The organism is Nocardia camponoti (assembly GCF_014646135.1).
GTDB classification, from domain to species: Bacteria; Actinomycetota; Actinomycetes; order Mycobacteriales; family Mycobacteriaceae; genus Nocardia; species Nocardia camponoti.
Map to the genome: position 1 here is coordinate 112,411 of NZ_BMMW01000005.1, position 99,300 is coordinate 211,710.

Here is a 99,300-nt window from a genome sequence, read left to right on the forward strand (position 1 = left end):
CCGCCGACGAATTGGCCGCGTTCGGGGTCGACGAAGCGCGCCTGTTTGCATGCCGCGAGCAGGGCAAAGTCGACGGACCGCTACGGCGCGCGCTGGCGCACCTGATCGCCGTCAACCGCGACTTCTACCGCCGCGCGGCCCCTGGCGTCGATGCCCTCGACCCGCGCGTGCGCCCCGCGATCCGCACCGCGTCAGTCCTGTATGCCGAGATCCTCGACCAGATCGAGTCAGCCGACTACGAGGTTTTCGCGCGCCGGGCCGTCGTCGGGACCCGGCGTCGCGTGCTCGTGGCGAGCGCGGCACTAGTTCGCTCGCGCTCGCCCCGACGAACCTAGCCACTGCCTCGCCCCACGGCAGCCAGCGCGCACTGGCACGCGTCCCGACGAATGTGCGCACCGCCCGTCTCGCGGCAGCCAACGCGCACGGTCTCGCGGCCCCGACGAACGCGATCACCAGCTCGCCTCGTAGCAGCGAACGCGCAAGGTCTCGCGAGCCCGCGAACGTCATCATCCGCGCGGCAGTACAACGCATGCTCGTGCGCTAGCGGTACCAGCGTCGGACACGCACCAAACTCAGAAGGGCTCAGCAGCCGCCCTGCGCACAACCTCGCGCGCCAAATCGCCGTGCAGCGCGTCTACCGGGCGGCCCGGGAGCGAATCGTCCTCGGTGAAGATCCAGCGCAGGATTTCTTCCTCGCTGTATTTACCGTCGCGCATCACCGTGATCAGGCCCGGGAGGAAGCGCACTACCTGGCCGTCGGCGTCGAAGAAACGCTCCGGGATGCCCATCACGCCGTCGCGGCGCACGGCGATGAGCTCGTGGTCGCGCAGCATTTGGTGCACGCGCGTGACGGGAACGCCGAGGTTTTCGGCGACGTCAGGCAGTGCGAGCAGGGTCTCGGTGTCGGGCAGCACGTCTTTGCTGCAAGGAATGGCACTCACTCACGCAACGGTAGTCGCTGTTGGGTCGCCTACATCCGCAGGCCTGGCCGCGTCGCCCAGTTACCATCGTGGGGCCACCATCACCGGAGTGGCACCTACGCTGTCGGAGGACCTGCATTGATCGGCCAGATGCTGGAAGGGCGCTATCGCATCGACGCGCCGATCGCGCGCGGCGGAATGTCGATGGTGTTCCGAGGCACCGACACGCGCCTTGACCGGCCAGTCGCCATCAAGGTGATGGACCCCAAGTTCGCGAGCGACCCCCAGTTCTTGAGCCGTTTCGAATTCGAAGCGCGGGCGGTGGCGAAGCTGAAGCATCCGTCGCTTGTCGCGGTGTATGACCAGGGCGTTGATCGCGAATACCCGTTCCTCATCATGGAATTGGTGGAAGGCGGCACGTTGCGTGAGCTGCTGCGCGAACGTGGTCCAATGCCACCGCATGCCGTGCGCGCTGTCGCTGAGCCGGTGTTGCGCGCGATCGGCACCGCCCACGACGCTGGGCTCGTCCACCGCGATATCAAGCCCGAGAACGTGCTCATCTCCGACGCGGGCGAGGTGAAAATCGCCGATTTCGGGCTCGTTCGCGCGGTCGCGGCGGCCAACACCACGTCGGCGAGTGTGATCCTCGGCACGGCCGCGTACCTGTCGCCGGAGCAGGTCACCACCGGCACCGCCGACGCCCGCAGCGACGTGTACTCGTTCGGCTTGCTGATCTTCGAACTGCTCACCGGGCAGGTCCCCTTCACCGGCGACAACTCGCTTTCGGTCGCGTACCAGCGCGTCGAGAACGACGTTCCGCCGCCCAGCCGCTTCATCGAAGGGGTGCCGCCGGAATTCGACGCGCTCGTCGCCAAGGCAACCGCCCGCGATCCGCAGGCGCGCTTCGCCGACGCCAACGAGATGGCCGCCGAACTGCAGTCGATCGCGATGCGGTTGAACCTGCCGCCGTATCGCGTTCCCGCACCGCAGGATTCGGCCGAGCACCAGTCGATGCGGTTTCCGGTCGCTGAACCGGTCGCGGCTGGCTCGGCGCATCTCGCAACCACACACCTGCCCGTCGCGCGACCGGCCGCGCCACACCCGCCGCAGCACACACGCGTGGTCACCGCGCAGCGTCCACGGCCCGAGGAATACCACCATCCGACCCCCGAAACCGCTTCGCGTAGAACAGGTTTGATGTGGGTCGGCATCGTTACCGCGCTCACGTTGCTCGTCGGCATTGGCGGGTGGTGGCTTGGCGTTGGGCGTTACACGGCGGTCCCGGCGATCGCGGGCGTTGACAGCCAGGTCGCCGTTACGCGACTGCAAGAGGCTGGCTTCGAAACCGCCCTACGCCAGAAGGCGTCCGACACCGTCCCGATGGGCGGCGTTGTCGGCACCGACCCGTCGGCAGGCGCGCGCGTGACCAAGGGTTCCACGGTCGCCGTGCTCATCTCAAGCGGCAAACCCCGTGTGCCAGAAGTGAAACCGGGCGACACCCTCGCGTCGGTGAACCAGGCCATCCGCGACATGGGCCTGCAACCCATCGACGCGGGCGAAGCCGCGAGCACGGCCCCGAAGGGCAGCCTGGCGAAGGTCGACCCAGCTCCGGGCACCGTCCTCCCCGGCGGCGCGCAGGTGAAGGTGTACCGCAGCAAGGGCTCGCAACCGGTGAATGTGCCTGACGTGAAAGGAAAGTCGGCCGAAGACGCCGCGAAGGCCCTGACCGCGGCTGGCCTGACCGTCCGCGAAACCCGCGTGCAATTCGACAAGGATGTCGAGCACGACCGCGCCATCGCAACCGACCCGCCCGTCGGCACCACCCTGCAATCGGGCGACAGCGTGGCCTTGCTTGTCTCCAACGCGGTCAAGGTGCCGAACGTGATGGGCAGCAGCGTAGGAAACGCCCGCGCGAAACTTCAACAGTTGGGGTTGCGCGTCGAAGTGAAGTCGCTGACCGACTCCGACAGTTCCATCGTGATCGGTCAGCTGCCCGGCTTCGGAACGAATGTGGAGGCGGGAAGCGTCGTTTCGCTGACCGCCTTGCCTTGAAGAGCAGGCGCCCCCGACAAGCCGGAGAAACCGGCTAAGCCCGAGAAGCCTGCTCGCTAGGACTCAGCGCAGCATCTCCGCGACGAGGAACGACAGTTCCAGCGACTGCTGGGTGTTGAGTCGCGGGTCGCACGCTGTCTCGTAGCGGTCCTCAAGGTCCAGGTCTGAGATGTCCTGCGCGCCGCCAAGGCACTCGGTGACGTTCTCGCCGGTGAGTTCGATGTGCAGGCCGCCCGGGTGCGTGCCCAGCGCGTGATGCACCTCGAAGAAGCCTTGGACCTCGTCGACGATGCGGTCGAAGTGGCGGGTCTTGAAGCCCGTCGACGACTCGTGGGTGTTGCCGTGCATCGGGTCGCACTGCCAGATCACCTGGTGACCGGTGGCTTGGACCTTCTCGATGATCCCAGGCAGCACGTCGCGGACCTTGCCGTTGCCCATGCGCGCGACCAGCGTCAACCGGCCAGGCTCGTTGTTCGGATCAAGCCGCTCAACGTACTCAACCGCCTGCTCAGGCGTGGTCGTCGGGCCGATCTTGAGCCCGATCGGGTTCGCGAGCAGTTCGGCGAACGCGATGTGAGCGCCGTCCAACTGCCGCGTACGTTCCCCGATCCACAGGAAGTGCGCCGACAGGTCATAGAGCAGCGGCTCGCCACTGTCGGACTCCGACAGCCGCAGCATCGCCCGCTCGTAGTCCAGCACAAGCGCCTCGTGCGAAGCGTAAATCCGCGCGGTCTTGAGGCTGGGGTCGTTGACCTGACAGGCGGCCATGAACCGCAGCCCCTTGTCGATTTCCTCAGCGAGGGTTTCGTAGCGCGCGCCAGCGGGCGACTGCGCGACGAAGTCGCGGTTCCAATCGTGGAGACGATGCAAATCCGCGGTGCCCGCGCTGGTGAGCGCGCGCACCAGGTTCATCGCCGCCGACGCGTTGGCGTAAGCCCGAACCAGGCGCGACGGATCATGCTGCCGCAACGCCTCATCAGCGACGATCGAGTTCACCATGTCACCGCGGTAGGACTTGAGCCCGAGCGCGTCGGTGTCGGCCGAACGCGGCTTCGCGTACTGACCGGCGATGCGCGCGACCTTCACCACCGGCATCGACGCACCGTAGGTGAGCACGACGGCCATCTGCAGCAACGTGCGGATGTTGCCGCGAATGTGCGGCTCGGTGTTGTCGGCGAACGTTTCGGCGCAGTCGCCGCCCTGCATCAGGAACGCCTCACCCCGCGCGACGGCGGCGAGCTGCGTCTTGAGGTCTTCCACCTCGGCGGGCAGGCAGATGGGCGGCACACTTTCGAGCACGGTGCGCATGCTCGCGGCCTGGTCGGCGTCCCACGACGGCTGCTGCAATGCCTCACGGGCAAGCGCGGCGTCGAGACGGGCACGCAGCTCGGCAGGCAGCGGCGGCAGTTCCGGCAGGCGGTCAATGGGTACGTCGACGGTCCAGGTCACCCATCAAGAATACGGACCCCCGCCGAGCAGGGCGCACTCGCGGTGAGGCTGACCCCGACCTGCCAACCACCCACCCCTGCGCGCGGATCGCCCGCGGGCGGAATAAGGTCGAAGTCCATCCGTGAGCTAGGGCTCACCCGCACGAAGAGGCGATCTCCCTGCGATATTTTTACGACACCGAATTCGTTGAGGACGGGAAGACGATCGATCTGATCTCGATCGGCGTCGCGTGTGAGGACGGCCGCGAATATTACGCGGTGTCAACCGAATTCGACGCGAGCAAAGCCGGTCCGTGGGTGCGCAAGAACGTGCTGCCGAAGCTGCCGCCGCCGAGTTCGCCGCTGTATCGCAGTCGCGCGCAAATCCGCGATGACCTGCTGAAGTTCTTCCTCCCGCGTCCTGGCGTCGAACCGGAGCTGTGGGCGTGGGTCGCCGCGTACGACCACGTCGCGCTGTGCCAGTTGTGGGGTTCGATGACCGCCCTCCCCCGCGACCTGCCCCGCTACACCAACGAGCTACGCCAACACTGGGCAGCGCACGGCAACCCACCGCTGCCCCCGGCCCCGGAAGACGCGCACGACGCGTTAGCCGACGCCCGCCACAACTTGGCGAAGTTCGAGGCAATAGAAACCCACCGCCGCACCCCCCGCCTTTAACCCGCGAGAACACCAAAAGCGAAGGCCCCGAATCGAATTCGATTCGGGGCCTTCGCCTTACTTACTCAACAGCTCAGTGGCCGAACGGCTCACTGCTGTTCGCGATCGCCTGCTGCTCGGCGAGCACGGTGAGCATCTTGTGCTCCTCGTCCTCCTCGATCTCAGCCCAGGTGTCGCCCTCAGCCTTCGGGTCGGCCCGCAAGAAGCTGCCGGTGCCCGGCGAGCCCGCCGAACCCAGCTTGTTCATCTTCTTCGGCACGTGCGCGCCCTGGTACTCGAGCGGCACCGCGTGGCCGTGCGAGTCGACGCCACCAAGCGGCTGGTGGACCTCGATGTACTCGCCGTGCGGGAGACGCTTGATGACACCGGTTTCGATGCCGTGCTCAAGCACAGCGCGGTCGCTGCGCTGCAGACCAATGCAGAAGCGGTAGGTCACGAAGTACGCGATCGGCGGCAGCAGCAGCACACCGATACGACCGAACCAGGTGGTCGCGTTCAGCGAAATGTCGAACTTCAACGAGATGATGTCGTTGACACACGACAGCGTGAGCACCACGTAGAACGCGATGGCCATCGCGCCGATGGCGGTACGCACTGGCACGTCGCGCGGACGCTGCAGCAGGTTGTGGTGCGCCGATGTGTCGCCGGTGAGGCGCTTCTCGATCCACGGGTAGGCGATCAGCAGCGTGAAGACCAGGCCCATCACGAGCGCGACCCAGAACACGGCGGGAACCGTGTAATTGCCCAGGTAGAGCTCCCACGGCGGCATCAAACGCGCCATGCCGTCGGTCCACATCATGTAGAAGTCAGGCTGCGAACCGGCCGAAACCTGCGACGGGTTGTACGGGCCAAGGTTCCAGATCGGGTTGATCTGGAGCACGCCACCCATGATGCCGACGATGCCGAGGGTGAACGCGAAGAACGCGCCCTGGTCAGCGGCGAACACCGGGATGATGCGCGCGCCGACAACGTTGTTCTCGGTGCGGGCCGGGCCGGGGAACTGTGTGTGCTTCTGGTACCAGACCAGCGCGACGTGCGCGCCGATCAGCGCCAGGATGATGCCCGGCATCAACAGCACGTGCGCGACGTAGAGACGCGGGATGATGATGTCGCCGGGGAAGTCGCCAGCGAACATCAGCCAGTGAATCCAGGTACCGACGACCGGAACACCGATCACGATGCCCGAGAACGCGGCGCGCAGACCCGTACCCGACAGGAGGTCGTCGGGAAGCGAGTAACCGAAGAAGCCTTCGAACATCGCCAGAATCAGCAGCAGCGAGCCGATCACCCAGTTCGCTTCACGCGGCTTGCGGAACGCGCCGGTGAAGAAGATGCGGAACAGGTGGATGATGATCGACGCCGCGAACAGCAGCGCTGCCCAGTGGTGAATCTGTCGGACGAACAGACCGCCACGCACCTCGAAGGAGATGTTGAGCGCGGTCTCGTACGCACGCGACATGGTGACACCACGCAGCGGCTGGTACGCGCCGTCGTACACGACGTGTGCCATCGACGGATCGAAGAACAGCGTCAGGTACACACCCGACAGCAGCAGGATGATGAACGCGTACAGCGCGATCTCACCAAGCAGGAACGACCAGTGGGTCGGGAAGACCTTGTTGATCGACCGCTTCACGAACGCGGCGGCGCGGTACCGCTCGTCCATCTCGTTTGCCTGGTTGCCCAGGACGTTTGCCACGCTCATGAACGACGCTCCCAGAAGGCCGGGCCGAGCGGCTCGATGAAGTCGCCGTTAGCGACCAGGAAGCCCTCGGAGTTGACGGTGATCGGCAGCTGAGGCAGTGCGCGGGCGGCCGGACCGAAGACCGGCTTGCCCCACTCGGTCGCCGAGAACTGCGACTGGTGGCACGGGCACAGGATTCGGTTGGTCTGCTGCTCGAAAAGCGAAGTGGGGCAACCGAGGTGGGTGCAGATCTTCGAGTAGGCGAAGTAGTCGCCGAAGTTGAAGCTCTCCTGGCCCTTACGCTTGATGGCTTTTTCCGCATCGGCGGTGCGCAGACGAATCAGCATGACCGCGTTGCGGATACCGCGCAGCGACTGGAGGGTGGCGTGGGAGTCGCCGCGCCACTTTTCCTTCCACGGGAACACGGTTTCCATGCCACCGGCATCGAGATCCTCGGGCCGCACGAGGACGACGTCCTCGGGGCGACCGGTGTCGCGACGGATGTAGATGGTCTCGCCGGGGTAGTCCGGGGTCCAGCCCGAAACCCACAGGTCCGACTTATCGCCCTTGGCCCACGGGTTCTTGACCATGCCACCGATGAAGACCAGCGCCGAACCGATGCCGAGCACACCAACGCCAGCGCCGGCGGTGCCGAGGATCATCTTGCGACGACCCAGGGTCGACTCGTCGAGCGCCTCGGTGAGTTCGGCGACAAGCGTCTTGCGGGCGACCTCGTCGGACGGGCCGTCGTGACGCTGCTGGATCGAGATCTCAGCGGGGATGAACTTCTTACGGATCAGCACGACCGCGATACCGATGACGAGCACCGCGATACCGAAGGTGACACCGATCAGCGGGGTGAACAGCGCGTAGCGGGTCTGGCCCGAGTCGCCGACACCCTTCCACTCCCACGGCCAAAACAGGAACACGCCGATCAGCGCGGCACCGAAGATGCCGGAGAGGGCGAACCAGAACGCGACAGCGCGCTCAGCACGCTTCTCCGCGCGGGTGCCCGGCACCGGCCAGCGCTGCTGGCGGTAGACGACGTCGACGTCGTCGAGCTTCACGCCGAGCGCGGCGAGCTGCTCAGTGCTCATCGAGTCCAGTTCGGCCTCGGTGGGTTCGCGACCCATGTCGCTGTGCTCCTGTCCACTCATGAGCGGGATCCGATCCAGATAGCGGCACCCACAACAGCGGTGATGCCGATGACCCAGATCGCGAGTCCTTCGGTCGCCGGACCGAATCCGCCCAGATCCCAACCGCCGGGAGACTTCTCCTCGGCGGAGTTCTTGACGTAGGCGACGATGTCGCGCTTCTCTTCGGGCGAAAGCTGCCGGTCGGAGAACTTAGGCATGTTCTGCGGGCCGGTGAGCATCGCGTCGTAAATCTGCTGCTCGCTGGCGGGCTCAAGCGGCGGGGCGAACTTGCCGCCCGACAGCGCGCCACCGCGACCGGTGAAGTTGTGGCACGACGCGCAGTTCATGCGGAACAGTTCCGAACCGCGCGCGACGTCGTCGCCACGCAGCGAGCCCTGGGCGATTTCGCCGTTGGCGTCACGCACGACCGACGGGCCACCGCCGTTAGCGGCGACGTACGCGCCGAGTGCGTCGGTCTGGTGCTCGTCGAACTTGGCGGGCTTGCGGACGGCCTGAGCGCCGTTGGCGGCCATGGGCATACGACCCGACGACACCTGGAAGTACACGGCCGCCTCGCCGACGCCGATCAGCGTCGGGCCACGGTCGGGCACACCCTGGAGGTTCGCACCGTGGCAGGTGATGCAGGAGGTGTCGTAAAGCTGCTTGCCTTCGCGAATCAGCGCCGCTTGGTCCTCATGCGCTGTCGCGACCTGAGCCTGGGGGGTGAGTGCGGTGGCCAAGAAGCCGGCTCCGACCAGACCGATCAGCAACGCGAGACCACTGGCGACACGACGACGAACGCGGCGCTGCTTACGCATCTTGGCAGCCTGGCCATTGCCGAGACCTGCTGGCTCGGGGGCCGACGGGGGAGATGAACTCATCTGTGTCCCTTTGGAGTAGACGGAACCGACTTGTACGAATGCTGTGCGCGGGCCCAGCGACCTAGCGGATGAAGTAGATCGTCGCGAACAGCGCGATCCAGACGATGTCAACGAAGTGCCAGTAGTACGACACCACGATCGCCGCGGTGGCCTGGGCCGGGGTGAACTTGCTGAGCTTGGTGCGAACGAGCAAGAACACGAACGCGATCAGACCGCCGATCACGTGCAGGCCGTGGAAGCCGGTGGTGATGTAGAAGACCGAGCCGTAGGCGCTGGAAGAGATCGACGTGCCCTCGTGGACCAGGTGGTAGTACTCGTAGCCCTGGCCAGCGACGAAGAACGCGCCCATGAACAGGGTGATCGTGTACCAGCGACGCAGGCCGAACACGTCGCCACGCTCAGCGGCGAACACACCCATCTGGCAAGTGAACGAGGAGGCGACAAGCACGGCCGTCACCGGAACTGCCAGACCGAGATTGAGCTCGGTCGGCTCCGGGGGCCAGTGCCCATGCGCCTGCGCACGAGCAACGAAGTACATGGCGAACAGGCCGGCGAAGAACATCAGCTCGCTCGACAGCCAGATGATGGTTCCGACGCTGACCATGTTGGGCCGGTTCAGCGAATGCACACGCTGAGTAATGGCCGATCCTGGGGTGCCTACTGCGGTCGTCACGGGGTAAGTATGACTCTTCGTAGTACGACAGCTGTACCCGGGTACGAAAGTTTGTGCCGCGAATCGGAAATGCCAGGTACAGAGGGGGTCTGCCTGCCGGTGTCGGCGTGTTGGCACCGATTTGGGAGGACCCGATGATCTTGGCTGGTCAGCTCAAGCGCGACGCTCGCTGCTCGATTGTGACAGCGTTGGATGTGGAAAAGCTGAGGACAGGAGAGCGGACATGGTCGTTTCGCGAATGTGGCGGCGATTTTTCGGCGAGCGCACCGAGGCGCTTGACCCGGATCGCACTGATTTGGTGATCGTTGTTTCGAGTTTCGACGATGTTGAGTCGTGTTCGAGCGTGCTTGACCGGTCCGACGAACTCGACCGCGACGCGCCCGCGCTGCTGCGGCATCATCTGCGCCTGCCCGCGGCACAGACCGACGCGGCGGTCGAGATTGCCGGCTACGACGGATACACGCGCGGCGCGTCGACCGACGACGGGCTGATCTTGCAGCGCGTACAGGTGCTCGATCCGCTTTCCTGTTCGCAGGAACGGTCGCGCATGGCCGGGCTGGCCGCGCGGCACGACGGCACCGCGCTCGGTTGGGATGCGATGCAACCGCCGCGCGGCGCCCATTAAGCTGCTTTATCGAGCGAAACCGGTCGCGTCCGCGACGGCGTGTCGAAGGAAAGAAGCTAAGCGAATGAGCGTGCGCAGCTGGCCCCAAGTGTTGGGAACCCTCGCCGATGGTGGCGACTTGGCCGCGGACGACACCACCTGGGTGATCGAGGAAATCTTCAGCGACAACGCGACGCCCGCCCAGATCGCGGCATTCGGGGTCGCGATGAAGATCAAGGGCCCGACGCCAACCGAACTCGCCGGGCTTGTCGCTGGCATGTTGGCGCGCGCGCCGAAGGTCACCATCGACGGCGATGCTGTCGACATCGTCGGCACCGGCGGTGACCGGTCGGGGTCGGTGAACATCTCGACGATGTCGTCGGTTGTCGTCGCGGCCGCGGGCGCGCCCGTGGTCAAGCATGGCAACCGCGCCGCCTCGTCAAAGGCCGGTGGCGCGGACGTGCTTGAGGCGCTTGGCGTGAAGTTGGCGCTGGGGCCAGATTCGGTCGCGCGGTCGGTCGCGGAGGCGGGCATCGGGTTCTGTTTCGCGCCGATGTTCCATTCGGGGTTGCGCTTCGCCGGACCGGCACGCAAGGAGATCGGCATTCCGACGGTCTTCAATGTGCTTGGGCCGCTTACTAATCCGGCCCAGCCGCGCGCCGCGCTCGTCGGGTGCGCGTTCACCGACCTCGTGCCCGCGCTCGCTGGCGTGTTCGCCGAACGCGGTGCTGGCGCGCTTGTGGTTCGTGGGCGCGACGGGCTAGACGAAATCACGACCTCGGACGTGACCGATGTGTGGGTTGTCGCTGGTGGGAAGGTGCGCCAGACCGTCATCGACCCGACCGCCCTCGGCATCGCGCGCGTGTCACTTGACGAACTGCGCGGTGGCGACGCGGCCGAGAACGCGCGCGTCGCGAACGCGGTGTTCGCGGGCGACGCCGGTGCGGTGCGCGACGCGGTCGTGCTGAACTCGGCGGCAGCCTTGGTTGCCTACGACCTTTCGCGCGGCATTGGCGACGTCGACGCCGACCTCGACGCCGCACTGCTGGCCGCGATCGACCGCGCCGCCGCCGCGATCGACAGCGGCGCGGCAGCGAAACTGCTGGCCAACTGGGCGGAACTGACCCAGACGTTGGGCGAGAAGTAGAGGAGGGTCGCGCTAACGTTCGGTCGCGGCCTTGAAGCGTTCCATCGCATCGCGGCTCTTCACGCCCGGCGCGATTTCCACCGAGCTTGAGACGTCGACACCGTAGGGCGCGTATTCGGTAATCAACGCGCCCACGTTGTCGGCCGACAGCCCGCCAGCAAGCACAAGGCGACCAGGCACCGTTCGCACCCATTCCGGGAATTCCTCGAACACCCCCGACCCGGCGCTGGCGTCGTAAAAGAAGTAGGACGACTCTTGGCCGGGTTCGGGCGGGGTCGATGACGCGTACGCCAGGTTGGCCCGTGGCGACCACTGATATAGCTGCGCGACGTCGAACGCGTCGACCGCGTCGGCGACCTCATCCTCGGTAAAGGCGACGAGGAAGCTCGTAATCCCTTGCGCGCGAGCGTAATTCGCGAGTTCACGCGCGCGAGCGGGTTCGCGGTACCGCTTGCTCTTGGCGGTGCCAACCACCCCGATCGCGTCGTAGCCAAGCTCGACGGCCCAGTCGATCTGTTCCTCGGTCGTGAGCCCGCAGACTTTCGTGAAGGTCATCTACTCCCCCAGCGAGAAGCCGGCTTCGACGTCCGAGCTGGAGTAGGACCGGAACGCGATGTGGGTGGTAGTCCGCAGGACGCCTTCAACCTTGTCGATTCCGCTCGTGACCACTTCGGCGATCTGTTCGTGGTCGCGCACCCGGACGATGGCGATGAGGTCGACATCGCCAGCGCAGGAGTACACCTCAGCGACGCCGGGGGTGTCGGCAAGGGCCTTCGCGGTTTCGGGGATGCGACTGTTGTCGGCGGAGATCAGCACGATCGCGGTAATCATGGGGCAATTATGGTCGCTTAATCGTGCGCGAGGTAGCGGCGCGGGGCGGTGTGCGCGGCGATGGCGGCTTCGACCAGGTCAACCCACGCGCGACGACGGCCAGCGCCGAGGCGCGGTTCGGCGTAGCCGTGCGTTGTCTTGACGATGCGCGTACCGGGTTTGCGCAGCCAGCGCGTGATCACCGCGACCTCGTCGATCGACGCGCCAAGCAGCGGCGGAACGCGCGCGAGGTCGTCGGTGTCGGTGCCGTCGCCGAGGTCGGGAATCACCGTTTCGGCGGCCGCGATCAGCTGGTCGACGATCGGCATCGGCGCGACGCCTTTCTTCGCGACCCCGGCGGCGGCGAGTCGCCCGTAGCGGATCACGGCGAGTTCCCAGCCGCCAGCGCCGTCCGGTTGGGCGGCGATGAGTTCTTCGATGCGCGCGAGCGACGACCACCGCTGCCCGCGTTCGAGCACGCGCAACAGTCCGGCGATGCGGTCGCGCATGCGTGATGCCGATTCGAAGAATTCGGCGGCGACGTAGTCGTCGATGCGGGCGAGCATTTTCTCGATCAGTTCGTCGGAGTGGCCGAGGAACAGGTCGCGCACGGTCGCGACAGCGGGCGCGTAACCGGCAGCGTCGACGCCTTCGCCGAGGTTGGCCGCGTAGCAACCGCCGACCGCCGACGGCGAGCAGGTGTGTTTGCCGTCAGCGGCGATGCGCGGTTTGCAGGTGCGGATGGCCGCGATCTCGGCGATCACCTCGCCCATTTCCATTGCCGCGCCCTTGTGTTGGAACGGGCCCATCGAAACGCGACGGGGTTTGCGCGTCACGATCAGCCGGGGAAACGCCTCGTCGGTGATGGTGAGCCACCACTGTTTTTCCGGGAATTTCGAGCGACGGTTGAAGCGCGGGGTGTGGGCGGCGATGAGCCTGAGTTCGCGCACGCCCGCTTCGAGTCCGTGCGCGCATTCCACGTGGTCGACGCGTTCGGCGAGCGCGACCATGTGCTTCATCCGACCGCGCGTTTCCGAGCCGGTGAAGTAGGTGCGAACGCGTCGCCGGAGGTTCACTGCCGTGCCTATATATAGGGCCTCGTCGGCGGGCCCACGGAAGAGGTAAACGCCGGGGGTGGTCGGGAGGTCCGACGCGAGGGTGCGTTTCGCGCGTTGAGTCGACGTGACGGCGGGCAGATAGTCGAGTAACTCGGTGAGGCTGTGCACGCCTTGGTTGCCGACGCGGGCGATGAGCGCGTGCAGCACGTCGACGGTGGCGCGGGCGTCGTCGAGTGCGCGGTGGTTGGGCGTGACGGTCGCGCCAAGCACCCGCGCGAGCACGCCGAGTTTGGCCGACGGCGCTTCGTCGCGGGTCAGTACGCGTCGCGCCAGTTTCACCGTGCACAGCACGCGCGGATTCGGCCACGCGTAATCCTGTTGTGCCGCAGCAGCTTTCAAGAACGCGGTGTCGAACCGCGCGTTATGCGCGACAAGCACGGCCCCTTCAGCGAACTCGAGAAACGCGGGCAACACCTCATCAATGCGCGGTGCCTCGTAGACCATCAACTCGGTGATCCCGGTGATCCGCACGATGTAAGGCGGAATCGCACGCCCGGGATTCACGAGCGTCGCAAACTCCCCAAGCACTTCCCCACCCCGAACTTTGACGGCCCCGATCTCGGTAATGGCGTCCTTGTCGGGACTCGTGCCCGTGGTCTCGAGGTCGACGACGACAAAGGTGGTGTCGTATAGCGGGGTATCGAGTTCGTCGAAGGCCAACTGTCGTGAGACAACGGCGGCGGGGTCGAGATCGGGCACGGTCGGGCAGCGTAGAGAAGGGGTACGACAAGCTTCGACAAACTACGACAAACTCCGCCAGCTTCGCCAGCCTCCGGCTAGCGCACGGCTAATTGCCGACGAGCCAGTCGATGACGACATCACCGACGAAGACAACCACGAGGATCGAAAGCACCAAGGTGCCGAGCGGACGCCAGAACGGTTTGCGTACCGGTGGCGCGCCAAGCGCGCGCGATAGGTGGTTCCCGGTTGCTCGCGTGGGCGTGCCGGACTTGGGCACCTGCGCGAGCAGTTCATCGACGCCAGCCGAGTAGCTCGGATCGTGTTCAGCGGCCATTGTCAGGTGGCGTCGCGCCGCACCCCACTCGCGGCCTTGCACCGCGGCCCAGCCAAGCAAGAAGTGCGCTTGCGGGTGGTTCGGGTCGAGCGCGAGCGCGGTTTCGAGAGCGCGTCGGCCCTCGTAACCACGCCCCGACGTGGCATACGGCGTGAACTCACCAGCCCCGTCCCAGAGTGCGCGCGCATGCGCGACGTGCAGGTCAGGGCGGTCAGGTGCGAGGTCGAGCGCGGCATTGATCGCGGCGATGGCTTGACGCCTCGTTCCGGTTTCGTGCGCCCGCAATGCGTTCGCTACCACCACCTCGACAGATGATTCGTCGTGAGCAACCACCGTGTTTCCCCTCGTTTAGCGCAACGTTCGACCGTACCCTAAACGGGCACAACGGTTTCCGCCGTCGGAATGATCTTGTAGGCAACCTGCGGGTAAACAGCGGGCGTCGGGTTCGGTGCACAGCGTTCGGGGTGAGTGTTTCGTTCTGGGGCGAACAAATTGGTCAAGATCATTATCAATTGAGACCGGTGTCACAGTTTATTTCTCCGCGCATATCTTCGCGTGAATTCGTCAACCTCGGTTTGACGCTGTAAAGCCGTCGCATGATCGCGACGCGCCGGACACGCCGACCGAAATGACTCGCGCGCCCCGCGAAAACCAACAACCCGCCAGACCAGGCACTTCACCCAAAACGCCCAGGAGAAAAGTGATCGCGAACGCACGCTGACCGGGATCGGAAAATCGTCCTGATCACCGTCGCTCGTTATCGTTTCGTAATTGGTGTGACGCAGCTCGCACCCAATTCCCACCCGAATGGTCGATGACCCGTCACGGACGCTTGTCCGACTTTACAAACCACCGTGACGTCTTCGTAACCTTTTCGAGACCTCACGGAGTTCGCCGGTCCAGCCTCATCGGATCGGCGCGATCAGTCCGCCCCATCATTCGGATGGAGCGTCGTGAGGCAGATTGGAAGTACGCACATCATGGCGACCAACAACCTCAAGCGTCAGGCGCAGCGCGCAGTTGCCGCCGGAGCTGTCGGAGCTGCCACCGTCGGCGCGTTCCTTCTCCCCGCCGCCCCCGCGTCGGCAACGCCCGTCACCATCCCCGGCGTTGGCTCCTTCGAGGTGCCCAACGAGATCCCGCTGCCGCAGAACGTGCCTGGCGTCGAGATCGGCGGCGCGGCAAGCGCCCCCGCGCCGTGGGAGCCCCAAGCGTTCACCGCGCCGCGCGCCAGCCTCGCCGACGTCGCGCTCAACGCCGCGCTCAGCAAGATCGGTGCCCCCTACGTCTACGGTGCCGCTGGCCCGGACGCTTTCGACTGCTCGGGTCTCGTGCAGTGGGCATACGCCCAGGCCGGTGTCGACGTGCCGCGCACCAGCGGCGCTCAGCTCAGCGCTGGCACCCCGGTCTCGCTCGACAACCTCCAGCCCGGCGACATGGTGTCGTTCTACGGCGGCGGCCACTCGGGCCTCTACGCCGGTGACGGCAACGTCGTCCACGCGTCGACCGCCGGTTCGCCCGTCCAGCTCGCACCGATCTCGTCGATGCCGTTCGCGGGCGCGCGTCGCTACTAAGCACGCCCAGGGTCCACGATGCGTCACTCATTCGGGGAAGGGCGCATCGTGACTGGATCGAGCCCTACTGGACACCTTCCACGTGGGACCGTAACCTGATCGAGACCTTCTAGAGAACGGGGCACGGCCACTGTGATCGCACACCACCGCAAGCGCGGAATAGCCGCGAGTCTTTCCGCTGCGGTCATCGTGTGTGTTGCGTGTGTGGCTGGCCCGTCCGCCGCCGATCCGGTCGCGTTGCCGACAACGGCGAGCGACGCGATTTCGCGGATGGTCGAGATGTCACGCGAATCCGAGCAGCTCAATCAGCAGGCGCTCACCGCCCAAGCTGATCTTGATGCCAAGCTCACCGCCCAGCATGTCGCCGACGACGCGCTCGCCGCAGCGAGCGCGACTGTCGCGGCGGCGCAAGCTGAGGTGCGGCGCTACCAGCCGATGATCGATCGCACGGTCATCGCCCAATACACCGGCGCGCGAACCAATTCCATGTTCGCCGTGCTGTCGAGTCATTCTCCGCAGCAGTTGGTCGACAAGATGTCGACCCTCGACGTGCTGTCGCAGCAAACCGCCGACACCGTCCGCGCATTCAAAAAAGCGGCCGATGCGGCAAGTGCCGCCGAGGCGTCAGCGAAGGCCGCAGACGACAAGGCGAAGGCCGCGACGGCGGCGGCCGAAACCGTCCGCGCCGACGTGAGTCGCAAACAAACGGTTCTCAGCGGTTCGATTACGCAGGTGGTCGAAGCATGGGGCGCGCTGTCGGCGCACGACAAGGCCACTCTCGCAGGTTCACCGTTCCCGCCCGGCTTCGACCGCGACAGTCTGCTCAAAGATCTCCTGCCCGGCAGCGGAACAAGCGCGCTCGCCGCCGCGCTCACCCGCATCGGCGATCCGTATGTGTGGGGCGCGACAGGTCCCGACAAGTTCGACTGCTCCGGCCTTGTCCAATGGGCCTTCAAACAGGTCGGCAAGGACGTCCCTCGCACCAGCTCGCAGCAGGCGACATATGGTACGCCCGTGTCAAAAGATGATCTGCAACCCGGCGACGTCGTCCTTTTCTATTCCGATATCTCCCACGTTGGTATTTACGCGGGCAACGGAATGATGGTGCACGCCAGCACTTTTGGTGTCCCGGTCGCGGTCGCTCCGATTAGCACCACCCCGTACCACTCCGCGCGGCGATACTGAGTACGTGCGGTGCGTTCCTGGTTCTCGGCGAACGGTCGCCTCGAATTCTTCCTCGTCTTCTGCTCGGTCGCGCTGCTCTCTAGTGCGTGCGTCGCGCTGGTGCTCGTCCCTCGGCTCACCTCACCGCCGCAGTTAACCGCCGACCAGGCCGACGTACTCGACGCGACAACCGAATTGGCGAATCCCAACCTCGCCGCGGTGCGTCGTGATGTGCAGCCCTACGGGCCGATTCTCGTGCGCGAAGCTGGCGCGACCGGCCGCGCGCTCGTCGTCGCCCACCCCGGACAGCGCGCCGACCTCGACTCGCTCGCTCAGGCGTTAGCGCCCGCGACGGCCGCCGTCGACGCGGTGTGGGGCGTCGAATGGAACCGCGCGCCAACGATCATCGTGGCCGGCGACGTCACCGAGTTCACCGCGCTCACCCGTGCCGCAGGCGCGGACGTGACCCCCGACGTGGCTGCGGTTTCGCTCACCGGTTCCTACGTCCCGGGCAGCAAACCCACTGATCAGCGCATTATTTTCAACCCCGAAGCCCGTCGCCGCGTCGGCGATGACGGCCTCGCGACGCTGCTGCGCCACGAACTCACCCACGTCGCGACCCGCGAACGCACGCTCGACGGCGCACCGCTGTGGCTGGTCGAGGGCTACGCCGACTACGTCGCCCAGCACGGCCAGTCGGCCACGTTCTCCCAGGTCGCCCCTTCGCTCACCACACGCCTGCGCGCGGGCCAAACCCCCGCCGACCTCGCGACCGACGCCGAATTCACCGGCCCCGAAGCCGCGTACGCGTATGAGGCCGCGTGGAGTTTCTGCGCGTTTGTTGGCGAGCGATACGGCCAGGCGAGCCTCACCGCGCTGTATCGCGACCTCGCTGGCGGACCGCAGTCAGCGGCGACAACCGACCGCGCCTTTGACGCGGTCCTGAAAGCCACTCGCCCCGAGCTTCTCGATGGTTGGCGCGCGTGGCTTCGCGGTCGCGCGACCAGTTAGGTTGTACTTATGGCCCGAACTCTGCTTGTCACCAACGATTTTCCACCTCGGCCCGGTGGCATCCAGTCTTACCTGCACGCGCTCGCTGGCCAGCTGCCCCCCGACGACCTGGTCGTTTACGCCCCGAAGTGGCGTGGCGACAGTCATGAGAAGTTCGATGCGGCGCAGAAGTTCGAAGTGGTTCGCCATTCGACAACGCTGATGTTGCCGTCACCAGCGGTGATCAAGCAGGCGACCGCGTTGCTGCGCGACCGCGACCTCGACACCGTCTGGTTTGGTGCTGCCGCACCGCTCGCGGCGATGTCGCCGGTGCTGCGGCGCGCGGGCGCTGAGCGCATTCTCGCGAGCACACACGGTCACGAGGTCGGGTGGTCGATGCTGCCCGGTTCGCGTCAGGTGTTGCGGCAGATCGGCGAGCACACCGACGTTGTCACCTACGTCAGCAAGTACACGCGCGGTCGTTTCGCCGCCGCGTTCGGCCCCGATGCCGCCCTCGAACATCTCCCGCCGGGCGTGAACCCCGACGAGTTCCGTCCCGACCCGGCCGCCCGCGCCGAACTGCGCGCCCGCTACCACCTTGGCGACCGCCCAACCGTGCTGTGCCTGTCGCGACTCGTGCCGCGCAAGGGCCAGGACATGCTCATCGTCGCGATGGCCGAGGTGGCCAAGCGCGTCGACGACGCGGTGCTGGTCATCGCTGGCGGCGGCCCGTATGAAAACCGCCTGCGCGCGCTCGCTGAGTCGATTGGCGTGAACCGGTACGTGCGATTTATCGGCCGCGTCCCGTCGGGCGAATTGGCCGCCCACCACACCATCGCCGACGTGTTCGCGATGCCATGCCGCACGCGCGGCGCTGGTCTCGACGTCGAAGGGCTCGGCATCGTCTACCTCGAAGCGTCCGCGACGGGCGTTCCGGTGGTCGCTGGCAGTTCCGGCGGTGCGCCCGAAACGGTCCGCGAAGGCGAGACGGGCCTGGTCGTGCATGGTCGTTCGGTCTCCCAGATCGCCGACGCGCTCGTCGAGTTGCTCACCGATCGCGAGCTTGCCGCGCAGATGGGTGCGGCCGGGCGCGAGTGGGTCGAGCGCGAGTGGCATTGGGATCGCCAGGGTGCTCGGCTGCGCGAACTACTGCGATGACACCTCGTCAGTGGTGTCGGATACGCTCAGCCAGGTGAGCAGTATCCAGGTCGCCGACCAGACTTTCCTCGCCGTGCCTCCCGCCGCGATCGCCGACGCGCTCAATTCGCCCAATCGGTGGCGGCACTGGTGGCCCGATTTGCGGCTTACCGTGCGAGAAGACCGGGGCGACAAAGGCATTCGCTGGACGGTCGCGGGCGGGCTGACCGGCACGATGGAAGTGTGGCTCGAACCCGCGCTCGACGGCGCGATCATGCACTACTTCATCCACGCCGAACCGCGCGCAGCACTTGAGCAACGGCCGCTGCTCGCGGCGAACCGTGCTCGTCGCGTCGCGGGGAAAAAGATGGCCTTCGAACTCAAAGCGCAGCTTGAGGCCGGTCGTCCTGCGGGCGTAGCCCCCTAACTGAGAGGCTTTCTCGTCATGGCCGACCGGACTAAGCGCTCGATCGTCATCGCCGCACGCCCTGAGCAGGTGATGGCGGTCATCGCCGACTTGTCGACCTACCCGGAGTGGGTCGCGGCGGCGAAGTCGGTTGAGGTGCTCGATGCCGATGCTGCGGGCCGCGCGACCAAAGCCCGGTTCGTGCTCGACGCGGGCGTTGTCAAAGACACCTACGTGTTGGAGTACTCGTGGCGGCCCGACGGGCGCGCGGTCAGTTGGCAACTCTCTTCGGGCGATTTGCAGAAGGCGCAGGACGGCAGTTACGAACTGGTCGAACAGCCCGACGGCGGCACCGAGGTGATTTATGAACTCACCGTCGACCTGAATATCCCGATGATCGGCATGTTCAAACGCAAAGCCGAGAAGGTCATCACCGATACGGCATTGACCGAACTCAAGAAGCGAGTCGAGGGCTGAACGCCGCGCGCGCGACCACCCTTGAGCTGTTCGTCGGCAAAGGCGGAGTCGGGAAAACCACCCTCGCGTGCGCGACCGCGCTCGGATACGCGCGCGCGGGTCGTCGGGTGCTCATCGCTTCGCTCGATCAGGCCCATTCCCTCGGTGACGCACTGGGTTTCGTTTTCCCACACGACCCGGGCACTGTCGCTGGCATCGCGCGCGTCGCGCCTGGGGTCGATGTGATTGAGATCGATTCCCTTGCGCTGCTTGAAGATCGGTTCGCCGACGTGCGGTCGCTGCTCGCCAAAGGCGGCAATCACAACCACGGCATCGACCTCGCTTCGCTCGATCCCGCCGAGCTCACCGGTCTGCCTGGCGTGCAGGAACTGTTGATGCTCATCGAAATCGCCGCCTACGTTGACGAGGCCGAATGGGATGTCGTGATCGTCGACTGTCCACCGTCGGCCGACATGGTTCGCCTCATCACCGCGCCGGAAACCCTGCTCAATTACCTTGAGCGCCTGTGGCCGCGACACGCCCGGGCGATGAGCGCCGTCGGCACGGATCTGCGAAAAGCTGTGCTAGCGGCCTCGGTTGAGCGAATTGTGTCGTCGGTCACGCGGGTGCGCGACCTCCTCGCCGACCGAGCACGCACCAGCGCGCGCCTGGTCACCGGACCCGAGCAGGTTGCCGTCACCGAAGCGCGCAGGGTGCGTTCGGCGGCCGCGCTGCTTGGCCTACGACTGGCTGCCGTCGTGGTCAACAAGGTCCTTCCCGCGGTGCCGCCACCTGGCGATTCGGCCCATCCCGCCGTGCACTGGTACTTGAATCGGCGAGCCGAACAGCTCGAAGTTGTTGCCCGACTGCATGAGCAACTCGACGATGTGCCAATCATCGTCGCCGCCCACGCGGGCGCGGAACCGGTGGGCGTTGGGTCGCTTACCGCGTTCTCTTACGCCGTCGACACGCCGATGCCGCCGAATACTCAGGCAGCGGACTCGGGGGTCGCGATGGTTCGATGGGAGTCCGGGTCGGGGGTTGACTCCGTGTACGCGATGCGTATGCGGATGCCCGCTGTCGATCCGGGTACGTTGCGGCTGGGCCGAGTGGAGGACGATCTGATCGTGGGCGTCGACGGGGTGCGTAGACGAGTCGCGCTCGCACCAGTGTTGCGTCGCTGCACGGTTTCCGGCGCGGAACTCGACGACGGCCATCTCGTCGTCCGCTTCCGGCCCGATCCGCACGTATGGCCAGCTGATCCGAACTACCCGAAGGCCAGCGCACATGAGCAGTGATCACCGCAGTGACCAAAACCGGGGCCACCACGACGGTTTCGCCGAGTTCACCGACGAATTGAAGCTCCTTGCCGAGGTGCTGTTGGCCCGCGTTGAACCGGTGCTGCGCCGCACGGCCGCCGACGGCGACGCCGAATTGGGCGGCTGCGCATGGTGCCCGGTGTGCGCGGCGGCGGCGTTGGTACGCGGGGAACACCACGACGTTGTCGCGGCATTGGCCGACCACGGCACCGCGGTAGTCACGATCTTGCGCGAGGCCCTGGCTGGCGTGCCGGTAGAACCGCTGCTGCCCCCGGAATGGGATGGGCCGCAACAGGATTCGGAGTTTGGCCCCATGCCCGATGCCGCAAGCGCGGCCAACCCGAATCGGCCAACGTTCCGCGATTCGGTCCACGCGGGAGCAACCCGCGCGGCTCGCGCACGCGACGCCCAGCCCTCCGCCGCGAACGGCTCAGCCCGCACGCACGACCCGCAGCCCTACGCCGCAAACAGCTCAGCCCGCACGCACGACCCGCAGCCGCCAAACCCCAACGGCGCAGCTGCCAACACTTCGTCCGCCCGAGAAAACTCCCGCGGCCAGCGCGCAACCGACAGCTCGCGCAAGTCGTCGGGCCGCACCGCGCGAGGTACTGAGCGAGCTGGCCGTCCGCCCGCCGACCAGCCAAGGTCGCGCGAAGCCGACCAGCGAAGCCCCCGCGATGCGCAGCCAACCGGCCCGGCCGCGAGCGCTCCCAGCTCCGACCATCGCCCATCGGCTGACCAGCGCGAACCCAACGGCCCCATCCGCGCGACGCCGATCCGGCCGCCCAATGTCGCCTACGACAAGCATTCCGCCGACGCCAACGGGCAGCACCCGCACCCCCCGCGCGTGCACCCCGAAGACCCAGCGACCTTCACGCCGTCGCGCGGGCGCTACGTCGACATTCCGGTGACGATTCGCGGATGACTCGTCGGCTCGCGCCGCTGACCGTCGGAATTGACGTGGGCGGCACCAACATTCGCGCTTCGGTCGTTGATGCCGAAGGCGACGTCCTCGACAGCGTGCAAGCGCCAACCCCGCATTCGGCGCGCGCCTTGGAAGACGCTCTCGCCCGTTCAGTACGCGAGCTCAGCACGCGTCACCACATCGCTGCCGTCGGTCTCGCGGTCGCGGGGCTCATCTCGGCTGACCAGTCGACGGTCCGGTTCTCCCCGCACCTGCCCTGGCAGGACACCCCGGTCGCCGCACGTCTGTCATCGCGACTCGCCCTTCCAGTCATCCTCGAACACGACGCGAACGCCGCAGCGTGGGCCGAGTACCGCTTCGGTGCGGCGAGCGGTGCACGCAACGCGGTCCTCGTCGCGATCGGTACCGGCATCGGCGGCGCGCTGTTGATCGACGGCAAGCTCTACCGAGGAAGCAACGGCGTCGCGCCCGAACTCGGTCACCTGCAAGTCGTCCCCGACGGGCGCGCGTGCGCGTGCGGCAAACGTGGCTGCTGGGAGCGCTATTGCAGCGGTACCGCCCTCGCCGACACCGCGATCGAAATGCTCGCGACCGACCCCGTTCGCTCGGTACTCGCGCGCGACGTGATCCGAGATCCCGGCTCGCTCACCGGTCGCCGCGTCGCGGGCGCTGCCCAGGACGGCGACCCGCTCGCTACCCGCGTGATCGCCGACTTCGCTCGCTGGCTCGGCCTTGGCCTCGGTTTCGTGAGCGACCTGTTCGACCCCGACCTCATCGTCATCGCGGGCGGCGTAAGTTCCTCGGCCCCACTGTTTCTCGACGAGGCGCGCGAGCACTACGCCGCTTCGGTCACCGGCGCTGGTCACCGCCCACTCGCCCGACTGCGCACCACCCAGTTGGGCGAGGCCGCTGGCATGATCGGCGCTGCCGAATTGGCACGCTCGGTCGCGGTGACACACGTGGCGACCGGCAACGGGAGATGAGCGTCACCTCAAGCTGCCACTGCTATCGACTCAGCTTGGTTGTGACCTGCGACCAGCGGTAAAGTCGATTTCCGACGACCCACTGAAAGGACGCCATGTTCTACTGGCTGCTCAAGTTCGTGCTCATCGGACCGTTGATGCACCTCTACAACCGCCCGGTCGTCGAAGGCGTCGAGAACATTCCCACCGATGGCCCCGCCATCATGGCTGGCAACCACCTTTCGTTTTCCGATTGGCTGTTCGCGCCGCTGCTGAGCCCGCGTCGCATCAACTACCTCGCCAAGGCCGAGTACTTCAACACCCCTGGTATCAAGGGGCGTTTCCAGAAATTTTTCTTCTCCGGCACCGGCCAGTACCCCATCGACCGCAGCGGTGCGTCCGCCGCTGAGGACGCGCTCAACGCCGCACGCAAGCTGCTCGACGAGGGTCGTCTCGTCGGCCTTTACCCCGAGGGCACCCGCTCCCCCGACGGTCGCCTTTACAAGGGCAAGACCGGAATGGCGCGCCTCGCACTCGAAACCGGCGTCCCGGTGATCCCGGTTGCCGTCATCGGCACCAACCTCGTTTCCCCGCCCGGACCGTTCAAGTGGCGTCGCGAGCGTGTCACGATCAAATTCGGTGCGCCCCTTGACTTCTCGCGGTACGAAGGCATGAGCGGCAACCGGTTTGTCGAGCGCGCCGTCACCGACGAGGTGATGTACGAACTGATGCGCCTCACCGGCCAGGAGTACGTCGACGTGTACGCCCACAGCTTGAAGAAGGGCGTCACGCCAACCGACAGCCAGCTCGACGCGACCCGCATTCCCGACAGCGCGGCAAGCTAGCCGCGCTAATCCAATGGGTGGGGATAAGGGCCGCGTACTGCCCTTCGTACGTCGAGAGCACAAGCGTCGAGAACCCAAGCGCGACTTGCCAACTGGCACGTTCGCGCGTGGTTCCCGCCTTGCCGCCGTGCCCGTCATGTACGCGGGCAGGCGCGTCGCCGGTTTCGGTAAACGCGCCGCGGGCGGCGACGCCGACGACATCACCCGCCAGATCCGATTACGCACTGCCCAGCACCTTTTCGATGTGATGGGCGAACTCAAAGGCTGCGTCGCCAAGCTCGGCCAACTGCTCGGCCTCCTCGAATGGGGCCTGCCACGCGACCTCGCCGAGCCCTACCGCGCCGCACTCGCTCGCCTGCACGATTCCGCACCACCGATGCTGCCCGGTGCTGTCCACGCTGAGCTCACCAAACACCTTGGCCCACACTGGCGTTCGCTGCTCCCCCAGTTCGACGACCGCGCCGCAGCGGCCGCCTCGGTCGGCCAGGTGCATCGTGGCTGCTGGCACGACGGCACCCCGGTCGCGGTGAAGATCATGTACCCGGGTGCCCGCGCCGCCGTCAGCGCCGACCTCGCCGTATTGCGAAGGATCGCACCACTTTTCGGCGTGCTACTCCCTGCCGCCGACACCGCGTCCGTCGTCAACGCGCTCTGCGCCGAGATCGGCGCTGAACTCGACTACGCACGCGAAGCGGCCAACCAGCGCGCCTTCACCGCGGCCTTCGCCGACGATCCCGATGTGGTCGTCAGCCGCGTTGTCGCCCAGTACGGCGACGTGCTCGTCACCGAGTGGCTTGATGGAATCCCGTTGTCGCACTTGGTCAACCAGTCCAAACCGGCCGCACGCGACCGCGTCGGCGTACTCGTCCTGCGTTTCCTGCTTTCCGCACCAGCCCGCGTCGGCCTCGTCTACGGCGACGCCCACCCCGGCAACTTCCTGCTGATGCCAGACGGCCGCCTCGGCATCGTCGACTTCGGCGCGTGTACCTCGTGGCCACGCGAATTCCTCGACGTCGCAAGCGAAGTGGGCGCTGCGCTGCTCACCCAGTCACCCCACGACCTCGAATCCGCCATGCGCAGACACGGTTTCGTCGCGCCCGGCCGCGCTCTCGACATCGCGAGCGTGCTCGCCCGCCTCCAACCCGTGCGCGACGCACTCCTGGCAACCACCTACCCGCTCACCGAAAAGTGGCTGCGCGAACAGGTCCGCCTTGTCACCGACCTGCGCCTCACCAACGTGTTGCGCCAACTCACCATGCCCGCCGAGCACACCGCGATGCTGCGGTCCTTTCTCGGTGGTGTCGCGGTGTTATGTCAGCTGCACACCGACGTTCCGCTGCGCGCCGAATGCACCCGCTGGTACCCCGAAACGGTGGCGGCGGCGGGGCTGTGAAGTAGCTGCCAGGTACCGTGCGCGCGTCCGCGCCACCTGTGGTTAGCTATGCCCTCATGGGCACGCCGCACGTAATCACTTCTGCCGAATACCTCCCCGCCGATACGGCGGATGTCGTTCGTACTGTTCGGGATTCGCGCGACCGATCCGCGCCGTTCACCGTCTGTGGTGGCGAGCAGACCGAAGAGTACGGTCTCGCCGATCAGCGCGCGGTCCTTTCGCTGCGCAAGATGAACTCGGTGCTCGACATCAACCTCGGTCGCCGCACGGTTCGCGTGCAGGCGGGCGCGAAACTGTCCGAAATCGACCGTCGCCTCGGCGCGCACGGCCTTGGCCTGCCGGTTGTCGGCGACCACCGCGACATCACCGCGGGCGGCTTCGCGTCAGTCGGCGGCGTCAGCACCGCGTCGCACCGATACGGCATGTTCATCGACCAGATCGTCGACCTCGAATACGTCGACCCCGACGGCCGCATCGGCACCTGCGGGCGCGGTCATCACGTCGAGCGGTTCCATCGCATTCTCGGCGCGGGCGGTCGCGCTGGCATCATCACCGCGCTCACCCTCGACGTCGTCGATGTCGACAAGGACCGCACCTGGCTCACCACCGACGCCGACCGTTTCCTCGACTTCGATTCGTTCGTCGAACACGCGACAACCGAGATCAACCACCCGGGCAGCGCGGCGATGCAGGTTGGTCGCTGGATCGACACGGCGGCGATCAAGGTTGCCCGACCGGTCGGTACGGGTCAGGTGAGCCTGGGCGCGGTCCGCTTCGGTCAGTGGTCGAGTTTGTACCCGGCGACGCCGACGCGCGGTCTGCGTGCCCGTCGTGAGGTCGGAACGCGCACGCGCAAGTCATTGGGCGCGATCGCGTCGGCGGCGGGCGGTCGCGCTGGCATGCCGGTCCGCAACGCGGCCGCTGGCGCGCTGATGTTCGCGCCGAAGGTGCTCACGATGCGCGACGCCGAATACCTCGCCGACACCGTCATCAGCAGCTCCGAGCGTGGCCCTGCTTACCGCGTTGGCGTGTTCGCCCCGCTGGCCAACTACGGCGCGGTGTTCTACGGCCTGCACGACCTGTTCAACCGTCATCGCGAACGCACCGGCTGCTTCACGGTGATCTCGGCGATGACCTACGGCGTCCGGTCGCCGTACCTGCGCGCCGAAGCCGCAGCGCGCGGCCTGTCGGCCACCGACTACGGCCTGATCACCTTCACCTGCCGCCTTCGCCCGTCGGCGCTCCCGTCGGACCAGCTGCGTGAGATCGTCTCGGGCATCGACGAGATCTGCCGTTCCGAGCAGGCACTGCGCTACAGCGTCTAATACGTCAAACGCGAAGGGCCCCTACCGAATTCGGTAGGGGCCCTTCGCGTTAGGTCCTAGTGCTTCTCAGCACCCAGGTAGTACTCGAAAACCAGACCGGCGGCGGCACCGATGACCAGCACAACGCCGAGGGCGATCAGCCACAGTTCGAAGAAGGCGAGACCAATCGCGGTGACCGAACCAGCGGCCGCCAGGGTGATGGGCCAGAAGCTACCCGGCGAGAAGAAGCCGAGGTCGCCAGCGCCGTCCACAATCTCGGCCTCTTCGTAGTCCTCGGGACGCAGGTCGATACGACGAGCGACGAACCGGAAGTAGGTGCCGATGATCATCGAAAGACCAGCGGTCATCACGATGCCGGTGAGACCAGCCCACTCGATGCCAGTGCGCGACTGGGCGGTGAAGAAACCGTAGATCAGGGCGACCAGGATGAAGAACGCCGTGAGCAGTTCGAAGATTCGCGCTTCGAGCCTCATATCAGAATCCTCACTTGCTTTCGTTCACCGAAGCGCTCTTGAGATCACGCTTGGTGTTGAAGGGGTGGGTAGAGGTAGCGACGGGCGACTCGCCGATCGACTTCAGCGCCTCGGCGTTGTCCTTGCCAGCCTTGCGAGCCTCAAGGTACTTGGCGAAGTTCTCCGGCGAAACCGCGCGGACCTCGAAGTTCATCATCGAGTGGTAGGTGCCGCACATCTCGGCGCAACGGCCGACGAACGCGCCTTCCTTCTCGATCTTTTCGATCTGGAAGATGTTGTCCGAGTGGTTTTCCTTCGGGTTCGGCATCACGTCGCGCTTGAACAGGAATTCGGGCACCCAGAAGGCGTGCACGACGTCAGCGGAGGCGAGCTGGAACTCGATGCGCTTGCCGGTGGGCAGCACAAGCACCGGGATCTCGGTGGAGGAACCGTAGGTCTCGATCTTGTCGTAGTGCAGGTACGAGAGGATGTCGTTGGCAGGCTTGCCGTGGACGGGACCCGGCTGCGGGTGACCCTCTTCGTTCTTGCGCTCCTTGTACTCCTCGAGCTGCTGCTCGTTGACCGCCTCGCGGACGGTGTCGACACCGTCGTAGGTGAGTCCGCCGACGTTGTCGACCTGGCGGTAACCGAACTTCCAGTTCCACTGGAACGCCGTCACGTCGATGGTGACCGCGGGATCATCGGTCTTCTCGTGCACGTAGTTCTGCACGACAACGGTGAAGTAGAACAGCACCGCGATGATCACGAACGGAATCGCCGTGTAGGTGAGTTCCATCGACACGTTGTAACCGGTCTGGCGCGGGAACTCCGGGGAGTTGTTGCGCTTGCGGTGGAAGATGACCGTCCAGAAGGTCAAGCCCCAGACCAACACGCCGACAACGAGCGCGGCAAGGACCGACCAGGTCCACAGCTCCCGCATCTTGGTGGCTTCCGGCGTGATGCCCGAAGGCCAGCCGAATCGAAGCCAAACATTGTCGATCGAGCAGCCCGAGACGAGCATCGCGGTGGTCAACAACGACACCGCCAGCCCGGCCCGCCGAAGGATTCGGCCCTGCCGACCCCGAACGGGTCGAGCCCCGATCTCTTCGCTCGCCTTGTGCGCCACGCTCACGCCTTCCTGGTCGCCACACATTCCGACACATTGCGTCTTCCCAGGCCGCGATTCGCCTGTTCCGACACCTCTTCAAAGCAGTTCAAGTTTCAGGCACACCTGAGAGGGACCTGAGTACTACGCAGCGTAGACCAAAGCGGGCACTGCCTTGTGGCGGGGTCGGTTTCGACACTCCGCACTAAGGTTTCGGCTTGTCGCGACCTGCGGTTTGACCTGTCAGGGTTGCATTATCGCCGTTGTGGCGTGGGCGAGCGCGGCGTGTCGGCGCGGGGTGCGGCATACTCGGACACAGCGTTTCGGCCACTGCCGACGCGGCGAAATCATCGAACGAGAGAAGGTTGCCGACACCGTGTGCGGACTGCTCGGATTCCTGACAGCTGAGACGGCGACGACCGAGGTGGTCGATCAGGTGTACGACGCGCTGCACTGCCAGCGGCATCGCGGCCCTGATGAGAAGGGCACCTGGCACGACTCGCACATGATCTTCGGCTTCAACCGCCTGTCGATCATTGATATTGAGCATTCGCATCAGCCGTTGCGGTGGGGTCCAGCCGACAACCCGCAGCGCTACGCCATGACCTTCAATGGCGAGATTTACAACTACCTTGAGCTGCGCGAGCAGTTGGCCGCCCAGTTCGGTAGTGAGTTCCCCGACGGCAAGATCTTCAATACCGGTGGCGACGGCGAGGCGATTGTCGCGGCGTTCCACTTCTGGGGTCCGGAATCGGTGCGCAAGCTGCGCGGCATGTTCGCCTTCGCGATTTGGGATACCGAGACCGAGTCACTGTTCCTCGCGCGCGACCCGTTCGGCATCAAGCCGCTGTTCATCGCGACGGGCCCCGGCGGCACCGCGTTCGCGAGTGAGAAGAAGAGCCTCCTTGAGCTGCTGTCGCCGCTTGGGCTTTCCGACGAGCTCGACCCGCGCGCGCTTGAGCACTACACGGTGTTGCAGTACGTGCCCGAGCCCGAGTCGCTGCACCGCAACATTCGTCGCCTGGAATCGGGCACCTACGCCACCGTTCAGGTTGGCCAGGAACCGGTAACCACCCGCTACTTCCGCCCCGATTTCCGGGTGCGACCCTTCGCCGAAGGTGCCGAGCAGGAGCGCTACGCCGAAATCGCTGCCGCGCTTGAGGATTCGGTCGCTAAGCACATGCGCGCCGACGTGACCGTTGGTTCGTTCCTGTCGGGCGGCATCGACTCCACCGCCATCGCCGCGCTCGCCATGCGCCACAACCCGAACCTCATCACCTTCACCACCGGGTTCGAGCGTGAGGGGTACTCGGAGGTCGATGTCGCCGCCGAGAGCGCCGAACTCATTGGCGCGCGCCACATCGTGAAGGTCGTCTCGCCCGCTGAGTTCGCCGCCGCGATCCCCGAAATCGTGTGGTACCTCGACGATCCGGTCGCCGACCCGGCGCTTGTTCCGCTGTACTTCGTCGCGAAGGAAGCGCGTAAGCACGTCAAGGTCGTGCTGTCGGGCGAAGGTGCCGACGAACTGTTCGGCGGGTACACGATTTACCGAGAGCCGTTGTCGCTCAAGCCTTTTGAGTACCTGCCCGCCGGGCTGCGCAAGCTCGTCGGCAAGCTCGGCGACCGTATCCCCGACGGCAAGCGTGGCAAGTCGTTGTTGCAGCGTGGGTCGCTCACCCTGGAAGACCGCTACTACGGCAACGCGCGCAGCTTCAACGACGCTCAGCTGCGTTCGGTGTTGCGCGATTTCCGCCCCGAGTGGACCCATCAGGACGTCACCGCGCCGATCTACGCGGAGTCCAAGGGCTGGGACCCGGTCGCGCGGATGCAGCATCTTGACCTGTTCACCTGGTTGCGTGGCGACATCTTGGTCAAGGCCGACAAGATGACGATGGCGAACTCCCTTGAGCTGCGCGTGCCGTTCCTCGACAACGAGGTCATGCGGGTCGCCCAGGGCATCCCGTTCGATCAGAAGATCACCAACGAAACGTCGAAGTACGCGCTGCGTAAGGCACTCGACGGCATCGTCCCCGACCACGTCCTCAACCGCGCGAAGCTGGGTTTCCCTGTGCCGCTTCGGCATTGGTTGCGCGGCACGGAGCTTTACGAGTGGGCCGAGACGCAGATCGCCGAGTCTCAGACCGACCACTTGATCAACAAGGCGGCGGTGCTCACCATGCTGCGCGAGCACAAGGCAGGCATCTCCGACCACAGCCGCCGCTTGTGGACGGTTCTGGTGTTCATGGTGTGGCACGGCATCTTCGTAGAAGACCGCATCAAGCCCGAAATCCAGGAACCGACGTACCCGGTTTCGCTGTAATTCAAGATCAGCAGGCTCTCAGGGATTTTCCCTCTCGGGCGATGTTTACCTGAGAGCCTGGTGATCTTGGTCGTGCTAGAGGATCGTCGCGATTTCGTCGGCCGCGTCGGCGCCATACGCCTTCGTGAGGCGCTCAATCGCCTCGTCGCGGTTCAACGTCCACTCCTGAGTGCCCGTTGTCTCCAAAACCAGGACGGCGACAAGCGAGCCAAGCTGCGCCGCGCGCTCCAAGCTCAGCCCCGCGCGGTGCGCGGTGAGGAAGCCAGCGCGGAAACCGTCGCCGACGCCGGTCGGGTCGACTTTGGCCGTCTCGGGGACAACGGCAACGCGAACCTCGGTGCCGTCGGTGTCGACGACGAGCACACCTTCGCCGCCGAGCGTCGTGACGCGGATGCCAACCTTGCTCGCGACCTCTTCTTCCGACAGGCCCGTCTTCTGCAACAGCAACGCCCACTCGTACTTGTTCGTGAACAGGTAGGTGGCACCGTCGATGAGTTCGGCGGCCTGGTCGCCGTCAAGGCGGGCTAGCTGCTGCGACGGGTCGGCGGCGAACGCGAGACCCTGCTCGCGCGCCTGCCGAGTGTGGGCGACCATCGCGTCCGGGTCGTTGGCACCAACAAGCACCAGGTCGACGTCATGTTCGGCGGCGACAGCGGCGATGTCGATATCGCGAGCTTCGCTCATCGCACCCGGGTAGAACGACGCGATCTGCGCCATCGCCTCATCGGTCGTGCACACGAATCGCGCGGTGTGGGCCTTCTCGGAGGTGAGCACGCCGGCGCAATTGACGCCGTTGCCTTCCAACCACGCACGGTATTCAGCGAAGTCGGCACCGACCGCGCCAACAAGCACCGGCTGCTGCCCAAGCAACCCCATCGCGTAGGCGATATTGCCCGCGACGCCACCCCGGCGCACCTGCAGGTCGTCAACAAGGAAGCTCAGGGACACGTTCGCGAGCTGATCGGCAATCAACAGATCGGAAAACCGACCGGGAAACCGCATGAGATGGTCGGTGGCAATGGATGCGGACACAGCAACAGACACGAGGCGAGGCCCCTTCGACGATAGGCGGAAAACACGTAAGGCTGAGACAAAAAGTCTCAGCCTTACGGTAGCAAGGGGTCGTGGTGCGACTCGCCCGAAATCTTTAGTTGAAGCTGTCGCCGCAGGCGCAGGAGCCGGTGGCGTTCGGGTTGTCGATCGTGAAGCCCTGCTTCTCGATGGTGTCGACGAAGTCGATCGACGCGCCCTGGATGTACGGCGCGCTCATCCGGTCTACGGCCAGCTTCACGCCCGAGAACTCAACAACGATGTCGCCGTCGAGGACACGGTCGTCGAAGAACAGCTGGTAGCGCAGGCCAGCGCAACCGCCGGGCTGCACCGCGATGCGCAGGGCAAGGTCGTCGCGACCCTCCTGCTCAAGCAGCGCCTTCGCCTTGCTAGCTGCGGCGTCGGTCAGGGTCGCACCGTGGGTTTCGGTTGCGGTCTCGTTCTGCGAAGTCGTCATGAACACTCCTTGTTCGGTCAGCCCGTCAACGGGCAACGCCGTCGATACAGCTGCTATTCCCTATTTTGCCACCCCAGTAGCAACGCGAATACAGCGCCCAGGTGCGTTACCCCACCCTACTCGCGATTGTCGTCAGAGAGTGAGACGCGGGACACGGCAAAACAGACCACGTTTCCCGGTTGTCGGACCGATCGAATAGCCTGGTCGACGTGAAATTGTTCCGTCGCGGCGAGTCCAGCACCACCGACGAGTCCGTCGACTCCACGGTGACGGTGGTCGAAGAGCCCGTTACCTCCTCCCCCACGCCCGGCAAGGGCCGTCCCACCCCCAAGCGGCGCGATGCTGAGGCCCGGCGTCGCGGCCCGGTCGCGCCCGCGCCGATGACGGCGAAGGAAGCCCGCGCGCGTCGCAAGGCGTCGAAGGGCACCAAGGCCGACCGCAAGATCGCCGCCGCCGAGCGTCGTGCCGCGGTGAACGACCGTCGCGCGCGCATGCTCGCTGGCGAAGACAAGTACCTGCTGCCGCGCGATCAGGGCCCGGTGCGCGCGTACGTGCGCGACCTCGTCGATGCCCGTCGCAACCTCGTCGGCCTGTTCATGCCGATGGCGCTGGTGCTGATCATGTCGATGTTCGCCGTGCCGCAGCTGCAAAGCCTCGTCACGTTGGCGATGCTGGTGATGATGTTCTTCATGATCATCGAGGGCTTCATCCTTGGTCGCATCATCAACAACCGCGTCATCGCGCGTTTCCCCGACACTTCCGACACCGGCTTCAAGCTCGGCTGGTACGCGTTCGTTCGCGCGTCACAGATCCGCAAGATGCGTGCGCCGAAGCCGCGTGTGAAGCCCGGCGACGCGGTGTAGATCCTCGTTTCGTTGACCCCCGGTTGAGTGCGTCAACCGGGGGTTTTCTGTTTTCACCGGGCATAGAACATGCGGTCGCCGATGGCCTGCAAGTCCTGCCGCTGCCGCTGGGCGTCGCGGTCGAGCTCGCTTGGGCGCGAGTCCTTGGTGAACGCCATTCCGGCGATGATCAGTGCGCTGAGTGCAACGATGGAAATTACCATGGCTGAAAGTCTGCGCTCGTCTTGATCCTGCCAACAGTGGCAGTTCTGCCGTTGTACGCAAAGATTCAGCCAGCTACCGTAAGACGATGCTGAGTCGCGTCGCCGTCGTTCTCAATGGCCCTATGGCCATGTTCGAATTCGGCGTTATCTGTGAGGTTTTCGGCCTCGACCGCACCGCTGATGGGCTGCCCGGCTTCGACTTTCGGGTCTGCGGTGCTGAACCGGGCAAGCCGTTGCCATCAACGACGCCGGGTGTCACGGTCACGCCCGAGTACGGCTTAGACGAGCTGGTCAAGGCCGACCTCGTCGCGATCCCCGCCTTTCCGGCGAATCAGCCGCTGAACCCGGTGGTCGTCGACGCCGTGCGCACGGCGTCGGAAAACGGTGCGATCATCCTGACCGTCTGTTCCGGCGCGTTCCTCGCGGGCGCGGCTGGCCTGCTCGACGGCCGTAAATGCACGACGCACTGGATGCACGCCGACGCACTCGCCGCGAAATATCCCGCCGCGACCATCGACCCCGACGTGCTGTTCGTCGACGAAGGCAATCTCATCACCAGTGCGGGCACCGCCGCGGGCATTGACGCGTGTCTGCATCTCGTGCGTCGCGAGATCGGCACCGCCGCTGCAAACGGCATTGCGCGCCGCATGGTCGTGCCGCCACAACGCGACGGTGGTCAGCGCCAATTCATCGAACGTCCGGTGCCGGAATGTCATTCGCTTGGGTTGTCGGCAACGTTGGCGTGGCTCACCGAGAATCTCGCGCTGCCACACACCATCGACGACCTCGCCGCGCGCTCGCAAATGTCAACGCGCACGTTCGCCCGTCGCTTCGCCGCCGAGACCGGGACAACGCCGGTGAAATGGCTTACGACGCAACGTGTTTTGCTCGCGAAGCAGCTCCTTGAAGAGGGCGACTATGGGCTTGAACGCATCGCGACCGAGACAGGTTTCGGCTCAGGTGCGTTGTTGCGCCATCACTTTCAGCGCGCGGTGGGCATCGCGCCAACGGAGTACCGACGCCGCTTTGGCAAACGCGTAGACGCGTAAAGGCCCCAAAATCATTGCCTTGACAAATAACTCGGGAACCTGATCAGGTGAACGCATGCTTTTTGGGAGGGGCAACCTGCTCATGCGTGCCGTTATCGCGGCCACCGCCGCCGTCTTCGTCACCACCGCTACCGCTGGAAGCACGTCCGCAGCGCCGATCGGAATCGAAAAACACGCTCGCGCGGGCAGTTTCGAGGAACTGTGGGTGCCGTCAAGCATGGGCCCGATCAAGGTGCAGGTGCGATGGGCCGCGCGCGGCGGTTCGTCGGCGCTGTATTTACTCGACGGACTCCGCGCTCCCGCCGACCACAGCCAGTGGACCTCTGACACCGACGCGGTACGCCAATTCGCCAGCGACGACGTGACTTTGGTGTTCCCCGTCGGTGGCCACTCCAGCTTCTACACCGACTGGTACCGCCCGAGCAGCACCAACAACCAGCCCATCACGTACCGCTGGGAAACCTTCCTCACCCAGGAACTGCCGGATTTCCTTGCTGGATACGGGGTTTCGCGCACAAACAACGCTATCGTCGGCGCGTCGATGGGCGGCGGCTCGGCGCTTGTGCTCGCCGCGCACCACCGCGACCAGTTCCGCTTCGCCGGTTCCTTCTCCGGTTTCGTGAACCCGACCTACCCGAACTGGAACCTCGCGATGCGCGCCGCGATGACCGACGAGGGCAACTTCAACGTCGACGACATGTGGGGTCCAACAAGCGATCCCGCGTGGGCGCGTAACGACGCGACCGTGCAGATCGACCGGTTGCGCGGCCTGCCGGTCTACGTCATGACCGGCAACGGGGTGCCCGGCGTCGCCGATCTGTCCAACGGGTTCGGCAACACCGTCAACGCGATGGGGTTGGAGTCGATGTCGGTGATCGCGGCCGACATCTTCCGCGACCGTGCGGCGGCGGCCGGCGTTCCGGCGCGCGTCGACGTCATCAATGGCACCCACACGTGGCCGTACTGGCAGCAGGCACTCGCGACCGCACGCCCGATGATCTTGGCGGCGCTCGGCGTGTAGTTGCTACCGTGCTCGGCATGGCGCAACGCATCCTCGTCCTCGGCGGGGCTCGATCGGGTAAGTCGGCGTTCGCGGAGCGCCTGCTCGCCGACTGCGCGACGGTGCGTTACCTCGCGACGGCTGTGCTCGACCCGACCGACCACGATTTCGCCTCGCGAATCGAGGGCCATCGAGACCGGCGACCGACTACGTGGACGACGGTCGAAAACGCTTCTGCCGCAGACGTTTTGACCACGTCGGCCCCGGCAACGTTGCTAGACGACACCGGCACCTGGCTCACCGCCCGCATCGACGAACGGGACGCATGGGACAGCCCGCGTGGCACGGTAGCCCCGGATTGCGACGCGCTGGTAGCGGCGGTCGCCGCCCACCGCGACCGCTTGGTGATCGTGTCCCCGGAGGTAGGTCAGGGCGTCATCCCGCCCACCCGCAGCGGCCGCCTTTTCCGCGACGAGTTGGGCACCCTGAACCAGCGCTTAGCTGAGGTATGCGACGAGGTCTACTTCGTCATAGCGGGCCTCCCAACCCGCCTCAAATAGCGACCGCGCCGCACCGTGTCTGAGCACTCACTCGACAGTCAAGGTGCGCGCCAACACCGGCGACGAGAAAGCGTTCTCGGGCCCGATGGATTCCGGCGGTTAGTCACAGAACCTCCTCGCACCGACAGTGGTGAAACCGTTGGTCGCATGCAATCCCCCGCCCGGTCAGCGCGACCGCGCTGCATCGGGGCAAGATGTGCGGCGAGGAATTCTCTTCCAGGAAGGCTTGCCAGTGACTCACGGATTCGGCCCGGTCGTACCCCCGAACGCCGAGGTTCGCGCCGCCGCGCGCGAGCGGCAGCGTCAGCTGACGAAACCGGTCGAATCGCTCGGACGCCTTGAGGACCTGGGCAACTGGGTTGCCGCGTGCCAGGGCGTTGCCGTGCCGAAGCAGTTCGAGCGGGCGCGTGTTGTCGTTTTCGCGGGCGACCACGGCGTCGCCAAGCACGGCGTTTCCGCGTACCCGAGCGAGGTCACCGTCCAGATGGTCGGCAACTTCCTCGCGGGCGGGGCCGCCGTGAACGCCCTCGCCGCCGTGGCTGGTGCGACCGTGCGCGTCGTCGACATCGCCGTCGACGGCGAAACCGACCCCTCGGTCTCCGCACATAAAGTCCGACGCGGCAGCGGGTCAATCGACCGCGAAGACGCCCTCACCGAAGCCGAAGTCACCGCCGCACTCGCCGCCGGTGCCGCGATCGCCGACGAGGAAGTCGACGCGGGTGCCGACCTGCTCGTCGTCGGCGACATGGGCATCGGCAACACCACCCCCGCGACCGTCCTAATCGCGACGCTCACCGGCACCGAACCTGTCGCCGCCGTCGGGCGCGGCACCGGCGTTGACGACGCGGGCTGGATCCGCAAAGTCGCCGCGATCCGCGACGGGATGCGTCGCGCACGCCCGATCGCGACCGACCCCGTCGACCTGTTGCGGGTGGCAGGCGGCGCTGACCTCGCCGCGATGACCGGTTTCCTCGCCCAGGCCGCTGCCCGCCGCACCCCGGTGATCCTCGACGGCGTCGTCGTGACGGCCGCCGCGCTGGTCGCCGAAGACCTGTCCGCGTGCGCGAAGGCGTGGTGGGTCGCTGGTCACCGCAGCACGGAACCGGCTCACACGCTCGCATTGCGGCATCTGAGCTTGGAACCACTGCTCGAACTGAACATGCGGTTGGGCGAGGCATCGGGCGCGCTCACCGCGCTCCCGGTCCTGCGCGCGGCGGTGGCGACCCTGGCCGAAATGTCAACCTTCGCCGACGCGGGCGTGAGCACCGCCGACGAGGAACCAGCGTCGCCGAGCCTGACCAAGTAATGACGTGACCGGCATCGCCCTCGCTTTCTCGTGGCTCACCGTGTTCCCGATCAAGGGCCCAAACACCATCGACCGGAACGCGGCAGGTAAAGCGATCGCGGCCGCGCCCGTCGTCGGGCTAGTCCTGGGTGCGGTCGCGGCCGGCGCGCTGTGGCTCACCAGCCACGCGCTCACGCCCCTGCTCGCCGGGCTCATCGCCGTCGGCATCCTTGCCCTCCTCACCCGAGGCATGCACATCGACGGCCTCGCCGACACCATCGACGGCCTCGGTTCCTACGGCTCCCCCGAACGCGCGCGCGAGGTCATGAAGTCCGGCGGCGCTGGCCCGTTCGGCGTCGCCGCGCTCATTTTCGCGATCGGCATCCAGGCTGCCGCCTTCGCCCACCTCGCTGAGCAACACCGGTGGGCGGCCGTTGTCGCCGCCGTCGCGCTGGGTCGCGTCGCGGTGGTGATCGCCTGCCGACAAGGCATTCCCGCCGCCCCCGACGCTGGTTTCGGCGCACTCGTCGCGGGCACTCAGTCCAAGCTCACCGTCGGCGCGTGGACCCTCGTCGCGATCATCGCGTCGGCAGCAGCGACGACCTGGTGGCTCGGCCCGTTAGTCGCAATAGCAGCGTTAGCGATTACCGCATCAATCGTGACCCACTGCCTCAAACGCTTCGGCGGACTCTCCGGCGACGTCCTCGGCGCGACCGTTGAAATAACGACTTGTGTTGCGGCACTTGGCTTTTCGCTCAACTAGCCTAAAAAGCCGAATTGTCACAATTACGCATCGCGTCAACTATGGAATCGCACAGAACAACTCACTGACTGGTACTCGCCGCGACAGCCAGCACACGCGGAGCAATAAGCTAGTGGAATGTCGAATGAGCGCCTGTACTTCCGTCAACTGCTGTCGGGTCGAGACTGGGCCGTCGGCGACCCGATCGCGACGCAGATGCGTAACTTCGCCTATCTCATTGGCGACCGCGAGACCGGCGAGGCCGTTGTTGTCGACCCCGCTTATGCCGCCGCCGACCTGGTGAAAGCGGCCGAACAGGACGGCATGCGCGTCACCGGCGTCCTCGCGACCCACCATCACCCCGACCACGTCGGCGGTTCGATGCTCGGCTTCACCCTCGGCGGCGTGAAAGAACTGTTGGAGACAACGCAGGTCCCGGTCCACGTCAACAACCAGGAACTCGACTGGGTCGCCAACGTCACCGGCATCGCCCCTAGCGAACTGACCGGCCACGAGCACGGCGACAAGCTCAAGGTCGGCGACATCGACATTGAACTCTTGCACACCCCCGGCCACACGCCAGGCAGCCAGTGCTTCCTCGTCGACAACAAGCTCGTTTCCGGCGACACCCTGTTCGTCGACGGGTGCGGTCGCACCGATTTCCCCGGCGGCGATTCCGACGAAATGTTCCGCAGCCTGCGCAATCTCGCTGAGCTCGAAGGCAATCCGATGGTGTACCCCGGCCACTGGTACTCCGACCAGCCCAACGCGCACCTCGCGTCGATCAAGGACAACAACTACGTCCTGCGCCCACAAACGTTGCAGCAGTGGCAAGCGCTGATGCCGGGCTAGAACCAAGAACGGCCCGAGCGCAACCGCGCCCGGGCCGTTGTTCGCAGAGTTTTAGACCTTGCGCATCCAGTCGTGCTTGTCGGCGAAGGTGCCGCGCTGAATGCCGGTGAGCGTGTCGCGCAGCGCCATCGTGACCTCACCCGGCTCGCCGCCGCCAATGCTGAATTCCCCGTCGGGCGACTTCACCCAGCCAACCGGCGTGATCACCGCGGCGGTGCCACACGCGAACACCTCGCTGATCTCGCCCGACTCGGCACCTTCGCGCCATTCGTCGACCGAGATTTTGCGCTGCTCAACCGGGTAACCGGCGTCGGCGGCGAGGGTGAGCAGCGAGTCGCGGGTGATGCCGGGAAGCAGCGAACCCGACAGCTCCGGCGTCACGAGCTTCGCGTCGGCACCCTTGCCGAAAACGAAGAACAGGTTGTTGGTGCCCATTTCCTCGACGTACTTACGCTCGCACGCGTCGAGCCACACCACCTGGTCGCAACCTTCGTCGGTGGCCTGCGCCTGGGCGAGCAGCGACGCGGCGTAGTTGCCAGCGACCTTCGCCTCACCGGTGCCGCCGGGTGCGGCGCGCACGTACTCGGTCGACAACCACACGCGCACCGGCTTCACGCCACGCGGGAAGTACGCGCCCGCGGGCGAGGCGAGCAGCAGGTACTTGTACGCCGACGCGGGCTTCACGCCAAGCCCGGCCTCGGTCGAAAACATGAACGGGCGCAGGTAAAGCGAGTCTTCGCCACCGGCGGCAGGCACCCAGTCGGCGTCGACGTCGAGCAGCTGACGCACCGACTCTTCGAACAGCTCTTCGGGCAGCTCGGCCATCGCCATGCGCGCCGCCGACCGACGGAACCGCGCGGCGTTGGCGTCGAGCCGGAACGTGGCGATCGACCCGTCCGGCTGCCGGTACGCCTTCAACCCTTCGAAGATGGCTTGCCCGTAGTGAAAAACCATCGTCGCGGGGTCCATCTGCAACGGCCCGTACGGCTCGACGCGCGCGTTGCCCCACTGCCCGTCGGCGTAGTCGATCGACACCATGTGATCGGTGAAAAACCGGCCGAAACCGGGTGCCGACAGTACCTGCTCACGCTGCTGCGCCGATGTGGGCGCGGGATGCGGAATACGGGTGAACTGTGCGGCAACTGTCATGGTGCCGATCTTATCCGCTATTTAGTGTTCGTCTCGACGAAGGGCGGGCGAACTACTTCGCAGCGCAGGCGGCGGCCGCGCACGTCGACCTCGACCTCGTCGCCCGGGTTGAGACCCGCGTCGGTGTCGATCAGGGCGAGCGCGATGCCCACCTTCAGCGACGGCGAGAACGTGCCGGACGTGGTCTCGCCGACGGGGACGCCGTCGCGCAACACCGACTGTCCTTGGCGCAGCACACCGCGATCGAGTGCCTTGAGCCCGAGCAACGTGCGACGCGGGCCGTCGGCCTTTTCCTGGACAAGCGCGTCGCGGCCCCAGAACTCCGGCTTCTTCCAGCCGACCGCCCAGCCCGTGCGCGCCTGGTTCGGCGTGATGTCGAGCGACAGTTCGTGCCCGTGCAGCGGGTAGCCCATTTCGGTGCGCAGGGTGTCGCGCGCGCCGAGGCCGGCGGGCAGACCGTCGGCAGCGGTGACCGCGTCGACCAAGGCGCGGAAAACCAACGACGCATCAGCCCAGGTCGGCAGCAGTTCGTACCCGTGTTCGCCGGTGTAGCCGGTGCGGCACACGCGCACTGGGAAGCCCTGCCACTCGGCGTCTTCGTAGGCCATGTATTCCATGTCGGTCGGCAGGTCGAGCGCGGCAAGCACTTCCGCCGAGCGCGGGCCCTGCACCGCGAAAACGGCGTAGTCGCGATGCTCGTCTTCGACCGTGATCCCTTCGGGCGCCTTCTTGGCGAGTTCGGCGACGACGGCGGCGGTGTTGGCCGCGTTCGGTACGAGGAACACCTCGTCGTCGCTCACGAAGTAGGCGATGAGGTCGTCGATCACGCCGCCGTTCTCGTCGCAACACAGCGTGTACTGCGCTTTACCGGGGCGAATTCGCACGAGGTCGTTGGTGAGCGCCGAGTTAACGAACTCCGCAGCCCCCGGCCCCTTCACCGTTGCCTTGCCGAGGTGGCTCACATCGAAAAGCCCGACCGTGGTGCGAACCGCGTTGTGCTCGCCGACCGTGCCGCCGTACTGCACCGGCATCAGCCAGCCGCCGAACGGCGCGAACGTGGCACCCAATTCGACGTGAACAGCGTGGATGGGGCCTTCAAGCAGGGCGCTGGTGTCGGTCATGACGTGAGTTTATCGGCACACCCCGCACCCGACACCGTTGGTGCGCCCGGGAAATTGGGGTCTGTGCTCACCCGCGCGTGCCATCGATGATGAGTGAGAGGTTGCGACGAAACGCGTCGACGTTCGCGTTAGTGGCGGTAGCGCGCATTGAGCCGAACGCTGCGATTCGCACTGACGGTGATCCGCACTGTCGGTCATCCGCGCTGACGGTGGCCCGCACCGACGGTGATGCGGCGGAACGACAACGAGGGGTGTCGTGCCGCCGCTCCGTGACCTCGTCCTTGCGACCGACTTCGGCGGCCGAACGACACCAGGTTGCGCGAGCTGCTCGCGACGAAAGTGCTTGCGCCCCAGCGCCCTTTGTCCCGGTAAGCTCGCGACCGTGAGTGACTGGCCTACGCGACGCTTCGCGCACGTTTCCCGCGTCGATACCGCTAGCAGTTCGGCGGTGGCGCGGTTGCCCGAATCCGGGGTCGATAACGCCATGCTCGCGCTGACCCGGTCGGCCAACGGCGGCAAGCTCTGGCTCGCTGTCGCGGCCGCGCTTTCCCTACGCCCTGGCCCGCCTCGGCGCGCGGCGTTGCGCGGCACGATCGCGCTCGCGGGGTCGAGTTTCGCGGTGAATCTCGTGTTGAAAACGCTGATCCCCCGCCGACGTCCTCCTGCCGAATTGATGCCGCTGCGCCGTCGACTCGTCGAGTACCCGTCGTCCTCTTCGTTCCCGTCCGGCCATGCCGCCAACGCCGCCGCGTTCGCGACCGCTGTCGCACTCGAAAGTCCGCGCACCGCACTGGCAGTCGCGCCGGTCGCGGCCGCTGTCGCCTATTCGCGCATTCACACCGGCGCGCACTGGCCGTCGGATGTGCTCGTCGGCGCTGCGGTCGGCACTGGCATCGCGCTCACCACCCGACGCTGGTGGCCGATCCGCGAATCCGACGAAGCCGACGCGCACCCCGTGCACGACGCCCCGATCCTACGCAACGGGAAAGGTCTTGCGCTGCTTGTGAATCCGCGATCGGGCGACGCCAACTACGACCCCACCCCCGACATCGCCGCCGCGCTCCCGGAAGCCCTGCTCGTCCCCACGCAGCCGGGCCGCGACGCGGGCGAACTCCTGCAAGAGGCGCTCCGCCCCGGCATCGTCGCCGTTGGCGCTGCCGGTGGCGACGGCACCGTCGCCGCAGCGGCCGCCGTAGCGGTGCGCAACAAACTGCCGCTCGTTGTTGTCCCTGCGGGCACGCTCAACCACTTCGCGCGTGACCTCGGCGTCTACGACCTGCGCGAGGTCGCCGACGCGACCGGCGCTGGCGAAGCCGTCCAAATCGACATCGCCGCAGTCGAATTCGAGACTGACGAAGGCACCCGCACCCATCACTTGATCAACACCGCGAGCATCGGCGCCTACCCCGACCTCGTCCGCCTGCGCGAACAGTGGGAGGAACGCTGGGGCAAGTGGCCCGCGTTCGCCGCCGCGCTCATCGTCACGCTGCGCCGCGCCGAACCCATCCGCGCGCGTCTGGACGACCGCTGGCACGACCTGTGGTTCCTGTTCATCGGCAACGGCCCGTACCACCCGCATGGCGCGGTCCCCGCGTTCCGTTCGCGCCTCGACGAGGGCCTGCTCGACGTGCGCTGGTTGCGCGCCGACGTCCGATTCTCGCGCACCCGAGCGGTTTTGGCGCTGTTGCTCGCGGCGATCGGCCACAGCCGCGTCTACGGAGAACGCCAAACCCACGAGCTGACCGTCGAGCTGGATGAACCCGAACAGGTGGCCGCCGACGGCGAAGTACTAGGCGCCGCAACGTCTTTCCGTTTCTTCATCGCGGGCCAAGTCCCAACCTACCGCCGCGACGAAGACAACCCGCGCTGGGCCAACCGCCCCCGCCCGCACCGCCGCCGCCCCCTCGAATGGCTCACCGGAACCCGCAAGGGTACCTAGCTGTAAAAAGGATGGCATCGGCTGCGAATAAGCAACGCCGACAAGCCTTTTCACACGAAAGCGGGACGTGTCCATTCGCACGTCCCGCTTTCGTTAGGTCCGAAACTTACCGCTGGTCGTTCGGGCGACCCGGATCACCCGGCGTGCCCCAACCCTGGTCGGGGTATCCACCGGAACCCGGCTGGCCGTACCCCTGCTGGCCCGGCTGACCCCAACCCTGCTGCTCGGGCGGGTATCCGGGCTGGCCGTAACCCTGCTGACCCGGTTGGCCCGGCTGGCCGTAGCCCGGCTGCCCCGGCTGGATGTAGGGCTGCTGCGGGTAGCCCGGCTCCTGCCCGTACTGCTGCTGCGGGTATCCGGGTTCCTGGCCGTATCCGCCGGGTCCGTAACCCTGGGCCGGATAGCCCTCGCCGGTTGCCGGCGAAACGACCCCGCCGACGGTCACGCGGTAGGCGTAAGTCGACGCGATGATGGTGAGCGGAATGGTAAGCAGCCAGCCGAGGAAGCACGGGATCGCGCCAATGATGTTGATACCAACGAGCGCGAGCGCGAGCAGCAACAGCGGCGTCGCGTTGCCCGCGATAGCCGAGACACTCGACTTAATCGCCGTGATCGCGTCTTGGTCCTTGTCGACGACGAATTCCATCGTCCACCAGGTCAGGAACACAACAATGATGCCGGGAATGATCAGCAGGAAGAAGCCAATCGTGCTCGCGATACCGATGATCAACCCGGCGACGATCACCGCGACCACATTGCTGATCTTGAAGAAGTCGCCAATCGCCGGCTTGTGGCCGTCCAGTTCATGGAGGGCACCTCGAACGAACGCGGCCGAGATCAGATAACCGACGATCGCACTGACGAAGTTGCCGATGATGCCCCAGGCGCTGACATTGAATTCAATACCGTCGGAGGCGTCAAAGGTCGAACCCGCGCTGAAAATGGCACCGATCACGAGCTGAATCAACACGGCGATCACCACCGCGAGAATCCACACCCCCGCATTAGCCTTGTACTTCTCCCACGCATATCCTAGGGCATCCCCAACCCCGATGTGCGGCTTTTGTTGATAAGTCATCCGAACCCCTCATCCTCTGTCGCGGCCTCGGGGGCCGTAGATCATGGATCGTGAGCACTCGTCTGCCAAATCATGGCATAACTCACCTAGTTAGCGGCGGCGTCCCGATGCGGCAATTTCCAGCCTGGCCGGGGGAAGTGGCAGGTGTAGCCGTCGGGGTAGCGCACCAAATAGTCCTGATGTTCCGGCTCGGCATCCCAAAACGTGCCCGCCGGGGTGACCTCGGTGACGACCTTGCCTGGCCACAGCCCCGACGCGTCAACATCAGCGATGGTGTCTTCGGCGATTTTGCGCTGTTCATCGTCGAGGTAGAAGATCGCTGACCGGTAGCTAGAACCGATGTCGTTGCCCTGTCGATCGACCGTTGTCGGGTCATGAATCTGGAACAAGAACTCAAGCAGGTTCCGATAATCGGTCTTGGCGGGGTCGTATTCGATCTCAACCGCCTCAGCATGACCGGGGTGATTGCGGTAGGTCGGACGCTCGTTCTCGCCCCCGGTGTAGCCAACTCGCGTCGACACCACCCCGGGCTGTCGCCGAATCAGATCCTGCATTCCCCAGAAGCATCCACCGGCCAGAATCGCTTTCTTGGTGTCACTCACAGTTCCTCCTCGACAAGACCTGGAAATCTTTGGCAAGACACGCCCAAGCCAGCTTGCCCCAGCGCGTGATTCCACGCTACCGGGTCGCAGTAAGGTTGCCGCGCCAGCGTTATTTCCGCCCAGGTAAAAGGAGAATTCGGCGCGATGCCAAGGTATGTCGTTTCACGGTACTTCGTCATCAGCACAGCCCTTCTCGCCCTGACTTCCGGTGCGATCGGGAGCGCCCAAGCCCGCCCGGTTGGCGATGATTCCGTTGCCCGAATCACGTGCGGCTGGTCGAGTCAACCGCGCCAAGGCGAAGCACAGGTCCGCTACGCGAGTCCCACGGCCGCCGCCCAAATCGACGCGTTCGTTGTCGACGCCGCAACACGCAAACCGGTCGTCGGCAAAAAGGTCACGCTCAGTGGCGTCGACACCTGCGGCGACGTGATCGATCGCCAACTGATCACCGGCCCGGCTGGTCAAGTGAGCTTCCGCGCGCTGCAACCCGGCAGCTACCACGTCAAGACCCCGTCGAGCACCATCGCGCAGGAGGTCGCCGCCGCCGATATCGAACTCACCGAACCGTCGGTCACCACCCTGCGGCTCACCGTCGCGACGTAATCGCCGCAATTGCGCGCGCGGTGCGGCGAATTCGATCACCCAGGCTGGCCCCGGCCCGCGAACCCGGCCGACTCGCGCGACGGGCCGCCTGTAATAACCTGACCCAATGACCGCTGTCGCAGATCGTTCCCTCGGCCCGGAACTGGCTCGTACCGAAACCATCAACCCCGACACCGACGTGCTCGTGATCGGGTTGACCTCTTCGGAAAACGGTCCGGCGATTGTGCCAACCGACCTCTTCGGCGATGTCATCACCGAAGGCGTTCGCGCGCAGTTGCTTGATCAGCTGTCCGCGCTCGGCGCGAAAGGCAAGCCCGAAGAGCTCACCCGCGTCCCCGCGCCGGAAGCCCTCGCTAACGTCACGAGCGTGCTCGCGGTCGGCCTCGGCGCGGCCGACAAGATCGACGCCGAGCAGGTGCGCCGCAGCGCTGGTGTTGCCGCACGCGCGTTGACCGGTACCGAGTTGGTCGCGACCACCCTGTCGGGCATCGACCTCGCCGCCGCCGCCGAAGGCTTCTACCTCGGCGCGTACAGCTTCACCGCGTTCAAGTCGGCCAAGAGCGCGCCGAAGGCCGACGAACAGCCGGTGCTTCGCGTCGAATTCCTTGTTCCTACAGCCGAATTCGGCGTCACCGAACTCCTGCGCGCCCAGCTCACCGCTGAAGCCGTCGCTACCGCACGCGATTTCGTGAACACCCCACCGAGCGCGCTGTACCCGGCCGAGTTCGCCGACCGCGCCCGTCTACTCGCCGAAGCCGCTGGCCTCGAAGTGGAAGTCCTTGACGAAAACGCTTTGGCCGCAGGCGGTTACGGCGGCATCATCGGCGTCGGCCAGGGTTCGTCGCGCCCGCCGCGCCTGGTTCGCATCACCTACTCGGGCGGTCCGAAGAAGGTCGCGCTCGTTGGCAAGGGCATCACCTTCGACACCGGCGGCATCTCGATCAAGCCCGCCGCTGGCATGGAAAACATGACCTCCGACATGGCCGGTGCCGCCGCTGTCATCGCGACCACGCTGCTCGCCGCGCGCCTGGGCCTTCCCGTCACCGTGACGGCAACGGTCCCGATGGCCGAGAACATGCCGTCGGCCACCGCGCAGCGTCCCGGCGACGTCCTCACCCAGTACGGCGGTACCACGGTCGAGGTGCTCAACACCGATGCCGAGGGTCGCCTGATCCTGGCCGACGCCATCGTTCGCGCCGCCGAAGACGACCCCGACTACCTCATCGACGTCGCCACCCTCACCGGCGCGCAGATGGTCGCGCTTGGGACACGCACGCCCGGCGTGATGGGCACCGACGACTTCCGCGACCGCGTCGCCGCGATCTCGCGTCAGGTCGGCGAGAACGGCTGGGCAATGCCGTTGCCGACCGAGTTGCGTGCCGATCTCAACTCGCGCGTCGCCGATTTGGCGAACGTCGCGCAGCACCGCTGGGGCGGCATGCTCTCGGCGGCGCTGTTCTTGAAGGAGTTCGTGCCCGAGGGTGTGCAGTGGGCGCATTTGGATGTGGCGGGTCCGGCGTTTAACACCGGCGGCCCGTTCGGCTACATCGGCAAGGGTGGAACCGGTGTTCCGGTTCGTACGTTGATCAGCGTGATCGAGGAAATCGGCGCGGAATAAGGCCTCACCGCCTTATTTTTCGCATTGTCAGCCTTGTCCCGAATGCCGCCCCGCACTACACGGATCGTGTGCGAGTGCAAGGATGGTCGACGGAACAAGAACCAACAATTCCTGGGTGCCCCGCCGAGGCCGGTGGGGCGGTGCGCGCCGCGACCCGCGACGCGTATCGGCCCGGGAGAACAGTCGAGGAGTCAGAGAACATGGCCTTCTCCGTCCAGATGCCGGCTCTTGGTGAGAGCGTCACTGAGGGCACGGTCACCAGGTGGCTGAAGCAGGAAGGAGACACGGTCGAAATAGACGAACCCCTGCTCGAAGTCTCCACCGATAAGGTCGACACCGAAATCCCGTCGCCGACCGCAGGTGTCCTGTCGAAGATCGTGGCCCAGGAAGACGACACCGTCGAGGTTGGCGGTGAACTTGGCGTCATCAGCGAGCCCGGTGAAGCTGCTTCCACCTCCGCCGCGCCTGCCGCCGCACCCGCACCTGCTCCCGCGCCAGCTCCGGCTCCCGCGCCCGCCGCGCAGGCCCCGGCTCCCGCGCCCGCCGCGCAGGCCCCGGCTCCCGCGCCTGCCGCCCCCGCTGCCCCTGCCGCGTCCGCTGCTTCGGGCACCGCGGTCACGATGCCCGAGCTTGGCGAGTCTGTCACCGAAGGCACGGTCACCCGGTGGCTCAAGAACGTTGGCGATTCGATCGCCGTCGACGAGCCGCTGCTTGAGGTGTCAACCGACAAGGTCGACACCGAGATCCCGTCGCCCGTCGCTGGCACGCTGCTTGAGATTTCGGCGCAGGAGGACGACGTCGTCCCGGTCGGTGGTCAGCTCGGCGTGATCGGTAGCGGTGCCCCCGCCGCCGCGCCCGCCCCGGCACCGGCACCCGCCCCGGCTCCCGCTCCCGCGCCTGCCCCGGCACCCGCGCCTAAGCCCGCAGCCGCCGCGCCCGCCCCGGCACCGGCACCCGCTCCGGCTCCCGCGCCCGCCCCGGCCCCCGCGCCGAAGCCCGCTGCCGCCGCGTCCCCGGCTCCCGCCCCGCGCGCGACCTCGACTAACGGCAGCAGCAGCGGCCCGTACGTCACCCCGCTTGTCCGGAAGTTGGCCGACGAGAACAACGTCGACCTGTCCACCCTCACCGGTTCCGGTGTCGGCGGCCGTATCCGCAAGCAGGACGTGCTCGCCGCCGCTGAGGCGAAGAAGGCCCCGGCCCAGGCACCCGCCGCCGCGCCCGCAGCAGCTCCGGCTGCCAAGGCACCGACCGCTGCCCCGAAGCTGGCCGCCCTCGTCGGGACAACCCAGAAGGCAAGCCGGATCCGTCAGATCACCGCGATCAAGACGCGTGAGTCGCTGCAAACCACCGCGCAGCTCACCCAGGTCCACGAGGCCGACGTCACCAAGATCGCGCACCTGCGTGCCGAGGCTAAGGCGGCGTTCAAGGAGCGTGAGGGCGTCAACCTCACGTACCTGCCGTTCTTCGCGAAGGCGGCGATCGAGGCGCTTGGCGTGCACCCCAACGTCAACGCGACCTACAACGAGGAATCCAAGGAGATCGTCTACCACTCGACGGTCAACCTCGGCATCGCCGTCGACACCGAGCAGGGTCTGCTTTCGCCGGTCATCCACAACGCGAATGACCTGTCGCTCGCTGGTCTTGCCCGCGCGATCGCCGACATCGCCCACCGCGCCCGCACCGGCGGCCTCAAGCCCGACGAGCTGTCGGGTGGCACGTTCACCGTCACCAACATCGGCAGCGAAGGCGGGTTGTTCGACACCCCGATCCTCGTTCCGCCGCAGGCGGCGATGCTGGCTACCGGCGCGATCGTGAAGCGTCCTGTCGTTGTGTACGACGACGTGAGTGGCGAGTCGATCGGCATCCGTTCGATGGTCTACCTCCCGCTCACCTACGATCACCGCCTCATCGACGGTGCCGACGCGGGCCGCTTCCTCACCACGGTGCGTAAGCGTCTCGAAGAGGCGGCGTTCGAGGCTGATCTGGGGCTGTAGCACCAATGTTGGTTGTGGTCGCCGGTTCGTCGGGCCTTATCGGGACAGCGCTCGTCGCGGCTTTGCGCCGTGAAGGGCATCAGGTGTCTCGACTGGTCCGACGCCCGTCGGCCGCCCCCGACGAGTTCACGTGGGATCCCGCGCGCGCCCAGCTCGATCAGCGGGCGTTGCGCGGGGCCGACGCGATCGTCAACCTGTGTGGCGCGGGCATTGGCGCGCGTCGCTGGACCGGCACGTACAAGCAAGAACTGCGCGACAGCCGCATCACCCCAACCGATGTGCTGTCGGCAGCGGCGGCATCAGCCGGGGTCGAAACGCTCGTGAACGCGAGCGGCGCGCACTTCTACGGCGGCGCGACCGGCGACGCCGTCATCGACGAAAGCGCTTCTGGCGGTTCAGGTTTCCTCGCTGAGCTGTGTCGCGATTGGGAAGCGGCAACGACTCCTGCCAGCGCGGCGGGGGTGCGCACGATTCTGCTCCGCAGCGCGGTTGTCCTCGCCCGCAACGGCGGCATGCTCGGCCAACTGCACCCGCTGTTTTGGCTCGGCCTCGGCGGTCGACTAGGTAGCGGTCGCCAGTACATGCCGTGGATTTCCCTCGACGACGCCGTCGCCGCGATCGTCTTCGCCCTCACCACGCCCGACGTGTCGGGCCCGGTCAACGTGGTCGGCCCCGCGCCGGTCACCAACGCCGAATTCACCCGCGCGCTCGGGCACGCCATGCATCGCCCCACCCCGTTCATCGTCCCCGGTTTCGCCTTGCGCGCCCTGGTTGGCGAGTTCGCTGACGAGGCCATTCTCGGTGGTCCGCGCGCTATTCCCGCCGTCTTGGAAGACGCGGGCTTCACCTTCGCTCATCCCACGATCGGTGCCGCGCTCGCGGCGGCGGTCGGCTGATTGGACTTTTAGTGCTCATCCGCGACGCCAACACGGCTGACCTGCCCGCGATCTTGGCGATTCACAACACCAATATCGCGTCATCGACGGCCATTTGGGACACCGAGGAAGTCGACCTCGCCGAACGCGAAGCCTGGTTCGCCAGCCGCACCGCCGACGGTATGCCCGTGCTCGCCGCTGAGATCGACGGCGAGCTGGCCGGGTACGCAAGCTACGGCCAGTGGCGACCGAAATCGGGTTACCGCTACAGCGTGGAAAACTCCGTGTACGTCGACGAACGTTTCCACCGCCGTGGGGTCGCGACCGCGTTGCTGACCGAATTGATCTCGCGCGCAACAACTTCCGGCCGCGTCCACGCGATGATCGCCGCGATCGAAACCGGCAACAGCGCATCGATCGTGCTGCACGAGCGGTTCGGTTTCAAGACCGTTGGGCAGATGCCTGAGGTGGGTCGCAAGTTCGATCGGTGGATGGATTTGACGCTGCTTCAGCTCACCTTCCCGACGCCGAACGCCGGGGCGTAACGTCGAGGCCGTGACCGAGCAACGACCTGCTACCACCTCGGCCCGTTTGGCATCGACCCCGATCGTGGTCGAACATCTCGGGCTCATCGACTACCACGCCGCGTGGGACCGTCAGCGCGCCATCGCCGACGAACGCGCGGCAGGCGAGGGCTTCGACCGCCTGCTGCTGCTTGAACACCCGTCGGTGTACACCGCTGGCCGCCGCACCGAGGCCGCCGACCTGCCCGTCGACGGCAGCCCGGTGATCGAAGTTGATCGCGGCGGCAAGATCACCTGGCACGGCCCCGGCCAGCTGGTTGGCTACCCGATCATTCGCCTCGCCGAGCCCGTCGACGTCGTGAAATACGTTCGCCGCCTTGAAGAAGCGCTCATTCACGTCGTGAGCGGTTTTGGGATCGAATGTGGTCGCGTCGACGGTCGATCGGGCGTCTGGCTGCCCGCGACCGACACCGCACCCGAACGCAAAATCGCCGCCATCGGCGTGCGCGTGCAGCGCGGCGTCGCCCTGCATGGCATCTCGCTGAACTGCAACGCCGACCTCGACGGCTTCGGCGCGATCGTCCCGTGCGGCATCCGCGACGCTGGCGTCACCACGCTCACCCGCGAACTGGGTCGCGAGGTCACCGTCGTCGAGGTCGAGCCGCTTGTTGAAGCCGCGATCGTCGCCGTGTTGGACGGGGAAATTCCCGTTCAGCCGCATGATATTGATCGCACCACCAGCGGTGAACTGGTTGGTGCCCCGAGCGTAAAGTCGGTTCAGTGAGTTCTGTAGACGCCTCCGCCCCATCCGGTCGCAAGCTGTTGCGCATCGAGGCGCGCAACTCCGAGACCCCCATCGAACGCAAGCCCAAATGGATTCGCACCCGCGCGACGATGGGCCCCGAATACACCGAACTCAAGGGTTTGGTGAAGCGCGAGGGCCTGCACACCGTGTGTGAAGAAGCGGGCTGTCCCAACATCTTTGAGTGCTGGGAAGATCGCGAGGCCACGTTCCTCATCGGTGGCGAACAGTGCACGCGCCGTTGCGATTTCTGCCAGATCGACACTGGCAAGCCCGCCGCGCTCGACCGCGACGAACCGCGTCGCGTTGCCGAAAGCGTGCAGGCGATGGGCCTTCGCTACTCGACCATCACCGGCGTCGCCCGCGACGACCTCCCCGACGGTGGCGCGTGGCTGTACGCCGAAACCGTCCGCGAGATCAAGCGCGTGAACCCGAGCACCGGTGTCGAGTTGCTCATCCCCGACTTCAACGCCGACCCCGCGCAGCTCGCCGAGGTGTTTTCGTCGCGTCCCGAGGTGCTCGCGCACAACCTGGAGACCGTGCCGCGCGTGTTCAAGCGCATCCGTCCGGCGTTCCGGTACGAGCGGTCGCTTGCCGTCATCACCGCCGCGCGCGAAGCTGGCTTGGTCACCAAGTCGAACCTGATCTTGGGCATGGGCGAGACCCCAGAAGAGGTCACCGCCGCATTGGCCGACCTGCATGAGGCTGGCTGCGACATCATCACCATCACCCAGTACCTTCGCCCGTCGCCGTTGCACCACCCGGTCGACCGGTGGGTGAAGCCCGAAGAGTTCGTCGAACATTCCCGTGTCGCAACGGAATTGGGCTTCGCTGGCGTCATGGCTGGTCCGCTGGTTCGGTCGTCGTACCGTGCGGGGCGGTTGTATGCCCAAGCGATGGCGCATCACGGTCGCCCGATTTCCGAAGCGATGGCGCATCTCGCCGACGAGGGCACCGCGTCGCAGGAAGCAAGCTCGGTGCTCGCCCGCTACGGGAGCTAACGGGCAGGTCGCTACGATAAGGGTCCCCTAAGGCACCTGGAAGGACCCATGTCGAAGTTCGAGAACGTCTCCGTCGTCAAGAAGGCCAACGTCTATTTCGATGGCAAGTGCGTCAGCCACAACATCGAATTGGCTGATGGCACGTCGAAGTCGGTCGGCGTGATCCTGCCCGCCACCCTCACGTTCAACACGGGTGCGCCCGAGATCATGGAACTCATCGAGGGCGTCGCGAACGTGACCTTGGCGGGCGAGACCGCGCCGACGACTTACCGTGGCGGCGAGTCGTTCAACGTGCCCGGCGACAGCTCGTTCGAGATTGAGGTTGTTGAGCCGGTGCATTACGTGTGCCACTTCGGCTGATCGTTGCCGCGCGGCTGGCGGTGGTTCTGGGGCGCGACCCCGAACCCCGCTGGCCGCGTCCTGCGGGCAGCGTGCGTGAGCCCATGCCGTGGACGTGCCGTGACGAACTCCCCGGCGGCGTGAAGCGGCGCTTACGTCAGAAACTCTTGTGCGGAACGCCAACCGTGAGCCCACCGTCGATCACGAATTCCGCGCCGGTGGAATAGGACGCCTCATCGGAGGCAAGAAACGCGACGAGCGCGGACACCTCATCGGCTTGCGCGGCCCGCTTCATCGGAATTTGCAGGAAGTCAGCCGGAATCCCCGCGGTCATGGGCGTTTCGATGAGCCCCGGATGCACCGAGTTAACCCGAATCCCCTTGGGCGCCAACTCAAGTGCCGCCGACTTCGTGAGCCCCCGCACCGCGAATTTGGTGGCGGTGTACCCGTGCAACCCCGGACTCCCCCTGAGCCCTTCGACGGACGACACGTTAATAATCGACCCGCCGCCGGTCATGGCGGGCACCGCCGCTTGCATCCCAAGAAACGTCCCAGTGAGATTGATGTCGATAATCCGCTGCCATTCGGCAAGCGCGAAGTCGACAAGCAGATTCCCATTAACAATCCCGGCATTATTGACGAGCACATGCACGCCCCCGAATTCGGTTACGGCAGTGTCGATGACGCGCCGCCAATCATCGGGTTCTCTCACATCAAGATGCTGAAACCGAGCAGCGCCCCCCAACTCCGCAGCGAGCACTTCCCCTTCGCCTTCAAGCACGTCCCCAATAACGACAGCCCCGCCTTCAGCGACGACCCTGCGAGCATGCGAGGCCCCCATCCCTCGTGCCCCACCGGAGATAACAACAACTTTCCCAGCTAACCGCAACGTCATGCGGGGAGATTAGGCACTCGGCCACCCACCAACGCCGCCCTTTCCCAGTCAGCGGTTACCGACCCCCATCCGGAAGCACGCGCAACCCAGCACCGCCGACCTATCTCGGTCATCGTGCCCCACCGCGCCCAAACACGCCCCACCTGCCCAGCCCGGGGCGCGACAGCGCTCGCACTAGCGCGCAGCCACGGCCTGCCCAACTCAGTTGGGCGCACGCCATCCCGCTGCCCGGCTACCGACCGGAGTCACCTTGGCAACGAACTCAGCCCCCAGTTCGCCGCTCACGATCCACCAGCGACGCAGATCAACGCCGTTGTCGCCCAACCGATTTCGGCACGGTCGTCGGCCGCTCTGCATATAACGCCGCCCACCACGAGCCAACCTCGACAGCCGCACTCAACTAGCTGGTTGACGGCTCACGATTCGCATCAGCTCACGCAAATTACGTTGTCGCCCAACCTGATACGTCGCAGCGCTCGGCCCATCGGCGCGCACCACCGCGCACCCCCCACGCGAAACCCAACCCCCATCGCGTACCGTCCCAGACAGCGCGCACCCCAGCCGCAAAAGTACCCAGTACCATCGGTATCGTGTACCGTCGCCCACGACGCGGCGCACTCGCGCGATGCGACAACGCAAGGAGCTGTCAATGCCTGACGCGATGGACCACCTCACCGCGACGCTCGGCTCCCCACCGCCGCCCGAATTCGCGACGCTCACCGCCGAAGAGCTCACCCTCCTTGAGTCCTACCTGCGCACCGCACTCGACAGCCGCAAGGAAGCCCTTGCCGGTGCCGTCGACTCCGGCATGCGCATGGTCCCCCGCCTCGCCCGCCCGGCCGTGAAGCGGGTGCTCGGACTGTGACCACTCCGCACCGCAACGCCGCCGAACTCGCGCGACTCGCAAATGTCTTGCAGCGCACCAACTCCAACGACCTAGCCTTCCTCGCCGACCTCCCGCCCGCCGCCTTGCGCGCCTTCCGCGAGCAGATCACCGACCGCATCGCCGCCGCCGACGCCCGCCGCATGCACCGCGTCGCCGCCGCATCGAAGCTGGTCCCGGCCCCGATCGCCGCGAAAATCACCGAGGCGGCATTCGGCCCGGTACTCGCCGCCGCGATCGCGGGCACGGTTGAACCGGCGCGCGCCGTCGCGATTGCCAGCGCTCTTTCGCCGAAGTTCCTCGCCGACGGCACCGTGACCCTCGACCCGCGCCGCGCCGTCGCCCTCATCGCCGAGGTTCCGCTGCCGATGGCGATCGCGGTCGCGCGCGAATTGATCAGTCGCCGTGACTATTTGACGATGGGCCGCCTAGCGGGCGCGCTGCGCGACGAGGTCCTGATCGCGGTGATGCCGCTGGCCGCCGACATCGACCTCCTCCACATCGGCTACTACCTCGAAGACACCGACGCCGCCGACCGTCTCCTGACCGTCGTCGCCTCCCGTATCCCCGGCTTAGTCCGCGCGACGAACGCGGAAAACCAATGGGCAGAAGCGATTTCCCTACTCGACATGCTCGGACCAATCCAACGCTCCCACCTGGCCGACGTCGTCGCCGAACAAGACGGCGACCTCCTAGACGGCCTTCTCGATGCCGTGAACACCCTGGACGCGTGGCCAACCCTGCTCCCGGTTGCGGCGGGCATGCGCACGGAAAGCCTGCGCCGCCTGGCTGAGCGCCCGCTGATGCAAGAGGAACAGGTCCTCACGAAGATCGCCGATCTAGCTCTCACCCAGAACCTGTGGCTAGACCTGCTACCGTTGGCCGAACACCTAACGCCACAACAACTTGCGACGGTTGCGACTCGCATCGCCCAAGAACCGGACGACGTCCTGACCGACCTGGTAGAACAGGCCCACGCCAACAACCATTGGCAGACCCTCCTCCCGGTGGCCTTAGCGTTGACCGACGAACACCGAGCCCGCTTCGCCACCCTCCCGGTGATGCACCGCAAAGACACGCTGACAGCGGCATTACAAAGCTCCGCGACGAATTCCCTTTGGCCCCAAGCACTCCCGCTGGTTACCCTGCTGCCCACTCACACCCACGACACCTTGGCAGCAGGCGTAGCGGCCCTGTCCGACACCGAATTCCGGGAAGCAATCGCCGCGACTCCGAAGGCGAACGCGACAGTGACCTTGGTCCAGGTAGTCCTACGCCAAGACCCGACCGCCCGCACGCGCTCCCTGGCACTCCTAGAAGATGCCCCGGAAGCAGAGGCATTGGTAGCAAGCTTCGCCCCAACCGACCCGAACCTGTGGTCCGAGGTCACCGCCCTCGACCTCCCCCCGCGCCTACGCACCCTGTTGACCGCCCAGGCAGCCCGCTGCGCACCCCCACAGGCCCGCCGGCAGCTAAATCCGCGCCGCCCGGGCGTGTCGCCCCCGCACCCATTGGCATTTTCGTGCACGTTCGCACCGAAACCCCCGAAAACCCGCCTGACCCCCGCGAACCCGCACGAATATGCCACCCAACACGCCCGAATCCCCAGCCCCATTCGACAACCGCCCCCAGGACTAACCCTCACCCCACAGCTTCCGATGCGTCAGCGGGCTAATAGGAGGCCCAATCCCGAATCACCTACTTGGAAGCGTCCGCGGTCGGGCCCGTACGCCGAGGCTGGTACGTCCCAACCGGCGCCCCACCCTCTAAAATTCGCCCGGTTTGTCCCCGGCGGACAACCTACAATGGCGTTCGAGTTCGAGTCACAGTCTTTGTGGCGCAATAGATTCGATGACAAAGGCGGGGAACATGTCAACGGTCGATAGTCGCATCGCGCTCGCAGCGGGTTGGCTCCAAAACAACATGGTTCAGGTCGACGCCGACCATGCAGGCTGGGGTTGGTCGCCGGACGTCGCTCCCAATCCCCAGGACACCGCCGAGGCCGTGTGCGCTCTTGCTGCCGCCCGCTCCTACGCACCCGCTTACACTCCCGTGCCGCTTTCGCCCGACGTGTACAACGTTCCGCAGCCTGACGCGGTGAGCGCTCTGGTTCGCGCCAACTCTGTCGTGCATGCGGCCCAGGGCGAGTGGACGTTCCAATCGCCGGTCGATGCCGCTTGGCGACTACGCGCGTTGATCGCGATGAGCAACACCGGAGTCTTGCCCGACGTGAGTGCCTACCGAAACTCACTGCTGACCAGTCAGGATCAGCATTCCGGCGGTTGGGCGATGTCGGAGGGCTCCGCATGGGTCTCGGTCAGTGCGACAACGGCAGCCATCAGTGCGCTCCTTGAGCTACCGCCGTCGGATGTCCAAGCCGCACTGGCGATTCAGCGCGGATGCGACTTCCTGACCCAGGCGCTGATGGACGATGACCCCCGTGCCACCACGAACGCCGCCAGCGCGAAAATCGCCTGCCTCCTCGGAACCGGGCGCCTCGCCGATAGCGGCAACGCCCATCTCGCGAAAGCGCATGCAAACGCGGTGGACCGAGTTCTGCACTATCTGGAGACCGCGCCAGGCACCCTTGAGGAAGAGCCGATTCGGCGAGGAAACGTCACGCAGACCTGGTACCACGCCACGCTCCCGATATCAATCATGGCGTTGGCTACGTCAAAGAAGCGCTTGACCTTTCATCCCACCTTCCGCCGTGGCTTTACCGAACTTCTTGATTACCAACAAATGTTGCCGTCCCATCGCGACTATGGCGGGTTCAAGACCTCGCGCGGCGGCCTCATCACTTCCTATGCGACGGCGCAATCAATCGAGGCGCTCAGCTGCGTTGCGTCGGATGTGCGTGTTCGCGTCAATCCTGGGCAGGTATTCGACATCCTGTGTGATTCCGAAAGTCGGCATCACACGGATCCGCAGAACATCTCGTTGGGCAACCTGCCCCCGATCCGCATCAACAGCAACGCTGGCGCTGGCTTTTTCGGCCTCGGCCTCGCTGCTGGCGTCACCATCATCACTCTGGCGTTGCTCTTCCGAGAGGACAAAGACAAGCCATCGAGTGCGGACGTCCTCAGCGTGCCGACCAGCGGTGCGCTCATCTACTGGGGAACCGCGCTGATCGCGATAGGCGGCTACTGCTGGGCAGCGGCGCGCTTCCACCAATTCCCTCGCGCCAAGGTGATTTCGCTCGTCGTCGCTTTGCTAACAGCGGGCGTCCTGCCGTTTTTCGCCTTCCTGCTGAATTAACCGGTCAGCAGGAGAAGTTGGCTCGCCCACCAGCTTCAAATGACACATGCACATGGTCGTAATGATTGGCCGTCGGACTCCCCCGGTCCTCCATAAACGACCAGCCAGCACCGTCGTTGTACCGCTGCTTCCAAATCACATAGGTCACGCCGAAGCGTTCCTTGTTGGCGAGGACGAAGTCGGCGACCACGTCGCCCAGTGACGAGTCGGGCATCATGAGGTCGAGCGCGAGCCCGGCCGCGTGGTCGCCGTCCCCGCGACCTTCAGCGGCCCCAATGTCGGCGATCCCGAACGCGTTTTGCAGCAGATGCCCCACCTGGGCAACCCGTGGTTGCGCACCGTGCAGCGTTGTCGAACACAGCGCTTTCGCCTTATTCAGCGACGACGCTTCTTCCGGGTCAATCGGCTGCGAAACGGGCCGCACATAGGCCGCGGGCACTCGGTCTTTGTCGACAACCGCACGCGGCTCAACCGTGTGTTCAACAGCGACGGGCGGCCGCAACGACATCCACAACATCGCGGGCACGGTGGCCGCGACGCTGCACACGGCAAGCGGAGTCCGCGTCCGCCACGAGGCCGACACTTTGCGATGGGCAGGCACTACAGCGATCACCAGCTAGGTCGAGAACAGGTGCTTGGGGATATTACGCGAAGGTGGGGCGTAGGGCTACGACATGTGCGCCAACCCGACGACTCGCTTCAACGCCGTGTCCGCCTTCGCGGTCAAATTGCTTGCGCCGAAAGCGACAAGAACCGCCTTGAACAGGGAATACTCGTCGTCCCAGCCGATTCGGGCTGCCACGCCCACCATTACTTCGGCGAGTTCCCGTGGCGGCACTTGGTCGATCGCGCGCGGTTTGAGTGTCCGCACCCGGGTGACGGGTTGAGCGGACAAGCGGTAGGTGACGGACTCGTCGCCCAACCCGAGCGGGTCGTCGAGCAGGATTCGTCCGCTCCCGACCGCCGCGCGCAACGCTCGGGTGATGGTCCTGCGCACGTTGTCGCGTTCTCGCGAACCCGCCGCGCTCACGTACACAGCGCGCAACCGCGCCTCGCTTACCGGCCCTTCGACCTCGACGATCCGACACAGATCTTCGACGATGGTCGCGTGCGCGGCGGTGGTTGGGCTTTCCAGCGTTTCCGTGAAGGCCACGTAGGCGTCGAGCGCACTGGGCTTAGCGGGCTTCACCCACCGCGCGTCGTCGTCGGCGAGAACGCCTTCATCGGCGACATCACTCTCAGGCTCCGCGGCGACCGGAACCGGATCATCGACCGCCGGGCGCTCCCACTCGAATCCCGCGAGCACCGACAGGTCGACATCGTCGGCCGTAGCCCCATCGAATTCCCCGGGCGCACAATCAGATTCGACCGCGTCCGGCGCGACCGCGTCCAAGGAAACGACGTCCGGCGAGCCCGCGTCCAGGGCGCTCTCCTCAACCGGATCACCCCCGATCGGGTAAATCCCCTGAGCGATTAACGCTTCTTCAAGCGCCCCAAGGCAACCCGCCGGATCGAGGACGAACTCCACTTCGCGCATTCGATGAATGGGCCACTGGCACCGTTCAAGGTCACGCTGAGCATCGAGTTCACGCCGATACGCATCGGCGTCTCGCCACGAGTCGGCATCGCACTGTACGGCAAGCTGACCGCCCCGCCCGGTGACGACAATGTCGAGGTCACACGACGTTTCCGTGTGATGCGCCTGCACGCGATAGCCCCGGTCGACCAGCGCGTTGTACACCCGCTGCTCGAAGAGCGATTCGAACGGTGCGGCGAGCACATCGTCGCTGACCCGCTCGCTCGGTTCGTCGGCGTCGCCGGTGTTGGCTTCAACGGCCGTGAAGTAGTCAAGCAGCTTGAAGCGCAGATCTTCGGAACTGGTGAGGTCAGAGGTGCTGACCGAATGAAACAGCCACACTTGGTCTTTCGCACGCGAAACAGCGACGTTGTAGCGCTGCTCAATCTCGGTCTTGGTCTGAGCTGGGCTGCGCCCGCTGTCGCGGGGCCCAAGCACAAGCGATAGGAAGATCACGTCGCGCTCGGCGCCCTGGAAATCAGCCGCCGACCCGCAGTGCACCTGCCGCGCTTCGAGCTCTTCGGTCGGGATAACCGTGACCAGCTTTTGCCAGATCGCCTTCGCCTGTTCGTCACCGAGCAGCGAGATCACGCCAAATGTTTTGCCGTCATATGCCGGGTCGGCCAGGCATTCGTTGATCTGCGCGACGATGCGATCGGCTTCGATCTCATTGACTTTGGGACGCGATTCGACCCCGTCGGCGACATGCACCGTCCGCACGGGCGGCAGCCGGTCACTGCCGAAGCGACGAACCGGAACAAGCGGAACCCCTTGCGGCTCATAGCAAAGCTTGTTCGAGAACCCAATGATCTCGGGGACGCAGCGTCGGTGTTCGACCAGTGTGATGCGGCTGGGAAACCGCATCGCGGCTTCATCGAACAAGCTGCGCGTGGCAGCCGTCCAGTTCGCGACATACCCGACGCCATCGAGATGTTTGCCCAAGCTGTTGAGGTCGTCCTGTTTCATGCCGACCGCCGACGGCGAAACCTGTTTGTCGTCACCGATCACCACAACGCGCGGCGCGAGGTACTGCAAAAACACCGCGCCAACGCCAGCCTGCGACGCCTCATCCACGACGATCACGTCGAACATCTCGGGCTTGATTTCGAATTGTTCGACAACGCGGTAGATCGGCATGACCCAAACCGGCACGGCGGGTCGACAATCCGCGAGCGTCTTACGCAGGTCGGCCTTCTTGCGTTCAGCGAATTTGCCGGTGCCCTTACCAATATCCTTTGATTGCTGTGAATAGCTCTGCAGATCGGCGCGCGCCTGGCTCGTCAACCGGGCGACCGCCGAATTCCATGCGCGCGTTACCGCGAGAATGCCTGCCTGCTCACGTAATTGACGTTCGATGTGATCAAGTTCGCGACAGATCTCGTTTACTGCCCCCGCGCGTTGATCCGTCAGCCACGTGCCGACCGCCCGCCACTGCCACGCATCGTCGAAGGAGTCGAGTCGCTCAGCCCAGCTAATGTCGTCTGGATTCGCGCGCACCGCGGCCGCGAGTTCGGGAACCGTCGACGCGGTCGCATCGAGGCTGGCCCGCCGCGCATACAACGCACGCAGTCGATGCAACTCGACCAGCCGCTCATACGCCTCGCGGTAGGCAGCGATGTCGCGAGCTGCGGCGGCCTGCGCGAGGTCACGCAGGTTGTGCGTCGCTCGCGTGTCTTGGGTCCAGGTGCGCAATCGATTGGTCAGCGCGACCAGTTCGCGGGTGGCTTCGGTCCACGATTCCTCGGCGGCGACCGCGTCAAACGCGTCGAGGAACGTGCGTACATCGGCGGGATCACTCCACTGCGGCGGCGCGAAGCCGTCAGCCCGCATCCGCGCGCTGACGTCGGCGAGCTGCCTACCGTAATCGAGGACGCGACCGAGCAACTCCCGCGCGGCACGATGTGCGCCCACCCGATCACGCAGTGCCCAATCACCCTGTGCGACAACATGCGTCGGCCAAGCAGCATCGAGTTGCCGTGCGATCCGGTGCCCGTCGGAGTGCGCGAGGAAGATCGTCAGGTGCTCGACCTGCGTAGGCACGCGCCCGTTGACCCGAACCTGTTCGAACAGCGGCTGCGCCTCTTTGACCGCGCGCGGGGTCAGCATTCCGGTCTTGGGCGTGCCGTCGGCTTTGACCTTGAGTGGCCCGTTCGCGGTGATGTGCGCACGCAGGTGCTCAGCCAGTCCCAGCAGCGGTGCGAGATCCGACCCGGTCACCGTCACTTCGGCGGTGCCGACCGTCGTGAGAATGCCGTCGACCTCGGTCAACAGTGCGTCGACCGTTTGCGCCGTCGTCGCCAGGGTGTGAGCTTGTCCGGTGCGAACCGCTTCAGCCGCGTTCCGCGCCCACACCTCATGTCGTCCGGCAAGTTCGCGCGCGGTCGCGTCGAGGGAACGAACGTCGGCGACGACTCGCTGTCGGATCTGCGGCGCGGTCGCACTGATGTGGGCGAATGCCGCGGTGTCGCGAAAGGCTTCGTAACGCCGAAGTTGTTCCGCCGCACGGTGTTCCGCATCGACCCAATGCGCGAACTCGTCTACCAAAGGCAAGTCACCTGAACCAACGAGTTCGGGCGCGGCCGCCTCCGGGTCGGTGAGCGACGAATCTCGAAGCAACTCAAGCCATTCGCGCAGTTGCGCGGAGTTGGTGGGCGCGAGCTGATCGGCGATAGGCGCGAGCAACGCCGTCGCCCAATCGAATTGATCACGCCGCGCGCACCATTGCGTGGCAATCGACGCGAGCGAACCCCGATAGTCGCCGCGTTCGAACACGGTGACATCCCTTTCGCGCAAGCGAAGCAATTCGCTGTAGCGCTCGCGTCGCGCCCTGCGCAGCGCCTCAATACGGGCGTTGGCCGCTTCCTCGGTCGCCCTTGCCCGGTTGGGGTCGTGTTCACCGGCTTCGTGGTTGAGTCGGCGCACCGACAACTGCAGTTGCTCGCGTTCAGCCTGCGAGTCGCCAATGACCGTCACACACAACGGCTTGATTTCCTCGGGCAACCGCTCGCGCACCTCCTGCAGCGCCCGATCGGTATGCGCGGTCACCAGTACCCGCTTGCCTTGGGCGAGCAAATGCGCGATCAGCGCGGCGGCAGTATGCGTTTTGCCCGTTCCAGGTGGGCCTTGAACGAGCGTGTGGGCGTTGTTGTCGACGTGGTCGAGAATTTGCAACTGCCGTGAATTGAGCGGCAGTGGCAGGAATTTGTCGGCCCCGTCGACCACAATCGCGCCGTCGGATTCACGTTCTAACGACGCGGTCTGGTGACTGGTATCGACTAGATTGATCATCCCGTCTGGCATGTCGCCCGCAGCACGCAGATTCGTCGCGACGGTGCGCAGCGCGTTCACCATTCCCCGCTGCGAGCGCTTGCGCAGAATGACCGCGGGCGCGTACCGCGCGAGCGGATGGTCGGCTTTAGTACCGGGCTCAAGTTCGTCGCGGTACTCGGCGTCGGAATTGATGCAGTTAATGAATCCCCGCACCAGATTGGCGACATCTTCGCGTTCGAAGGGGTCGGTACTGTCGGTGCGCGCCTCATTTTCAGCTCGACGAAGATCAGCGGGTGCCGCGATGCGACGTGGCTCGACGAAATCCTCCAATTCGGCGGAGAATCCGGTGAAGTTTTCGTCCAACGCGACCGAAAGCGCACCGAATCCGGTGTCGAATCGCAGTGAAACCGGCACGGTGAGCACGTGCCTGCGGACGCTGCCGCTGTACCGGTCGTGCCAACTGAGCAGCCCGATTCCGAAGACCACCTCGAAGGTTTCGCGTGCTGCTTCGTAGTTGGTGTACACCTCGTAAAGCTGCTGGTAGAGCGCGACCGCGGCAATTTTCGGACGCGCGACCACACCCCACTCCTGCCACCGAGTGAGCCATTCTTTGAACGCGACTTCGATTTCCGGATGGTCGGCAAGCTGCAGCGTCTCGCCGTTGTCACCAATTCGTTCGGCACGCAGTCGCGGCTGCGCGTTGGGGTCAGCGAGGTTGGCGAACTCCAGCCAATCATCAACGTCGCCGGACGGCATTGGCGCACGGGGCACTTGCGTTTTCTGCACAACCAGAAACGGCGTACCCGGTTCGGCCGCCTCATACGCGACTGATGCGTCATCGGGCAGGTTCGCCATCCAGAGCACCGCGCCGTCACGCTCATATTGCGCGAGGTCACTCACCGTCCGTACGCGAAGTTGCTGCGCTTGGGCGAGAAAGTCGAACAGCCGACCACCAAGCTCGGCCAATTCGGGTCCGGTGTGGGTTGTGGTCACCGCGATCCTCCCGTGGAAATGCCATTAATTTGGGTCGCGAGGTCGATGACCCGCTTGTCCTGTGTGCCAAAACGGACCGACATTTGTTGATGTAGGCGCTTGAGGCGATTCAGCGCCGCTTTCGCATTACCAAGGCGCAGTTGGCAAATCGCGAGTCGCTGGTGGCAGTACATCGCTTGTTCGTCATAGGGCCCATTGGCGGCCGACAACTCATCGCCGACCGTTCGATATAAGTCGGCCGCCGATTCGAAATGGCCAGCGTCGAAGTTTCGGTCCGCTAATTGCAGCCGTTCCACAACCGTGTCGCCCACCCCTGACCGCACGACCGGAGCAGCGTAGGCGATGTCTATCGGCGACGCGATCAACGTTGCCGCGCTGCGATATCCCGGCACCGACACCGACGCTTGGGCGTACATCCGTGCTGGACTTTGTGGTTCGCGCACGTCGCGCAGGTCGTCGAGCGCGCTTACGTGCCGCAGCAAGGTGCGATGGACCGTGTCGGCATCGGCGGGCCGACGACGCGCGTCTTTGGCGAGCATGTCCGCGAGCAGCGCGCCAACATCGCGCGGCACGTCGGGCCGAATCGTATTGATCTGTGGGGGAACAACTTCGGTTTGCGCTTTCCACAGCAGGTACGGGGTGCTTCCCGTCATCACCGGCGCGCCACCAAGCAATTCGTAGAGAACGAGGCCGAGCGAGTACAAATCGGTCTGTGCGACAACGGGTTCCGCGTTGACCTGCTCGGGAGCCATGTAGGCGGGAGTGCCGAGCGTTTTGCCCGTCGAGGTAATCCGCGTCGCGTCTTTATCGAGTAAAACGGCAAGGCCGAAGTCGAGCACCTTGACAGTTCCGTCCGGGCACATCATCACGTTCGACGGTTTGAGGTCGCGGTGATAAACCGACTGCCGGTGCGCGGCGGCGAGCACGGCGGCGATCTGCGCGCCAATCGAAGCGACAACGCCGACGGGCAGTTGGCTCGGGTATTCGGCGAGCCGGTCGAGCGTGACGCCCTGAATGAGTTCCATGACGAGGTAGGGCCGTTCTGGCGTCCCCGGCTCAATGCCAGCGTCGTGAATCGTGGGCAGCCCAGGGTGAATCAGTCGCGCCATCAGCCGGGCTTCGCGCAGGAATCGCCGGGTCCACTCCGGGTCGGGATCGAGGTCTGCTCTGGTGAGTTTCACCGCGACTGGCCGGTCGAGATTACGGTCGTAACCAGCGAAGACCTGACCCATTCCGCCTGCGCCGATCTGCTCGGTCAGCTCATACCGACCGCCGACGGTGTGCGGTTGCCGCGCCAAGTTCGCCCCTTCAATCCCGAGTTCGGATCATCAAAATACCGGATGGAATCGACGACGCGCGCGGTCAGTGGGGCGAACGGATTACCCACTCGCTCAAGCGAGTAAACACCCAGCATTTCTAGCGTTTGACGTAGTTTTCACTTGGCTCTACTGTTTTTCGCGGTGCTGGACAGGCCAGTTGCCCGATAACCAACCAGATAGGTGCGAGCCGATGACCAACGGGGGCGTAGACCTGTCCAAGACGGACTCTTTGGCGCTGCGCGAGCGGGCAATTCCGCTCCCTGGTCGCGACCAGGGTTATCGTCGCGTCCTGCTGCTTGGCACGACAGGAGCGGGCAAAACCACCGTCGTCCGCCAGTTGCTCGGCACCAACCCCCGCACCGAGAAATTCCCGTCGACATCAACGGCGAAGACGACCGTCGCCGACATGGAAGTCATCATTAGCGACGGCCCGGAGTTTCAGGCTGTTGTCACCTTCGCCGCCCAAGACGTGATCGAAGGTCACCTGCAGGAGAATGTGGTCGAAGCCGCCCTTGCCGCGTTCGCTGGCAAAGATGACGCGGTTGTTGGCCGCAAACTGCTCGATCACGTGAATCAGCGGTTCCGATTTAGCTACGCGCTCGGTCGAATTCAGGCCGCGTCCGCCGACGACCTTATCGATGACGATGAGGATGACGACGATGACGACGACCTCGATCCCGACGATTTCGGCGATATCGACGAGGCGGAGACGGCCCGCGTCCTCAAATCCGCGATTCAGTCGGTGCGACTGCTCGCTGAGGAGTATGCCATCGAATGTGGTTTAGATCGTCCCGCCGACGAAGTCACGAAATACGTTGAGCGCAACGCTGATAGCGATTTGCCTGGCCGGTCGCGTTTCGTCGACATCGTCGACAAGCTCATGGCCGAACTCATGCACCGGTTCGATGTGCTCGATATCGGTGAGTTGCGCAGTGACGCTGACGGTTGGCCGATCACGTGGACGCTCACCAGCACCGATCGCGCCGAATTCCTCACGACGGTGACCCGATTTACCGGCAACAACGCGAAACTGTTTGGGCGCCTGCTGACTCCGCTGGTAAGCGCGGTTCGGGTGAGCGGACCGTTTGTCGCGAAGTGGGCGGCCACGCAGCCGCGACTGGTCCTTATCGACGGCGAAGGGTTGGGGCACGCGAAGTCGCAGGCGTCGCCGTTGTCGACCCGTATTTCACGGCAGCTTGACGTAGTTGACGCGGTGCTGCTCGTCGACAATGCGCAACAACCAATGCAGGCCGCCGCCGCTGCGGCGCTGAAAAGCGTTGCCATTACCGGGCATTCCGCCAAGTTGCATTTCCTTTTCACGCACTTCGACCAGGTCAAGGGCGATAACCTCGACACTTTCTCGGAGCGCGAAGAGCATGTGCGCCAGTCGCTGCACAACGTCTTGAGTCAGTTGCGCGCCGAGGGTCGTCATCAGAATCCGGCGCTGGAGTCGGCGGAACGGGTGCTACAAAAGCGCCTCGAACACGCGGCGTTCTTTGTTGGCGGCATGCACAAGCAGCTCAAGGCTAACAACGCTGGCAAGCGCACGATTGACGAACTCAACAATCTCCTCGCGCTGATCGCTGATCCTGAGATTGCGGACCGAGCTGGCGAGTCGCGCCCGGTATATCGCAAAGAGGTGCTGTTTCAAGGGATTACCGCGGCGATTAACGAGTTTCGCAATAAGTGGCAGGCGGTGTTGAAACTGCGCACGGACGCGTCGATTCTTCCTGAGCACGGCAGTCGAATTCGCGCACTCACGCGGCGCGTCGCCAACCGCTGGAATGACTACGAATACGACAGCCTCAAGCCAGTCGCCGAACTACGTGAGTCGTTGAATGAGGAGATCTGGAATGTAGTGCAGGAACCCGACCGTTGGCTCGGCCCGCGCCCGTCCGACGAGGAACGTCAGGCGCTGATCGACACCTTCTTGATCCCGGTCACCGCTGGCCTCACCGAATTGGTGAACCAGCGCATCGTCGAGCAGCCGCACGCGGAATGGGTTGAGGCATACGCCCTTTCGGGCAACGGCTCGGTCGCGCGCCGGGCCACCCACCTTGACGCGCGGATACTGGACCGAGGTGCACCGCGCCCGGTCGCCGGACAGTCCATCGCGGGCAACGCGCTACTGGCGGCAGTCGCCGAGATCGTTGAGAAGGCCGCCGCCGAAGCAGGCGTCGTCTTCGAATAAATCCGTCAACTGCCGTTGCATCGTTTGACATTGTTTTCACCGCAACTTCCGCCGCCTCCTCCGGTCAAAAAGCCCACGTCAAAGCCGATTGTTATCGCACTCGCCGCAGTCGGCGGCCTGTGCACACTCGGCATCGTCTTGTCGGTGATCGGCGCGGCGATCGGGTCGAGCGACGGCGCCACTGCCGCGGTGAAACCGCAGACCACCGTCGCCGCCCCCGGAAACACGGTGGCGCGCACCACCACTCAAACTCCGACCTACGACGTTCCCTCGGTGACAAACCTTTCGCCCGAAGTCACCATCACCGAGAAGAAGTGCTACGGCTCGGCTGGCTGCAACTTCGAATACGAATTGCGGTTGACCACAACGGGTTCCCCAACCTTCGCCCCGGGCAAGCGCTACCGCGTGACCGTCGCTCTCGACGAGGGCACCAGTTGGGAACGGATTCACTCGATCACCCTGTCGGGCACCAAGGCCGACGTGATCACGAGCCTGGTCAGCAGCCGCTCAACCTCGGACCCCGTCCCGGTGATCAAGTCGGTCACCCCGCTATAGCGGTCGGCAAGTACCCGCCCGGCAAACTAATAGCGAAGGCGCACAACGTCATTCGCCGAGCGAAATCCTCTGCCGGGTGTCAAGATCAAATTCGGTTTCGTTCCCTCCCGGAGTAGCGCGTGACATCACCGAAGTTCTAGCCGCGCTCGAAAAGCGAGGAATTCGCACCGAACCCAGCACGCTGTATCTCGTGTGCGCGGAGTACTCAACGGCGGTCTTCGACAACAGCTCGCAGACGTGGCGGCTGCCAGGATCGGTGACGCTAGCAAAGGTGCAGCGTCCCGAGCGTCGCGAAGCGGATCGCGTACTAAAAGAGCGAGGCCCGCGCACGAGTGAACCCAATCGGGAGGAATTGCGGCAGCTGCGTGCGTCGATCCTTGATATTGCGCCACTGAGCAATTCGCCGGTGTTCGAGCTGACCGCGCCCAAACTGGGCATCGCCGCTTCCGCGCGAATCGTCGATGGCGAGTTCACCGTGCTCGCGGATTCGAGTGCGCGCCAAAAGTGGGCTGGCGAACCTTTGCACGCGTACTCCAACCTGCGCGCCCAGTTGGAAGAAGACGGCACCATCGTCGCAGGCACGGAAACCGCCCGCTTCACCCGCAACTATGCGTTCAGGGCGCCGAGCGCGGCGGCGGCCGTGGTACTCGGCCGCGCCGCGAACGGCCGAACCGATTGGGTGGTTGAGGGAACATCGACGACGTATGCGCAGTGGGAAAGTGAGTTGGTCCCGTCGGGTGGGAACTCCTAGCCATGATCACCACGCTTCTGTGGCGGCATCGCCCGAGTAGCTTCCGCCACCAGAGCGTTCTCGCCGATGTCGACAGGAGGGTGCGGGTATGAGTCTCGGCAGACGGCACGCAATGTGGCTGGTCGCGCTGCTCGCAACGGCTGCTTGCGCCACCGACCCTGCCGGTTCGCCAGAAGTCCGCCACGACCTCGCCCCTTTGATAAAACGCTATCCCCAACTAGGGACCCCCGATTCGGCGACATGGATGGCGTGGGACAACGGCGACGGCCGCACCGTCGGCCTGACCACCACCTGGATCCAGGCAGTAATAACCCTGCGCGAGGAAACGGCAGCCGCTTTGAGGTCAGCGCACGCATTAGCCCCGACGCAGCCGTACGAAATGAAGCCGGAAATCCGCGAGGCGACCCCGCCAGGAACCTACCTTTCCGCCCCGACCCTCAACGCAGCCTTCAGCACCCTGGGCTGGCCATCAGCAGCATTCTTATCCGCCGACACCCCAGCATTGATAGTCCTGACCGTCTCCAGTTAGCTTCCCCGACCAAGATCACCAGGCTATGAGGTAAACATCGCGCGAGAAGAAAAATCCCTGAGAGCCTGTTGATCTTGGTTCCCCGCACCGCCCCCGCCCTTCAACTGCGACCCAGCGATCTGGGCAGACACCATCCTTGTCGCCTCCAACCGCTGCCTCTACCCCAAGTACGGCTTCTCAGCCCCCTGAACGAACCGCTCAATCCGACGAATCACGCTCGGGTGCACAGGGATTCGCGCAAACTCCGCTATCTCCACGAACCGCACTTCCGTCGACTCATCACTGACCGTAATCTCCCCACCAGTTACCCGCGCCAAGTATGTCACCGCGAACTCCTGCCGCACCTCCCCATCGCTATACGCGATCACATGTCCAGGATCGGTGTAAATACCGAGCAGCCCAGTGATTTCGACGTCCAACCCAGTTTCTTCACGCGTCTCCCGGACCGCGCACTCGGCGAGCGTCTCGCCAATTTCCATCGCTCCCCCCGGCAGCGACCAATTACCCGAATCCCGTCGCCGCTGCATCAAAATCCGGCCCTCCGCGTCAGCCACCAATGCCGATGCTCCCGGAACCAGACTGTTCGCCTTCGGCGCCGCTGGGTCGTTGTAGTGGTCACGCCTGGTCGACATCAGCTTCCTTTCGATACACGCTGGTAGAACCCCAAATCTGCTCGAATTGCTCGGCGAATGACGAGAACATTCTGTACGGCGAAAGCTTCCGCAAATGCACATCTCACAGGCCACCCAGCTCTCCTACGGCCGGGTTCAGCACGCTCTACGCGAGCTTCAGCACCACGGGCTGGTCCTCGAAGCGTCGGCACGCTGGCATCTTTCCCCACGCGGTCGTGCATCCCTCAACACCCCAAGCGGCCGAGCAATGCTCGACGTCCCCCGCTCCGCCCTCGCCGCATAACCCAACGAAATCCCAACCTGCGCCTGCATTACTCCCTACGACCCATCAGCGCCCCGGCGCGTTATCGAAGGAATGCTCTAGATGCGTTTGGTAATCATCGCCGCAACCACGCTCGCCCTGCTTCTTCTCGGTTTAGGTCGCGCGGAAGCGGTAACTACCGGATTCTGTGAACAGCACGGCGGCCTTTCGCTGGGCATGCAGGACGGCTCGTGGTGGTGCGTTGGCGGACTCGGCGACGGACAACAAATCCTCTTCCACGCTTGAAAAGGAGAATGGCATTGGAACACAACGAAACTCGCGTTGAAGCGACCGGCTTCGCCCCATCGGTCGCATCAGCCCTCACCCGCGCCACCCGAATCGCCGCCGAAAACGGCAGGACGTGGGCGGGCGTCGAGGACTTACTCGTCGCGTTGCTGACGGCTCAGCCGGTGACGCCCCTCGAAATGCATTGGGAGAAGGAAGAACTCGGCGCTCTGACGTTCGCGGAGTTGGTCGCCCTTGCGAAGTCGATCGTGCCGGGCACGACGGCAGCCGATGGCGCCCCCGCAGCGTCGGCCACCGTGGCTTTCAGCGCGACCGGCCCGGAATCGGACGCGTTCACCGAGCAGGTGGCGCGGGCCTAAAGCACGTAGGACTTCCGGACGAACGGTTCCCGCAACCACTCAGTGCGCTCGGGAGTCCACCGATAACCCGCGTCGTCAATCTCAAGGCGACCGTTGCGCCGAAGGGCCCAAACGGTGCCTGATTCCGGGAAGTACAGGATCGCGTCGCCTGGGACGGCTGCGAGCACACCTGCGGCGATGAACACGATGTCACACGTCGTGCCTGGCCGGAATGCGCTTAGGAGTCCCACTCATATATCCCGTCCCCCAAACGCCTCTTCAATCAATTCATTCACTTCAACCTCAAAATCCTCAATCGCCGACTGCAATAAGCACTCGACTTCCAGCACATTCACCCGCGCATACACCTGCTCCGGACTGCATCCAGCGTCAAACATATCGGCGATTTCAAACAAGTCGTGGACGAAGATTTCGTAGCCGTGCTGCCGCGCCCATTCAAGGGCGTCCTCGATTCGCGCCATGATCGTCCTCCTGCGAGGGCCGTACTGAGCTTCGCGATGCTCACGTCATCAGGCATTCCACTGGCTCCGCGCACGCAGCAGGTGCGGGCGGCAGCCACGCGAGGTCGGCACACGAGCTGTGCCGACCACCTCCGCACGCACTTAGGCCGACGGCGGCAGCTGCTTAGATCGCGACTCAACCACCGACAGCAGCACAACCGCCGCGATCACCGCCAGCACGAATCCCCAGAAGTTCAGTTCGGTGATCGAACCAACGCCGATGAGGCTCGCGATCACGCCAGCGATCAGCGCCGCCGCCATGCCGAGCACGACGGTCATGCCCATGCTGATGTTCTGCTTGCCCGGTTTGAGTAATCGCGCGAGCACCCCGATCACCGCGCCGATAATCAAGAACCCACAGATCTGCACAATCGCGTTCCACATGGCTCGAACCTCCGCGTCGTCGGGAATGCCGGATATGCCTGATCATGACGCGCATTTACGGTGAGAAACAGGGTCGTGACGCCCATGCGGCCGAAGCGTGTCCGTGTCGAAGCCGGCGTAAACCCGAACCCACGACTCCCGTCGGTTCCGGTAGCGTCCCGAACGTCCGCATCACCCGACCGAAAGAGACCTGGTGATACTCCGCCGACCTTGGGTTCTCCTGCTCGCGATAGTGACGTGCGCGGTACTCGCGGTATGCCTATTAGTAATCGCGGACAGCCGATTAGACGAGCGGACGAATGGCCTGAAGGCTGTCAGTTGCGCGAGGCAGATTCCCGTTCCGACAGATGCATTCGTTTATAGCTGGGCCTCCGCAGCATTGCTCGTAGTGGCGTCCGCGCTAGCAGTCGTTTTTGTCGTCGCGTGTTGCACCGCACGCTCGATCGCGGTCAAGCTAATCGGCGCTGCCGTCGGAACTGTTTTTGCCTTCGTCTTCCTTGGATACGCCGTGTTAGTTGGGTTCGCGCTAGTAAGTCCTAGCTCGAACGAGCCCATCTCCCCTCGTTACCATCCCTGCGCCCAATAGCGGCAGCCCTACCGCATCCCCCGAATCTGGGATGCCAGTTCGATCACCCGACGGTCCTGTTCCCCAAAGCGCACCGCCATCTGTCGGTACAGTTTCCGCAATCGGTCTCGGGCGCCAACCACGTCGCCGGTTTCCGCGTCGCACGTCGCCAGCTGACGCTGGTAGCTCATCACCTGGTCGTCGTACGGGCCGCGTTCGGGGGTTACGTCCGCGATCAGTGTGCGGAGTAGTGGGGCCGCGGACGCGTATTCGCCGCCGTCGAAACGCAACGTCGCCAATGCCGTGCGCGCCTCAACCGTGTCGGCGTCGCGGGAGCCGAGGCTCGAAATCGCTTCGTCCACAAGGGTTTCCAATGCGGCACCATTGGGGTTAACCAGCGTCTCGGCGATGCGCGCGCGTAGGTCGCCCGCAGTGTCGCCCCACTCGTCAGACCCGGCGCCGCTCGCCCGCTCCGCGGCGCCATCCGCACCCACACCGGTCGCCCCACAACCCACAACGTCCAAGTCAGCCCCAGCGCCCACACCACTATCCCCCGCACCAAACCCACCCCCAACAGCCCGCGCATACATCCCCACCGGCCCGTCCCCATCATCAACCAATGCCCCCACCCCACCCGCGAACGGCAGCAACCCCGCGAAAACCACCGACGCATCCGCGGGCCGCCGCCCAACCGCCTTCTCCACCATCCGCATAATCAACGCCGACATCGCGGCGGGCACCCCCGCGCACACCTCCCCAATGTCGGGCACCGGCTGGTGCAGCTGGTTTTGCCACACCACATACGAAGTGGCCCCGGTCATCACCTGCTTCCCCGTGAGCAGCTCATGCAAAACCAACCCAAGCGCGTACAAATCCGTTTGTGCCCCAACGGGTTTCGCCTCAACCTGTTCCGGTGCCATAAACGCTGGCGTGCCAAGCGTGTGCCCAGTCTGGGTATACCGACTCATATCGCCCGCAACCGCGAGCCCAAAGTCGAGTACCTTCACCGTCCCGTCCGCGCACAGCATCAGGTTCGCGGGTTTGAGATCTCGGTGATAGATGCGATGTCGGTGCGTGGCGGATAACACGGCCGCGATCTGCGCGCCAAGCGCCGCGACCACCTCAACAGGCAACGGCCCATGTTGGGAGAGCAGATCAGCGAAAGTACGTCCCTCGATGAATTCCATGACGAGATAAGGACGTTCGTTGCCAGCGCCCGCGTCGTAGATCGCGGGCATCCCCGGATGACGCAACCGCGCCATCACCTCAGCTTCCTGAAGAAATCGCGCTGCCCAGTCGGACTCGCTATCAAGCCCTGGTTGGGTGAATTTAATCGCGATCCGCCGTTTGAGGTGCTGGTCGAATCCCTCGTAGACTTGCCCCATCCCGCCAGCACCCAGCTCCGCGACCAGCGTGTACCGCCCACCCACTATCTCCGCTGGCACCGCAGCAACCTCCGTGAATCCGACTCCGGCCCTCATGATCCCACGAAGGATCCCACGAAGGATCCCACGAAGGGCCCACGAAGGAGCACCAACAAAAGCACTCCCTCGGATTGACAATGATTTCATCCACGGTTACGGTTTTCGCCACCACGCCGCGTAGCAAGCGGTCGGCAAGTAGGCTTCTTTCCATCTGGGGACGACGACAAGAACAGGATTCGCGCGCGCATGGACGATTCTCGGTGGGAAACCGTCACCGAGTCGAGTTACGAGCATGAGCGCCGGGGGCTAGAAGCGATCCGGGCGCAGTTGCCGAATGTCGACCCGTGGTTCGCCTGGTCCAACTTCACCTTCACGGCAGCTACCGGCCATATCCGCGAAGTCGACCTCCTCGTCATCGCACCTAACGGCGTGTACATGATCGAGCTCAAAGACTGGGTTGGCCGCGCGCACGCCGAGGGCACCGACTGGGTGCAAACCACCCCCCAAGGCCGCCGCGTCCACCGCAACCCCCTGCACCTGGTGAACCAGAAGAGCAAGGAATTCGCGAGCCTCATCGCCGCCAATGGGGTGCGCCAGTTTGTGAGTTCGGCCGTGTGCCTGACCAACCCGGGCCTCAAATTCGACCTGCCCGCAGGCGACCGCGCCAACACTCACACCGTCAAAGAGCTGGTCGCGCGCCTGCACGCTCCCCCAACCGACATCCGCCGCCACATCGACGCCCGCCTTGCGAAAAAGCTCAAAAAGGCCATCGAAGAGGTTGGCGTCCGCCGCAGCGACGCCGACTTCGTGGTTGGCCCTTACGAATTGGAACGCAAACCCTTCGACGGCGGCCCCACTTGGCAGGACTACCGCGCCGTCCACAACGAGCTGCGCGAACCCGTCCGCGTGCGCGTGTATCTGCGTGAACGCGGTGCCGACGAGGCCGCCCGCCGTTCCGTCGACGACGCCGCCCGCCGCGAAGCGTCGGTCCTGCGCCGTTTCCGCCACCCCGGTGTTGTGCAGCTTGAGCATTTCGACTCGGCTGCCCACTCCGCGGGCCCGGCGCTAATTTTCCGCTACCACCCGAAAACCCTGCACCTCGACGACTACCTGCGCACCCACGCGGCCTCGCTCGACATCGCCGATCGCATCAACCTGGTGCGCCAACTGGCCGAAACCCTGCGCTCAGCGCATTCGGCACGCTTGTACCACCGCGCGCTCGCCCCGCGCTCGGTCCATGTGATTCCCCAGCAGGGCACGACCGAAACCGAGCAGTGGCGCACGCCACGTTTGCAGATTTCGGATTGGCAAGTGGCAACCCAACGTTCCGGCCAAACCCCGGGTGCGATGACCCGCCACGCCCCCACTTTGCTTTCCGCCCAACATCTTTCGACCGGCACCGACGCCTATCTCGCGCCTGAAGTTGGCGCGTCGTCGCCCGACCCGGTCGCGATGGATGTGTTCGGCCTCGGCATGCTCACCTATTTCCTGGTCACCGGCAAAGCGCCCGCGCACAGCAAAGCGGAGTTGTTGGCGCGCTTCGAAAGTGGAGAGGCGCTGCGCCCGAGCGCGATGGTCGACGCGCTCGCTGACGAGATCGACTTCCTTGTTGAGATCGCCACCGAGTACCGCCCGGCCGACCGCCTTGGTTCGATCGCCGAGTTCCTCGATGTGCTCGATCAGATCGAGGACGCGCTCGCCCCCGACGAGCCCGAGGAAGACGAAACCGCCGACCCTCTCGAAGCCGACCGTGGCGACACCATCGGCGGCCGTTGGCTGGTCCGCCGCCGCTTGGGCACTGGTTCCACGAGTCGCGCTCTGCTTGTCGAAGACCTCACCACCGCCAAGCTCGCTGTTCTCAAGGTGGCGTTGTCGGCCGAACGTGACGACGTCCTCACCCGCGAAGCGGCTGTGCTGCGCAACCTGCGCCGCCATTCGGGCATCATCGGCCTGGTCGATCCCGGCGAGGTCACGCTGGGCAGCCGCAAAGCCCTTGTCCTTGAGTACGTGGGCGACGAGCAGCCGACTGCCGACGGCAAAGAGGTCGCGAAGAAGCGCACCGAAACCGTGGCGCGCGAACTCCGCGACAACGGCCGTCTGCAAGTGGGTCGCCTGGAAAACTACGGCGACTACCTGTTTGGCGCGCTCGATTTCCTTGAGGGCGAAGGCGTCTGGCACCGCGACCTCAAACCCGACAACATCGCGATTCGCGTGCGGCCCAACCGAACTCGCGAATTGGTCCTCATCGACTTCTCGCTTGCCGGGTATCCGGTGCAAAACACCGAGGCAGGCACCGACGGTTACCTCGACCCGTTCATCGGTGTGCTCACGCGCGGCGTGTACGACGCGCACGCCGAGCGGTACGCGCTCGCGGTCACGTTGCATGAGATGGCGTCCGGCGAGCTGCCGCGCTGGGGCGACGGCAGCGTGCTGCCCCGCCAGCTCGATGCGAAAGACCACCCGTACCCGCAGGTCGCTGCCGACGCGTTCGATCCGTCGATCCGCGACGCGCTCGTCGCGTTCTTCCGCAAGGCCCTGCATCGTGAAGTGGCGCAACGCTTTCCGGATTTGAAGCCGATGCGCGACGCGTGGCGCAAGATCTTCCTCGACGCCGAACGCACGGTCCCGTCGCGTCCGTCGACGCACCCGGCGGCACCCGCGCCGACCGAGGACAGCTCCCCCGACGAGCAGCGTCAACAGTTCGCGGACGCGGCGACGCTGGAAACCCACCTCGCCCAGGCCGGTCTCACCGAGCAGGCCGAGCAGTTCCTCTATGGCCTCGACGTCACCACCGTCGGCCAGCTGCTTGCCTACGGTCGTCAAAACCTCATCAACGCCCCCGGTCTCGGGGTGCGGGTGCGTCGCGAGATTCAGGATCGGCTCAAGTCGTGGGGCGCGCGCCTCGGGCAGGCCGAGCCGGAGTCGAAGCCGCTCGACCCGGCCAGCCGCAAGATCGCCAAGGTCGAAAACAAGGCGGCCGAAGACGACGCCGCGCTGCGCGCGCTGAGCCTCGACACTCTCGCCGCCCGGTTCGTGCCCGAGCCCAACAACAATCGGACGAACGCGTCCAAGGTCGACGCGCTCATTCGCTTTTTGCGCATTCCCGGCGCGGGCGACGTGGCAGGGCTCGACCCGTGGCCGACGCAAAAAGCTGTCGCCGAAAGCATGAACCTCACCAGCGGACGGGTTGGCCAGTTGATCGGTCAGCAGCGCGCGCTGTGGGCGAAGGACCCGGCCGTGACGATCTTGCGCGACCAGGTTGTCGACCTCCTCGCGAGCTTCGGCCGCGTCGCCGCGGCGACCGAATTGGCGGATGCCCTTCTCGCCCAACGTGGTTCGCAGTTACGTGACCGCGCGCAGCGGCGTGCGCTCGCGTTAGCGGCGGTGCGGGTGGTTGTCGAGACCGAGCGTTTCGAGCCCGACGAAGCGCGCCTGTGCACCACCCAAAAGCGCGACGCCGGAACGCATCCTGCGGTCGCTGTCGCGTTGGAAGCGGGCGAAGACGAGCCCGACGCTCCCGGCGGTCCCGCCCTCGCCCAGTACGCGATCCACCTTGGCGAAACCGCCGACGCGCTGGCGAAGCAGGAAACCCTGCCGACCGCGGCGACGGTGCTCGACCGTCTCGGCGCGGTCACCCCACCCGCTGGCGCGTTCAGTTTGGATGAGCATCGCCTGGTGCAGGTGGCGGTGAGCACGTCGCGCAACGCGGCGGCGACCCCTCGCTTGGAGATTTACCCGCGCGACCTGCCGCTGGTCCGCGCGGTGCGCCTCACCCAGGCTGGTTTGGTGACGCTCAACCCCGACACCGAATACGAAGAGCAGCCGGGCCTGCGCGCCCAGACCGTGTTCGACCGGGTGCTCGCGCGGTTCCCTGAGCTCACGATCGCGGGCAGTACCGTCGACAAGCCGACCCCGGCGTTGACGCACGCGCTGCGCGAAGCCGGGTTCGACGTGGAAGTCAAGACGCATCCTCGGTTCAAGGAGCGGTACCTGCCGGTGCGGTCGGTGTCGTCGTCGAGTCTCACCGCGTTCCCGTCGCGTCGCCAGACCAACGTGAATGCCCTTGGCGCGACCCGGTATTCGGACGATCCCGGTTTGTCGAAGGCCGCGCGCGCGGAGGAACTGCTGACCGGTGCGGCGATCCGGGACGGTTTCCGCGTGCTCACCACTCCCATTGCCCGCGAAGGCATTTCGCGTAGTGGTGGGTCGAAGCCGAAGGCGAATGTGGTTGCCGAGTTGCGTGATCGGTTCAACGCGCGCCCAATTTCGGCGACGTCGCTGTTTTTGGAGGAGATGCGCGCGCTTGTCGTCGAAGGCGAGAAGCCGACGTGGGAGACGCTGCTGCGCGCCGATGTCGCACCACCGGGTTCGCGCGGGGCACTGAAGTTTTCGGAGTTCTCGCGCACCGCGTGGGGTCGAGTGAAGGCGGAATTGTCGGCGAACCTCAGCGGCGACGGCCCGTTGTTGATGATGGACACCCACGTGTTCGCCCGTTACGACGCGATGCACCTGCTGGCCGAGTTGGCCGAGGAAGCGCGACGTGGCAAGGGCGGGCTGTGGTTGCTGTGTCCGCAGTCTGACCCGGCGCGACCCCCGCATTTGGGCACGACCGCTGTGCCGTACCAGTCAGCTTTGAACGAATGGATCGAGGTTCCCGCCTCGTGGATTAGCAACGAACACCGAGCCGCAGGAGTTTCCGCATGATCGACCGTGCCGCACTGCTCACCGACCTGAAAAAACAGGTCAGCGCGGTCGAGGCCGATCTGGACAAACAACTCAAAGCCCTGCCCGAGGTCAAGAGCCGCCTGCATGACGAGTGGGCACTCGCCCGCAAACTCAACCGCACCGCCGCCACCGAAGCATCATGGTTGGGCGAACGGGTCACCCAGGTCGCCGTCGCATGGGTGCTTGGCACGGTGTTCGTGCGGTTCAGCGAGGACAACCGGCTCATCGCCGAGCCCTACCTCACCGGCCCATCCGATGACCGCCGCGAACTCGCCCAAGCCCGCTACGACCACTACGTCGAAACCGACACCGACCCCACCTACCGCGGCTGGCTCGAACAGGCATTCAACGAACTCGGTGCCGGTCAAGCGGGCAAACTGCTGTTCGATCCCGCCCACAACGCCCTTTACCAGATCCCGGTTTCGCACGATGGTGCCCGCGACCTGATCGACTTTTGGCGCACCCGCGACGACGCAGGTGTGCTCGTCCACGACTTCACCGACCCCCTCGACACCGACGGCATCACCGGCTGGGACACCCGCTTCCTCGGCGACCTCTACCAAGACCTGTCTGAAGACATCCGCAAAAACTACGCCCTACTGCAAACCCCAGAATTCGTTGAAGAATTCATCCTCGACCGCACCCTCGAGCCCGCTATCCGCGAATTCGGTTACGCCGCAATCAAACTCATCGACCCCACCTGCGGATCAGGACACTTCGTCCTCGGCGCGTTCCGCCGGTTGAACGAACGCTGGGCCACCGACTTCCCGACGAAGGACCGGTACGAGCGGGTACGCGCGGCACTGGAATCAGTACACGGCGTCGATTTGAACCCGTTCGCCATCGCTATCGCCCGCTTCCGCTTACTGGTTGCCGCGATGGCGGCCGCGAACGTGCGAACTCTGGCCGATGCGGCGCGATACGACTGGCCGATCAAACTCGCGGTAGGCGATTCGCTGATCAAGGCACGTCAGCTCGAGTTGAGTTTGGACGGGGAGAACAGCGACCCGCTCGCTGAATTCTCTTACGCGACTGAGGATGTGCAGGATTACCCGGGGATTCTCCAGCCGGGTAGTTACCACGTGGTTGTTGGTAATCCTCCGTACATCACAGTGAAGGATAAGAACCTCAACGAGCTTTACCGGGGTTTGTACAACGCATGCGCGGGAACTTATGCACTATCGGTGCCCTTCGCCCAGAGGTTCTTTGAACTGGCAAAGTTCAGCGAGGCAGACGGAACCGGTTTCGGCCGAGTCGGGCAGATTACTGCGAACTCGTTTATGAAGCGCGAATTCGGGACGAAACTAATCGAAGAATTCTTCGCGCACTCGGTCGAACTGACCGAGGTCATCGATACGTCGGGCGCGTATATCCCGGGCCACGGGACGCCCACGGTAATCCTCGTCGGCACGCGTCGGTCAGGTAAAAACCGGTCCGGGACCATCCGGACGGTGCGAAGTGTGCAGGGCGAGCCAAAGGCTCCCGCCTTACCCGAGAACGGTCTGGTGTGGACCGCGATAGTCGACCAAATCGACCAACCCGGTAGCGCGAGCGCATGGGTTTCGGTCGACGATCTTGAACGTGATCAGTACTTCGGAAAGCAGCCGTGGATCCTTGTTGCCGATGGACAGGAACTTGTGGCGCAGTTGACCGAGAGCGCCGCGACAACGCTTTCAACCCGGATTGCGAGCATTGGACGGACTACAAACAGCGGAGCAGATGACGCATACTTCGTAGATGACGCAATGACCGTGAAGCGGTACGGTCTCGCCGGATCCTTTCGCGAGCTAGTCGTTGGTGAGAACGTCAGGGATTTTCGGATCGACAAGTCGATTTGGATTGCTAACCCGTACACCGATTCATGCAACACAAACAGTATTAGCGACACGCACAAGCTCGTGGCCAGATTCCTATGGCCAGCACGGAAGGTGCTCCAGAATCGGACGATCTTTGGAAAACACATCGCCGCCAGGGGCCCGTGGTACGCACACCTCGAAAACTACAGCCATAAGCTCAGGCTGCCTCTCTCTATCACCTTTGCCGAAGTAGCCACCCACAACCATTTCGTCCTCGATCGCGGCGGAAAGCTTTTCAAGCAGACCGCACCGGTAATCAAGTTGCCGGAGGGAGCGACCGAGGATGAGCACCTGCAACTGCTCGGACTGCTGAACAGCTCAACCGCCTGCTTCTGGCTCAAAATGGTGTGCCATGACAAAGGGATTCGGGGAGAAGGCGGTGGTTTCACGAGCACTGAGTGGGAGAGATTTTTTCAGTACTCCAGCACTCGCATTCAGCAATTTCCTCTTCCAGCACAGAATCCGCTCGTCCTTGCGGCTCAGCTAGATCGTCTCGCGTCGGCCGCGTCCCCTCAAGCTGTAGTGCAGCAGACACCTACTACACACGCGCTGCGCGATGCAAAATTACAGTGGCAATCGGCCCACGAAGAGATGTGTTCCCTTCAGGAAGAACTCGACTGGCAAACCTACCGCGCCTACGGACTGACCGACGGCAACCTGGAGTCCACCGGGGCAGCGCCTCCGATCAAGCCTGGTGAACGTGCGTTCGAAATCGTCCTCGCACGGCAGGTCGCGGCAGGTGAAGCGTCGGCAGAATGGTTCGAGCGCCACGGTTCACAACCAATCACAGAAATCCCGGCCCACTGGCCCGATGAGTATCGGCAAACGGTCCGGCGCCGCATCGAAACGATCAGCTCCAACCGCGCGATCGGCATGATCGAACGTCCCGAGTACAAGCGCCGCTGGAAATCCGACGGCTGGGACACACTCCAAGAACGCGCCCTCCGCTCCTGGCTCCTCGACCGCATGGAGTCCCGCACCCTCTGGTTCGACGAAAACGGCCAACCCCAAATCCTCACCCTGGCCCGCCTCACCGACCGCCTCGCCGCCGACGACGACTTCGTCTCTGTCGCAAGCATTTACGCTCCCCGCGCCGAACTCTCAGCAGTGGTCGCCGAACTGATCACAGACCAGCACGTCCCCGCGGTAGCAGCCCTGCGCTACAAACCATCCGGCCTCAAAAAGCGCAAAGACTGGGAACACGTCTGGCAACTCCAACGCCAAGAAGACGCGATGGCAGACGGCGCGGCCAAAAACGACTTCCGCAAAACCATCCCCGTCCCACCCAAGTACACCTCCGCCGACTTCCTGCGCACCCCGTTCTGGCAGGCGCGCGGCAAACTCGACGTACCCAAGGAACGCTTCATCTCCTACGGCACAACCAACGCCGCAACCCCAGAACTGTATGGCTGGGCCGGTTGGGATCACCGCGAACAGGCGATGGCGATCGCGATCTACCTCGCCGACCACGCCCTCTCCACCGAGGAAATCACCCCCTTCCTCACCGCCTTGCTGGAACTGCAACCGTGGCTTGACCAGTGGCACAACGAGATTGACCCCAACTTCGGTGTGGCACCCTCCACGTTCCTCGCAGGCGACCGCAAAGAACGCCAAGCCGAACACTCGCTTACCGACGACGACCTCCGCGCATGGCGTCCCGCGCCCGCCACCCGAGGTGTAAGGAAGAAGACGACGCGATGACCGCCGCGAATACCACCCCGCCCCTACTCCGCGACCTCATTGAGATCAAGGAACACCTCACCGGGTCGGACTTCGTGCTCAGCCTCGCCGACGCCGTCACCCCGGAAGGGTCAGCGAAAGCCGTTGAGCAGTACGTGCTTACCGAACGTCTGCTCGGCAACTTCGATGAGGCGCTTGGGCTGATCAAGTCGGCGCTCGACGGGCCAACGTCGAAGCCCGCGTTTCTGCATGGCTCGTTCGGTGCGGGTAAGTCGCACTTCATGTCGGTGCTGTACTCGCTGCTCACGCCGAATTCGGCGGCACGCGCACGCACCGAATTCGATTCGCTGCTCACCAAACACGAGTGGTTGATCGACGGGAACAAGAAGTTCCTGATGGTGCCGTACCACATGATTGACGCCAAGGCGATGGAGCAGCGGGTGCTCGGCGGGTACGTCGACTTCGTGCGCAAACTCCACCCGGATGCCGACATCCCGCCGGTGTATCGCACCGATTCGCTGTTTAAAAACCTGCACGCCCTGCGCAATACGATGGGCGAGGAAACCTTCCTCAAAGCGCTCAACGCCAACTCGGCCGAGGTCGACGAGGAAGACGAGTGGGGCGACAGCGCGGCGTTCTGGACCAGCGACAAGCTCGATATCGCGATTACCGCGCCCGAGTCGCACGACGGTACCGCGCTGAACCTGGTTAACCCAACGACCCCGCAGGAACTGCGCGCGAAACTCGTCAACGACGCGGCGACCACGCTGCTGCCCGGCTTCACCGCGTCGGCGGCCGAGGACGAAACCGGGTTCATCTCCCTCGATGCTGGCCTGAGTGTGATTGCGGCGCATGCGAAGTCGCTCGGCTACGACGGCATCATCCTGTTTCTCGACGAACTGATCCTGTGGCTGGCGAGCCTCATTCACGACGAGAAGCGGGTTGCTCGCGAAGCAAGCAAGATCACCAACTTCCGCGAGGGTGGCGACGCGCAGCGCGCGATTCCGATCATCTCGTTCATCGCCCGTCAGCGCGACCTGCGCGACCTCGTCGGTGAGGAACTCGCTGGCGCGGCCGAGTCGGCGATTCAGGACGCGCTCAACCACGCGTCGGGCCGCTTCGACCTGATCCAGCTCGAAGACCGCAACCTGCCGCAGATCGCGCAGGCTCGTCTGCTCAAGCCGCGTGACGACGCCGCGCAAGCCCAGTTCGACGCCGCGTTCGCCCGCACCCGCGCGCTCAGCCCGAAGGTCTGGGACGTGCTGCTTGGCTCGGACGATTCCACAACCGGTGCCGACGAAGCTTCGTTCCGACTGAGCTACCCGTTCTCCCCCGCGTTCCTCGACACGCTCGTGCACATCTCGGCCGCGCTTCAGCGGTCGCGCACTGGTTTGAAGCTGATGGGCCAGCTGCTTGCCGAGCATCGCAACGAACTGCGCCTAGGCGACCTTGTCCCCCTCGGCGACCTATATGAGCAGCTCAGCACCGCTGGCGAGACCCCGTTCGTCTCGGACAAGAAGGTATTTTTCGACGCCGCCAACCGCCTCTACAAGACGCGACTGCGTCCGTACCTGCTGAGCACGTGCGAGGTCACCGAAGACGACATCGAGACCTACCGCAACCGACGCGACACCATCACCGACCCGAAACTGCTTGGCAGCTGCAAGAAGTTCGTCGGCCAAAACCGGCTTGCCGCAACAGTTTTGCTCGCCGCTCTCGCGCCAAGCGTTCCCGCGTTGCGCGACTTGACGATTCGCCGACTCGGCGCGCTGAACTATGGGTCGATCACCTCGATGATCCCGGGGCGTGAAGAACCGGTGATCAAGAACATGGTCGAGGAGTGGGCGAGTCGCTTCCCCGAGATCAAGCTCACCGGCACCGAAGCTAATCCTGGTGTGCGCCTTGAACTTTCGGGTGTCGACGTGGACTCGGTTGTCGCCAACGCGCAGGTGAACGACAACCCGAGCAACCGCGCGATCCTGGCCCAAGAACTGCTCGCCGACCAGCTCGGCCTCGACCGCGCGAACTCGCGCCTTGGCTACGACGAACTGCACTTCACCTGGCTTGGCTCGAACCGGGTTGTCGAAGTGATCTTCGGCAATCTCAGCGACCGCGAATCGCTGCCCAATCACGACCTGCAACCCTCCGATTCAACGCGCTGGCGCATCGTGATCGACCTGCCCTACGACGAGGGCACCCACAGCCCGATCGAAGACGCCGAACGGGTGCGCAGGCTCAAGGAAGAGCAGGCGGGCAATCATCCGAACACGGTGGCATGGTTGCCTTCGCACCTCACCAAGCCGCGCTGGGAAGACTTCCGTCGACTCCTTGTGATCAGCAAGGCGCTTGCCGACCCGTACCGTTTCGACACCCAGTACGCGTCGCACCTCAACCCCGACAACCGCGCGAGCGCGAAAGCCCTGCTTGAGTCGCAGCGAGAAGTGTTGCGCAACAAGGTACTTGCCACGTTCAGGCAGGCGTACGGGCTGGCTGAGCGCAAGCCCGAAGACGTGACCAACGACCTCGGCGACCTGTTCCATCCGCTGCCCGACGTTGATGGGCTCACGGTGCCTATCGGCCAATCGCCGCACGACGCCATTCGCACCCTGTCAGGCAAACTGCTCGCCCATCAGTACCCCGACCACCCCAACCTCGACCCCGACAACACCGGCACCGCGATCAAACCCGCCGACGCGAAAACCGTGCTCGCCCATGTCAAGGGCGCTGCCGAAGCGCGCGACGGACGATTCGAAGTGCCTGCGAAGGATCGCGCGCTGATGCGTCGCGTCGCGCAACCGTTGCGGCTTGGCAGCCAGAAGGAAGCGTATTTCGAGCTGTCGAAGTACTGGGCCGACCACTTCCGCCGCGAAGCCCAGAACGCGGGCAGCACGGGCGACCTGACCGTCACGTCGTTGAGCGACTGGATCAACACCCCGCAACCGCGCGGGCTTGAACAGTTCATCTCGAACCTCGTCGTCGCGTCGTTCGCGGAAATGGACGACCGCATTTGGGTACGCGGTGGGGTCGCGATCGACGCACCCGACCTCGGCAGGCTCGGCGACGGTTCCGGTTACGCCCTGCGCACGCAACCGCTGCCAAGCGAAGCCGACTTCGCAACGGCACGAACCCGTTTCGAAACAATCTTCGGCGAAAAGGCACCGACGCTGCTGCGTGGTGGCCCCGTGCAGCAGTTCGCGCGACTGCTTTCGGCGGCGGCAACGAAGTACACCGACAGTGCGACCCGCTTGGTTGAGCAGTTGGAACGCCACGCCGCATTCCTCGAACTCACCGACGACAACCCGGGTGAGCGCCTCGCCCTCGCACGCCGCTCCCTTGACCTGCTCACCACGCTCGGCTCGGTGGGCAGCGGGTCAGCCGGGGCCAAGAAGGCAGTCGAGACGCTCGCGCACTTCGACCTGGCCGGGGTGAACCCGGACCGGTACGGGACGTCGATTAAGACGGCCGACCGGGTCACGACCGCGCTGGCAACGGCGGCATGGCAGGCACTGGAAGACGCGAAGCTCTACCACGATGAGGGCGGTGGGGCGATCCTGGAGAGTTTGCGTGGGTCGGCGCAGGTTGATCAGCGTTCGGTTGACCTTGTTGACGCGCTGAACAAGGCGGCGAACGCGGTAACCGCCCTTACGCGCCGCATCCTTGAGCAGCGCAAGAAGGAGCAGGAGCGGCGTAAACGGGAAGAAGCGCAGCACGCGGCCGGGTCCGGTACGGACAACGTCACGCTGCACAACCCGTCGATTGGTCACTCCGATTCGGCCGACTCCGCTGGGTCGGCTGGCGCTACGGGTGCCGCAGGCTCGGCAGGCGCTGCCGGTTTCGCTGGCACCGGTGGCCCGTCAGGGTCGACGGGCCTTGCTGGCACTGGCGGTTTCGGTTCCGCTGGTCAGGGCGCTGCTGCCGGGGCCGCCGATTTCGCCGGTGCCGCCGCTGGCCTCGCAGGCGCTGCTCCCCATCACGCGGCGAGCGGTGCGCGCTCGGGCAAGCGTGAGGTTTCGGCGAGCACGGCCGCCCAGGAGTTCGCCGCTGAACTCGCCGAGTTGGCCGCCAACGAACCCGGTGCGCGGATCGAGATCACCTGGCGGGTCGTCGAGTAATGACTACCTCGACCACCGCGCTGCGCCTCTCGAAAGCCACTGTCGCGCAATACCTTTCGTCGAACGACAAACTTCGACCGGAGCTCAGCACCCCCGGCAACCCGGTCGTCCTCCTCCTGCGCGGCGAACCGGTGTGGGAGTCCGACGCCGTGCTGTCGCTCGGTGACGGGCGCAGCGCGCGCGTCGCGGCCGCCACCTCACCGCTTGCCGTCCACGAGCTGATCTTGCAGCACGCGTTGGAACTCGACCCCGAACCGCGCGTGCTCGTGATCCTCACCGACGTTGAGGAACACGACCTCGATCCGGCGATCCTCGCGCGCACGTTTCGTGGTCAGGTGCACATCGCCGACCGGTGGAACATCGTTCGAGAATCGTTCGGCGCCAAGCAAACTGACGAACGGCTGCGGCGCGAAGCGTGGGCGTGTGAAGCGCTGCTCGACGCGGCGGGCGCGCGCAGGTGGCCGGTCCACCTTGGCGGCGCGATCCTCACGCGCGAAGGGGCGCTCACCGCGCTCGCGGTTCGTCGACTGCATCTTGCCGACGGCACCGAACGCATCGACCCAGTCGCGCTGCTTGAGTGGTCGCAGCGTCCCGAAGCGGCACACCAGTTCCTTAGCCTGCGGCCCGCCGAACGCGCCGGGCTCATCGCGTTCCTCAGCGAACCCGACCAGGCGGGCGCGACCGGAACGGTCCTCACCGCGCTCACGCTCACCGAGCACGGGCCCGACGCGCTCGCCTACGGACTGCTGTGCGGGGCGTTGTGGGAGCACGCGCAACCGGGCAACGCGGTGTATCAGGCGCGCGGTCGCGTTGAACGGTGGCTTGGCGACAAGCCGCCCGCGCACGGCGAAGCGCTCGACCGCCTGCTCGCGAACTTCGGGCGGATCTGCGAAGACTATGTGCGCGGCTTGCTGATCCGGGCGCGCAGTGCCGTCGACGAGCACGACGACGCCGACAGTGACGCGCTCATCGCGCGCAAGAAGGCGAATACTGTTCTCGCCCATGCCGAATCGCTGGTTCGCCAGTTCGGGGCTGGCGAGGCGGCAGCGTGCAGTCCGCTGCTGCCGACGGGGCTTGAGTCGCGCTTCACCGCTGTCGGCGTCGCGCTGGCACTCGACGACAAAGCCGGTGCCGAGGACAAGATCGAGTCCGCGGTCGTCGCCCTTCGCGCGCACGCGCTCATCCACGACGAACCCGTGCGGCACAAGCGAGTTCGCATGGCGCAGCGGTTGTCGCGCTGGTTGCGCACCGCGCCCGACCCCACCGTCGACGGCAGCGTCGGCGACGCGATCGCGCGCCAAATGCGCAGCACCGCGTGGGCCGATCGCGCACTCGACTACCTCGAAGCAGGCGGCGACAACGACCCCGCATTGCGAACGGCCTTCGCGGCGTTGGCCATTCGCGCACGGAAGACCCGACGCGAATTCGACCGGGAATTCGCGAAGAACCTCGTGAACTGGACGCAGTCGGGTTCGGCACCTGGGTCGCTGTTGACCGTTGAGTCCTTTCTTGAACGGGTGGTCGCGCCCGTCGCGGCGACGCATCGCGTGATGCTGCTCGTGATCGACGGCATGAGCGCGGCCATCGCGACCGAACTCGCATCCGAACTCGCGTCGACGTTTTCCGAATACGATCCCGTCGCGCCGGTGGCTGGCGCGAGTCCGGTTCGGCGGGCGATGGTCGCCGCGCTACCGAGTCTCACCGCGGTGTCGCGCACGTCGCTGTTCGCTGGCAAGCTCGTCAAGGGCGATCAGAAGACCGAGAAAAAGGTGTTCGGCGCGCATCCGTTCTGGGGTGCCAAGCGCGCCAAGGTTTTTCACAAGAACGACCTGCGCGGCGATGCGGGGCAACGATTCGGCCCCGACCTCACCGACGCGCTCGCCGACGCGGACTGCCACGTCGCTGTCGTGCTCAACACCATTGACGACCGGCTCGCGAAAGAAGCCAAGTTCGACGACTCCGGGTGGGAGGTGCGCGAAATCGGCAACCTGCGCGCGCTCACCGACATCGCGGCGGCCAACGGGATGGCGGTGATCATCACGAGCGACCACGGGCACATCATCGACCGGCACTGTTCGACGGTGACCGCTGACGGCGTTCAGTCGGCGCGGCATCGGCTGCCTGGTGGCGCCGGTGACCGTCGCGTCGAGAACGAGGTGCTGCTGGCTGGGCCGCGTGTGGTGTGGCCGGAGCCGGGGGCGAGCATTGTCGCGTTGTGGGACAACGACTCTCGCTACACCGCGCTCAAAGCTGGATACCACGGTGGTGCTTCGCTCGCGGAGATGACCATTCCTATCCTCGCGCTCGTCCCACACGGGGCGACCGTCCCGACGGACTGGCTCGGTATCAATGAGCCGCGCCCACGGTGGTGGAGTGGCGACAACGACGTGCTTGAGGTCGCGAAGGTCATTCCCGCGCCTGCCGTCGCCGCGCCGAAGAAGTCGAAGAAGGCACCCGCGCCGGTCGAAGATCAGATCACCTTCGACATTCCGCTGGTCGAGGTCTTTGCTGAGCCGGACCCGGCCGAAGCGCCGAAATCGGGTGTCGACCTGCTGATCGCGGCGTTGCTCGACTCCGACACCTTCGCCGCGCAACTTGAGACCGTCGCGCGCAAACCCAAGCCCGAAGAGCTCGACAAGGCGTTGCGCGCCCTGCTCGACGGTCCCCTCCCGCTCACCGCTTTGGCGCAGCGCGTTGGTCGATTGCCAACGCGCGCTGCGGGATTCGGGGCGATCCTCGGTCAGTTGCTCAATGTCGACGGGGTGCAGGTGCTCGAAACGCTGGCCGACGGTCGCACGGTGCGGTTGCACGTCGCGCTGCTTCGCGAACAATTCGGGCTGCGCTGACGTGGCAGGATCGCACGGGTGAGTACACCTTCGGTGAGCGCGGTGCGCCGCCGCGACGTGATCGACGCGTTGCGGCGCGGAGCCGTGCCCGGCAATGGACTCGACCTGCTCGCCACCGGACTCGACCGCTTCGAAACGGCACTCGACACCGAACTCGACACCGTCGCCTCCGGTGGGGCCGTGTTCAAAGCTGTTCGCGGCGAATACGGTTCGGGCAAAACGTTCTTCTCGCGTTGGCTTGGTGAGCGGGCGCGGAAGAAGGGGTTCGCGATCGCCGAGATCCAGATCTCGGAAACCGAGACGCCGCTGCACAAATTGGAGACGGTGTATCGGCGGATCACCGAGCAGCTGACCACGTCGAGTTTTCCGCCGAGCGCGTTGCGTCCTGTCGTTGACGCGTGGTTTTACGCGCTCGAAGAAGACGCGTTGGCGGCGGGCGCTACCGAAGAGGAATTGGGCGAAGCCGTCGCTGAACTGATGTCAGCGCGATTGGGCGAGGTGTCGCGGCACGCGCCGTCGTTCGCGACCGCGCTGCGCGGGTATCACCGCGCGGTGCTCGACTCCGACGAAGCAACCGCGTCGGCGATTATCGCGTGGCTGGGCGGTCAGCCGAATGTCGCGGCAGCGGCAAGGCGCGCCGCTGGCGTGCGTGGCGAGCTGGATCACTTTGGAGCACTTGGGTTTCTGCAAGGTCTGCTCACCGTGTTGCGCGACAGTGGGCATCGCGGGTTGCTTGTCGTGCTCGACGAGGTTGAGACGTTGCAGCGCGTGCGGTCGGATGCGCGTGACAAGGCGTTGAACGCGTTGCGTCAGCTCATCGACGAGGTGCACTCCGGGCGGTTTCCCGGGCTGTACTTGCTGATCACCGGAACGCCCGCGTTCTACGACGGGCAGCAGGGGGTGCAGCGGCTCGCACCGTTGAGTCAGCGGTTGGCGACCGACTTCACCACCGACCCACGCTTCGACAACCCGCGTGCGGTGCAGTTGCGGCTGCCGGGGTTCACGATGGATTCGCTTGTCGCCCTTGGTAATACGATTCGCGACCTGTACGCCGACGGCAGTGCTCATGGCGAACGGGTGCGAGCCGTCGCCGACGACGCTTACATCGCCGAACTGGCACGGGCGGTCAGTGGGACGCTCGGGGGCAAGGTGGGGATCGCGCCGCGTGTTTTCTTGAAGAAGCTGGTTGGCGACGTGCTCGATCGCGTTGACCAGTTCCCCGACTTCGACCCGCGCGAACACTATCGGCTCACCGTTGGCGTCAGCGAACTCACCGACGCCGAACGCAACCTCGTCAGCGCCGACGATATCGACCTTGACCTGTGAGCGATGTTGACCGGTTGGACCCGGTTGTCGTCCACCACATCGTCAACACGCTCGGCTGGCCTGGTCTGCGGCCGCTTCAGGAAGAGGCCATCGCGCCGATCTTGGCCGGGGAAGACGCGGTTTTGCTCGCGCCGACCGCGGGCGGCAAAACCGAAGCCGCGTGTTTCCCGGTGCTCAGCGCGATGTCGCAGCAGGAATGGACCGGCATTTCGGTGCTGTACCTGTGCCCGCTAAAGGCGTTGCTGAACAACCTGGTCACGCGAGTTGACGGGTACGCGCAATGGTTGGGTCGGCGAGCGGAACTGTGGCACGGGGACGTCACCGACTCGCGACGCAACCGCATCCGCCGCGACCCACCCGACATTCTGCTCACGACGCCAGAGTCGTTGGAAGCCATGCTCATTGGCACCAAAACCGACCACAACGCCCTGCTTGGCGGGGTGCGGGCCGTGGTAATCGACGAGGTGCACGCGTTCGCGGGCGACGACCGTGGGTGGCATTTGCTCGCGGTGTTGGAGCGGTTGCAGCGGGTGACGGGGAAGCCGATTCAGCGAATCGGGTTGTCGGCGACGGTCGGCAATCCGGCTGAGCTGTTGACGTGGTTGCAGGGGTCGGGGGCCGGGGTGCGCGCGGGGCGGGTTATTGCGCCGGGGGTTGGGATGGTGACGCCGGGGGTCGACGGCGCACGCCCTGACACGGGCACGCAATCGGATGGCGGGGGCGTCAACAGCCGCGACTCAGCTGGAGGGTCCCCGGCTGACGTGTGGACCGAAGGGAGCGAACTCGCCGTCGCGCGCGAGTCCTCCACCGCGCCCCCGCCCGGCGACATCGAACTTGACTACGTTGGGTCGCTGGAGAACGCGGCGAAGGTGATTTCCGCGCTGCATCGCGGGGAGAAACGGCTCGTTTTCTGCGACTCGCGGCGGCAAGTTGAGGAGCTTGGGGCGGCGCTTCGCACGCGCGGGGTGACGGTTTTTCTTTCGCACGCGTCACTGTCGGTGGACGAGCGCACCCGCGCTGAGCAGGCGTTCGCCGAAGCGCGTGACTGCGTGATCGTGTCGACGTCCACGCTTGAACTGGGCATCGACGTTGGTGACCTCGACCGGGTGATCCAAATCGATTCGCCGACCACCGTCGCGTCGTTTCTACAGCGGCTTGGTCGCACGGGTAGGCGCGCGGACAGCGTGCGCAACTGCCTGTTCCTCGCCACCACCGACGACGCGCTGGTCCAGGCGGCGGGCATGCTTGTGCTGTGGGGGCGCGGGTGGGTTGAGCCGATCGTGCCGCCCCCGGAGCCGCGCCACCTCGTCGCGCAACAGTTGTTGGCGGTCACGTTGCAACGGCATTCGCTTGGCGACCGGATCTGGGCCGATGAGTGGAATGGGTTGTCGCCCTTCGATATCAGCGCGGCACCGATTCTCGCGCACTTGGTCGACACGGGTCACCTCGACTCCGACACCGGCCTCCTCCACATCGGTCCCACCGCCGAAAAGCGTTATGGCAAGCGACATTTCCTCGAACTGACCGCCGCGTTCACCGCTCCCCCGCAGTTCACCGTGCTCGCGGGTCGGCAGGAAGTGGGCCACGCCGACCCGTCGGTGCTGACCGACGACCGCCCGGGCCCGCGCCTACTGCTGTTGGCTGGCCGGAGTTGGCGCGTGACCTATATCGATTGGACGCGTCGACGCGCGTTCGTCGAACCGGCCGATTCGGGTGGGGTCGCGAAGTGGTCGAACATCGGGTTACGCGGGTTGTCGTTCGAACTGTCGCGTGCGATCCGCGACGTTTTGGTTGGCGTCGACCCGCCGGTGTCACTGACGAAGCGCGCCATCGGCCAACTGGCGGACATTCGCGCGACGAAGGATGTCGCTTTCTCTGGCGCGACAATCCTTGAGCGCGAAGGGGATTCGGTTCGATGGTGGACGTGGGCGGGCTTCCGGGCGAACGCTACCTTGTCGGCGTCACTGTCGGCGGTCGTTGACCCGACCCAGCGCCCGTCGGACTTCAGCATCCGCATGCGCCCAGATTTGACCCGTTCGATGTGGCGGGACGCGGTGACCCCGTTGCGGTCTGCCGACGCGTCATTGACGTACCCGCACGCCGACGAACGAGCGGCCCGCGGCTTGAAGTTCTCCGACGTCCTGCCCGAGTCGTTAGCGGCAGCGACAGTGTCGGCCCGCTTGGCCGACGTTGAGGGTGCGCGGAAGGTTTTGTCGGAGAAGACGATTTTCCGGGCAAGTTAGCCAGGGCCCGCCGGATCAGGGCACCCGGTGCCAAACGAGAGTGCCTCGATTGCGGCCGTTAAGGGTGGGATTGCAATACAAGATCTGGCCGCCGACCCCAACGGTGACATCGCTGGCGTCGAGGCAGCGATCGCCCAGGGACGGGGGATAGTGAGGATCTGTCGCGAGGTCGGCCGTCGAGCGTGACCACACGCGTGCATCCGTGTATTTGACCCGCACGCAGAACGCATCCGCACCTGACCGAGTCTTTGCCGGTGAGTCCCCGCGTTCGCAGTAGTCGCCCAGTTGCACAATGCGCTGCTGCGGCGCTGCTTGACCACCGCTGCCAGTAGCTGGCTGTGCGCCCACCGGTCCTGCTGCACCAGCGACGACAAGAAGCCCGGTTCCCACGACGAAAGCTCGTCTGCACCAACTCATTCCGCGACGGTACCAGACCGCCGTGTAGATCGCTTCCCAGTCATTCAATCGACAACATTGTTAATTCAACTTGCGCACGACAACTAAGCTGATAATCTTACGACCGCCTAACCACCACAAATAGGGGGTCGTCCATGTCTGCCGGTTCGCTTCGCGAGTTGGTCGCACAGCAGCTCAGTGCCGGCGATGCGCTGTCCGCTCGGGAAGCCGATGCCGTGCTCGCCGCCTTTCCTGCCGGGCCGGTCGAAACCACCGCCGACACCCTGCTCAACGGCATGTTTCTCAGTTCCATCAGCGTGCGCGGGTTTCGTGGGATCGGGCCGCGCACCACGCTTCGGCTCCAGCCGTCGCTCGGGCTCACGCTCGTCGTCGGGCGGAACGGGTGCGGGAAGTCGAGTTTCGCCGAAGCGGCCGAGTTGGCGCTCACCGGCGACAACAAACGGTGGGCCGGGAAGTCGAAGATCTGGACCGACGGGTGGCGCAACCTGCACGAAGGGGACGCGCCGGAAATTGAGGTCGGGCTGCAAACCGAGTGCGTCGAGAATCCGCTGAAGATCGCGGGGCGGTGGGGCGCGGACACCGCGTTGGGCGATGCGGAGTGGACCGCGCGGCGAAAGTCCGCCGACCCGACGGCGTTGAATCGCGCGACGCTCGCCAACGCGCTCGAGCTCTATCGCCCCTTCCTCTCTTACAGCGAACTGGGCACGCTCATCGAGGGATCGCCGAGCGGGATGCACGACGCGTTGCACCGGCTGCTCGGCCTTGACGACCTCACCACCGCGCTAGCCGGGTTGCAGCAGCAGCGACTTTCGCTCGACAAGGTCACGAAAGAGGTCAAGCGCGAAAAGGATTCGCTGCTCGCGAGCCTCGCGGCTGTCAACGACGATCGCGCTCGCAAGGTCAGCGAACTGGTCAAGTCGCAGGATCTCACGGAACTGTCTCGCGCGGTCGTCGGCGGCGGTGCCACGTCGAGTGCCGGGCCCGGACTCGCCGCCGTTGGCGCGGTCCGATTGCCAAGCGAGGCAGAGGTTTCCGCGGCCGTCGCTACGCTCGGTGTCGCGACGGCGCGCCTGGTCGCGGTCGCTACTACCGATGCCGCGAGCGACGCGGCGCGCATCGAGTTGCTCACGCGCGCACTGGAATTCGACGCTGATCGATGCCCGGTCTGCGAAGAAGGCACACTCGACGACGAATGGCGCGCACGCACTATTCGTCTGATCGAGGAAACGCGTTCGCGTACAACCGAACTCGATGCCGCTCGCCTCGCGCATGCGGACGCGACCACCGCGCTCGCTCGCTTGATTCAACCCGTTCCGCCCGCACTACTCGACTCACCGATCCCCGCTGACGACGCCATCGCCGCGTGGCGCGAATGGTCCGACCTCGCGCTTGTCGACCCGTCGCTCGCCGCGCACGCGCTGCCGTCGCACCACGAACGCGTGCTCGCCGCGCTCAACAGTCTGCAAATTCGGGCGCGGACCGAACTCGCGCTGCTCGACGAGGTGTGGTCGCCGCTCGCGCGTCGGGTCGCGGCGTGGGTCGAGATGGCGAATGCCGCCGCGCACGCTCCCGAGCGGCTCAAGACGGTGAGGGCCGCCGAGAACTGGTTGAAAAACGCGGCCGCTGAGCTGCGCGAGGAGCGGATGCGGCCGCTGACCGAGCTGTCACAGCAGGTGTGGACCACCTTGCGGCAGCAGAGCAATGTCGAACTCGGTGGGATCGCGCTTGCGGGGTCGGCGTCGAGTCGACGGGTGAGCCTTGATGTCAATGTCGACGGTGTCGAAGGCGCGGCGCTTGGCGTGATGAGTCAGGGCGAGTTGCACGCGCTCGCGCTGTCGCTATTTCTGCCGCGCGCCACCGCCGAGCAAAGCCCGTTTCGGTTCCTCGTCATCGACGACCCGGTGCAGTCGATGGACCCGGCCAAGGTCGACGGACTCGCGCGGGTGCTCGCCGAGGTAGCCCGCACGCGTCAGGTTGTGGTCTTCACCCACGACCTGCGACTACCAGAAGCGGTGCGGCGCTTGCAGATTCCCGCGACCGTGCTCGACGTGCAGCGTCGCGAAAAGTCCGTCGTCAAGATTCGCGTTTCGCTCGACCCGGTTCGCCGCTACCTCGACGACGCGCGCGCACTGAGCCTCACAAAGGGCCTGCCGCGCAACGAGGCGAACGAGATGATCGCGCTGTGCTGCCGACTCGCGATCGAATCGGCAGCGACAAGCAAGGTGCGAAGAGTGTTGGGCGAGCACGGTTTCGCGCAATCCGACATCACCGAGCAGTTGGAGAAGGCCGACCGGACCGTGCAGAAAATCGCGCTCGCGGTGTTGTACGACCGCGACCGCGAAGCCGACGCCCTCGCGCAACTCGACGCTGGCCTCGCGCCGTGGGCGTCGGACGTTGTGCGTGCGTGCAACCGCGGCGCGCACGGCAGCAGCCCCGACGACCTAACCGACCTGATCAACCGCACCGAACGGATCGCGAAATGGCTCAACAAGTGAACTCGCGCCTGCGCACCGTCGACGTGCTCCTCGCCGACACCGACCCCGAACTGGCCGCGATCGGCCCACGCGCATCGGCATGGATGCTGCGGATCGCGGTCGAGCAAGCCATTGGCGAACTGTGGGACGCGGTGTCGCCCGCGATGCGCAGGGTCACCGTGCGCGCGCAACTGCTGGTCTTGCCGAAATATGTGGGCGAAGAGGTGGCGGGCGAGGTGCGCTTGCTGTGGTCGCAACTGTCGTCGACAACGCACCACAACGACTTCGAACTGGCCCCGGCACTCTCTGAACTCCGGCGCTGGCAGGAGTCGGTGACGCGAGTGACCGAGGCGATGGGCCGCGTTGTCGCGGCTTAGGTCCCGGTCTGCGGTGGGCCGTGCGATGGGCCGAGCCGTCACGGCTTAGGTCCCGGTCTGCGGTGGGCCGTGATCTGCGCGTTCGTATTGGTCGACGTCGCCGGACGGGCATTGTCGCTTAGCGTTGCCGCGTTGGCAGTCGCGAGAACGCGATCCGGCGCGGTGGCGGAGCCACCCACGTGCGGCGAGCCGGTTCGCCGCGGCACGTTGCGGCGGCGGTGTCGGAGAACGTTCGGCCGCAACCTCGGGGTTCGCGCGTCTCACCGACCGCAGGTGGGGCCAACTCGCGGCGAGCCCCGCACCCTTCACGTAATCTCGTTCCCCGCAGCAAGCGGCGAGCTACCCCGTTCACGAAAGGTACGACATGAGTTTTGGGTTCCGAGTTGGGGTGCCGGGGATGAGTGTGCGGGTGTCGAATCGGGGCGTGCGGACCTCGGTTGGGCCGCGTGGGGCTCGGCTGACTGCGGGCAGTGGCGGTGCGCGGGTGTCGTCGTCGTTCGGGCCGTTTTATGCGTCGAGTTCGCTCGGCGGGACTCGTCGTCGCGCTGCGTCGCCGTCGCCAACCCAGCTCGAACGCGCACGCAAACAGGCCGAACGCGCCCAACAAGCCGCTGAGCGCGACGCGTTGATCGCGCAGCTCACCGAGATGCGCAGGCAAATGACCAGCGTGCACCTCGACGAATTTTGGCCAACGCGACGCCCGCAGCTCGCTCCCCCACCGCCTGTCGACGCCGCGTGGGCGCTGCGGCAGGCTGAGGAATTTCACCTCGCGGGTGTCGGCCGGTTCGCGCGGGCCGAGCGCGCGGCGGCTCGACAGCGCGCCGAAGTGGATGCGTGTGCCTTCGCCGCGAGCGAGCAGGCCCGACAGCACGCGCTCCACGGACGCTTAGTCGCCGAAGGTGAGCAGTGGTGGGCAGCGCTTATCGCCAATGAGGAAGACATCGTGTGCGAAGCCGTCAACGTCGCCTTCGCTGACAACCCGGCCGCCGGATGCGCGGTTGGGGTCACCGGGGCGGTGCTGTCAGTGGTGATTCGCCAACCCGACATCGACAGTCTCCCCGCCCAAATGCCCGGCTTCACGGCCGCCGGTCGGCCGACACTGAAGAACGTTCCGAAACGGGAGCGCACCCTGTGGTGGTTACAGACTTTAGGCGCGAATGTGGTTGCGGCCCTTCGTGAAGCGTTCGCTACCGCGCCTGCGATCACGGCTATCGACCTCGCCGTCATCTCCCGCATCCCGGCCACACAGCAGTTAGGTTTCGTCGCTTACGGCCACTGGACGCGCGCGGCAATCGAGTCGACGCCGTGGCGCACCCCCGACGACGCCCTGCGCTTCCTCGACCTCGGCACCGACGTCGCGTGCGCGGTGAACATGACGGGAACGGGCACGATTAAGGCGCTGGACGTCACGCCGTCGCTCGCGGCGCTGCTGGCCGGGGCGACCGACGAGGATGCGGAATCAGCCGACCACCCCGCTCAGGGCGCGGCCGGCAACGCGCTGGGCCAACTCGACGCCCAACTGAGCTCGCGTGAGGACCCGTCAGCGCCTACGCCCGACATCTTCGCCCTGCGCCCGTTCGCTGAATGGTTCGACCCTCGGTCCAGTCCCGGTCAGTCCAGCGACACTTGGCTCACGCCAGGGCAGACGGTTGTGGTTGGGGGCGGCGGGCAGCTGCGGGTCGAGTTCACGTTCGGCGGGGCCGACGCCGACCTCTCGCTGTTCCTTCTTGAAGCGAACGGGCTGGTCAGCGGCGATGCGGACTTTCTCTTCTACGGGCAGCCAACGTCGGCCAACGGTGCCGTACGGCTGCTCGGCAAATCCGGCGCGAACGGCACCACAATGGAACACGGGATTGTCGACCTCGATGCGCTCCCACTCCACGTGGAGCGAATCGCCATCGGCATCAACATGGACGTCGAGACCGGACTCACCTGCGCCGCACTTCGAGACGCTCGGTTACGTGTCACGAATTATGGTGCGGGATGGCTCTTTTCACCCCAGCCCGACCCGGCTTTGCGTGCGATGGTCGTCGCGGAACTGTATCGGCGCGACGGCTGGAAGCTGCGCGCGATCGGGCAAGGCTGGGCCGACGGACTTGGCGCGATGGCCGAAGCGCTCGGCGTGCAGGTCGACTCACCAGGCAGCTAGCGCGAGTCCAGCCGCCCCTGCCGCGACGCACAGCGCGAGCGTGCCGAGCGCGCTGACAGTCGCGGCCCGGTACCGCTGCTGCTGAATCAGTCGCACGGTTTCGTAACTTGCGGTGCTGAAGGTGGTGTAACCACCGCAAAAGCCGACACCGAGGACGGTTTGGATGGGTGTTGGCGTGCCGTGGAACAGTACTAATCCGGCAAGGACGCCCAACAGCAGCGAGCCGGTGAGGTTGATGGTGATGGTCGACCACGGGATGGGCGATGCGACGCGCGAGCGAATTACGCCGTCGAGCACAAACCGCGCGACCGCACCGGCGCTCCCAGCCAACGCGACCCACAACAGCATCATGACGGCGGCCTTCCGAGTAGCGTGTTTCGTCGAGCACAGGTCGTCGACACGATCACGGCTCCGGGCGTCGGGCGGTCCTCACGTATAGCAGTCATGCCGCTCGGGCCCCATTTCGCGCAGTCAGCCGCGCACCAACCGCGATGCCTACTGCGGTCGCGAGCACTCCGGCGGCGACGGTGCCGATCGCGTATGTCGTTGCAGCCCATAGGCGGTTGGCCCGTAGCAATAAGTCGGTGTCGACCGCGAGTGCGCTGTAGGTAGTGAACGAGCCAAGGACGCCGGTGCCCAGGGTCAGTCGAAGTCGTTGTCGCCAGCCAGAATCGGGGCCGAGCCTAGTCAGCGCCTCTAGCAGCATTCCCAGGAGGAACGCGCCAACAACGTTGATCACGAACGTGATGACCGGCCAATGCTGATAGTTAACCGAGAGACCCAGTGCGTAGCGGGCGGGCGCGCCGATTAGTCCGCCGATGGCAACTGCGGCGATCGCGGTAGGCCGCAGGTACAGCGGGGTTGACATGCGAGGACTCCTAGGCCGACAGCACCCGCTTCCAGAAGCGTTCGCGCAGCTGGTAGCGGGTGTACTCGCTGAGATCGTAGACGCCGGTCACTTGGGCGGCGTCGAGTAGGAGCGCGCGGTCGATGTCGCGCGGGATGGATGGGCGATCGCGGCGCAGTTGCGCGAGGTCGTCGGCGGATGCGCTATGCACGAACGTCGAAACCACCTTGTCGACAACCGCGTCGATGGTGTCGGGTGTGCACTCAGCCTCATCTTCTTGGGTGAAGCCAGGCATCGCACGGCCCGCGCTTCCCGTCACGGACGAGTAGGCGAGCGTCGCGGTTGGTGCGGCGGCGGGCGCGCGGTTGGCGGCGGCGGCCAGGTCGCGGGGAGTTGGGCACGCGACCGCGGCGGGCTGAGGTGCGATCGACCGCTGCGGTTGCGCCACAATTGCTGGCTGGCTGACCGGTAGCTGCTTAGGAACAGGCGGCGCTTCGACCCGCATCACCGTTTCGTCGATGACCGTGCCGGGCAGCAACGCGATCTCGTCGGCAGCCCGAATCAGGTGGTGGCTCACGGCATGCGGCTTGTCGTTGGCGTTGGGCACGGCCATCACGATGACTTGCACGCCGTGACTTTGGGCTTCTTCAACGGCTTCGGTGAGGTCGTCGTCGCCGGACACCAAAATGAACACGTCGGCGATGCGGTTGCGTGCGTGCGCGGCCATGTCGAGACCGATGCGCAGATCGACGCCTTTCTGCAGACCGTCCATGCCGATGCGACCGAGCCGCAGTTTGGTGCGCGGCAGTTCGCCGATGCGTTGCTGCTGAGCGTCGGGAACCGCGTCCTTGGCGGCGTCGTACCAGTGCGCTCGCAACAGCGGTAGGCCCGAATACTCCTGCGCGACGGTCTGAATCTGATCGATCAGCGGCGCGTAGTTGACGTGAATGCCGTTTCTGAGCGACGTACCCGCGACGCGCACAGCAGCGGAAGCGAGGAGGTAACCAGCGTCGATGTAAACCGAGCAGTTAGAGCGCATAGCAACGAACAGTACCGTGTTGTGCGCTATGGAGTATCTGGTCTAGAAATGCCGAAAGGCCCCCAGCAAATGCTGGGGGCCTTCAGGAAAATTGTTCCGGCGGTGTCCTACTCTCCCACACCCTGTCGAGTGCAGTACCATCGGCGCAGGTGGCCTTAGCTTCCGGGTTCGGAATGGGACCGGGCGTTTCCCCACCGCTATAACCGCCGTAACACTATGAAACTAGACAGCGCTCCCCACCCGCATGCAAAACCCTGAAAACATAATCTCAGGGAATCACACACAGTGAGTGTGCTGCAGTGTCTGTTGTTTCAGATACCGCACAGTGGACGCGTAACACCTTCATTCAGTAAG

83 protein-coding genes and 1 rRNA gene (1 of these 84 only partly in view) are annotated in these 99,300 nt (G+C 65.3%); 52 read left to right on the forward strand and 32 right to left on the reverse strand.

The features are described from left to right. On the forward strand, window positions 1-335 hold the final stretch of the coding sequence (locus IEX78_RS21560; RefSeq protein WP_188830860.1) for a phytoene/squalene synthase family protein. The gene continues 802 nt to the left of window position 1, outside the view; the window shows 335 of its 1,137 coding nt (coding positions 803-1,137); the start codon falls outside the window, past its left edge; the stop codon is at window positions 333-335. 237 nt (window positions 336-572) lie between these two features. On the opposite strand, the gene IEX78_RS21565 is transcribed toward IEX78_RS21560, so the two are convergent. Next, window positions 573-941, reverse strand: coding sequence for an Rv2175c family DNA-binding protein (locus tag IEX78_RS21565; RefSeq protein ID WP_188830861.1), 369 nt, complete (start codon window positions 939-941; stop codon window positions 573-575). 129 nt (window positions 942-1,070) lie between these two features. Between IEX78_RS21565 and pknB the strand changes: the two genes are divergently transcribed. Beyond that, entirely contained in the window at window positions 1,071-2,972 is a 1,902-nt protein-coding gene (gene pknB / locus IEX78_RS21570) for a Stk1 family PASTA domain-containing Ser/Thr kinase (RefSeq protein ID WP_188830950.1), read from the forward strand. Window positions 2,973-3,035: 63 nt separating this feature from the next. Here pknB and IEX78_RS21575 read toward each other — a convergent pair whose 3' ends face one another. After that, entirely contained in the window at window positions 3,036-4,421 is a 1,386-nt protein-coding gene (locus tag IEX78_RS21575) for a class II 3-deoxy-7-phosphoheptulonate synthase (protein WP_188830862.1), read from the reverse strand. Window positions 4,422-4,579: 158 nt separating this feature from the next. Between IEX78_RS21575 and IEX78_RS21580 the strand changes: the two genes are divergently transcribed. Then, window positions 4,580-5,077 (forward strand): polyadenylate-specific 3'-exoribonuclease AS, encoded by a 498-nt coding sequence (locus tag IEX78_RS21580; protein ID WP_188830951.1) that lies wholly within the window; start codon window positions 4,580-4,582, stop codon window positions 5,075-5,077. Between the two features lie 73 nt (window positions 5,078-5,150). On the opposite strand, the gene qcrB is transcribed toward IEX78_RS21580, so the two are convergent. The 4 genes from qcrB to ctaE form a co-directional block, all read right to left on the reverse strand. Beyond that, the gene (gene qcrB, locus IEX78_RS21585) at window positions 5,151-6,782 is read right to left on the reverse strand and encodes a cytochrome bc1 complex cytochrome b subunit (RefSeq protein ID WP_229684212.1); all 1,632 of its coding nucleotides are present in this window, start codon (window positions 6,780-6,782) and stop codon (window positions 5,151-5,153) included. After that, entirely contained in the window at window positions 6,779-7,918 is a 1,140-nt protein-coding gene (gene qcrA, locus IEX78_RS21590; RefSeq protein ID WP_188830863.1) for a cytochrome bc1 complex Rieske iron-sulfur subunit, read from the reverse strand. The genes qcrB and qcrA overlap by 4 nt, the downstream gene beginning before the upstream one ends. Then, a complete protein-coding gene (qcrC, locus tag IEX78_RS21595; protein WP_188830864.1) occupies window positions 7,915-8,778 on the reverse strand; it encodes a cytochrome bc1 complex diheme cytochrome c subunit in 864 nt (287 codons plus the stop codon). Before qcrC ends, qcrA begins: the two co-directional genes overlap by 4 nt. 61 nt (window positions 8,779-8,839) lie before the next feature. Continuing rightward, complete coding sequence (ctaE, locus tag IEX78_RS21600; RefSeq protein WP_188830865.1) at window positions 8,840-9,451, reverse strand: aa3-type cytochrome oxidase subunit III; 612 nt, start codon at window positions 9,449-9,451, stop codon at window positions 8,840-8,842. Window positions 9,452-9,674: 223 nt separating this feature from the next. Here ctaE and IEX78_RS21605 point away from each other — a divergent pair, with 223 nt between their 5' ends. Together IEX78_RS21605 and trpD are read left to right on the forward strand one after the other, a co-directional pair. Next, entirely contained in the window at window positions 9,675-10,076 is a 402-nt protein-coding gene (locus IEX78_RS21605) for a hypothetical protein (protein ID WP_188830866.1), read from the forward strand. 64 nt (window positions 10,077-10,140) lie between these two features. Continuing rightward, window positions 10,141-11,202 (forward strand): anthranilate phosphoribosyltransferase, encoded by a 1,062-nt coding sequence (trpD, locus tag IEX78_RS21610; protein ID WP_188830867.1) that lies wholly within the window; start codon window positions 10,141-10,143, stop codon window positions 11,200-11,202. 12 nt (window positions 11,203-11,214) lie between these two features. On the opposite strand, the gene IEX78_RS21615 is transcribed toward trpD, so the two are convergent. The 4 genes from IEX78_RS21615 to IEX78_RS21630 form a co-directional block, all read right to left on the reverse strand. Further along, entirely contained in the window at window positions 11,215-11,757 is a 543-nt protein-coding gene (locus IEX78_RS21615; RefSeq protein ID WP_188830868.1) for a phosphoribosylanthranilate isomerase, read from the reverse strand. Next, a complete protein-coding gene (locus tag IEX78_RS21620) occupies window positions 11,758-12,033 on the reverse strand; it encodes an Lrp/AsnC family transcriptional regulator (protein ID WP_188830869.1) in 276 nt (91 codons plus the stop codon). It abuts the gene before it with no gap. A 17-nt stretch (window positions 12,034-12,050) separates the two neighbouring features. Continuing rightward, window positions 12,051-13,829, reverse strand: a complete 1,779-nt coding sequence (locus IEX78_RS21625) for a DEDD exonuclease domain-containing protein (RefSeq protein WP_188830870.1) — start codon at window positions 13,827-13,829, stop codon at window positions 12,051-12,053. Between the two features lie 88 nt (window positions 13,830-13,917). Beyond that, window positions 13,918-14,478, reverse strand: coding sequence for a tetratricopeptide repeat protein (locus tag IEX78_RS21630; protein WP_188830871.1), 561 nt, complete (start codon window positions 14,476-14,478; stop codon window positions 13,918-13,920). A 647-nt stretch (window positions 14,479-15,125) separates the two neighbouring features. On the opposite strand from IEX78_RS21630, the gene IEX78_RS21635 reads away from it, so the two are divergent. From IEX78_RS21635 to IEX78_RS21690, 12 genes are all read left to right on the forward strand, one after another. Continuing rightward, entirely contained in the window at window positions 15,126-15,719 is a 594-nt protein-coding gene (locus IEX78_RS21635) for a C40 family peptidase (protein WP_188830953.1), read from the forward strand. Between the two features lie 132 nt (window positions 15,720-15,851). Then, window positions 15,852-16,904, forward strand: a complete 1,053-nt coding sequence (locus tag IEX78_RS21640; protein WP_188830872.1) for an NlpC/P60 family protein — start codon at window positions 15,852-15,854, stop codon at window positions 16,902-16,904. 9 nt (window positions 16,905-16,913) lie between these two features. Then, the gene (locus tag IEX78_RS21645; RefSeq protein WP_188830873.1) at window positions 16,914-17,894 is read left to right on the forward strand and encodes a hypothetical protein; all 981 of its coding nucleotides are present in this window, start codon (window positions 16,914-16,916) and stop codon (window positions 17,892-17,894) included. A 9-nt stretch (window positions 17,895-17,903) separates the two neighbouring features. Beyond that, a complete protein-coding gene (locus IEX78_RS21650) occupies window positions 17,904-19,031 on the forward strand; it encodes a glycosyltransferase family 4 protein (protein ID WP_188830874.1) in 1,128 nt (375 codons plus the stop codon). A gap of 34 nt (window positions 19,032-19,065) precedes the next feature. After that, on the forward strand, window positions 19,066-19,437 hold the full coding sequence (locus IEX78_RS21655; RefSeq protein WP_188830875.1) for a polyketide cyclase / dehydrase and lipid transport: 372 nt from the start codon (window positions 19,066-19,068) through the stop codon (window positions 19,435-19,437). Between the two features lie 18 nt (window positions 19,438-19,455). Next, a complete protein-coding gene (locus IEX78_RS21660; RefSeq protein WP_188830876.1) occupies window positions 19,456-19,893 on the forward strand; it encodes an SRPBCC family protein in 438 nt (145 codons plus the stop codon). Window positions 19,894-19,919: 26 nt separating this feature from the next. Continuing rightward, entirely contained in the window at window positions 19,920-21,170 is a 1,251-nt protein-coding gene (locus IEX78_RS21665) for an ArsA family ATPase (RefSeq protein WP_188830954.1), read from the forward strand. Continuing rightward, the gene (locus IEX78_RS21670; RefSeq protein WP_188830877.1) at window positions 21,160-22,116 is read left to right on the forward strand and encodes a hypothetical protein; all 957 of its coding nucleotides are present in this window, start codon (window positions 21,160-21,162) and stop codon (window positions 22,114-22,116) included. Before IEX78_RS21665 ends, IEX78_RS21670 begins: the two co-directional genes overlap by 11 nt. After that, entirely contained in the window at window positions 22,113-23,099 is a 987-nt protein-coding gene (locus tag IEX78_RS21675) for an ROK family glucokinase (protein ID WP_188830878.1), read from the forward strand. The genes IEX78_RS21670 and IEX78_RS21675 overlap by 4 nt, the downstream gene beginning before the upstream one ends. Window positions 23,100-23,194: 95 nt before the next feature. Continuing rightward, complete coding sequence (locus IEX78_RS21680; RefSeq protein ID WP_188830879.1) at window positions 23,195-23,923, forward strand: lysophospholipid acyltransferase family protein; 729 nt, start codon at window positions 23,195-23,197, stop codon at window positions 23,921-23,923. Between the two features lie 13 nt (window positions 23,924-23,936). Further along, window positions 23,937-25,316: an ABC1 kinase family protein gene (locus IEX78_RS21685; RefSeq protein WP_188830880.1), complete on the forward strand. Its 1,380-nt coding sequence runs from the start codon at window positions 23,937-23,939 to the stop codon at window positions 25,314-25,316. A gap of 56 nt (window positions 25,317-25,372) precedes the next feature. After that, on the forward strand, window positions 25,373-26,641 hold the full coding sequence (locus IEX78_RS21690) for an FAD-binding oxidoreductase (protein ID WP_188830881.1): 1,269 nt from the start codon (window positions 25,373-25,375) through the stop codon (window positions 26,639-26,641). A gap of 56 nt (window positions 26,642-26,697) precedes the next feature. Here the strand turns inward: IEX78_RS21690 and IEX78_RS21695 are convergent, their stop codons facing one another. Together IEX78_RS21695 and ctaC are read right to left on the reverse strand one after the other, a co-directional pair. Further along, window positions 26,698-27,114 carry a cytochrome c oxidase subunit 4 gene (locus tag IEX78_RS21695; RefSeq protein ID WP_188830882.1) on the reverse strand — a complete coding sequence of 139 codons (417 nt, stop codon included), beginning with the start codon at window positions 27,112-27,114 and terminating at the stop codon, window positions 26,698-26,700. Window positions 27,115-27,124: 10 nt separating this feature from the next. Continuing rightward, on the reverse strand, window positions 27,125-28,246 hold the full coding sequence (gene ctaC / locus IEX78_RS21700; RefSeq protein ID WP_188830883.1) for an aa3-type cytochrome oxidase subunit II: 1,122 nt from the start codon (window positions 28,244-28,246) through the stop codon (window positions 27,125-27,127). 328 nt (window positions 28,247-28,574) lie between these two features. Here ctaC and asnB point away from each other — a divergent pair, with 328 nt between their 5' ends. Continuing rightward, a complete protein-coding gene (gene asnB / locus IEX78_RS21705; protein ID WP_188830955.1) occupies window positions 28,575-30,518 on the forward strand; it encodes an asparagine synthase (glutamine-hydrolyzing) in 1,944 nt (647 codons plus the stop codon). A gap of 75 nt (window positions 30,519-30,593) precedes the next feature. On the opposite strand, the gene IEX78_RS21710 is transcribed toward asnB, so the two are convergent. Continuing rightward, window positions 30,594-31,520, reverse strand: coding sequence for a carbohydrate kinase family protein (locus IEX78_RS21710; protein ID WP_373291642.1), 927 nt, complete (start codon window positions 31,518-31,520; stop codon window positions 30,594-30,596). A 145-nt stretch (window positions 31,521-31,665) separates the two neighbouring features. Continuing rightward, complete coding sequence (gene erpA, locus IEX78_RS21715) at window positions 31,666-32,025, reverse strand: iron-sulfur cluster insertion protein ErpA (protein ID WP_188830885.1); 360 nt, start codon at window positions 32,023-32,025, stop codon at window positions 31,666-31,668. A gap of 266 nt (window positions 32,026-32,291) precedes the next feature. On the opposite strand from erpA, the gene IEX78_RS21720 reads away from it, so the two are divergent. Then, on the forward strand, window positions 32,292-32,888 hold the full coding sequence (locus tag IEX78_RS21720; protein ID WP_373291643.1) for a DUF3043 domain-containing protein: 597 nt from the start codon (window positions 32,292-32,294) through the stop codon (window positions 32,886-32,888). A 53-nt stretch (window positions 32,889-32,941) separates the two neighbouring features. Here IEX78_RS21720 and IEX78_RS21725 read toward each other — a convergent pair whose 3' ends face one another. Continuing rightward, window positions 32,942-33,091 carry a hypothetical protein gene (locus IEX78_RS21725; RefSeq protein WP_188830887.1) on the reverse strand — a complete coding sequence of 50 codons (150 nt, stop codon included), beginning with the start codon at window positions 33,089-33,091 and terminating at the stop codon, window positions 32,942-32,944. 86 nt (window positions 33,092-33,177) lie between these two features. On the opposite strand from IEX78_RS21725, the gene IEX78_RS21730 reads away from it, so the two are divergent. The 6 genes from IEX78_RS21730 to IEX78_RS21755 all read left to right on the forward strand — a co-directional run bounded on the left by IEX78_RS21730 (window position 33,178) and on the right by IEX78_RS21755 (window position 38,579). Beyond that, window positions 33,178-34,140, forward strand: a complete 963-nt coding sequence (locus IEX78_RS21730; RefSeq protein ID WP_188830888.1) for a helix-turn-helix domain-containing protein — start codon at window positions 33,178-33,180, stop codon at window positions 34,138-34,140. A gap of 55 nt (window positions 34,141-34,195) precedes the next feature. After that, window positions 34,196-35,161 carry an alpha/beta hydrolase gene (locus tag IEX78_RS21735; protein WP_188830889.1) on the forward strand — a complete coding sequence of 322 codons (966 nt, stop codon included), beginning with the start codon at window positions 34,196-34,198 and terminating at the stop codon, window positions 35,159-35,161. Window positions 35,162-35,178: 17 nt separating this feature from the next. Further along, on the forward strand, window positions 35,179-35,700 hold the full coding sequence (locus IEX78_RS21740) for a bifunctional adenosylcobinamide kinase/adenosylcobinamide-phosphate guanylyltransferase (protein ID WP_188830890.1): 522 nt from the start codon (window positions 35,179-35,181) through the stop codon (window positions 35,698-35,700). 232 nt (window positions 35,701-35,932) lie between these two features. Continuing rightward, entirely contained in the window at window positions 35,933-37,006 is a 1,074-nt protein-coding gene (gene cobT, locus IEX78_RS21745) for a nicotinate-nucleotide--dimethylbenzimidazole phosphoribosyltransferase (RefSeq protein WP_188830891.1), read from the forward strand. A gap of 4 nt (window positions 37,007-37,010) precedes the next feature. Then, window positions 37,011-37,748 (forward strand): adenosylcobinamide-GDP ribazoletransferase, encoded by a 738-nt coding sequence (locus IEX78_RS21750; protein ID WP_188830892.1) that lies wholly within the window; start codon window positions 37,011-37,013, stop codon window positions 37,746-37,748. A 117-nt stretch (window positions 37,749-37,865) separates the two neighbouring features. Further along, window positions 37,866-38,579, forward strand: coding sequence for an MBL fold metallo-hydrolase (locus tag IEX78_RS21755; protein ID WP_188830893.1), 714 nt, complete (start codon window positions 37,866-37,868; stop codon window positions 38,577-38,579). Between the two features lie 51 nt (window positions 38,580-38,630). Here the strand turns inward: IEX78_RS21755 and IEX78_RS21760 are convergent, their stop codons facing one another. Then, window positions 38,631-39,728, reverse strand: coding sequence for a branched-chain amino acid aminotransferase (locus IEX78_RS21760; protein WP_188830894.1), 1,098 nt, complete (start codon window positions 39,726-39,728; stop codon window positions 38,631-38,633). Window positions 39,729-39,745: 17 nt separating this feature from the next. Then, window positions 39,746-40,849, reverse strand: a complete 1,104-nt coding sequence (gcvT, locus tag IEX78_RS21765; RefSeq protein ID WP_188830895.1) for a glycine cleavage system aminomethyltransferase GcvT — start codon at window positions 40,847-40,849, stop codon at window positions 39,746-39,748. Between the two features lie 382 nt (window positions 40,850-41,231). On the opposite strand from gcvT, the gene IEX78_RS21770 reads away from it, so the two are divergent. After that, window positions 41,232-42,788 carry a bifunctional phosphatase PAP2/diacylglycerol kinase family protein gene (locus IEX78_RS21770; protein ID WP_229684213.1) on the forward strand — a complete coding sequence of 519 codons (1,557 nt, stop codon included), beginning with the start codon at window positions 41,232-41,234 and terminating at the stop codon, window positions 42,786-42,788. A gap of 106 nt (window positions 42,789-42,894) precedes the next feature. Here the strand turns inward: IEX78_RS21770 and IEX78_RS21775 are convergent, their stop codons facing one another. Together IEX78_RS21775 and msrA are read right to left on the reverse strand one after the other, a co-directional pair. Further along, window positions 42,895-43,866, reverse strand: a complete 972-nt coding sequence (locus tag IEX78_RS21775) for a DUF2189 domain-containing protein (protein WP_229684214.1) — start codon at window positions 43,864-43,866, stop codon at window positions 42,895-42,897. An 86-nt stretch (window positions 43,867-43,952) separates the two neighbouring features. Next, window positions 43,953-44,468, reverse strand: coding sequence for a peptide-methionine (S)-S-oxide reductase MsrA (msrA, locus tag IEX78_RS21780; protein ID WP_188830896.1), 516 nt, complete (start codon window positions 44,466-44,468; stop codon window positions 43,953-43,955). A 144-nt stretch (window positions 44,469-44,612) separates the two neighbouring features. Here msrA and IEX78_RS21785 point away from each other — a divergent pair, with 144 nt between their 5' ends. The 8 genes from IEX78_RS21785 to ppnP all read left to right on the forward strand — a co-directional run bounded on the left by IEX78_RS21785 (window position 44,613) and on the right by ppnP (window position 52,245). Then, window positions 44,613-45,071, forward strand: coding sequence for a hypothetical protein (locus tag IEX78_RS21785; protein ID WP_188830897.1), 459 nt, complete (start codon window positions 44,613-44,615; stop codon window positions 45,069-45,071). A 106-nt stretch (window positions 45,072-45,177) separates the two neighbouring features. Next, on the forward strand, window positions 45,178-46,689 hold the full coding sequence (locus tag IEX78_RS21790; RefSeq protein ID WP_188830898.1) for a leucyl aminopeptidase: 1,512 nt from the start codon (window positions 45,178-45,180) through the stop codon (window positions 46,687-46,689). Window positions 46,690-46,889: 200 nt separating this feature from the next. Continuing rightward, window positions 46,890-48,683, forward strand: a complete 1,794-nt coding sequence (gene sucB / locus IEX78_RS21795; RefSeq protein WP_188830899.1) for a 2-oxoglutarate dehydrogenase, E2 component, dihydrolipoamide succinyltransferase — start codon at window positions 46,890-46,892, stop codon at window positions 48,681-48,683. Window positions 48,684-48,688: 5 nt separating this feature from the next. Next, on the forward strand, window positions 48,689-49,579 hold the full coding sequence (locus tag IEX78_RS21800) for a TIGR01777 family oxidoreductase (protein WP_188830900.1): 891 nt from the start codon (window positions 48,689-48,691) through the stop codon (window positions 49,577-49,579). An 11-nt stretch (window positions 49,580-49,590) separates the two neighbouring features. Further along, window positions 49,591-50,103 (forward strand): GNAT family N-acetyltransferase, encoded by a 513-nt coding sequence (locus tag IEX78_RS21805; protein ID WP_188830901.1) that lies wholly within the window; start codon window positions 49,591-49,593, stop codon window positions 50,101-50,103. Window positions 50,104-50,113: 10 nt separating this feature from the next. Continuing rightward, the gene (gene lipB, locus IEX78_RS21810) at window positions 50,114-50,866 is read left to right on the forward strand and encodes a lipoyl(octanoyl) transferase LipB (RefSeq protein WP_188830902.1); all 753 of its coding nucleotides are present in this window, start codon (window positions 50,114-50,116) and stop codon (window positions 50,864-50,866) included. Beyond that, window positions 50,863-51,885 carry a lipoyl synthase gene (gene lipA / locus IEX78_RS21815; protein ID WP_188830903.1) on the forward strand — a complete coding sequence of 341 codons (1,023 nt, stop codon included), beginning with the start codon at window positions 50,863-50,865 and terminating at the stop codon, window positions 51,883-51,885. Before lipB ends, lipA begins: the two co-directional genes overlap by 4 nt. A 48-nt stretch (window positions 51,886-51,933) precedes the next feature. Continuing rightward, window positions 51,934-52,245 (forward strand): pyrimidine/purine nucleoside phosphorylase, encoded by a 312-nt coding sequence (ppnP, locus tag IEX78_RS21820; protein ID WP_188830904.1) that lies wholly within the window; start codon window positions 51,934-51,936, stop codon window positions 52,243-52,245. Window positions 52,246-52,381: 136 nt separating this feature from the next. Here ppnP and IEX78_RS21825 read toward each other — a convergent pair whose 3' ends face one another. Further along, on the reverse strand, window positions 52,382-53,119 hold the full coding sequence (locus tag IEX78_RS21825) for a glucose 1-dehydrogenase (protein WP_188830905.1): 738 nt from the start codon (window positions 53,117-53,119) through the stop codon (window positions 52,382-52,384). 649 nt (window positions 53,120-53,768) lie between these two features. Between IEX78_RS21825 and IEX78_RS21830 the strand changes: the two genes are divergently transcribed. Genes IEX78_RS21830 through IEX78_RS21840 form a run of 3 tightly spaced genes read left to right on the forward strand, consistent with a single transcriptional unit; the run spans window position 53,769 to window position 57,260 of the window. Beyond that, window positions 53,769-53,984: a hypothetical protein gene (locus tag IEX78_RS21830; protein WP_188830906.1), complete on the forward strand. Its 216-nt coding sequence runs from the start codon at window positions 53,769-53,771 to the stop codon at window positions 53,982-53,984. After that, window positions 53,981-55,888 (forward strand): hypothetical protein, encoded by a 1,908-nt coding sequence (locus IEX78_RS21835; protein WP_188830907.1) that lies wholly within the window; start codon window positions 53,981-53,983, stop codon window positions 55,886-55,888. Before IEX78_RS21830 ends, IEX78_RS21835 begins: the two co-directional genes overlap by 4 nt. Beyond that, a complete protein-coding gene (locus tag IEX78_RS21840) occupies window positions 55,872-57,260 on the forward strand; it encodes a hypothetical protein (RefSeq protein WP_188830908.1) in 1,389 nt (462 codons plus the stop codon). The genes IEX78_RS21835 and IEX78_RS21840 overlap by 17 nt, the downstream gene beginning before the upstream one ends. Before the next feature lie 4 nt (window positions 57,261-57,264). Here the strand turns inward: IEX78_RS21840 and IEX78_RS21845 are convergent, their stop codons facing one another. From IEX78_RS21845 to IEX78_RS21855, 3 genes are all read right to left on the reverse strand, one after another. Next, window positions 57,265-57,777, reverse strand: coding sequence for a VldE C-terminal domain-containing protein (locus IEX78_RS21845; RefSeq protein ID WP_229684216.1), 513 nt, complete (start codon window positions 57,775-57,777; stop codon window positions 57,265-57,267). A gap of 150 nt (window positions 57,778-57,927) precedes the next feature. Then, window positions 57,928-63,099, reverse strand: coding sequence for an AAA domain-containing protein (locus IEX78_RS21850; RefSeq protein WP_188830909.1), 5,172 nt, complete (start codon window positions 63,097-63,099; stop codon window positions 57,928-57,930). Continuing rightward, complete coding sequence (locus tag IEX78_RS21855) at window positions 63,096-64,397, reverse strand: serine/threonine-protein kinase (protein ID WP_229684218.1); 1,302 nt, start codon at window positions 64,395-64,397, stop codon at window positions 63,096-63,098. Before IEX78_RS21855 ends, IEX78_RS21850 begins: the two co-directional genes overlap by 4 nt. A gap of 211 nt (window positions 64,398-64,608) precedes the next feature. Between IEX78_RS21855 and IEX78_RS21860 the strand changes: the two genes are divergently transcribed. The 4 genes from IEX78_RS21860 to IEX78_RS21875 all read left to right on the forward strand — a co-directional run bounded on the left by IEX78_RS21860 (window position 64,609) and on the right by IEX78_RS21875 (window position 68,444). Beyond that, window positions 64,609-66,609, forward strand: coding sequence for a hypothetical protein (locus IEX78_RS21860; RefSeq protein WP_188830910.1), 2,001 nt, complete (start codon window positions 64,609-64,611; stop codon window positions 66,607-66,609). Window positions 66,610-66,639: 30 nt separating this feature from the next. Further along, entirely contained in the window at window positions 66,640-67,164 is a 525-nt protein-coding gene (locus tag IEX78_RS21865) for a hypothetical protein (RefSeq protein WP_188830911.1), read from the forward strand. A gap of 76 nt (window positions 67,165-67,240) precedes the next feature. Continuing rightward, window positions 67,241-67,915, forward strand: coding sequence for a DUF4357 domain-containing protein (locus IEX78_RS21870; RefSeq protein WP_188830912.1), 675 nt, complete (start codon window positions 67,241-67,243; stop codon window positions 67,913-67,915). Window positions 67,916-68,003: 88 nt separating this feature from the next. After that, window positions 68,004-68,444, forward strand: a complete 441-nt coding sequence (locus IEX78_RS21875) for a hypothetical protein (protein WP_188830913.1) — start codon at window positions 68,004-68,006, stop codon at window positions 68,442-68,444. Between the two features lie 158 nt (window positions 68,445-68,602). Here IEX78_RS21875 and IEX78_RS21880 read toward each other — a convergent pair whose 3' ends face one another. Next, window positions 68,603-69,076, reverse strand: coding sequence for an NUDIX domain-containing protein (locus tag IEX78_RS21880; protein WP_188830914.1), 474 nt, complete (start codon window positions 69,074-69,076; stop codon window positions 68,603-68,605). A gap of 364 nt (window positions 69,077-69,440) precedes the next feature. On the opposite strand from IEX78_RS21880, the gene IEX78_RS21885 reads away from it, so the two are divergent. Together IEX78_RS21885 and IEX78_RS21890 are read left to right on the forward strand one after the other, a co-directional pair. Further along, the gene (locus IEX78_RS21885; protein WP_188830915.1) at window positions 69,441-69,623 is read left to right on the forward strand and encodes a hypothetical protein; all 183 of its coding nucleotides are present in this window, start codon (window positions 69,441-69,443) and stop codon (window positions 69,621-69,623) included. A 14-nt stretch (window positions 69,624-69,637) separates the two neighbouring features. Then, on the forward strand, window positions 69,638-69,982 hold the full coding sequence (locus IEX78_RS21890) for a hypothetical protein (protein ID WP_188830916.1): 345 nt from the start codon (window positions 69,638-69,640) through the stop codon (window positions 69,980-69,982). On the opposite strand, the gene IEX78_RS21895 is transcribed toward IEX78_RS21890, so the two are convergent. The 4 genes from IEX78_RS21895 to IEX78_RS21910 form a co-directional block, all read right to left on the reverse strand. Beyond that, a complete protein-coding gene (locus IEX78_RS21895) occupies window positions 69,979-70,167 on the reverse strand; it encodes a SitI3 family protein (protein WP_188830917.1) in 189 nt (62 codons plus the stop codon). The genes IEX78_RS21890 and IEX78_RS21895 overlap by 4 nt on opposite strands. Window positions 70,168-70,212: 45 nt before the next feature. Next, window positions 70,213-70,443, reverse strand: coding sequence for a hypothetical protein (locus tag IEX78_RS21900; protein WP_188830918.1), 231 nt, complete (start codon window positions 70,441-70,443; stop codon window positions 70,213-70,215). 141 nt (window positions 70,444-70,584) lie between these two features. Next, window positions 70,585-70,866 (reverse strand): GlsB/YeaQ/YmgE family stress response membrane protein, encoded by a 282-nt coding sequence (locus tag IEX78_RS21905; RefSeq protein ID WP_229684220.1) that lies wholly within the window; start codon window positions 70,864-70,866, stop codon window positions 70,585-70,587. Between the two features lie 594 nt (window positions 70,867-71,460). Next, the gene (locus tag IEX78_RS21910; RefSeq protein ID WP_188830919.1) at window positions 71,461-72,876 is read right to left on the reverse strand and encodes a serine/threonine-protein kinase; all 1,416 of its coding nucleotides are present in this window, start codon (window positions 72,874-72,876) and stop codon (window positions 71,461-71,463) included. Window positions 72,877-73,101: 225 nt separating this feature from the next. Between IEX78_RS21910 and pglW the strand changes: the two genes are divergently transcribed. The 9 genes from pglW (at window position 73,102) to IEX78_RS21955 (ending at window position 97,060) form a co-directional block, all read left to right on the forward strand. Further along, a complete protein-coding gene (gene pglW / locus IEX78_RS21915; protein ID WP_188830920.1) occupies window positions 73,102-77,559 on the forward strand; it encodes a BREX system serine/threonine kinase PglW in 4,458 nt (1,485 codons plus the stop codon). Beyond that, complete coding sequence (pglX, locus tag IEX78_RS21920; protein WP_188830921.1) at window positions 77,556-81,137, forward strand: BREX-2 system adenine-specific DNA-methyltransferase PglX; 3,582 nt, start codon at window positions 77,556-77,558, stop codon at window positions 81,135-81,137. The genes pglW and pglX overlap by 4 nt, the downstream gene beginning before the upstream one ends. Further along, window positions 81,134-85,228, forward strand: coding sequence for a BREX-2 system ATPase PglY (pglY, locus tag IEX78_RS21925; protein WP_229684222.1), 4,095 nt, complete (start codon window positions 81,134-81,136; stop codon window positions 85,226-85,228). Before pglX ends, pglY begins: the two co-directional genes overlap by 4 nt. Beyond that, window positions 85,228-88,074: a BREX-2 system phosphatase PglZ gene (pglZ, locus tag IEX78_RS21930; RefSeq protein WP_188830922.1), complete on the forward strand. Its 2,847-nt coding sequence runs from the start codon at window positions 85,228-85,230 to the stop codon at window positions 88,072-88,074. Before pglY ends, pglZ begins: the two co-directional genes overlap by 1 nt. 18 nt (window positions 88,075-88,092) lie before the next feature. After that, a complete protein-coding gene (gene brxD, locus IEX78_RS21935; protein ID WP_229684223.1) occupies window positions 88,093-89,400 on the forward strand; it encodes a BREX system ATP-binding protein BrxD in 1,308 nt (435 codons plus the stop codon). Next, window positions 89,397-91,643: a DEAD/DEAH box helicase gene (locus tag IEX78_RS21940; protein ID WP_188830923.1), complete on the forward strand. Its 2,247-nt coding sequence runs from the start codon at window positions 89,397-89,399 to the stop codon at window positions 91,641-91,643. The genes brxD and IEX78_RS21940 overlap by 4 nt, the downstream gene beginning before the upstream one ends. A 551-nt stretch (window positions 91,644-92,194) precedes the next feature. Further along, window positions 92,195-94,555 carry an ATP-binding protein gene (locus IEX78_RS21945; RefSeq protein ID WP_188830924.1) on the forward strand — a complete coding sequence of 787 codons (2,361 nt, stop codon included), beginning with the start codon at window positions 92,195-92,197 and terminating at the stop codon, window positions 94,553-94,555. Continuing rightward, window positions 94,540-94,911, forward strand: coding sequence for a hypothetical protein (locus tag IEX78_RS21950; protein WP_188830925.1), 372 nt, complete (start codon window positions 94,540-94,542; stop codon window positions 94,909-94,911). The genes IEX78_RS21945 and IEX78_RS21950 overlap by 16 nt, the downstream gene beginning before the upstream one ends. A 364-nt stretch (window positions 94,912-95,275) precedes the next feature. Next, on the forward strand, window positions 95,276-97,060 hold the full coding sequence (locus tag IEX78_RS21955) for a TerD family protein (protein WP_188830926.1): 1,785 nt from the start codon (window positions 95,276-95,278) through the stop codon (window positions 97,058-97,060). Here the strand turns inward: IEX78_RS21955 and crcB are convergent. The 4 genes from crcB to rrf form a co-directional block, all read right to left on the reverse strand. Beyond that, on the reverse strand, window positions 97,046-97,411 hold the full coding sequence (gene crcB / locus IEX78_RS21960) for a fluoride efflux transporter CrcB (RefSeq protein ID WP_188830927.1): 366 nt from the start codon (window positions 97,409-97,411) through the stop codon (window positions 97,046-97,048). The two genes, IEX78_RS21955 and crcB, sit on opposite strands and share 15 nt — an antisense overlap. A 91-nt stretch (window positions 97,412-97,502) precedes the next feature. Then, window positions 97,503-97,928 carry a fluoride efflux transporter FluC gene (locus tag IEX78_RS21965; RefSeq protein WP_188830928.1) on the reverse strand — a complete coding sequence of 142 codons (426 nt, stop codon included), beginning with the start codon at window positions 97,926-97,928 and terminating at the stop codon, window positions 97,503-97,505. Between the two features lie 10 nt (window positions 97,929-97,938). Further along, a complete protein-coding gene (locus tag IEX78_RS21970) occupies window positions 97,939-98,946 on the reverse strand; it encodes an NYN domain-containing protein (RefSeq protein WP_188830929.1) in 1,008 nt (335 codons plus the stop codon). A 94-nt stretch (window positions 98,947-99,040) separates the two neighbouring features. Then, window positions 99,041-99,157: ribosomal RNA gene (gene rrf / locus IEX78_RS21975) — 5S ribosomal RNA — on the reverse strand. Window positions 99,158-99,300: the final 143 nt, after the last annotated feature.

What these genes read in the sequence shown, in the direction of transcription:
- pknB (WP_188830950.1), top strand. Translation starts at nt 1,071, where the DNA reads ATGCTGGAAGGGCGCTATCGCATCGACGCGCCGATCGCGCGCGGCGGA.
- qcrB (WP_229684212.1), bottom strand. Translation starts at nt 6,782, where the DNA reads ATGAGCGTGGCAAACGTCCTGGGCAACCAGGCAAACGAGATGGACGAG.
- qcrA (WP_188830863.1), bottom strand. Translation starts at nt 7,918, where the DNA reads ATGAGTGGACAGGAGCACAGCGACATGGGTCGCGAACCCACCGAGGCC.
- qcrC (WP_188830864.1), bottom strand. Translation starts at nt 8,778, where the DNA reads ATGAGTTCATCTCCCCCGTCGGCCCCCGAGCCAGCAGGTCTCGGCAAT.
- IEX78_RS21605 (WP_188830866.1), top strand. Translation starts at nt 9,675, where the DNA reads ATGGTCGTTTCGCGAATGTGGCGGCGATTTTTCGGCGAGCGCACCGAG.
- trpD (WP_188830867.1), top strand. Translation starts at nt 10,141, where the DNA reads ATGAGCGTGCGCAGCTGGCCCCAAGTGTTGGGAACCCTCGCCGATGGT.
- IEX78_RS21615 (WP_188830868.1), bottom strand. Translation starts at nt 11,757, where the DNA reads ATGACCTTCACGAAAGTCTGCGGGCTCACGACCGAGGAACAGATCGAC.
- IEX78_RS21620 (WP_188830869.1), bottom strand. Translation starts at nt 12,033, where the DNA reads ATGATTACCGCGATCGTGCTGATCTCCGCCGACAACAGTCGCATCCCC.
- IEX78_RS21635 (WP_188830953.1), top strand. Translation starts at nt 15,126, where the DNA reads ATGGCGACCAACAACCTCAAGCGTCAGGCGCAGCGCGCAGTTGCCGCC.
- IEX78_RS21650 (WP_188830874.1), top strand. Translation starts at nt 17,904, where the DNA reads ATGGCCCGAACTCTGCTTGTCACCAACGATTTTCCACCTCGGCCCGGT.
- IEX78_RS21660 (WP_188830876.1), top strand. Translation starts at nt 19,456, where the DNA reads ATGGCCGACCGGACTAAGCGCTCGATCGTCATCGCCGCACGCCCTGAG.
- IEX78_RS21670 (WP_188830877.1), top strand. Translation starts at nt 21,160, where the DNA reads ATGAGCAGTGATCACCGCAGTGACCAAAACCGGGGCCACCACGACGGT.
- IEX78_RS21675 (WP_188830878.1), top strand. Translation starts at nt 22,113, where the DNA reads ATGACTCGTCGGCTCGCGCCGCTGACCGTCGGAATTGACGTGGGCGGC.
- IEX78_RS21680 (WP_188830879.1), top strand. Translation starts at nt 23,195, where the DNA reads ATGTTCTACTGGCTGCTCAAGTTCGTGCTCATCGGACCGTTGATGCAC.
- IEX78_RS21685 (WP_188830880.1), top strand. Translation starts at nt 23,937, where the DNA reads ATGGGTGGGGATAAGGGCCGCGTACTGCCCTTCGTACGTCGAGAGCAC.
- IEX78_RS21690 (WP_188830881.1), top strand. Translation starts at nt 25,373, where the DNA reads ATGGGCACGCCGCACGTAATCACTTCTGCCGAATACCTCCCCGCCGAT.
- IEX78_RS21695 (WP_188830882.1), bottom strand. Translation starts at nt 27,114, where the DNA reads ATGAGGCTCGAAGCGCGAATCTTCGAACTGCTCACGGCGTTCTTCATC.
- ctaC (WP_188830883.1), bottom strand. Translation starts at nt 28,246, where the DNA reads ATGTGTGGCGACCAGGAAGGCGTGAGCGTGGCGCACAAGGCGAGCGAA.
- IEX78_RS21710 (WP_373291642.1), bottom strand. Translation starts at nt 31,520, where the DNA reads ATGCGGTTTCCCGGTCGGTTTTCCGATCTGTTGATTGCCGATCAGCTC.
- erpA (WP_188830885.1), bottom strand. Translation starts at nt 32,025, where the DNA reads ATGACGACTTCGCAGAACGAGACCGCAACCGAAACCCACGGTGCGACC.
- IEX78_RS21725 (WP_188830887.1), bottom strand. Translation starts at nt 33,091, where the DNA reads ATGGTAATTTCCATCGTTGCACTCAGCGCACTGATCATCGCCGGAATG.
- IEX78_RS21730 (WP_188830888.1), top strand. Translation starts at nt 33,178, where the DNA reads ATGCTGAGTCGCGTCGCCGTCGTTCTCAATGGCCCTATGGCCATGTTC.
- IEX78_RS21735 (WP_188830889.1), top strand. Translation starts at nt 34,196, where the DNA reads ATGCTTTTTGGGAGGGGCAACCTGCTCATGCGTGCCGTTATCGCGGCC.
- IEX78_RS21740 (WP_188830890.1), top strand. Translation starts at nt 35,179, where the DNA reads ATGGCGCAACGCATCCTCGTCCTCGGCGGGGCTCGATCGGGTAAGTCG.
- IEX78_RS21755 (WP_188830893.1), top strand. Translation starts at nt 37,866, where the DNA reads ATGTCGAATGAGCGCCTGTACTTCCGTCAACTGCTGTCGGGTCGAGAC.
- IEX78_RS21760 (WP_188830894.1), bottom strand. Translation starts at nt 39,728, where the DNA reads ATGACAGTTGCCGCACAGTTCACCCGTATTCCGCATCCCGCGCCCACA.
- gcvT (WP_188830895.1), bottom strand. Translation starts at nt 40,849, where the DNA reads ATGACCGACACCAGCGCCCTGCTTGAAGGCCCCATCCACGCTGTTCAC.
- IEX78_RS21775 (WP_229684214.1), bottom strand. Translation starts at nt 43,866, where the DNA reads ATGACTTATCAACAAAAGCCGCACATCGGGGTTGGGGATGCCCTAGGA.
- IEX78_RS21785 (WP_188830897.1), top strand. Translation starts at nt 44,613, where the DNA reads ATGCCAAGGTATGTCGTTTCACGGTACTTCGTCATCAGCACAGCCCTT.
- IEX78_RS21790 (WP_188830898.1), top strand. Translation starts at nt 45,178, where the DNA reads ATGACCGCTGTCGCAGATCGTTCCCTCGGCCCGGAACTGGCTCGTACC.
- sucB (WP_188830899.1), top strand. Translation starts at nt 46,890, where the DNA reads ATGGCCTTCTCCGTCCAGATGCCGGCTCTTGGTGAGAGCGTCACTGAG.
- IEX78_RS21800 (WP_188830900.1), top strand. Translation starts at nt 48,689, where the DNA reads ATGTTGGTTGTGGTCGCCGGTTCGTCGGGCCTTATCGGGACAGCGCTC.
- ppnP (WP_188830904.1), top strand. Translation starts at nt 51,934, where the DNA reads ATGTCGAAGTTCGAGAACGTCTCCGTCGTCAAGAAGGCCAACGTCTAT.
- IEX78_RS21825 (WP_188830905.1), bottom strand. Translation starts at nt 53,119, where the DNA reads ATGACGTTGCGGTTAGCTGGGAAAGTTGTTGTTATCTCCGGTGGGGCA.
- IEX78_RS21830 (WP_188830906.1), top strand. Translation starts at nt 53,769, where the DNA reads ATGCCTGACGCGATGGACCACCTCACCGCGACGCTCGGCTCCCCACCG.
- IEX78_RS21840 (WP_188830908.1), top strand. Translation starts at nt 55,872, where the DNA reads ATGTCAACGGTCGATAGTCGCATCGCGCTCGCAGCGGGTTGGCTCCAA.
- IEX78_RS21845 (WP_229684216.1), bottom strand. Translation starts at nt 57,777, where the DNA reads ATGTTGTGGATGTCGTTGCGGCCGCCCGTCGCTGTTGAACACACGGTT.
- IEX78_RS21860 (WP_188830910.1), top strand. Translation starts at nt 64,609, where the DNA reads ATGACCAACGGGGGCGTAGACCTGTCCAAGACGGACTCTTTGGCGCTG.
- IEX78_RS21875 (WP_188830913.1), top strand. Translation starts at nt 68,004, where the DNA reads ATGAGTCTCGGCAGACGGCACGCAATGTGGCTGGTCGCGCTGCTCGCA.
- IEX78_RS21880 (WP_188830914.1), bottom strand. Translation starts at nt 69,076, where the DNA reads ATGTCGACCAGGCGTGACCACTACAACGACCCAGCGGCGCCGAAGGCG.
- IEX78_RS21885 (WP_188830915.1), top strand. Translation starts at nt 69,441, where the DNA reads ATGCGTTTGGTAATCATCGCCGCAACCACGCTCGCCCTGCTTCTTCTC.
- IEX78_RS21900 (WP_188830918.1), bottom strand. Translation starts at nt 70,443, where the DNA reads ATGGCGCGAATCGAGGACGCCCTTGAATGGGCGCGGCAGCACGGCTAC.
- IEX78_RS21905 (WP_229684220.1), bottom strand. Translation starts at nt 70,866, where the DNA reads ATGTGGAACGCGATTGTGCAGATCTGTGGGTTCTTGATTATCGGCGCG.
- pglW (WP_188830920.1), top strand. Translation starts at nt 73,102, where the DNA reads ATGGACGATTCTCGGTGGGAAACCGTCACCGAGTCGAGTTACGAGCAT.
- pglX (WP_188830921.1), top strand. Translation starts at nt 77,556, where the DNA reads ATGATCGACCGTGCCGCACTGCTCACCGACCTGAAAAAACAGGTCAGC.
- pglY (WP_229684222.1), top strand. Translation starts at nt 81,134, where the DNA reads ATGACCGCCGCGAATACCACCCCGCCCCTACTCCGCGACCTCATTGAG.
- pglZ (WP_188830922.1), top strand. Translation starts at nt 85,228, where the DNA reads ATGACTACCTCGACCACCGCGCTGCGCCTCTCGAAAGCCACTGTCGCG.
- IEX78_RS21945 (WP_188830924.1), top strand. Translation starts at nt 92,195, where the DNA reads ATGTCTGCCGGTTCGCTTCGCGAGTTGGTCGCACAGCAGCTCAGTGCC.
- IEX78_RS21950 (WP_188830925.1), top strand. Translation starts at nt 94,540, where the DNA reads ATGGCTCAACAAGTGAACTCGCGCCTGCGCACCGTCGACGTGCTCCTC.
- IEX78_RS21955 (WP_188830926.1), top strand. Translation starts at nt 95,276, where the DNA reads ATGAGTTTTGGGTTCCGAGTTGGGGTGCCGGGGATGAGTGTGCGGGTG.
- crcB (WP_188830927.1), bottom strand. Translation starts at nt 97,411, where the DNA reads ATGATGCTGTTGTGGGTCGCGTTGGCTGGGAGCGCCGGTGCGGTCGCG.
- IEX78_RS21965 (WP_188830928.1), bottom strand. Translation starts at nt 97,928, where the DNA reads ATGTCAACCCCGCTGTACCTGCGGCCTACCGCGATCGCCGCAGTTGCC.
- IEX78_RS21970 (WP_188830929.1), bottom strand. Translation starts at nt 98,946, where the DNA reads ATGCGCTCTAACTGCTCGGTTTACATCGACGCTGGTTACCTCCTCGCT.